105 protein-coding genes and 1 riboswitch (1 of these 106 running past the window's edge) are annotated in these 114,305 nt (G+C 60.0%); of the genes, 31 read left to right on the top strand and 74 right to left on the bottom strand.

Features of this window, described 5'->3' with window-relative positions:
- Positions 1-251 carry the 5' portion of a nicotinamide-nucleotide amidase gene (pncC, locus tag AB5Y71_RS02305; RefSeq protein ID WP_204478071.1) on the bottom strand. The gene continues 241 nt to the left of window position 1, outside the view, so only the first 251 of its 492 coding nucleotides appear in the window; it begins with the start codon at positions 249-251; its stop codon lies off the left edge, out of view.
- Between the two features lie 322 nt (positions 252-573).
- On the opposite strand from pncC, the gene mutS reads away from it, so the two are divergent.
- A complete protein-coding gene (gene mutS / locus AB5Y71_RS02300) occupies positions 574-3,093 on the top strand; it encodes a DNA mismatch repair protein MutS (protein WP_368170906.1) in 2,520 nt (839 codons plus the stop codon).
- 76 nt (positions 3,094-3,169) lie between these two features.
- Here mutS and AB5Y71_RS02295 read toward each other — a convergent pair whose 3' ends face one another.
- The 4 genes from AB5Y71_RS02295 to AB5Y71_RS02280 all read right to left on the bottom strand — a co-directional run bounded on the left by AB5Y71_RS02295 (position 3,170) and on the right by AB5Y71_RS02280 (position 6,367).
- Positions 3,170-4,033 (bottom strand): patatin family protein, encoded by an 864-nt coding sequence (locus tag AB5Y71_RS02295; RefSeq protein ID WP_335832798.1) that lies wholly within the window; start codon positions 4,031-4,033, stop codon positions 3,170-3,172.
- Between the two features lie 276 nt (positions 4,034-4,309).
- Positions 4,310-5,209, bottom strand: coding sequence for a hypothetical protein (locus AB5Y71_RS02290; protein WP_368170894.1), 900 nt, complete (start codon positions 5,207-5,209; stop codon positions 4,310-4,312).
- A 74-nt stretch (positions 5,210-5,283) separates the two neighbouring features.
- Positions 5,284-5,973 (bottom strand): LrgB family protein, encoded by a 690-nt coding sequence (locus tag AB5Y71_RS02285; RefSeq protein ID WP_368170893.1) that lies wholly within the window; start codon positions 5,971-5,973, stop codon positions 5,284-5,286.
- Positions 5,966-6,367, bottom strand: coding sequence for a CidA/LrgA family protein (locus AB5Y71_RS02280; protein WP_040069042.1), 402 nt, complete (start codon positions 6,365-6,367; stop codon positions 5,966-5,968). Before AB5Y71_RS02280 ends, AB5Y71_RS02285 begins: the two co-directional genes overlap by 8 nt.
- 134 nt (positions 6,368-6,501) lie before the next feature.
- Between AB5Y71_RS02280 and AB5Y71_RS02275 the strand changes: the two genes are divergently transcribed.
- Positions 6,502-7,386 carry a LysR family transcriptional regulator gene (locus AB5Y71_RS02275; protein WP_236302388.1) on the top strand — a complete coding sequence of 295 codons (885 nt, stop codon included), beginning with the start codon at positions 6,502-6,504 and terminating at the stop codon, positions 7,384-7,386.
- Here the strand turns inward: AB5Y71_RS02275 and AB5Y71_RS02270 are convergent.
- Together AB5Y71_RS02270 and ybaK are read right to left on the bottom strand one after the other, a co-directional pair.
- Positions 7,380-8,264, bottom strand: coding sequence for a transporter substrate-binding domain-containing protein (locus tag AB5Y71_RS02270; RefSeq protein WP_368170892.1), 885 nt, complete (start codon positions 8,262-8,264; stop codon positions 7,380-7,382). The genes AB5Y71_RS02275 and AB5Y71_RS02270 overlap by 7 nt on opposite strands.
- A 183-nt stretch (positions 8,265-8,447) precedes the next feature.
- Complete coding sequence (gene ybaK / locus AB5Y71_RS02265; protein ID WP_323911133.1) at positions 8,448-8,912, bottom strand: Cys-tRNA(Pro) deacylase; 465 nt, start codon at positions 8,910-8,912, stop codon at positions 8,448-8,450.
- A 217-nt stretch (positions 8,913-9,129) separates the two neighbouring features.
- Here ybaK and AB5Y71_RS02260 point away from each other — a divergent pair, with 217 nt between their 5' ends.
- From AB5Y71_RS02260 to AB5Y71_RS02245, 4 genes are all read left to right on the top strand, one after another.
- Entirely contained in the window at positions 9,130-9,543 is a 414-nt protein-coding gene (locus AB5Y71_RS02260; protein ID WP_042052595.1) for a GNAT family N-acetyltransferase, read from the top strand.
- Between the two features lie 4 nt (positions 9,544-9,547).
- Complete coding sequence (locus AB5Y71_RS02255; protein WP_368170891.1) at positions 9,548-10,063, top strand: hypothetical protein; 516 nt, start codon at positions 9,548-9,550, stop codon at positions 10,061-10,063.
- Positions 10,064-10,085: 22 nt separating this feature from the next.
- On the top strand, positions 10,086-10,652 hold the full coding sequence (locus AB5Y71_RS02250; protein ID WP_151287131.1) for a GNAT family N-acetyltransferase: 567 nt from the start codon (positions 10,086-10,088) through the stop codon (positions 10,650-10,652).
- Positions 10,653-10,921: 269 nt separating this feature from the next.
- The gene (locus tag AB5Y71_RS02245; protein WP_368170890.1) at positions 10,922-12,295 is read left to right on the top strand and encodes a hypothetical protein; all 1,374 of its coding nucleotides are present in this window, start codon (positions 10,922-10,924) and stop codon (positions 12,293-12,295) included.
- A gap of 325 nt (positions 12,296-12,620) precedes the next feature.
- Here AB5Y71_RS02245 and thiH read toward each other — a convergent pair whose 3' ends face one another.
- The 9 genes from thiH to AB5Y71_RS02200 form a co-directional block, all read right to left on the bottom strand.
- Positions 12,621-13,841: a 2-iminoacetate synthase ThiH gene (gene thiH / locus AB5Y71_RS02240; RefSeq protein ID WP_368170905.1), complete on the bottom strand. Its 1,221-nt coding sequence runs from the start codon at positions 13,839-13,841 to the stop codon at positions 12,621-12,623.
- Positions 13,842-13,861: 20 nt separating this feature from the next.
- Positions 13,862-14,629: a thiazole synthase gene (locus AB5Y71_RS02235; protein WP_257691180.1), complete on the bottom strand. Its 768-nt coding sequence runs from the start codon at positions 14,627-14,629 to the stop codon at positions 13,862-13,864.
- An 85-nt stretch (positions 14,630-14,714) separates the two neighbouring features.
- Complete coding sequence (gene thiS / locus AB5Y71_RS02230; RefSeq protein WP_368170889.1) at positions 14,715-14,921, bottom strand: sulfur carrier protein ThiS; 207 nt, start codon at positions 14,919-14,921, stop codon at positions 14,715-14,717.
- Positions 14,918-15,712, bottom strand: a complete 795-nt coding sequence (locus AB5Y71_RS02225) for a ThiF family adenylyltransferase (RefSeq protein ID WP_368170888.1) — start codon at positions 15,710-15,712, stop codon at positions 14,918-14,920. Before AB5Y71_RS02225 ends, thiS begins: the two co-directional genes overlap by 4 nt.
- Positions 15,702-17,309 (bottom strand): thiamine phosphate synthase, encoded by a 1,608-nt coding sequence (gene thiE, locus AB5Y71_RS02220; protein ID WP_368170887.1) that lies wholly within the window; start codon positions 17,307-17,309, stop codon positions 15,702-15,704. Before thiE ends, AB5Y71_RS02225 begins: the two co-directional genes overlap by 11 nt.
- Entirely contained in the window at positions 17,306-19,297 is a 1,992-nt protein-coding gene (gene thiC, locus AB5Y71_RS02215) for a phosphomethylpyrimidine synthase ThiC (RefSeq protein WP_368170886.1), read from the bottom strand. Before thiC ends, thiE begins: the two co-directional genes overlap by 4 nt.
- Before the next feature lie 280 nt (positions 19,298-19,577).
- Positions 19,578-19,690: riboswitch (TPP riboswitch) on the bottom strand.
- Between the two features lie 270 nt (positions 19,691-19,960).
- Positions 19,961-21,424, bottom strand: a complete 1,464-nt coding sequence (gene aerA / locus AB5Y71_RS02210; protein WP_368170904.1) for an aerolysin AerA — start codon at positions 21,422-21,424, stop codon at positions 19,961-19,963.
- Positions 21,425-21,684: 260 nt separating this feature from the next.
- The gene (locus AB5Y71_RS02205) at positions 21,685-22,170 is read right to left on the bottom strand and encodes a hypothetical protein (RefSeq protein ID WP_026035086.1); all 486 of its coding nucleotides are present in this window, start codon (positions 22,168-22,170) and stop codon (positions 21,685-21,687) included.
- A gap of 86 nt (positions 22,171-22,256) precedes the next feature.
- Positions 22,257-22,679, bottom strand: coding sequence for a hypothetical protein (locus AB5Y71_RS02200; RefSeq protein ID WP_064338884.1), 423 nt, complete (start codon positions 22,677-22,679; stop codon positions 22,257-22,259).
- Between the two features lie 88 nt (positions 22,680-22,767).
- Here AB5Y71_RS02200 and AB5Y71_RS02195 point away from each other — a divergent pair, with 88 nt between their 5' ends.
- Positions 22,768-23,436 carry a response regulator transcription factor gene (locus tag AB5Y71_RS02195; protein WP_019446511.1) on the top strand — a complete coding sequence of 223 codons (669 nt, stop codon included), beginning with the start codon at positions 22,768-22,770 and terminating at the stop codon, positions 23,434-23,436.
- Positions 23,433-24,662, top strand: a complete 1,230-nt coding sequence (locus AB5Y71_RS02190; RefSeq protein WP_368170885.1) for a sensor histidine kinase — start codon at positions 23,433-23,435, stop codon at positions 24,660-24,662. The genes AB5Y71_RS02195 and AB5Y71_RS02190 overlap by 4 nt, the downstream gene beginning before the upstream one ends.
- 152 nt (positions 24,663-24,814) lie before the next feature.
- On the opposite strand, the gene rimK is transcribed toward AB5Y71_RS02190, so the two are convergent.
- Together rimK and metH are read right to left on the bottom strand one after the other, a co-directional pair.
- Positions 24,815-25,711 (bottom strand): 30S ribosomal protein S6--L-glutamate ligase, encoded by an 897-nt coding sequence (gene rimK / locus AB5Y71_RS02185; RefSeq protein WP_005340088.1) that lies wholly within the window; start codon positions 25,709-25,711, stop codon positions 24,815-24,817.
- 231 nt (positions 25,712-25,942) lie between these two features.
- A complete protein-coding gene (gene metH, locus AB5Y71_RS02180) occupies positions 25,943-29,638 on the bottom strand; it encodes a methionine synthase (RefSeq protein ID WP_368170903.1) in 3,696 nt (1,231 codons plus the stop codon).
- Positions 29,639-29,854: 216 nt separating this feature from the next.
- Between metH and AB5Y71_RS02175 the strand changes: the two genes are divergently transcribed.
- Together AB5Y71_RS02175 and AB5Y71_RS02170 are read left to right on the top strand one after the other, a co-directional pair.
- Complete coding sequence (locus tag AB5Y71_RS02175) at positions 29,855-31,132, top strand: sodium:proton antiporter (RefSeq protein WP_021231596.1); 1,278 nt, start codon at positions 29,855-29,857, stop codon at positions 31,130-31,132.
- Positions 31,133-31,638: 506 nt separating this feature from the next.
- Positions 31,639-31,815: a hypothetical protein gene (locus AB5Y71_RS02170; RefSeq protein ID WP_005340085.1), complete on the top strand. Its 177-nt coding sequence runs from the start codon at positions 31,639-31,641 to the stop codon at positions 31,813-31,815.
- 153 nt (positions 31,816-31,968) lie between these two features.
- On the opposite strand, the gene AB5Y71_RS02165 is transcribed toward AB5Y71_RS02170, so the two are convergent.
- Both AB5Y71_RS02165 and AB5Y71_RS02160 read right to left on the bottom strand, forming a co-directional pair.
- A complete protein-coding gene (locus AB5Y71_RS02165; RefSeq protein WP_069529746.1) occupies positions 31,969-32,466 on the bottom strand; it encodes a GNAT family N-acetyltransferase in 498 nt (165 codons plus the stop codon).
- A gap of 127 nt (positions 32,467-32,593) precedes the next feature.
- The gene (locus tag AB5Y71_RS02160; protein WP_019446506.1) at positions 32,594-33,415 is read right to left on the bottom strand and encodes an HDOD domain-containing protein; all 822 of its coding nucleotides are present in this window, start codon (positions 33,413-33,415) and stop codon (positions 32,594-32,596) included.
- 169 nt (positions 33,416-33,584) lie between these two features.
- On the opposite strand from AB5Y71_RS02160, the gene AB5Y71_RS02155 reads away from it, so the two are divergent.
- Complete coding sequence (locus tag AB5Y71_RS02155; RefSeq protein WP_005348674.1) at positions 33,585-33,851, top strand: hypothetical protein; 267 nt, start codon at positions 33,585-33,587, stop codon at positions 33,849-33,851.
- Between the two features lie 72 nt (positions 33,852-33,923).
- Here AB5Y71_RS02155 and aphA read toward each other — a convergent pair whose 3' ends face one another.
- Entirely contained in the window at positions 33,924-34,643 is a 720-nt protein-coding gene (gene aphA / locus AB5Y71_RS02150) for an acid phosphatase AphA (protein WP_368170884.1), read from the bottom strand.
- Positions 34,644-34,749: 106 nt separating this feature from the next.
- Positions 34,750-35,424 carry an ATP-binding protein gene (locus AB5Y71_RS02145; protein WP_368170902.1) on the bottom strand — a complete coding sequence of 225 codons (675 nt, stop codon included), beginning with the start codon at positions 35,422-35,424 and terminating at the stop codon, positions 34,750-34,752.
- A 166-nt stretch (positions 35,425-35,590) separates the two neighbouring features.
- Between AB5Y71_RS02145 and AB5Y71_RS02140 the strand changes: the two genes are divergently transcribed.
- From AB5Y71_RS02140 to AB5Y71_RS02130, 3 genes are all read left to right on the top strand, one after another.
- A complete protein-coding gene (locus AB5Y71_RS02140) occupies positions 35,591-36,910 on the top strand; it encodes an MFS transporter (protein ID WP_368170883.1) in 1,320 nt (439 codons plus the stop codon).
- Between the two features lie 138 nt (positions 36,911-37,048).
- Complete coding sequence (locus AB5Y71_RS02135; RefSeq protein WP_005348656.1) at positions 37,049-37,771, top strand: MarC family NAAT transporter; 723 nt, start codon at positions 37,049-37,051, stop codon at positions 37,769-37,771.
- A 159-nt stretch (positions 37,772-37,930) separates the two neighbouring features.
- The gene (locus tag AB5Y71_RS02130) at positions 37,931-38,134 is read left to right on the top strand and encodes a hypothetical protein (protein WP_005340062.1); all 204 of its coding nucleotides are present in this window, start codon (positions 37,931-37,933) and stop codon (positions 38,132-38,134) included.
- Positions 38,135-38,266: 132 nt separating this feature from the next.
- On the opposite strand, the gene tldD is transcribed toward AB5Y71_RS02130, so the two are convergent.
- The 27 genes from tldD to AB5Y71_RS01995 all read right to left on the bottom strand — a co-directional run bounded on the left by tldD (position 38,267) and on the right by AB5Y71_RS01995 (position 67,531).
- Positions 38,267-39,715: a metalloprotease TldD gene (gene tldD / locus AB5Y71_RS02125; RefSeq protein ID WP_026035085.1), complete on the bottom strand. Its 1,449-nt coding sequence runs from the start codon at positions 39,713-39,715 to the stop codon at positions 38,267-38,269.
- Positions 39,716-39,848: 133 nt separating this feature from the next.
- Positions 39,849-40,682 carry a carbon-nitrogen hydrolase family protein gene (locus AB5Y71_RS02120; RefSeq protein ID WP_317114471.1) on the bottom strand — a complete coding sequence of 278 codons (834 nt, stop codon included), beginning with the start codon at positions 40,680-40,682 and terminating at the stop codon, positions 39,849-39,851.
- Between the two features lie 19 nt (positions 40,683-40,701).
- On the bottom strand, positions 40,702-41,289 hold the full coding sequence (locus tag AB5Y71_RS02115) for a nucleotidyltransferase domain-containing protein (protein WP_267529248.1): 588 nt from the start codon (positions 41,287-41,289) through the stop codon (positions 40,702-40,704).
- The gene (locus AB5Y71_RS02110) at positions 41,286-41,618 is read right to left on the bottom strand and encodes a Dabb family protein (RefSeq protein ID WP_267513579.1); all 333 of its coding nucleotides are present in this window, start codon (positions 41,616-41,618) and stop codon (positions 41,286-41,288) included. Before AB5Y71_RS02110 ends, AB5Y71_RS02115 begins: the two co-directional genes overlap by 4 nt.
- 34 nt (positions 41,619-41,652) lie before the next feature.
- Positions 41,653-45,546: a YhdP family protein gene (locus AB5Y71_RS02105; RefSeq protein ID WP_368170882.1), complete on the bottom strand. Its 3,894-nt coding sequence runs from the start codon at positions 45,544-45,546 to the stop codon at positions 41,653-41,655.
- Entirely contained in the window at positions 45,547-47,016 is a 1,470-nt protein-coding gene (rng, locus tag AB5Y71_RS02100) for a ribonuclease G (protein WP_005340056.1), read from the bottom strand.
- Positions 47,017-47,111: 95 nt separating this feature from the next.
- A complete protein-coding gene (locus AB5Y71_RS02095; protein WP_368170881.1) occupies positions 47,112-47,699 on the bottom strand; it encodes a nucleoside triphosphate pyrophosphatase in 588 nt (195 codons plus the stop codon).
- A gap of 2 nt (positions 47,700-47,701) precedes the next feature.
- The gene (gene mreD, locus AB5Y71_RS02090; RefSeq protein WP_005340054.1) at positions 47,702-48,187 is read right to left on the bottom strand and encodes a rod shape-determining protein MreD; all 486 of its coding nucleotides are present in this window, start codon (positions 48,185-48,187) and stop codon (positions 47,702-47,704) included.
- Complete coding sequence (gene mreC / locus AB5Y71_RS02085) at positions 48,187-49,077, bottom strand: rod shape-determining protein MreC (RefSeq protein WP_368170880.1); 891 nt, start codon at positions 49,075-49,077, stop codon at positions 48,187-48,189. The genes mreD and mreC overlap by 1 nt, the downstream gene beginning before the upstream one ends.
- Before the next feature lie 42 nt (positions 49,078-49,119).
- Positions 49,120-50,160: a rod shape-determining protein gene (locus tag AB5Y71_RS02080; RefSeq protein WP_005340051.1), complete on the bottom strand. Its 1,041-nt coding sequence runs from the start codon at positions 50,158-50,160 to the stop codon at positions 49,120-49,122.
- A 204-nt stretch (positions 50,161-50,364) separates the two neighbouring features.
- Positions 50,365-54,048, bottom strand: coding sequence for a DUF6701 domain-containing protein (locus AB5Y71_RS02075; RefSeq protein ID WP_368170879.1), 3,684 nt, complete (start codon positions 54,046-54,048; stop codon positions 50,365-50,367).
- Positions 54,045-54,467: an MSHA biogenesis protein MshP gene (locus tag AB5Y71_RS02070; RefSeq protein ID WP_368170878.1), complete on the bottom strand. Its 423-nt coding sequence runs from the start codon at positions 54,465-54,467 to the stop codon at positions 54,045-54,047. The genes AB5Y71_RS02075 and AB5Y71_RS02070 overlap by 4 nt, the downstream gene beginning before the upstream one ends.
- A gap of 37 nt (positions 54,468-54,504) precedes the next feature.
- A complete protein-coding gene (locus AB5Y71_RS02065; protein ID WP_335874426.1) occupies positions 54,505-55,434 on the bottom strand; it encodes a type II secretion system protein in 930 nt (309 codons plus the stop codon).
- Complete coding sequence (locus tag AB5Y71_RS02060) at positions 55,434-55,994, bottom strand: prepilin-type N-terminal cleavage/methylation domain-containing protein (RefSeq protein ID WP_047434684.1); 561 nt, start codon at positions 55,992-55,994, stop codon at positions 55,434-55,436. Before AB5Y71_RS02060 ends, AB5Y71_RS02065 begins: the two co-directional genes overlap by 1 nt.
- Positions 55,981-56,469 (bottom strand): prepilin-type N-terminal cleavage/methylation domain-containing protein, encoded by a 489-nt coding sequence (locus AB5Y71_RS02055; RefSeq protein ID WP_368170877.1) that lies wholly within the window; start codon positions 56,467-56,469, stop codon positions 55,981-55,983. Before AB5Y71_RS02055 ends, AB5Y71_RS02060 begins: the two co-directional genes overlap by 14 nt.
- A 56-nt stretch (positions 56,470-56,525) precedes the next feature.
- Positions 56,526-56,957 (bottom strand): prepilin-type N-terminal cleavage/methylation domain-containing protein, encoded by a 432-nt coding sequence (locus AB5Y71_RS02050; RefSeq protein ID WP_124930345.1) that lies wholly within the window; start codon positions 56,955-56,957, stop codon positions 56,526-56,528.
- Between the two features lie 14 nt (positions 56,958-56,971).
- Complete coding sequence (locus AB5Y71_RS02045) at positions 56,972-57,643, bottom strand: prepilin-type N-terminal cleavage/methylation domain-containing protein (RefSeq protein WP_255911698.1); 672 nt, start codon at positions 57,641-57,643, stop codon at positions 56,972-56,974.
- A 77-nt stretch (positions 57,644-57,720) separates the two neighbouring features.
- The gene (locus tag AB5Y71_RS02040; RefSeq protein WP_368170876.1) at positions 57,721-58,182 is read right to left on the bottom strand and encodes a hypothetical protein; all 462 of its coding nucleotides are present in this window, start codon (positions 58,180-58,182) and stop codon (positions 57,721-57,723) included.
- An 88-nt stretch (positions 58,183-58,270) separates the two neighbouring features.
- Complete coding sequence (locus tag AB5Y71_RS02035; RefSeq protein WP_069528448.1) at positions 58,271-59,491, bottom strand: type II secretion system F family protein; 1,221 nt, start codon at positions 59,489-59,491, stop codon at positions 58,271-58,273.
- 3 nt (positions 59,492-59,494) lie between these two features.
- The gene (gene mshE / locus AB5Y71_RS02030) at positions 59,495-61,204 is read right to left on the bottom strand and encodes an MSHA fimbrial ATPase MshE (RefSeq protein ID WP_005340025.1); all 1,710 of its coding nucleotides are present in this window, start codon (positions 61,202-61,204) and stop codon (positions 59,495-59,497) included.
- 74 nt (positions 61,205-61,278) lie between these two features.
- Positions 61,279-62,373 carry a tetratricopeptide repeat protein gene (locus AB5Y71_RS02025; RefSeq protein WP_368170875.1) on the bottom strand — a complete coding sequence of 365 codons (1,095 nt, stop codon included), beginning with the start codon at positions 62,371-62,373 and terminating at the stop codon, positions 61,279-61,281.
- The gene (locus AB5Y71_RS02020; protein ID WP_368170874.1) at positions 62,370-63,260 is read right to left on the bottom strand and encodes an ExeA family protein; all 891 of its coding nucleotides are present in this window, start codon (positions 63,258-63,260) and stop codon (positions 62,370-62,372) included. Before AB5Y71_RS02020 ends, AB5Y71_RS02025 begins: the two co-directional genes overlap by 4 nt.
- A gap of 92 nt (positions 63,261-63,352) precedes the next feature.
- Positions 63,353-65,035, bottom strand: coding sequence for a pilus (MSHA type) biogenesis protein MshL (mshL, locus tag AB5Y71_RS02015; protein WP_368170873.1), 1,683 nt, complete (start codon positions 65,033-65,035; stop codon positions 63,353-63,355).
- 70 nt (positions 65,036-65,105) lie between these two features.
- On the bottom strand, positions 65,106-65,435 hold the full coding sequence (locus tag AB5Y71_RS02010; RefSeq protein ID WP_368170872.1) for an MSHA biogenesis protein MshK: 330 nt from the start codon (positions 65,433-65,435) through the stop codon (positions 65,106-65,108).
- Positions 65,428-66,075, bottom strand: coding sequence for an MSHA biogenesis protein MshJ (locus tag AB5Y71_RS02005; protein ID WP_368170871.1), 648 nt, complete (start codon positions 66,073-66,075; stop codon positions 65,428-65,430). Before AB5Y71_RS02005 ends, AB5Y71_RS02010 begins: the two co-directional genes overlap by 8 nt.
- Positions 66,075-66,668 (bottom strand): PilN domain-containing protein, encoded by a 594-nt coding sequence (locus tag AB5Y71_RS02000; protein ID WP_368170870.1) that lies wholly within the window; start codon positions 66,666-66,668, stop codon positions 66,075-66,077. The genes AB5Y71_RS02005 and AB5Y71_RS02000 overlap by 1 nt, the downstream gene beginning before the upstream one ends.
- Complete coding sequence (locus tag AB5Y71_RS01995; protein WP_026035092.1) at positions 66,668-67,531, bottom strand: hypothetical protein; 864 nt, start codon at positions 67,529-67,531, stop codon at positions 66,668-66,670. The genes AB5Y71_RS02000 and AB5Y71_RS01995 overlap by 1 nt, the downstream gene beginning before the upstream one ends.
- An 87-nt stretch (positions 67,532-67,618) precedes the next feature.
- On the opposite strand from AB5Y71_RS01995, the gene AB5Y71_RS01990 reads away from it, so the two are divergent.
- Entirely contained in the window at positions 67,619-68,542 is a 924-nt protein-coding gene (locus AB5Y71_RS01990) for a pyridoxal-phosphate dependent enzyme (RefSeq protein ID WP_330125396.1), read from the top strand.
- A 76-nt stretch (positions 68,543-68,618) separates the two neighbouring features.
- On the opposite strand, the gene AB5Y71_RS01985 is transcribed toward AB5Y71_RS01990, so the two are convergent.
- Positions 68,619-70,547 (bottom strand): EAL domain-containing protein, encoded by a 1,929-nt coding sequence (locus AB5Y71_RS01985; RefSeq protein WP_201937512.1) that lies wholly within the window; start codon positions 70,545-70,547, stop codon positions 68,619-68,621.
- A 504-nt stretch (positions 70,548-71,051) separates the two neighbouring features.
- On the opposite strand from AB5Y71_RS01985, the gene AB5Y71_RS01980 reads away from it, so the two are divergent.
- The gene (locus tag AB5Y71_RS01980) at positions 71,052-72,578 is read left to right on the top strand and encodes an EAL domain-containing protein (RefSeq protein ID WP_159142873.1); all 1,527 of its coding nucleotides are present in this window, start codon (positions 71,052-71,054) and stop codon (positions 72,576-72,578) included.
- A 310-nt stretch (positions 72,579-72,888) separates the two neighbouring features.
- Entirely contained in the window at positions 72,889-73,986 is a 1,098-nt protein-coding gene (locus AB5Y71_RS01975) for a calcium:proton antiporter (RefSeq protein ID WP_005348596.1), read from the top strand.
- 145 nt (positions 73,987-74,131) lie between these two features.
- Here AB5Y71_RS01975 and hutH read toward each other — a convergent pair whose 3' ends face one another.
- From hutH to ftsY, 10 genes are all read right to left on the bottom strand, one after another.
- Positions 74,132-75,664, bottom strand: a complete 1,533-nt coding sequence (gene hutH, locus AB5Y71_RS01970; protein WP_368170869.1) for a histidine ammonia-lyase — start codon at positions 75,662-75,664, stop codon at positions 74,132-74,134.
- A 4-nt stretch (positions 75,665-75,668) separates the two neighbouring features.
- Entirely contained in the window at positions 75,669-77,378 is a 1,710-nt protein-coding gene (gene hutU / locus AB5Y71_RS01965; RefSeq protein WP_368170868.1) for a urocanate hydratase, read from the bottom strand.
- A gap of 53 nt (positions 77,379-77,431) precedes the next feature.
- Entirely contained in the window at positions 77,432-78,376 is a 945-nt protein-coding gene (gene hutG, locus AB5Y71_RS01960; RefSeq protein WP_368170867.1) for a formimidoylglutamase, read from the bottom strand.
- The gene (gene hutI, locus AB5Y71_RS01955) at positions 78,369-79,604 is read right to left on the bottom strand and encodes an imidazolonepropionase (RefSeq protein ID WP_368170866.1); all 1,236 of its coding nucleotides are present in this window, start codon (positions 79,602-79,604) and stop codon (positions 78,369-78,371) included. The genes hutG and hutI overlap by 8 nt, the downstream gene beginning before the upstream one ends.
- Before the next feature lie 154 nt (positions 79,605-79,758).
- Positions 79,759-80,463: a histidine utilization repressor gene (hutC, locus tag AB5Y71_RS01950; RefSeq protein ID WP_213389869.1), complete on the bottom strand. Its 705-nt coding sequence runs from the start codon at positions 80,461-80,463 to the stop codon at positions 79,759-79,761.
- 11 nt (positions 80,464-80,474) lie between these two features.
- Entirely contained in the window at positions 80,475-81,134 is a 660-nt protein-coding gene (gene can, locus AB5Y71_RS01945; RefSeq protein ID WP_042076162.1) for a carbonate dehydratase, read from the bottom strand.
- Between the two features lie 125 nt (positions 81,135-81,259).
- A complete protein-coding gene (gene rpoH / locus AB5Y71_RS01940; protein ID WP_005339997.1) occupies positions 81,260-82,114 on the bottom strand; it encodes an RNA polymerase sigma factor RpoH in 855 nt (284 codons plus the stop codon).
- Between the two features lie 451 nt (positions 82,115-82,565).
- Complete coding sequence (ftsX, locus tag AB5Y71_RS01935; protein WP_005339996.1) at positions 82,566-83,519, bottom strand: permease-like cell division protein FtsX; 954 nt, start codon at positions 83,517-83,519, stop codon at positions 82,566-82,568.
- Positions 83,519-84,187, bottom strand: coding sequence for a cell division ATP-binding protein FtsE (gene ftsE / locus AB5Y71_RS01930; protein WP_005339995.1), 669 nt, complete (start codon positions 84,185-84,187; stop codon positions 83,519-83,521). The genes ftsX and ftsE overlap by 1 nt, the downstream gene beginning before the upstream one ends.
- Before the next feature lie 89 nt (positions 84,188-84,276).
- Positions 84,277-86,103 carry a signal recognition particle-docking protein FtsY gene (gene ftsY / locus AB5Y71_RS01925; RefSeq protein ID WP_368170865.1) on the bottom strand — a complete coding sequence of 609 codons (1,827 nt, stop codon included), beginning with the start codon at positions 86,101-86,103 and terminating at the stop codon, positions 84,277-84,279.
- 110 nt (positions 86,104-86,213) lie between these two features.
- Here ftsY and rsmD point away from each other — a divergent pair, with 110 nt between their 5' ends.
- Positions 86,214-86,843 carry a 16S rRNA (guanine(966)-N(2))-methyltransferase RsmD gene (gene rsmD, locus AB5Y71_RS01920; RefSeq protein ID WP_206877189.1) on the top strand — a complete coding sequence of 210 codons (630 nt, stop codon included), beginning with the start codon at positions 86,214-86,216 and terminating at the stop codon, positions 86,841-86,843.
- Positions 86,827-87,138 (top strand): DUF1145 domain-containing protein, encoded by a 312-nt coding sequence (locus AB5Y71_RS01915; protein WP_005342853.1) that lies wholly within the window; start codon positions 86,827-86,829, stop codon positions 87,136-87,138. Before rsmD ends, AB5Y71_RS01915 begins: the two co-directional genes overlap by 17 nt.
- An 855-nt stretch (positions 87,139-87,993) precedes the next feature.
- On the opposite strand, the gene AB5Y71_RS01910 is transcribed toward AB5Y71_RS01915, so the two are convergent.
- From AB5Y71_RS01910 to AB5Y71_RS01890, 5 genes are all read right to left on the bottom strand, one after another.
- Positions 87,994-88,980 carry a YafY family protein gene (locus AB5Y71_RS01910; RefSeq protein WP_005339987.1) on the bottom strand — a complete coding sequence of 329 codons (987 nt, stop codon included), beginning with the start codon at positions 88,978-88,980 and terminating at the stop codon, positions 87,994-87,996.
- 287 nt (positions 88,981-89,267) lie between these two features.
- The gene (locus AB5Y71_RS01905) at positions 89,268-89,654 is read right to left on the bottom strand and encodes a SirB2 family protein (protein WP_042052535.1); all 387 of its coding nucleotides are present in this window, start codon (positions 89,652-89,654) and stop codon (positions 89,268-89,270) included.
- Positions 89,651-91,507 (bottom strand): monovalent cation:proton antiporter-2 (CPA2) family protein, encoded by a 1,857-nt coding sequence (locus tag AB5Y71_RS01900; protein WP_323888184.1) that lies wholly within the window; start codon positions 91,505-91,507, stop codon positions 89,651-89,653. The genes AB5Y71_RS01905 and AB5Y71_RS01900 overlap by 4 nt, the downstream gene beginning before the upstream one ends.
- 67 nt (positions 91,508-91,574) lie before the next feature.
- A complete protein-coding gene (locus tag AB5Y71_RS01895) occupies positions 91,575-92,171 on the bottom strand; it encodes an NAD(P)H-dependent oxidoreductase (RefSeq protein WP_279465439.1) in 597 nt (198 codons plus the stop codon).
- 101 nt (positions 92,172-92,272) lie between these two features.
- A complete protein-coding gene (locus tag AB5Y71_RS01890) occupies positions 92,273-93,115 on the bottom strand; it encodes a LysR family transcriptional regulator (protein WP_368170864.1) in 843 nt (280 codons plus the stop codon).
- A gap of 142 nt (positions 93,116-93,257) precedes the next feature.
- Between AB5Y71_RS01890 and AB5Y71_RS01885 the strand changes: the two genes are divergently transcribed.
- From AB5Y71_RS01885 to AB5Y71_RS01860, 6 genes are all read left to right on the top strand, one after another.
- Positions 93,258-93,980: an SDR family oxidoreductase gene (locus AB5Y71_RS01885; RefSeq protein WP_368170863.1), complete on the top strand. Its 723-nt coding sequence runs from the start codon at positions 93,258-93,260 to the stop codon at positions 93,978-93,980.
- Positions 93,981-94,068: 88 nt separating this feature from the next.
- Positions 94,069-94,392 (top strand): hypothetical protein, encoded by a 324-nt coding sequence (locus tag AB5Y71_RS01880; RefSeq protein ID WP_021231559.1) that lies wholly within the window; start codon positions 94,069-94,071, stop codon positions 94,390-94,392.
- A gap of 46 nt (positions 94,393-94,438) precedes the next feature.
- On the top strand, positions 94,439-94,870 hold the full coding sequence (locus AB5Y71_RS01875; protein WP_005339953.1) for a DUF411 domain-containing protein: 432 nt from the start codon (positions 94,439-94,441) through the stop codon (positions 94,868-94,870).
- A gap of 234 nt (positions 94,871-95,104) precedes the next feature.
- On the top strand, positions 95,105-97,258 hold the full coding sequence (locus AB5Y71_RS01870) for a S9 family peptidase (protein ID WP_368170862.1): 2,154 nt from the start codon (positions 95,105-95,107) through the stop codon (positions 97,256-97,258).
- 415 nt (positions 97,259-97,673) lie between these two features.
- Positions 97,674-98,645 carry a TAXI family TRAP transporter solute-binding subunit gene (locus AB5Y71_RS01865; protein WP_368170861.1) on the top strand — a complete coding sequence of 324 codons (972 nt, stop codon included), beginning with the start codon at positions 97,674-97,676 and terminating at the stop codon, positions 98,643-98,645.
- A gap of 103 nt (positions 98,646-98,748) precedes the next feature.
- Positions 98,749-101,304 carry a TRAP transporter permease gene (locus tag AB5Y71_RS01860; RefSeq protein ID WP_047434608.1) on the top strand — a complete coding sequence of 852 codons (2,556 nt, stop codon included), beginning with the start codon at positions 98,749-98,751 and terminating at the stop codon, positions 101,302-101,304.
- 521 nt (positions 101,305-101,825) lie between these two features.
- Here AB5Y71_RS01860 and AB5Y71_RS01855 read toward each other — a convergent pair.
- Entirely contained in the window at positions 101,826-103,079 is a 1,254-nt protein-coding gene (locus AB5Y71_RS01855; protein WP_368170860.1) for a phosphatidylserine/phosphatidylglycerophosphate/cardiolipin synthase family protein, read from the bottom strand.
- A gap of 73 nt (positions 103,080-103,152) precedes the next feature.
- Between AB5Y71_RS01855 and AB5Y71_RS01850 the strand changes: the two genes are divergently transcribed.
- Positions 103,153-103,329, top strand: a complete 177-nt coding sequence (locus AB5Y71_RS01850; protein WP_005339947.1) for a hypothetical protein — start codon at positions 103,153-103,155, stop codon at positions 103,327-103,329.
- Here AB5Y71_RS01850 and AB5Y71_RS01845 read toward each other — a convergent pair.
- The 3 genes from AB5Y71_RS01845 to tatA form a co-directional block, all read right to left on the bottom strand.
- Positions 103,307-104,728 (bottom strand): lytic transglycosylase F, encoded by a 1,422-nt coding sequence (locus tag AB5Y71_RS01845; protein WP_021231555.1) that lies wholly within the window; start codon positions 104,726-104,728, stop codon positions 103,307-103,309. The genes AB5Y71_RS01850 and AB5Y71_RS01845 overlap by 23 nt on opposite strands.
- A 228-nt stretch (positions 104,729-104,956) precedes the next feature.
- A complete protein-coding gene (locus AB5Y71_RS01840) occupies positions 104,957-105,259 on the bottom strand; it encodes a YfcZ/YiiS family protein (RefSeq protein WP_323970421.1) in 303 nt (100 codons plus the stop codon).
- 16 nt (positions 105,260-105,275) lie between these two features.
- A complete protein-coding gene (gene tatA, locus AB5Y71_RS01835; protein ID WP_005339944.1) occupies positions 105,276-105,437 on the bottom strand; it encodes a twin-arginine translocase TatA/TatE family subunit in 162 nt (53 codons plus the stop codon).
- 276 nt (positions 105,438-105,713) lie between these two features.
- Here tatA and AB5Y71_RS01830 point away from each other — a divergent pair, with 276 nt between their 5' ends.
- A complete protein-coding gene (locus AB5Y71_RS01830; protein WP_368170859.1) occupies positions 105,714-106,682 on the top strand; it encodes a LysR family transcriptional regulator in 969 nt (322 codons plus the stop codon).
- Between the two features lie 75 nt (positions 106,683-106,757).
- Here AB5Y71_RS01830 and AB5Y71_RS01825 read toward each other — a convergent pair whose 3' ends face one another.
- Together AB5Y71_RS01825 and AB5Y71_RS01820 are read right to left on the bottom strand one after the other, a co-directional pair.
- Positions 106,758-107,357: a YhgN family NAAT transporter gene (locus tag AB5Y71_RS01825; protein WP_368170858.1), complete on the bottom strand. Its 600-nt coding sequence runs from the start codon at positions 107,355-107,357 to the stop codon at positions 106,758-106,760.
- Between the two features lie 99 nt (positions 107,358-107,456).
- Positions 107,457-107,702, bottom strand: coding sequence for a YecH family metal-binding protein (locus AB5Y71_RS01820; protein WP_005357633.1), 246 nt, complete (start codon positions 107,700-107,702; stop codon positions 107,457-107,459).
- A gap of 209 nt (positions 107,703-107,911) precedes the next feature.
- On the opposite strand from AB5Y71_RS01820, the gene AB5Y71_RS01815 reads away from it, so the two are divergent.
- Entirely contained in the window at positions 107,912-109,195 is a 1,284-nt protein-coding gene (locus AB5Y71_RS01815; protein ID WP_368170857.1) for a dicarboxylate/amino acid:cation symporter, read from the top strand.
- An 11-nt stretch (positions 109,196-109,206) separates the two neighbouring features.
- On the opposite strand, the gene AB5Y71_RS01810 is transcribed toward AB5Y71_RS01815, so the two are convergent.
- Both AB5Y71_RS01810 and AB5Y71_RS01805 read right to left on the bottom strand, forming a co-directional pair.
- Positions 109,207-109,521 carry a DUF2007 domain-containing protein gene (locus AB5Y71_RS01810; RefSeq protein ID WP_005339933.1) on the bottom strand — a complete coding sequence of 105 codons (315 nt, stop codon included), beginning with the start codon at positions 109,519-109,521 and terminating at the stop codon, positions 109,207-109,209.
- A 9-nt stretch (positions 109,522-109,530) separates the two neighbouring features.
- Positions 109,531-110,433, bottom strand: a complete 903-nt coding sequence (locus tag AB5Y71_RS01805; protein WP_019444678.1) for a LysR family transcriptional regulator — start codon at positions 110,431-110,433, stop codon at positions 109,531-109,533.
- Positions 110,434-110,529: 96 nt separating this feature from the next.
- Between AB5Y71_RS01805 and AB5Y71_RS01800 the strand changes: the two genes are divergently transcribed.
- Both AB5Y71_RS01800 and AB5Y71_RS01795 read left to right on the top strand, forming a co-directional pair.
- The gene (locus tag AB5Y71_RS01800) at positions 110,530-111,582 is read left to right on the top strand and encodes an HlyD family secretion protein (RefSeq protein WP_005348510.1); all 1,053 of its coding nucleotides are present in this window, start codon (positions 110,530-110,532) and stop codon (positions 111,580-111,582) included.
- Positions 111,582-113,135, top strand: a complete 1,554-nt coding sequence (locus AB5Y71_RS01795) for a DHA2 family efflux MFS transporter permease subunit (protein WP_047434582.1) — start codon at positions 111,582-111,584, stop codon at positions 113,133-113,135. The genes AB5Y71_RS01800 and AB5Y71_RS01795 overlap by 1 nt, the downstream gene beginning before the upstream one ends.
- A 78-nt stretch (positions 113,136-113,213) precedes the next feature.
- On the opposite strand, the gene AB5Y71_RS01790 is transcribed toward AB5Y71_RS01795, so the two are convergent.
- The gene (locus AB5Y71_RS01790; RefSeq protein WP_005348507.1) at positions 113,214-113,840 is read right to left on the bottom strand and encodes a lysoplasmalogenase; all 627 of its coding nucleotides are present in this window, start codon (positions 113,838-113,840) and stop codon (positions 113,214-113,216) included.
- Between the two features lie 175 nt (positions 113,841-114,015).
- Here AB5Y71_RS01790 and AB5Y71_RS01785 point away from each other — a divergent pair, with 175 nt between their 5' ends.
- Positions 114,016-114,171: a hypothetical protein gene (locus AB5Y71_RS01785; RefSeq protein WP_005348505.1), complete on the top strand. Its 156-nt coding sequence runs from the start codon at positions 114,016-114,018 to the stop codon at positions 114,169-114,171.
- Positions 114,172-114,305: the final 134 nt, after the last annotated feature.

The following is a 114,305-nucleotide window of genomic DNA, read 5'->3' as shown; positions in this document are numbered from 1 at the left end:
ACCACGGCTTCGCTCACGGCACCGTGCTGTTCAAGGCTATCGCTGCTCACCCCCAACATCTGCTGCTTGGCCTCGTTGGTGTAGGTGACAAATCCGCGATCGAACCAGCCGGAGCTGCCCGCGATGTCGGTAATAGCAGTAGCCACCCCGCCGCCGGTACAGGATTCGGCGGTCGCCGCCAGCCAGCCCCGCTGGCCAAGGACCCGTCCCAGCTCGATGGCAAGGTGCTCTATCTCTGCATCCAGTTTCATCACGACTCCTTCTGATCCGCTCAAGAGGCACATTATGCGCTCCCGCTAGCGCCGCCCGCAACCACGGCAGACCGCCCTTGCCTGCCGCAATGTGAGGTGCCGCACCGGCGTCATGCCTTCAATAGTGCAGAACAACCGCGCCCGGAACACCCGCTCCCCCGTCGCGGCGCTTATGTGTAGAATGGCGCCATCAAGCTCAAGGCTCATCACCGCAGACACTGGCCCGCAGAGGCCCCTTCTGGAACAGAACATGACCGCACAACACCAAGCCAGCGGCGCCACAAGCTCCGCTCCCGGCGCCAATCTGAGCGCCCACACCCCCATGATGCAGCAGTACCTTGGCCTCAAGGCCGAGAACCCGGAGATCCTGCTGTTCTACCGGATGGGCGACTTCTACGAGCTGTTCTATGACGATGCCCGCAAGGCCTCCCAGCTGCTCGACATCTCCCTGACCAAGCGTGGCCAGTCGGCCGGCAGCCCCATCCCGATGGCGGGGGTGCCCTATCACGCCATCGAGGGTTATCTGGCCAAGCTGGTGCAGCTCGGCGAATCCGCCGCCATCTGCGAACAGGTGGGGGATCCCGCCACCAGCAAGGGGCCGGTGGAGCGCAAGGTCATTCGCATCATCACCCCGGGCACCGTCTCCGACGAGGCGCTGCTCAGCGAGCGGCAGGACAACCTGATCGCCGCCGTCTATCACGATGGCCGCCGCTTCGGTTACGGCACCATGGACATCGGCTCCGGCCGCTTCTTCATCAACCAGTTCGAGAAGGAAGAGACCCTGCTGGCTGAGCTGCAGCGCACCAATCCGGCGGAGCTGCTCTACCCCGAATCCTTCGCCTTCCTGCACCACGTCGAGGGTCGCCGCGGTCTGCGCCGGCGCCCGGAGTGGGAGTTCGAGCTCGGCACCGCCCGCAAGCTCTTGTGCCAGCAGTTCGGTACCCAGGATCTGGTGGGCTTTGGCGTCGAACAGAGCGAGACCGCCCTGTGTGCTGCCGGTTGCCTGATGCAGTACGTCAAGGACACCCAGCGCACCGCCCTGCCCCACATTCGCAGCGTGCGCCTCGAGCAGCCGGATCACGCGGTCATCATGGATGCCGCCACCCGCCGCAATCTGGAGCTGACCCAGAATCTGGCCGGTGGCTATGAAAATACCCTGGCCGAGGTGCTGGATCGCACCGCCACCCCCATGGGCAGCCGCCTGCTCAAGCGCTGGATCCACCAACCGATCCGCGATCGGGTAATCCTGAAAGGTCGCCAGAGCACCATCAAGGAGCTCATCGAGCAGAACCTCTACGATGAACTGGGCAGCCTGCTGCGTCAGGTGGGTGATGTGGAGCGGGTGCTGGCCCGTCTCGCCCTGCGCTCGGCCCGCCCGCGCGACCTCACCCGGCTGCGGCAGGCTTTCGCCCAGCTGCCCGAGCTACAGCGCCTGCTGGCGGACAACGAGCACGAAGCGGTGCAGCAGCTGGCCGAGCGGGCCAGCACCTTCCCCGAGCTGCTCGACCTGCTGGAGCGTGCGGTGATGGAGGTGCCGCCGGTGCTGATCCGCGATGGTGGCGTCATCCGTGACGGCTTCAATCAGGAGCTGGACGAGCTACGGGATCTCGCCAACGGTGCCACCGCCAGCCTCGCCCGCATCGAAGAGCGGGAAAAACTGCTGACCGGCATCAACACCCTCAAGGTGGGTTACAACAAGGTGCACGGCTTCTATATCGAGGTGAGCCGCGCCAACAGCCATCTGGTGCCGGCCCACTACATCCGCCGCCAGACCCTCAAGAACAACGAACGCTACATCATCGACGAGCTGAAGAAGTACGAGGACAAGGTGCTCACCGCCCAGTCCCAGGCGCTGGCGCTGGAGAAACGGCTCTACGAAGAGCTGCTCGATGCCCTGCTGCCCCACCTCGGCGATCTGCAGGATTCCGCCGCCGCACTGGCGGAGCTGGACGTGCTGGCCAACCTGGCCGAGCGGGCCGAGACCCTCGACTACCGCTGCCCGACCCTAATCGATGAGGATCAGATCCTGATCGAAGCGGGCCGCCATCCGGTGGTTGAGCAGGTGATGACAGATCCCTTTATCGCCAACCCCATCCGGCTGGAGCGGGAGCGGCGGATGCTGATCATCACGGGTCCCAACATGGGCGGTAAATCGACCTACATGCGCCAGACCGCGCTGATCGTGCTGCTGGCCCATATCGGCGCCTTCGTGCCCGCCGACAGCGCCCGCATCGGCCCCATCGACCGCATATTCACCCGCATCGGGGCATCGGACGACCTCGCCTCCGGCCGCTCCACCTTTATGGTGGAGATGACCGAGACCGCCAATATCCTCAACAACGCCACCGCCCGCAGTCTGGTGCTGATGGACGAAATTGGCCGCGGCACCAGCACCTACGACGGCCTCTCGCTGGCGTGGGCCTGTGCCGAACAGCTGGCGAGCAAGATTGGCGCCTACACCCTGTTTGCCACCCACTACTTCGAGCTGACCCGCTTGCCCGAGCTGATGAGCGGGCTGGCCAACGTCCACCTCGATGCGGTGGAGCACGGCGACACCATCGCCTTTATGCACGCAGTGCAGGAAGGGGCGGCCAGCCGCTCCTACGGCCTGCAGGTGGCGGCGTTGGCTGGGGTGCCGAAATCGGTGATCCAGCAGGCCCGCCACAAACTGCATGAGCTGGAGAGCGCCACTCCGGTCGCCGCCGGTGAAAACCGCCCGGCTCCGGTGGCTCTCGCCCCGCAGCCTCATCCGGTGGTGGAAGAGCTGGAAGCGGTGCGCCCGGACGAGCTCACCCCGCGGCAAGCGCTGGATCTGCTCTATCGTCTCAAGCAAATGCTGTAAGCACTGGCTGCCGTGCAAGCATGCAAAAGGGGAACCGCGAGGTTCCCCTTTTTATATTCAGCACCCGGCAAACCAGTCAGGCCACCGCCCGCACCTCTCCACGGGCCCGCAGCAGACTCTGGCGCCCCTGCCAGTAACCCTGCAGATAACCGGACTCCAGCTTGACCGGATCCTGGGTAAAACGGGAAACCATGAAATCGGCCGGTGGCGCGATCACCTCGATGTCGCAATCGGCAGGGGGATTGGCGATGAAATCGAGCGCCCGGTTGTAGGCGAGATCCCGCTCCAGCATGGCTTGCGCCAGCGCCGGCTGGGTTTTCAGCAAGGCTTTGACCATCCAGCAGAAACGGGCCGGCTTCTTGCGATAGCCCCAGGGTTCAGACAGCACCACCGTCATCCGCCGCGCCCCGCGACGATAGGCCTCTATCACCGGAATGGAGTCGCTGATCCCGCCATCGGCCATCGGGCGACCATCGACGCAGGGGGTATCGTGCTGCACCACCGGCAGGGCACAGGTGGCGGTCAGCACCTCATCCATGTTGTCGGGCCGCACCGGCAGATAGATGGCCTTGCCGCTCGCCACATCGGTCGCCACCGCGTAGAAGGGAATGTCGCGGGCACAGAAGGTGTCGAGATCGAGCGGGAAGCGATGGCGACTGGCCTGCCACAGCCAGCCGATGTCCACCAGATCGCCCCCTTTGACGAAACGCAGGGGATCGAGAAACCGGGAGCTGCAAGCCAGCTCGGTGATGATGTGGTGACTGCGGCGCGGCTGCTCGCTCAGGTAGGAGACCAGATTGGTGGCGCCGGCCGAGACGCCCATGACGAAATCGAACGGGTAGTGGTGACTTTCGACAAACGCATCGAGCACGCCGCTGGCAAAGATGCCGCGCATCGCGCCCCCTTCGACAATCAGGGCGCAAGAGTGGGGATTAAACATAACAAGGCTCCGTCAGCTGTAATACCTGCCGGGATCGATCCCGGCCCAGTGATGGACGCCTTCATGCAGAACATCAAGACGCCGCAGCAGGACGATTCAAGCCACTCGCACAAGCCAGAAGCGGGCAGGAGCAAACCTGAACCGTGAAGCGACCCCCAGTATATGCAGCGCAACAACCTTCAAAAAATGAATTTAAATAATAAAAAACATGCCTTATTGGCATGGTTTAGCACATCGGCAGATACGGCCCTTTATCCGGTAACAGCACCATCAGGATCAAGGCAACCCGGGCCCGAACGTCCCGTCGACGGGGTTGTAGTGGTAGGCCCGATAATCAAAGTCCACCTTATCAAGGCGCGGATTGGCCAACTCGAACAACAGGCGCTTGGGGAGCTGCGCCTGCTCGAGGGAAGGTTTGAAGTGGCGCAGCCAGAGCTGTTGCAGCGAGCCATCCCGCCACGCCAGCTTGAGGCCGACCGAGAGGCGGCGGATGGCGGCCTGATTATCCTTGTGGGTGTAGAAGAGGTGGAGGAAGGGATAGTGCAGCGCCACTCGCCGATCCACGGTGAGACCGGGCAGATCACTGTGCTGCTCCTGCTCAATAAAGAGCTCGTTGGCCCCGCGGCAGAAGAGATCGATGCGACCGCGAGCCACCAGCTTGAACAGCCGCTCGTAACCGTCGATCTCCTGCACCTTGAATCCCCCATGACGCAGGATCTCCGCATCCTGCCAGCCACGGCCCTGCCCGTGCAGAAATTGCTGCAGCTCGGTCAGGGTATTGACCCTTGCCACTGCGTCGGCCTGCTGAGGACTGACAAAGCAGATGCGATAACCGAGGATGCCCAGCTCCACCGGAAAACGGACGTAATCCAGCGCTCCGCTCTCCGCGGCCGGGCGCAGACTGTCGGCCACAAACAGATTGGGGTATTGCTGAGTCTGCACAATCTGTCGCATCCGGATACGGTTCATCGGCGGCGCGGTTCGCAGCTCGTAGTCACCGAAGCTGTCGCGGGTCTTCTCCAGCGCCAGCTGCAACAGATCGCGAAAATAGAGGGTACGCAAGTCCCGATCGCTCTCGGGGCTGATATGAGTGATGACGTCGCTCGCCCGAAGGGGACTGGCAAGGAGGGAAAGGCTGCACAGCAGCAAGCAGGAAGCGATGCGATGAAAGGTCATACTGCTCATCCCGGAAATACAGGCTCACTAGAGTGTAGCGCCGGGGCGAGCAGCCTTCTAAAGGGAAGCCAGGCCTACCAGAACATCCGGCCCAGCAGGGGCGCCAGCAGCACGGTCACCATGCCGGCAATCATCATCACCATACTGGAGACCACTCCCTCTTCATTTCCCATCTGATAAGCCCTGGCAGTACCGGCGCCGTGGGCCGAGGCACCAAACCCCGCCCCCTTGCCGAGACGACTGCGAATGGCCAGCACGGTGAGCACGCTCTCCCCCACCGCCATGCCGATGACGCCGGTCAGCACCACAAACAGCGCCGTGAGATCGCTCTGACCGCCGATGGCGCGGGTCGCCTCCACCGCAAACGGCGTTGTGATAGAGCGCATCGCCAGACTGCGCTGCAGCATGTCGGAGAGATCCAGCCAGCGGGCCAGCAGCACGGTACTGCCCACCGCCATGATGACCGATGCGACCACCCCTACCGACAGCGACAGCCAGTGGCGGTGAATGAGCTGGCGGTTCTCGTAGACCGGCACCGCGAAGGCGACGGTCGCCGGGCCCAGCAGCCAGAGCAGCCAGTGGGATTCCGCCATGTAATCCTGATAGGGGATGTGGAACAGCAGCACCACGGCCACCAGCAGGGTCGGCGCCAGCAGCAGCGGCATCAGCGGCAGAATGCGCTTTTTGCCATAGAGCCATTTGCTGGCGTAGTAGAAGAGCAGGGTGAGGGCGAAACAGATCAGCCCGAGCAGGGTATCAGACATGACGGCGACTCCGGCGGGCCAGTTTCAGTTCGAGGCGGTAGACCCGATCCACCACCAGCGCGGTAGTGCCAAGCACTAGCGTGGTGCTCACCAGCAGCACCACCATGATGCGCCACCCCTCCTGCAACAATAGATCCTGATAGTTGACCACCGCAACTACGGCGGGCACGAAGAAGAGCAGCATCTCGGCCAGCAGCCAGCGAGCCCCCGCGCTGAACCACTCGGCCTTGACCACTCCGAGCAGGATGCAGGCCAGCAGCAACAGCATGCCTGTGAGGTTGGCGGGCAGCGGCAGATGGAGGGTACGCACCGCGGTATCGGCCAGCAGCCAGATGGCTGCCAGCAACACAATCTGGAAGGGAGTCTGTAACCAGCGCAAGCAGAGGGCTTTCATGATCATCGTCTTTCTGTGAACCGGCTCACAGTATAGAGTTGAGCAAAACCTGCCAGAAATGAATTAAAATTATCAAATTCATGCCACATAGGCATACTTCATCCCGTACCCGCCAACACGAGTCGAGAGAGTCCATGGATATTCGCGCCCTGCGCTATTTTGTCGAACTGGTGCGGGAAAAAAGCTTCACCCGCGCCTCTGAAAAGCTGTTCGTCACCCAACCCACCATCAGCAAGATGATCCGCAATATCGAAGAGGAGCTGGGTCAACCCCTGCTCAACCGGGAAGGGCGCCGCTTCACCCTGACCGACAGCGGCCAGGTGCTGTTCAACCGTGCCCAGACCATCTTGGCGGAGATGCAGCAGCTGGAGGCCGAACTGGCGGATCTGCAGAGCCTGCAACACGGTCGCCTCACCCTTGGCATTCCCCCCATGGTAGGTCACGTCTATGCGGATCTGATCCGCGCCTACCGTACCCGCTATCCCAAGGTGGAGCTGACCCTGGTGGAGTACGGCGGTCGTCGCATCGAACAGGCGGTGCTGGAGGGGGAGCTGGATCTCGCCATCACCATGCTGCCGACCAAAGAGGGGGGTGCCCTCAGCGCGCTGGAGCTGGATCAATACCCGATCCGGGTAGTGCTGCCTAATCAACCCCGCTGGCATGGCGAGGCGCCGCTGCGGCTGGAATCCCTGCAGGAGGAGCCCTTCCTGCTCTATACCCAGGCGTTTACCCTGAGCGAGCGGCTGGAGCAGGCGTGTCAGGAGGCGGGCTTTGTGCCGCAGGTGGCGGCGCGCAGCAGCCAGTGGGATTTTCTCACCGCCATGGTACGCAGCGGCATGGGGGTCGCCTTCTTGCCGGAGCCGGTATGCAACCGGCTGACCCCGGATGGTCTGGTGCTGCGGCCGCTGGAGCCCGAATTGAGCTGGCGACTCGGGGTGATCTGGCCGAGCGAGCGCTATCTCTCCCGCACCGCCGAGGCCTGGCTGGCCCTCTGCCGCCAGCGGCAGGCACCTCAGTAATCGCCGAAGCGATCGGTCTGCGGATTGTAGAAGTAGGGGCGGTAATCGAAGCTGATCCCGTCGAGGAAGGGGTTATCCAGTCGCAGCAGTCGGCGTTGGGAGAGCTTGGCAAAGGCGATGGCCTGGCCAAAGCTCTTGCGCCACAGCGCCTGTAGCGAGCCATCCTGCCACGCCAGCTGCAACCCCCGCTCGACCCGCTTGAGCGCCTCGCGATTGTTGGGATTGGTGTAGAAAACCCGGGGCAGCGGGTAGTAGATCAACAGTGCGTCATCCACCAGCAGATCCGTCATCTCCTTGTGGGTCAGCTGCTCGCTGCGCAGCTCGCTCACCCCGCGGCAGAAGAGATCGAAGCGACCCCGCGCCACCATCTTGAACAGCTTTTCGTACCCCTCCACTTCCACCACCTCCATCCCGGCGTAACGCAGGATATCCACATCCAGCCACCCCTTGCCCTGACCGAAGGTAAACTGCCGCAGCCCCTTGAGGTCAGTCACTTTGCTCACCGCCGCCTTTTGCTGCGGGCTGACAAAACAGATGCGGTAGCTGACGATCCCCAGATGGATGGGAAAACGGACATAGGCAAGCCCCAGATCCTCGCGGGTGCTGCTGTAGCTGTCCATCACAAAGAGGTTGGGATAGCTGTCGAGCTGCATGCTGAGCCGCTCGCGCGCCTTGGTCATGGGCGGCGCAGGCTCCAGCAGATAGTCGCCAAACTGGTCGCGGGTCTTGTCGAGGGCGAGCCGCAGCAGCTCCCGATCATAAGTGGTACGCGGATCCCGCTCGCTCTCCGGGCTGATATGGGTAAACCGGGTGGCCGCCTGTCCGGTCAGCGACAACATGCAGAGCAGAGCGGCGGCCAGCAGATGCAGGGGTGACATAAACCGCGCCTTGGCTGAAGGGGTACTTTCAGTGTAGCCCTGAGCGTGGCCGCCCCACCTTGGCGCTGCCTGTGTGAGGATAAGCAACACGACAAACAGGGGGACGCGGGCAGATATCCTCACGAGTCACATCGCCTCCGGGCCACCACCGGCCCGGAGAGCAGGTTCACACCGTGCCCGGCACTACTCTTCGCCGATGGGAGCGGCGATCCACTTCATCAGCGTCAGCATATCCTGCGGCGCCACACCGACCGAGAGACCGCGCTTGCCGCCGCTCACCAGGATCTCGTCAAATTGCATGGCCGAGTCGTCGAGCACAGTGGGCAGCAGTTTCTTCTGGGCCAGCGGGCTGATGCCACCCACCTTGTAACCGGTCAGCTTCTCCGCTTCCGCCGGTTTCATCATCTCCACCTTCTTGAGACCAGTCGCCTTGGCCAGCTGCTTCAGACTGCACATACCGGATGAGGGAACGATGGCCACCACCGCCTGCTTGTCGTGATGGGCGACCAGAGTCTTGAACACCTGCGCCTCCGGCAGCCCGAGCTGGGTCGCGGCATGCTTGCCGAAATCGTCGTGGGCTTCGCACTCGTAGGGGTAGAGCTTGTGGGGGATTTTGAGCTTCTTCAGCAGGTTGATGGCAGGAGTCATGATGGTTGCCTTGAATCGAATCGCATAAAAACAAGGCCAAACAGTCTGCGCCTCACTCTGGGGTGATGCAAGGGGGATGGTAGTTGCAAGGGCCATTGACTGGCCGCTATACCATGCACGCTGGCGGCGAGCGACCAGAAGACTTGACCAAACAGAGTCCAAACGGGTATTGCTTTAACCCTTTGCCGCCGCCACAACCCATACCGCAGGAGCCCATATGCAACTAACCCCACCCCAACCGCCTCAGGACGATGAGATCGAAGCGCTGCGCATTGGCCTCTCCGGCTTCAACACGGGTCACGCCGGTACCCATCTGCGCGAGCGGATCGCCAGCTTTATCAAGGATAAAGAGGGTAAGGTACACGGCGGCATCATCGCCGACATCAAGTGGGGCTGGCTGCATGTCGACTGGCTCTGGATCGACGAAAGCATCCGCCGTGACGGCTGGGGCGGCCGCCTGCTCGGCGCCATGGAGCAGTACGCCCAAAGCAAGGGCATCAGCAACTACCATCTGGAAACCACCAGTTTTCAGGCCCTCCCCTTCTACCAGAAACAGGGCTACGAGGTCTTTGGCCAGCTGCCCGATATGCCGCCGGGGCATATCAGTTACTTCCTGAAAAAGCAGTCATAAGCCGATGAGCAGCCGCAACAGCCCTGCAATAGACAAGGCGCCGGGTAGCAGGAGTTTCTCCTTCTACAGACGCCTTGCCTTGCTCTTTGCGCTGCTTGCAACCAGCTCCAGCGTCCTAGCCCTGTCACTACACGATCTGGATCCGGCATTTGAGCGGTGCGAAGCGATCAAGTCACAACACAGCGCCACACTACCCGCGAAAAGCGACCCCTTCTGGTCACTGGAGAAAGCACAGCAGGCGACCGTGCTGATCTATCTGCATGAGAAAAGCATGGAGCGCTGCACCGCAGCAGAGGTCGATGCGCTGGCGCTCAAGGCGTTCCATCAGGCGGTAGCGGGAGACCGTAGTTTTCTCGACACCCTGATCAAGGCGAGAACCACCACGCTCACTCCCGCCCAGCAAGCTCAGTTGCAGCAAGTCGGCCAAGCAGAGCTGGATAGATTGGCCGGGATGAAGGAATTTGCTCAGCCTTTCTCGCTGACGGCTTCCCTCAAGCAACTGGGCAGCGCAGCCCCATAGACACCATCAAGCAGGAAGCACGATGCAGCTCACTACCGTTGCCAACACCCAGATCGTAATCCGCCCATTCGAGCCGAGCGATGCTGACGAGTTTGTCCGCGCGGCCCACGAATCCATCGAGGCGGTCGGCCAATGGATGAGCTGGTGCTCCCGTTCATTTACTCGGGAGAGCGCGCTGGAGTGGTTTGCCAGCTGCGAGCAGGATTTTGCGGCGGGACGCGCCTTTGACATGGGCATCTTCTGCGCCACCACCGGCCAACTGCTGGGTGGCGCAGGAATCAACCAGCTGTCACCCCATCATCGCTACGGCAATATCGGTTACTGGGTACGTCAATCCCGCCAAGGCTGTGGTATCGCCCGACAGGCGGTCGCCCTGCTCCGTGACTTTGGCTTTCAGCAGTTGGGACTATTTCGGCTGGAGATCGTGATGGGAATCGGCAACAGCGCCAGCGAAGCGGTTGCCATTGCCGCCGGGGCTACCTTTGAGTGCCGGGCTAGAAATCGCATCTTCCTACATGGCCAGCCTTTTGATGCGCATATCTATTCGCTTGTTCCTACCGCCAGTATTCTGCCTACGGTTATAACGTGATTTAACCGTCTTTTTATCAACAACATGAAATATCACCTGAACTTAAAATCACTATAGTCATATCGGATATTATCAGCCCACAACAACCATAAAACAGCAGCGCAGACAAATAGAAACCACTCGAATTAATTTCTAAAAAAACATAACAAAGTATCTTCCAAGTTTAATATGAACCTCCTCACACTTCCGAAAACAAAGTCTTATTAAAATCTTGGAATATATATACACTTTATAAACTCACTTAATCCTATTAGCCTGTAAGGTATGTCATGTATAACCAATTAACTGATTTAGATGAATTATTGTCAAAAGTGAAGAGCAGATTTTCAAAGGAGTATTTGAGAGAAGCTATAACATCTTATAGATCTGGCGCATATCGAGCAGCAGTTACATCAACATGGATCTCTATTTGTGTTGATGTAATCGAGAAGACGCGAGAACTTGCACTAGGTGGCGATGCAGAAGCAATAAAAATTGAGAAAAGGTTAGGAAATATAACGCCTAATGATTTCAAAAGTATGCTTGATTTTGAGAACGATGTGCTGCGTATTGCATATGAAGACCTAGGATTAATCTCGTTAATTGAAAAGACGCATCTAGAGCGAATAAAAGAAGATCGAAATATTTGTGCTCACCCGACCTTTTCATTAGATGGTGCCCAATTTATCCCTCCCCCTGAAATGGTACGTTCATATATATTTCAAGCATCAGCCTATCTATTAAATCAGCCGCCGATAAAAGGAAAGTCAATCCTTGGTAGCATTTACAGTTTAATTACTAGCGAATCATTCCCTGAAGAATCAGAAAAAGCATTTATTGTTCTTAAAGCTGACCAATATCTTGGCAGAGTAAAAGACTCCGTATATAGAAACGTCACAATAATATTATTTAAAAGACTATTCAAAGACACCGCTCCATTGAGTTTTTCTCTAATGCGCAAAATAACCTCTGCGTTATCCTCTATAGAAAGACTAAATTCAACTGAGTATGTAACCACATGTAGGGAAAAGCTTACAGACATCTTATCCAACACAGATGATAACAATCTAAAAAGATTCATAGTTATCACTTCAATCAAGCCAGACTTATGGAGTTATATTAGTGAAGCTATAAAGAAAAGAGTGGAACAAACAATAAAAGTAATGGAAGTGACATCGTTGATTGAATATCGACTAACTAAAGCAAGTGAAAACATTGAAGATGTAAAATCATACTTTATTTCAGCTATCGCAGGGAAAACGGATGATGAATTAAAAAAATTGGTTAAAGAGTCGCCCTCCCCATTATTAGTAAACAAGGCTATAAATATTTTTGTAGAGTCTGGAAGCTTTGTTTCAGCGTATAATAATGGTGTTAATATTCTTCTCCATCATGGTGAATTCATAGACGATGATGGTTTGAAGCTTGTTTTTGAAAAATCGCTCAGCAGCTCTTGGAGGGGAATAAATCAAATTCTTAATGCTGGTGGCATTGGTGATGTATTTGCTGAACTTTACTTAAAAACGAAATGTAAGGTATTAAACCATAAGAAGTTATGGAAAGACTTCTGTGAGGAATTAAATGAAAAAGGGTTTGAATATCCACCTCTTGATGCACTAATGACCACTGATGGGCTCATCATAATAGACCCCGTAGATGCCTAGTACCACAGGGGGCAATGAACGAAGTGAAGTGCACCTCTCGTCACAATAGCGGAGCAATGCGCTCCGCTTATTGCACCCTACGCAGGCTACATAGCCACCAGCAGCCACCCCTTGCCCCAAATCGGCCATTGCTAATGGTCGCAATGACCCACCCGATAAGCTGACCCGCACTCACGATTTTTGCACTGGCGAAACGATATCAAGAATCATCGTCGCACCAACGAAACAATCCTGTTGCAGCAAACAAAGCAAAGCGGCAAGCAGTGGCGGGGATCTGCCCCTCCGATCTGCTTGCCGCTGTCTGTTACCGCAGGTGTAAACGTCGTTAACGACCCAAAAACGGCTCCCAGTCTTTAAACACCGGCTGCAACCCCGCCTGCCGCACGGCGGCGGCCACTTCCCCCACCGGGCGGTCGTCGTGGATAGCAAACTGCTCCAGTTCCTCTGCATCCCCCTCGGCATAGCCACCCGGCTGGGTGCGCGACTCGGCCGACATCTGGGTGATACCAAGGCGCACCGCGCCGTTGCGAAAGGTGGCCGACTCGCGGGTGGAGAGCGACAAGTCCAGCGTGGGCGAGAAGAGGCGCCAGGCGCAGATAAGCTGGGCCAGCTGGCGATCCGACATGATGACGGAAGGCTCCAGCCCGCCGGTGCAGGGGCGCAGGCGCGGAAAGGAGAGCGAGTAGCGGCTCTGCCAGTGGTGACGCTCAAGCCAGCTCAGATGCTCGGCAACAAAGTAGCTGTCGGCGCGCCAGTCCGAAGAAAGACCGATGAGCGCCCCCAACCCGATTTTGTCAATACCGGCGCGGCCCAGCCGATCCGGCGTGGCGAGGCGCCACGCGATGTCCCGCTTGTTGCCGCGCAGATGGTGGCGGGCGTAGGTGGGGGCGTGATAGGTCTCCTGATAGACCATGACGGCGTCGAGGCCGAGGGTTTTCAGCTCGGCATATTCGGCCTGCGAGAGGGGCTGTACCTCCATCCCCACCGTGCTGAAGTGGCGGCGGATGATGGGCATCACCTCGCGAAAATAGGCGAGCCCCACCTTGTGCTCGTGCTCGCCGGTCACCAGCAGCACGCTGTCAAAACCGCGCGCCTTGATGGCCAGACACTCGCGCTCTATCTCCTCTGCATTCAGGGTCTTGCGCTTGAGGCGGTTGCTCATGGAGAAGCCGCAGTAGGTGCAGTCGTTGGCGCACAGGTTCGACAGATAGAGCGGCACATAGAAGCCGATGGTGTTGCCAAAGCGCTGGCGGGTCAGCCGCTCGGCCTCGGCCGCCATCTGCGGCAGATAGGCTTCGGCGGCTGGGGAGATCAGCGCCATAAAATCGCTCAGGGTGCGGCGGGGGGCGCTCAGGGCTCGCGCTACATCGGCGGCCGTTTTGGCGCGGATCTGCATGCCGATATCGTCCCACTCCAGCTCCTGCCAGCGGTCGATAAAGGAAGGCTCCTTAGCCCTCACCCCCGGCGCCCTCACCCCCAGCCCCTCTCCCAGAGGGAGAGGGGGGCAAACCTCTGGCTGCCCTTGGGGCAAGGGGGAGATGTTCATGGTCGCCCCTGTTTCATGACTCATAACGCCCCCAGAAAATCGGTCAGCGGGCTGGAGGCTTGGGCCTGCAGGGCGCGCGCGCCAAGGCCAGCTTCATAGGCGCTGCGACCGGCGGTGCAGGCCAGAGCAAAGGCGCGGCCCATGGCAATCGGGTCGCCACTCACCGCGATGGCTGTGTTGACCAGCACGGCATCGGCGCCCAGTTCAAAGGCAGCGGCCGCATGGCTCGGCGCACCGATCCCCGCGTCCACCACCACAGGCACATTGGCCTGCTCGACGATGATGGCGAGAAACTCCCGGGTCACCAGCCCCTGATTGGAACCGATGGGGGCGCCCAGCGGCATCACGGCGGCGCAGCCCACCTCTTCCAGCCGTTTGCAGAGCACGGGGTCGGCGCCGCAGTAGGGCAGCACCACAAAGCCCTCTTTCACCAGCTGCTCGGCGGCTTTCAGCGTCTCGATGGGATCGGGCAACAGATAACGGGGATCGGGGTGGATCTCCAGCTTCAGCCAGTTTGTGCCCAGCGCCTCGCGGGCGAGATGGGCGGCAAACACCGCCTCGGCGGCGGTCTTGGCGCCTGAGGTGTTGGGCAAGAGCTTGACCCCGAGTTGTAGCAAGGGGCTCAGGATATCGTCGTGGGCCTTGCCCGGTTCGAGCCGCTTGATGGCCATGGTGACCAGTTGGGAGCCACTCGCCTCGATGGCGGCGGCCATCAGATCCGGGCGGGCAAACTTGCCGGTGCCGGTAAAGAGGCGCGATGAGAAGGTGTGATCGGCAATTGTCAGCATGTCAGCCTCCTGCCACTGCTATAAGAAGAGATGAGGCCCCGCCGCAAGGCTGAACGCTCGAAGATGGGACTGTGAGCATCATGGGTCAGCCTCCCGCAATGGCGGTAAAGAGGTGAAGTTCATCCCCGTCATTGAGACGGGTCTCGGCCCAGCGGCCACGGGGCAGCACGGCGCCGTTGAGGGCTACCGCCACTCCCTGTGGATTAACGTCTTGCGCCGCCAGCAGGTCGGCCACGCTCTGCCCTGCCGCCAGCGACTGGGCTCTATCGTTGAGTCGAATGGTCAAGGTCATGGGGTGATCTCCTTATCGTGTGTCGGGCATCGGCGCTGCCCACAGACCGGGCAATCGGGATCGGGGGCCAGCGTGAGGGTCTGCCACTGATGGGTCAACGCATCGAAGCGGCGCAATGTGCCAGCGACCGGGCTCGGCATCCCGAGCAGCAGTTTCAGTGCCTCCAGCGCCTGCAAAGAGCCCATCACCCCCACCAACGGGCCGGTGACGCCGCTGGTCTCACAGCGCTCGGCGATTTTTGTATCCAGCGGATAGAGGCAGGCGTAGCAGGCGTGCTCACTGCTGGTGCGCGCCATCAGCTGCCCCTGCCACCCCACTGCGGCGGCGGAGATCCACGGCTTGCCCTGAGCCACGCAGGCGGCGTTGATGGCCTGGCGGGTGGCGAGGTTGTCACAGCAGTCGATCACCAGATCTACCTCGGCCACAAACTCCGGCAGGCTGGCGGCATCGAGTCGCTGGTTGATGGCGATCAGCTCCACCAGCGGGTTGTGGGCGGCCAAGCGCTCGCGGGCCAGCTCCGCCTTGGAGTGGTTGACTGCCTCGCTATCGAACAGGATCTGGCGCGGCAGATTGCTGGAGTCCACCGTATCGCCATCGGCCAGCCACAAGGTGCCGACCCCGGCCCCGGCCAGATAGAGGGCCAGCGGCGAGCCGAGCCCGCCGAGGCCGACGATCAGCACAGATTTATCCTTAAGCCGCGCCTGCCCCGCCTCCCCCACTTCCGCCAGCATCAGCTGGCGGCCGTATCTCAGATACTCTTTATCACTAAGAGAAGCAGCATCAGAGCACATGTTCTGCCTCCCGTATAACGGTGGCCGAGCGTGGCTCATCCCCCGCCCCCACGGCCGCGAGCAGCCGTTCGGTCGCCCCCTGCCAGTCGTCGCTGGCAGTGATGGCCGAGACCAGCGCGATACTGCCGACCCCGCTTGCCTTGACCGCCGCCACCCGCTCCTCGCTGATGCCGCCGATGGCCACCGTCGGCCACTCCGCCATCAGGGCGCGGTATCGATGCAGCCGCAGCAGCCCCTGCGGGCGCGAAGGCATCGTCTTGGTGTTGGTCGGAAAGATATGACCCAGCGCAATATAGGAGGGGGCCAGCTCGCGGGCCCGCATCAGCTCGAAGTAGCCGTGGGTGGAGATGCCAAGGCGTAGCCCGGCCGCCTGAATGGCAGCGAGATCGGCGGTCTCCATATCCTCCTGCCCCAGATGCACGCCCCAGGCGCCCGCCTCGATGGCCTGCTGCCAGTAGTCGTTGATAAAAAGCCGCACCCCATAACGGCGACCGAGCGCTACCGCATCGCGAATGGCCGGTGCCACCTGAGCGGCGGGCAGATTCTTGATCCGCAGCTGAATGGTCTTGACCCCCTGCCCCAGCAGGCGGCGCAGCCACTTGACCGAGTCGACCACCGGATAGAGGCCGAGGTTGTGTTCGGTGGCGGCAAAGGGGCCATCCGGCAGGCGGGCACTGCTTGTCTGATAAAGTCCGAAGCGGCGATCGAGCATTGAGCCCGCCAAGACGGCGCGGGGGAAGTGGGCAAGATCGGCGGGCCAGCCAAGATGGGCGATGGGGCCGGGGCCCGCGCCCACTCCTTGCGCTGCCGCCAACCCCTGTTGCAGGTAGGCACGCGCCAGGGTGATGGCGTCCTCCACCGGATAATCCTGCGCCACCACGGCGGCGATGGCGCTGGCGTAGCAGCAACCGGTGCCGTGACCGTGGCGGGTATTCATGCGCGGCGCCGCCAGCCAGAATTCGCGGGTCTCGTCCTGGTAGTAGTCCAGACACAGCTCCCCGCTCCACTCCAGATGGCCCCCCTTGACCAGCACGGCGCGGGCGCCGAGTTCACGCAGACGGCGGGCGGCGAGACGCACCAGTTCGGGGCTGCTGACCGGCAAGCCAGTCAGTGCTTCCAATTCGGGGCCGTTGGGGGTGATCAAGGAGAGGCGCGGCAACAACTGCTCGCGCACCGCTTCCAGCATATTGGGCTCCGCCATCGGGGTGCCGGTGCTGGCAATGGCCACCGGGTCGTAGACCACGAAGGGGGCCGGGGTGGCTGCCAGTCGGCGGGCCAGCACCTCGACATGAAGCCGGGTCGGCAGCAGGCCAATCTTGATGGCGGCGGGCGGCAGATCGACACCGAGGGCGTCGATCTGGGCGGTGAAGGTCTGCATCAGCACGGGGTCGACCATCTTCACCGCCACCGAGTTCTGGGCTGTGATGGCGGAGATGACCGAGCAGCCGTGCACACCGAGGTCGTGCAATGTGTGCAAGTCGGCCTGAATGCCGGCGCCACCGCCGGAGTCGGATCCCGCTATAGTCCAGACCACTGGGCGAGAGTCGGTCACGGGCGACAGATCGGCGGGGCTGACAGCCCCGCTTGCGCTGCTCACGCCTCCTCCCCTGCGGCCTGTTTCAGCACCGCCGCCTGATGGTAGATCTCGCCACCGGTCTCCTTGAAGGTCTCTGCCATGCGGGCCATGCCGCTCTCCACCTCGGCCACTACCTGCTCCTGCTGGCCATCCATGCCGACCAGCTTGATCTCCACCGCTTCAAGCTTTGCGGCATAGTCACGCACATCCTGAGTGATCTTCATGGAGCAGAACTTGGGCCCGCACATGGAGCAGAAGTGGGCCACCTTGCCGGACTCCTGCGGCAGGGTCTCGTCGTGGTAGGCGCGGGCTGTGTCGGGGTCGAGCGCAAGATTGAACTGATCCTCCCAGCGGAACTCGAAACGCGCCTTGGACATGGCGTTATCGCGGATCTGAGCGCCCGGGTGGCCCTTGGCAAGGTCAGCAGCGTGGGCGGCGATCTTGTAGGTAATCAGCCCCTGTTTCACATCCTCCTTGTTGGGCAGCCCCAGATGCTCCTTGGGAGTGACGTAGCAGAGCATGGCGCAGCCGTACCAGCCGATGAGCGCGGCACCGATGCCGGAGGTGAAGTGATCGTAACCCGGTGCAATGTCGGTGGTGAGCGGGCCCAGGGTATAGAAAGGCGCCTCGTGGCAGTGCTCCAGCTGCTCGGTCATGTTGCGCTCGATCATGTGCATCGGCACGTGGCCGGGGCCCTCTATCATCACCTGAACGTCGTACTCCCACGCGATCTTGGTCAGCTCGCCAAGAGTGCGCAGCTCGGCGAACTGGGCCTCGTCGTTGGCGTCATAGACGGAGCCCGGACGCAGACCATCGCCCAGCGACAGGGCCACGTCATAGGCGGCGCAGATCTCGCAGATTTCGCGGAAGTGCTGGTAAAGGAAGTTCTCCTTGTGGTGGGAGAGGCACCACTTGGCCATGATGCTGCCGCCGCGCGACACGATGCCGGTGAGGCGCTTGGCGGTCATCGGCACAAAGCGCAGCAAGACACCGGCGTGGATGGTGAAGTAGTCCACCCCCTGCTCGGCCTGCTCCAGTAGGGTGTCACGGAACAGCTCCCAGGTGAGGTCTTCGGCGATGCCGTTGGTCTTTTCCAGCGCCTGATAGATGGGCACGGTACCGATGGGCACCGGGCTGTTGCGCAGGATCCACTCGCGGGTCTCGTGGATATAGCGGCCGGTGGAGAGATCCATCACGGTGTCGGCGCCCCAACGGGTCGACCAGACCAGCTTCTCCACCTCCTCTTCGATGCTGGAGGTGACCGCCGAGTTGCCGATGTTGGCGTTGATCTTCACCAGAAAATTGCGGCCGATGATCATCGGCTCCGCTTCCGGGTGGTTGATGTTGCTGGGGATGATGGCGCGACCGGCGGCCACCTCATCGCGCACAAATTCGGGGGTGATGTTCTGGGGCAAACGGGCACCAAAATCACGGCCCGGATGCTGGGTGCGCAACAGTTCAGAGCGCACCCGCTCGCGACCCATGTTCTCGCGGATGGCGATAAATTCCATCTCGGGAGTGATGATGCCGGCACGGGCGTAGTGGAGCTGGGTGACCCGGCGACTTGGCTTGGCGCGGCGCGGCTTTGGCAGATGCTCAAAGCGCAGGTGATCCAGCCCCTCGTCGGCCAGCCGCTCCTGAGTGAAGGTGGAGCTGAGCCCCGGCAGTTCGTCGGTGTCATCCCGCTCCAGCACCCAGTTCTCCCGCAGGCGCGGCAGGCCGCGGCGCACGTCGATGGCGACCCCCTCCTCCCCGTAACGGCCCGAGGTGTCGTAGACCGGCACCGGCTCGTTGGGCTCGAACCGGGGATCTTCTTTGGTGCCGCCGACGAAGGTGTCGGCCAGCTGGATCTCCCGCAGGGGGACCCGGATATCGGCGCGGGAGCCTTCGATAAAGATGCGGCGGGAGTTGGGGTGAGCCATCCCCTTGAGGCTATCGATAAAGGCCTGAGCGCTGGAGCGCTGCTCGCGGCGGCTGGATTTGGTGGTATCAGATACAGAAGTAGACATAGCAAAACTCACATTAACTGGTTGAAGTTATGGGTATTTGCTTGTCTGGAGTTCGAGGAGAAGATGAACTTGCGGCGGGGTGTTTATCTCGGGAGGGAGTGCGCGCGGGATGGATCTCCGCGCTGCTGTACTGCCCCTTCCCGCTCTCTGCACGCTGCGGGCAAGGCGCCCCACGTGCTGGAAAACCGGACGGGACAGACTCCCTCCTGTGCGCCCTGACCCATCAAGGGTGATCCCTTCGATAAGCGGAAGAGGCTTGTCCCTCCTCCGGCGCGGTAACCCGCAAGTTACCCTTGTTCCCTTCGCAGGTTTTAACCTGATCAGGTTCCACGGATCCCGAATTAACGGTCTCAGCTTCGCGTCGTTCGACGGTCAGCACTCCGACAAGATGGCGCCAGTATAAGGGGGAAAATCTAAAGCACAAGCCGTTAACAATCTGGCCAACACGCCTCTTTCAACAAATGAGTGAACAATGCCTCGCCACGGAGCCACCCCAAACAAAGGTCAAACCTGCGTTGGCATCACCTTGGCAAGCCATAGCTTCCCGCAGTGATCATGCTGGGACAATAGGAGAAAAAGAGGGAAAGTCGAGGGACACAGAGCAAGAGCCGCGTCTTGCGCAGAACAGAAACAGGCCCCTATGAAAGGGGCCTGCGAGTGAGGTTATTGAACCGGCACTATGGTCAGGGATACGTTGCCAAACCCTTCGTTGGCAAGGGCCTCACTGTCCAGATCCACACCGGTCAGGGCCACACCTTCAGCAGAGGCGTTACGCAACTGGGCAGAGGCCTCGGAACGGGTCTGGGGCTGACCGATTTCGATATCGCCGGCGAACTGGCTTTCGGCATAGAAGTCACCGGTCACCGCCGAACGGATCGGGCGCAGCACACGACCCAGGTTATTCTGCATGGTCGACAAACCATACTCGCTGATGGTCCAGTTCCAGTCCCACCACTTCACTTCACCCGGGATATAACGCTTGTCCCACTGGTAGCGAATGCTGCTCGCCTTGTCGCGGAACGGGCCGACGGCAAAGGTGTGCTCCCAGGTCGGACGATTCTCAGGATGGGTATACCAGGCATTGCCGCCCCAACGCAGGAAGCCCTTCATGGTCAGGTCATAATTGACCTCGGCCTTGAACTCGTAGGGGTAGGAGATGTTGGACTTGTAGAGGGCAACCCGCACCGGCAGGCTGGAGTGAGGCGGCACCGTGGGACGCGCTTCAACCGAGACGGTCTCGGTCGTCGAGCCTCCTTTCTGGGAGGCCCAGCTCTGGCTCGCTGCAATCTCGATGGCTAGTTCAGTTTCCCCCACCAACGGCCACTGAAACTTGTTCTTGGTGGTCACCTTCTCGCTCAGGCTGTAGGTGTCGGTCTTCGACCAGTTGGTGGCCTTGTCGTACTTCAGGGTCACCACCACCTGCTGGGGCAGGTCGGTGTAGTTGGTCGCATTGGCCGTGATGGTCTTGACCAGCTGCTTGCCGCTCTCGGTGACCTGACCATGGCTGAAGGAGTCGGGTTCCAGAGTATATGAGAAGTTGCTTACCTTGATGGAGCTCTTCTCCCCGCAACGATATCCGGAGCAGCCGCCGTCATTATTTCCCTTTATCAGCCAGCCATCGCCAACCCGGGTAACATCCATATCTTCCCCGACATATGGGCTATGATTCCCACCCACCCAGGCGTATCCCAAATAATGGGCGAGATAACTGACCGGCTTGATAAAATAATCATTGTCGTGAACAAGCCGCCATTGCACATCGACCTCATCACCTGCCGGAATATTCCAGTCAGAGAGTGTTGGTATTTCTCCGGAAACAGGTGAATTGGGATAACACCAGGTTTCTCCGGCAGTGCCCTGTTTGATTTCGCCATTATATCCCGGCCCCATAATCACCCAGCGATCCGCCAGCCCGGTGATCTGCCACTGCCCCATGCGGCTGACCAGATTACCCTTGATACTCATGGCTTCATCGCGGGTCAGAGGACGATAACCACTGGCACAGAGGCCCGTCCCAAGACCCGCCCACTTGACCTGATCAGGGTAGACAGGTTCAGCCGCCTGCACCTGAGCGAGCATCAATGAAGACGCCAAAAACGCCAGATTAGCGGTAATTATTCTATTCATCATTTATCCCTCTTTCAGACATACGATAATTGTTATTGTGTAGAAATATCCTTTTTCATTTGACAGGTATGGACTCCGACAAAACCTGACACAAATAAAATAAACCACCAAAAAAAATCCATGACAAACAAAATAATGGTGATACAGGAAAATAATTAGAGCGATGACTTTATTGAGGAATAAATCATAAATATTGTGACAGTCATTATTTAATGGCTGCCACAATATGGTGAAACCATATTAAATAAGAAGATGCTGAATTACTCTTCCGGATTGATCACTTCAATTCCCTGCAATATTCCATCCGCCGAACGGATCAATACCAGCTCGCTCCCGCCATGCAGATCGGCGGCCGAACCGTTGACCCAGCGCACCTGCGGATTGAGTGGCACAGTGCCCAGGGTGGCCAGGGTGAGCTGCCGATCATCGAAGGATTGCAGGCGATCTTGCGCCCGCTGCCAGGGCTGATTGGCCCGCGGGGCTCTGGCGGCCAGCAGCTCAATCCGGGTGGCAACGCCATCGGCCACCAGCAGGGCGAGCTGGTCGCCGGGTTTGAGTGGCTGCGGCCAAATCTCCCCCTGCCGCCAGATGGCGGCACTGCCCTGCTCCACCTCGGCCCCCTGAAATTGCAGGCGGATGCCGTCGCTGTGCTCCAGCTCCACCAGCCACAATTCATCGGCTCCCGCCTGCGCCGCCCAGAGCGGCACACCCAGCATCCATGCACACCACTTTCTCGATTGTTCCATCTTCGTTCGTCCCTGAACAAAAAGCCCATGCTGGACAAGCATGGGCTTCATTCGGGAGCATTTCTAATCGGAACGCAGAGATCGGATCAGTCATCCTCGCGGCAGCGGCTCAGGCGCATGCCGTCAAACTTGCACTCCAGCTCCAGCCAGCGCCCTTCGAACGGCGCCAGACTGTTGTCCGAGGCGGTGTAGCCCCAGATCCGCCCCCCTTCCACCGGCCCCTCCAGATCCATCTCGTCCTTGTCATCTTCGTCGAGGGCTTCAACCTTGCGCACATAGCGCACGCCGTTCTCAACCACCCCCTTCATCTCGACCCAGGTACCGCCGAGATCATCTTCGTTGAGCCAATCCTTGAAGCGGGTCTGGTCGTCGATCACGAACGGCATGCCATTGACCATCAACTGGCCAAGCTGCCAGGTAGTGCGGCCGGTCAGTTTGAATTCGGTCGCCTGTGCGGTGCCAAGTGGCAACAAGATAAGCAGCAGGAGGGCGCAGAGAGACTTCTTCATCAGGGATCCTCGGGGTTACACTGGCAAACAGGATGCCGAATCCGGTGTGAAAAGAGCGTGAAACGCTCGCCAACCAGGAGAGCAAAGCATGAAGATTTTGGTAGTGGAAGACAATCCTCAGGTGGCGGAAACCATCATGGATTATCTGGAGCTGGCCGGTCACCGCCTCGATTGTGCCTATCACGGTCAGGCGGCGCTGCAACTGCTGGAGGAGCAGCGTTTCGACGTCATCATCATGGATGTGATGATGCCGCGCCTCGATGGCCTCAGCACGGTAGCGCGCCTGCGCGAGCAGGGGATTGCCACTCCCGTGCTGTTTCTCACCGCCCGCGACAGCCTGGAAGACAAGCTGGCAGGCTTCAAGGCCGGTGGCGACGACTATCTGGTCAAGCCGTTCGCCATGGAGGAGCTGGAGGTGCGGCTGCAAGCCCTCAGCCTGCGCGGCCCGCGCGGCGATGTGGGAGCCATCAGCTTTGGCGATCTGACGGTCGATGTCGCCAGCGGCCGCGCCACCCGCGCCGGTGAACCGCTCAAGCTCGGCAAGATCCCGTTCCAGATCCTCGCCCTGCTGGCCCGCCGCGCCCCGGCCATCGTCAGCCGTCAGGAGGTGCTCGACACCGTCTGGGGGGACGAGGAGCCCGACTCCGATGCCCTGCGCAGCCATATCTACGCCCTGCGCAACGCGCTGGACAAGCCCTTCCCCACTCCCATGCTGGAGACCCTGCACGGTCAGGGCTATCGACTGGTGAGCGCATGAGCCTGCCGAGCCTGCGGCGCCGCCTGATCATGGCGCTAGGTGGTGCCGGGGTGGTGCTGCTGATCCTGCTCTCCGGCCTGATGCTGGTGGCCGAGGACAAGATGGAGGAGCTGAGCCTGCGCCACTGGCTGGAAGCCGAAGTAACCCGCTACAGCGATGACTGGCTGCGACTCGGCCCGGCTGCGGCGGCTCCGAGCCCCAGACAGTTCTCCAGCTACTGGACCGAGGCGGGCCGCCTGCCGAAATGGCTGAAGCCCTACCAGACCCCCGGCTTTTTCGAGCACCAGCTGGGCAAGGAGGACAAACACTTTCTGGTGGCCCGTCACCCCTCCGGCGAGGGACTGCTCTATCTGGTGTTCAACGACGACGCTGACGACTACCTCGACCCCTACGAAGACAAGCTGCATCTGGCGACCCGGCTGATCGGGGTGACCCTGCTGCTGGGCTGCCTCGGCTTCGGCATCTGGCTGGTGCGCCATATCACGGGGCCGCTGCAACGGCTGCAACAGAGGGTCGCCCACCTCACCCCGGATCAGGCGGATTTCGAACCCGACGCCCCCTGGCAGGAGCTGCGGGATATCGAGCTGGCGCTGCTGGCTGGCAAGCAGGAGGTGAGCGCAGTGTTCGCCCGCGAGCAGGAGTTCAGCCGCTTCGCCAGCCACGAGCTACGCACCCCCAACATGGTGATCCAGGGCTCGGCCGCACTGCTTGGCAAGGTGACAGATCTGCCCGCACCGGCCGCCCGCGCCACCACCCGCATCCGCGCCGCCGCCGACGAGATGGCGCTGCTCACCGAGACCTTCCTGCTGCTGGGCCGCAAGGAGGCTGTGGAGCGGCCGCTGCAACAGGTCACCCCGCTGATCCGTCAGGAGCTGGCCCGCCTCGCCCCGCTATTGCAGCGGGAGGCACTCGATATCCGGCTTAATCTGGACGAGAGCAGCGAAGTAAATGCCCCCCTCTCCCTGCTCGCCATTGCCCTCGGCAACCTGCTGAAAAATGCCCTGAGCTATGCCGAGGGACATATCGACATCGAGCTGTGCGGCCCGATGCTCACCATCAGCAACCCGACGGCGGCGGCGCCGGATCAGATCCTCGGCTACGGCTGTGGCCTCACCATCATTCAGCGCATCTGCGAGAAGCTGGGCTGGCAGATCGATACCCGGCTGGAAGATGGCGTATTTAGCGCAAGGCTGGCGATGATCACCAGCGAACCCACGAAGACATAGCCCCCTCATCCCCAGCCCTTCCCCCGTCTATTCAAAATAGTGGGAGAAGGGAGACAACAGACACTCCCCGACAAGACCGCTACCCACCAGCCAGATAGCAACAAGGCGCCCGAGGGCGCCCTGTTTCTATCTGACGGATGCAAGCCTGAGGCTCACTCCGCCGGTTTGTTCTTGCGGCTCGCCTTGAGTTCGAGGAACTCGATGATCTTGCCGGCCACATCCTTGCCGGAGGCGGCTTCCACACCTTGTAATCCGGGAGAAGAGTTGACCTCCAGTACCAGCGGGCCACGGGCGCTGCGCAGGATATCCACCCCCGCTACATCCAGCCCCATGATCTTGGCGGCCTGCACTGCGGTCGCGCGCTCTTCCGGGGTGATCTTGATCGCCTCGGCGGTGCCGCCACGGTGCAGGTTGGAGCGAAACTCCCCCGGCTGGGCCTGACGGCGCATGGCGGCAACCACCTTGCCGTTGACCACCAGACAGCGGATATCGGCGCCATTGGCCTCGCGGATATACTCCTGCACCAGAATGTTGTTGTTGGTCTGGATAAAGGCCTCGATCACGCTCTCGGCGGCTTTCTGGGTCTCGCAGAGCACCACGCCAATCCCCTGAGTTCCCTCCAGCAGCTTCACCACCAACGGCGCCCCGCCCACCATGGTGATGAGGTCGGGCACGTCGTGGGTGCTGTGGGCATAGCCGGTGATGGGCAGGCCGATACCGTGGCGGGAGAGCAGCTGCATCGCCCGCAGCTTGTCGCGGGAGCGGCTGATGGCCACCGAGCTGTTGAGGGCCATGGTGTTCATCATCTCGAACTGGCGCAGCACGGCGGTGCCGTAGGCGGTAATGCTGGCCCCGATCCGCGGGATCACGGCGTCATAACTTCCCAGCTCCCCACCCTCGTAGTGAATGGAGGGGTTGTGGGAAGCGATATTCATATAGCAGCGCAGGGTGTCGAGCACCTCTACCTGATGACCGCGCGCCTGTGCCACCTCGACCAGACGGCGGGTGGAGTAGTTTTTCGGCTCACGGGATAAAATGGCGATCTTCATGACAATTCCGCTAGAAGGCTGTGCCTGGGCAGGATGGGGCGGGAGAGTATAAGGTGCCACAGCGCCAAGACAACGCCAATTGTTTATCCTGACAACAAGACAAACCACGCCAAACCGCACGCGATCCTGTCACTTTGACCAACAGGTTAAACGGCGGCTCTGCGCAGGTTGTTCAACCGGTGCAAGGATGCCGCCGTTTCTCGTTAAAGATCAACCGGTGTCACGCGGGAGTCAGTTCAGGTTTGGCCCCAACCAGCGCTCGGCCTCGGCCAGCGTCATCCCCTTGCGAACGGCGTAATCTTCCACCTGATCTTGCTGGATCTGCGCCACCGCGAAGTATTTGCTCTCGGGATGGGAGAAGTACCAGCCCGATACCGCCGCCCCCGGCCACATGGCGTAGGATTCGGTGAGCTGCATGCCGATAGCATCCTCCACCTTCAGCAGCTCCCAGATGCTCCCCTTCTCGGTGTGCTCCGGGCAGGCCGGATAACCGGGGGCCGGGCGGATGCCCTGATAGTTCTCGCGAATGAGCTCCTCGTTGCTGAGGGCCTCGTCGGGAGCATAACCCCAATGTACCTTGCGCACCTGCTCGTGCAGATACTCGGCAAAGGCTTCGGCGAGACGGTCGCACACCGCCTGAATGAGGATGGCGTTGTAGTCATCGTGCTGCGCCTTGTAGGCCTTGGCGATGGCCTCCTCACCGATGCCGCCGGTCACCGCGAAGGCGCCGATCCAGTCGGGCTTGCCGCTCTCTTTCGGCGCCACATAGTCCGCCAAACAGTAGTTTGGGAAGCCCTGCTTCTCGCTCTGCTGGCGCAGGTGATGCAGCACCTTGATGACCTCGGTGCGGGACTCGTCGCTGTAGACCTCGATGCTGTCTCCTACCGCGTTGGCCGGGAACAGGCCGATCACCCCGGCGCAGCGCACGCTCTGATCCTTTTCCAGCTGGTCCAGCATGGCGTTGGCGTCGGCAAACAGCTTGGTCGCCTCCTCGCCGATGATCTCGTCCTCGAGGATGCGCGGATACTTGCCCGCCAGCTCCCAGCTGAGGAAGAACGGCGTCCAGTCGATGTAGGGGCGCAGCACCGAAATGGCCACATCTTCGAACTTCTGCACCCCGAGCTCGCGGGGCTTGGGGGGCTGGTAGCCAACCCAATCCAGCTGGTGCCGGTTGGCGCGGGCATGAGCCAGACTGACCGGACGGGAGCGCGGCTGCTTGCGGGCATGCTGATCCCGGGCGATCTCGTACTCCTTGTCGATGCGGGCGACAAACGCCTCCTTGAGATCCGGACTAAGCAGACTCTGGGCCACCCCTACCGCGCGGGAGGCGTTGGAGACATAGACCACTGGCTCCGAGTAGTTCTGCTCGATCTTCACCGCAGTGTGGGCCTTGGAGGTGGTGGCACCGCCGATCAAGAGCGGCAGCTTGAAGCCCTGACGCTCCATCTCCTTGGCCACGTGCACCATCTCGTCCAGCGACGGGGTGATGAGACCCGACAACCCGATGATATCGGCGCCGACCTCCCGCGCAGTCTTGAGAATGGTCTCGCAGGAGACCATGACCCCGAGGTCGACAATCTCGAAGTTGTTGCACTGCAGCACCACCCCGACAATGTTCTTGCCGATGTCGTGCACGTCCCCCTTCACGGTCGCCAGCACGATTTTGCCGTTGCTGGAGCCGCCCGATTTTTCTGCCTCGATATAGGGCTGCAGATAGGCCACCGCCCGCTTCATCACCCGCGCCGATTTCACCACCTGCGGCAGGAACATCTTGCCCGCGCCGAACAGGTCGCCGACCACGTTCATACCATCCATCAGCGGCCCTTCGATGACGTGCAGCGGCTTCTCTGCGCCAGCGCGTGCCTCTTCGGTATCCTCTTCGATAAAGTCGGTGATCCCCTTGACCAGTGCGTGCTCCAGCCGTTTGCCCACCGGCCAGCTGCGCCACTCCTGATCCCGCGGATCCTCTGCCTGGGCACCGGCACCGCGATACTTCTCGGCGATGGCCAGCAGCTCCTCGGTGGCGTTGTCATTGAGGTTGAGCACCACCGCCTCGACCTTCTCTTTCAGCTCCGCCGGAATGTCTTCATAGATGGCGAGCTGACCGGCGTTGACGATCCCCATATCCATGCCGTTCTTGATGGCGTGGTAGAGGAAGACGGCGTGAATGGCTTCGCGCACCGGCTCGTTGCCGCGAAACGAAAACGAGACGTTGGAGACGCCGCCGGAGATCATCGCGTGGGGCAGGTGCGTCTTGATGTCCTTCACCGCCTCGATGAAGTCCACCGCGTAGTTGTTGTGCTCGTCGATGCCGGTCGCTACCGCGAAGATATTGGGGTCGAAGATGATGTCTTCCGGCGGGAAACCGACCTGATCCACCAGGATCCGGTAGGCACGCTGGCAGATCTCGAACTTGCGGGCGCGGGTGTCGGCCTGCCCCGCCTCATCGAACGCCATCACGATGACGGCGGCGCCGTAGCGACGCAGCAATCTGGCCTGCTGGATAAACTTCTCCTCCCCCTCTTTCATGGAGATGGAGTTGACCACCGGCTTGCCCTGCACGCACTTGAGGCCCGCCTCCAGCACCTCCCACTTGGAGGAGTCGATCATCACAGGCACCCGGGCGATATCCGGCTCACCGGCGATGAGGTTCAGGAAGCGCACCATGGCCGCTTCGGCGTCCAGCATCCCCTCGTCCATGTTGATGTCGATGATCTGGGCGCCGTTCTCCACCTGCTGTTTGGCAACATCGAGCGCCTCGTCGTAAAGCCCCTCTTTGATCAGCCGTTTGAACTTGGCCGAACCGGTGACGTTGGTGCGCTCCCCCACGTTCACGAACATGGATTCGGGGGTGATGATGAGGGGCTCGAGGCCCGACAGACGGCAGGCCACCGGCAGCTCGGGCAGCATGCGCGGCTTGATGCCCGCCACGGCGTCGGCCATGGCGCGGATATGGGTCGGGGTGGTGCCGCAGCAACCGCCGACCAGGTTGAGAAAGCCGCTTTGGGCCCACTCGCGGATATGCTCAGCCATCTCGACGGCATCGAGGTCGTACTCGCCAAACGCATTGGGCAGGCCCGCGTTGGGATGGGCGCTGACATGGGTCTCGCTGATGCGAGAGAGCTCCTCCACGTACTGGCGCAGCTCATCCGGCCCGAGCGCGCAGTTGAGACCGAACGAGACCGGTTTGACGTGGCGCAGCGAGTGGTAGAAGGCTTCGGTGGTCTGGCCGGAGAGGGTACGGCCGGAGGCATCGGTAATGGTGCCGGAGATCATCACCGGCAGGCAGTAGCCCAGCGCCTCGAACACCCCTTCCACCGCGAAGGCGGCGGCCTTGGCGTTGAGGGTATCGAAGATGGTTTCGATCAGGATGATGTCAGCGCCGCCCTCGATCAGGGCGTGGGTCGATTCGGTATAGGCGGCCACCAGCTGGTCATAGGTGACGTTGCGCTTGCCGGGATCGTTCACATCCGGCGAGATGGAGGCGGTGCGGTTGGTGGGGCCCAACACCCCTGCCACGAAACGCGGCTTGGCGGGATCTTTTGCCGTCCACTCGTCGGCCACGGCGCGGGCCAGACGGGCGGCTTCCCGGTTGATCTCGGCCGAGAATTCTTCCATCTCGTAATCGGCCATGGCGATGCGAGTGGCGTTGAAGGTGTTGGTCTCGAGAATGTCGGCCCCGGCAGCGCAATACTGCTCGTGGATCTCGCGGATCACCGCCGGACGGGTCAGCACCAGCAGATCGTTGTTGCCCTTGATGTCGGTATGCCAGTCGGCAAACCGCTCACCCCGATAATCCGCCTCCCCGAGTTTGTAGCCCTGGATCATGGTGCCCATGGCCCCGTCGATGATCAGGATCCGCTCCCTGAGGCAGGCTTCCAGCTTCTTTGTTACGTCCGACTGCTTGCTCGGCTCTCTGCTCGACATTACGTTCGACACCGCGTGTTCCTCTTACATCCATGCAACTGCGTAAACAGCATCCTAACAGCAAACAAATAAAATGGAAATCTAGCCGTCTATCAGTCCAAATGCGCCACCATATACTCATTTATGGGTAATGAGTAACATAGGGCCCGAGAGTAACCTATGCCCGTCCTGCATAGGGATACGTGCTTGCTGTCTACCAACGAGAAAAAAATAACTATGAGCGTCTACTACACACTCTGTTTTCTGGCAGCGTTGGCGATTTTTATCGCCTTTGCCAACCAGTATGTTGTGAAGATCCAGACCACCATCGCCATTACTGCGGGCTCCATGCTGATCTCCGCACTGCTGGTGCTGTTTGGCAAACTGGGCTGGTTCAACCTGGAACCTCTTGCCGTCAAGACCATGGAGAGCATCGACTTCCAGAACTTCCTGCTGAAGGGGATTCTGGGCTTCCTGCTGTTCGCCGGTGGCCTCGGCATCAACCTCAAGGCGCTGCGTAGCCAGAAGTGGGAGATCACCATTCTGGCCATCATTGCCACCCTGCTCTCCACCTTCCTCATCGGCTACGGCTTCTGGTTTATCGCCAAGCTGCTGGGCTGGGAGTTGCCGCTGGTCTACTGCATGCTGTTCGGCGCGCTGATCTCCCCCACTGACCCGATTGCCGTACTGGCCATCGTCAAGAAGATGAAAGCGCCACCCCAGATCGCCATCCAGATCGAAGGGGAATCCCTGTTCAACGACGGTGTTGGCCTCGTCATCTTCGCCACCGTGTTTGCCGTCGCCTTTGGCGGTGTCGAGCCCACCTTCGGTAGCGTGGCCGGTCTGTTCCTGCACGAAGCCCTCGGCGGCATCCTGTTCGGTGCCGTGCTGGGCCTCATCGCCCACGTGATGATCAGCGCCACCGACGATGGTTCATTGGAGCTGCTGCTGACCCTCTGCATCCCGACCGCCGGTTTCGCTTTTGCCAACATGATCGGCGTCTCCGGCGCACTGGCCATGGTGGTCACCGGCATCATGATCGGCAACTGGACCCGTCACTCCGGCTTCTCCGAGCAGAGCAGCCATCACCTGGATCACTTCTGGGAGTTGATGGACCAGTTCCTCAACGCCCTGCTGTTCCTGCTGATCGGTCTGGCGTTGGTACTGCTGGATCTCGCCTGGCGTGACTGGATCCTGCTGGTCATTGCGGTGCCGCTCTGCCTGGGCGCCCGCTTTATCAGCGTGTCGCTGCCCTATGTGGCTTTCCGCCGATTCCGCAATTACAACACCTTCTCGGTGCGGATCCTCACCTGGGGTGGCCTGCGCGGTGGTCTGGCGATGGCGATGGCACTGGCACTCCCCTCCGGCGTCATGATGATCCCGGAACATGGCGTCGACCTGCGTCAGGTCATCCTGGTGATGACCTACTCGGTGGTGATGTTCTCCATCGTGGTGCAAGGCATGACCATCACCCCGATGATCACGGCTGCCAAGAAGGCCTGTGGCGACTACTGAGTCGGCCCACTGTGCTGACTGCAGAATGAGAGAGGGCTCCCGTCGGGAGCCCTCTTTTTATGACTGATAGCTGCGGATATTTGCTGCTGATAGCCCCTTGATTACACAGCGGAAAAGCGTACTGACTTCAACATCGGCAAATTATTGTTTGCTTTTTATTCATTTCGAGGAGAGAATGCGCGCCGGCTAGTTAATCAGCCCTGTTTATGTTTATCCTGCAATGCTTCACCTCACGATGAATCCTGCCAGTACCCGCATAACCTTCTTCTGATTTACTCGCCTTGAGAACCGTCAGGCTGTCTGCCTGCGTTGCCCGGCTCTCACGGTGCAGACCCGATCTGCCCACCCAATTTGATTTATGCATCAGCATATTCCTTGAAAGTGCAGACGCCCCTTAACCGGGCTGGGTATTCCTGCGCGCTTGTCGTTCACCCAATCGACCGCGCCCATTGACCTGACATTTGCCAATACAAGGAGCAAACACCTAATTTATATAGAGAAATACCATGATGAAAGCAGTACAAACACACAAGCCCCTGCGTCGCAGCAAGCCCATCAACCTGCCTGTGCAAGAGCACGACAATGATGCGTTCCTGATCCAGTTCAGCACCCGCTTCAGCGGCGGTTTCGCCATCTCCTGTGATGGTATCGCTGGCGAGTTCTCCATCGAAGACCTCAACTGATCCTGCCTGCCCTCCGGCAGCGCCCGATGCAGACAGGCCGCAACTCACGGCGGCCTCTTTGCTTCTCTCACGCCTTTAGCCAGACCCGGCCTCTTGCTTGTCACTCAGCCTGACAGCCACCTCGCCATTCGCTTCCCCGCTCTCTGACCTTGATCACTGCTCCAGCAGCAGGCACTCATCGGCATCTTCGCTCAATTTGACCAGTCGACTGCGCACCAACCCCAGTTTGGCCAGCAGGCCGATGGATCGCTCGTTGCCCGGAGTGACGATGGCAACTACCTGCCCGATCCCCAACCGGCTTTTGCCATCGGCAAGGGCGGCCTGCGCCGCTTCAATGGCGTAGCCCTGACCGCGATATTGCGGCAGGAAGGCATAACCGATATCGACCTGCTCTAGGGTGTCGCGCTTGATCAAACCGCAGATACCGAGGCTGGCACCGTCCTCCTTGCGTTCCACCAGATAGAGCCCGTGACCATAACGGGCATAGCTGACCGCCGGCCCCTGCTGGATATACTCCTGCGCCTGCTCCAAGGTGCGAATGCCCCGATCACCGATGTAACGATAAAAGTCGCCGTCATTGAGCAGCTCAAGGATGAAGGGGGCATCGGTGGCGATCATTTCGCGCAGGATCAGGCGGGAGGAGGCAATCATGGCAAGAGCTCTCAAACGGAAAGTGAGGGCAAAGAGTGCCCCGTCACTCACGGGCTGGCAAGCCTGTGGCACCATCGGCCATGAAAAAGGGGCCATATTGGCCCCTGATGAGATGGGATAAACGGGCTCAAGCAGCCAGTAACCCGGCGTAGCCATTACCCTGCTCGCGCAGTGCAGTGAACTGGGCGGCGCAATCGGCCCAGCTCAGCCCCAGCGCGTCTGCCACCTTGTGGGGCCACTCGGGTGGCGCCTCTTCCCCCACATCGGATTGCGCAGCCAGCACGATCGCCAGATGGATCAACCCGGCCTCGGGAGAGAACTCCTTGGCCAGCATGGGGTTGTAGTGATACTCCACCGCATTGCTGATGGTCTCGGGGAACTTCCAGTAGCGTGCCATAGCCGCCCCGACCTGGGCATAGTTGAAGCCGACCACCAGCTCTTCCGCCTTGGCCCGCCCCTTGTGCAGCTCCAGATCGTGAATGTGGTGGACGGTGTTTTCCGGCAGGCCTACGTGCATCACCAGTCGGCCAAGATCGTAGAGCAGGGCGCAGGTAAAGACCTCATCCCCTTTCATCCCCTTCTTCACCGCCAGACGACGGGCCAGCTCCGCCACATTGAAGACGCAGCCCCAGAAATGTTTGAGGTCAATGCCGGGTACCGCAGTGACCGACTCGGTGAGCCCGCAGGCCAGCACCATGTTGCGCACCATCGCCAATCCCAGCCGCACCGCGGCTTCATTGACGGTGCCGATCTGACGACTGCTGCCGAATTTGGCCGAGTTGGCCAGGCGCAGCAACTTGGCGGAGATGACAGGGTCCTTGTTGATCAACTTGCTGATCTTGAGCAGATCCGGATCCTTTTCATTGAAGGTCTGGATCAAATCGCGCATCACTTCCGGGATCTGGGGCAGTAGCTTGGGCTCGGCCAGCAGGGAATCTATCGTGGGCATAGGCGTGTCCATCCATGTTATCTGTGTTCCAACCTGTTTGCCTTGGCAAACTCCTCCTAATTATGGGTAACAAATGGCCTCCCCATCGGATTGTTTATTCGCTGGTCATTCAAGGTGTTAGTCACATTCAGGCTATACTGGCCGCCACATTCACTGTTGCGGATATCCCATGAACGACACTCAGGAATTTTTTGATGAAGACGCGCTGCTGGAGATGGTGGAGAACCAGCTCAACGATGGTCACCCTCCCCATGTGAAGGCGACCCTGATGCGGCTGGTAATGAAGGGCACCCCGCGAGAAGAGGCGCTGCAATATATCGCCTGCGCCCTCGGGGCCGAGCTGATGGCAATGGAAGCTGATCAGGGCCCCTTCAATCTGACCCGTTACGGCGAGTTCCTCGACAGCCTGCCCGAGATGCCGTGGGCAGACGACTGACCCGAGCTGGATGACAGATGCAAAAAGGGCGGGTGCCAATGGCCCCGCCCTTTTGCATGGATCCACTCCGGATCAGAACTGGGAGTTGATGATCACCTCTTCCCCCAGCGCCCCTGCCAACGGCAGTGGCCGATAGCTGGAGTTGGCGGCCCGCAGCAGACGAATGCCGCGAATGCCGACCTCCTGCGCCGCCTTGATATCCCCATCGGCGTCGCCGTAGAACAGCTTCATCTGCTTATTCTTGAGCCATTGCACTTTGGTGTTCTGGCCCGGCTGATCACCGGCGAAGATCACCGGATTGAGCTTGTCGGCCGGAATATTCATGGTCTGCTGCAAGGTCTGGCTCACAGTTTCGGTCTTGGTGGCCGAGCGGCCGGTGACGAAATAGATGTGGTCACCGCGCTTGAGATGCATGGCGATGAGTGCCTTGCCCACCTCTTTCGGCATGCTGAACGCATCCCAGCCATTGTTCATCTTCTCCCAGAAGGCAGGGTTCTTCAGGTAGCTCTCGTCGTTGGGGGAGAACTCCTGCTTGCCGCGATAAAAGCCCGGGCTGGAGAAGAGCAGGGTATCGTCGATATCAAACCCGACCGCCATCGGGGGCAGGCCATCCAGACTCTTGGCAATCTGCTCCACTGATACCCAGTGGATCGGCGCCTGCTGGGCCAGGGTGACGGTGGTGACACCGGCAGGGATCGGCTGAACGGTTGCGGCTTGACCTGCCACGGCAGGCAGAGCAAGGGCGGCAGCCAGCAAGGAAGCAAGCAGCGCCGGACGAGAGAAGTGTTTCATAAGGCAGGTTGTCATCTTCAAGCAAAAGAGGGGGCCAATAGTGCCCCCATCCCGCCCCTCAAATCTGTGAATGCTCCAGCAAAAGGGAGCATTTGACGCCCGATAATTAATCTTCGATTGGCAGCAGATCGGTAAAGACAAAACCATCGCGCAGCACTGTCTCGCCGACCCGAATGCCGAGCGGACGGGAGAACATGGGGCCATCATAGGCCAGGGTGTGAAACTCGCCGTTCTCGCCGCACGGATCGACCCCCTCCGGCAACGCCGCCAGCAGTGCCTCGTCAAAGTCATGGCCACCCAGGCTGGCATCCAGCTTGTTCGGGTCGAGAGCACTGATCCGCGCCTTCAACCCAGCGGCCACCATCTGCGGCGCCAGTTCACGGGTATTGCTGCCCCACAGCGGGAATAGTGGTTCGATGCCGGTACCTGCCAGCTGCTTTTCACGGTAGGCGCGCACATCCTCGAGGAACAAGTCGCCAAAGGCCATATGGCAGATCCCCTTTGCCACCACATCAGCGATAAAGCCGGTCATGATGCGGGCGTAATCCTCGTTGCTGCAGGGCCAGGGCAGATCGATGGTGATGAGGGGCAGCCCGACACAGGCGGCCTGCTCGGTCAACAGCTGCTTGCGCACCCCGTGCATCGCCACCCGCTCGAATGCCTGATTGAGGGTGGTAAACAGCCCCACCACCTCAATGGCGGGATCTTGCCGCAACTGATGCAGTGCCCATGCGCAATCCTTGCCGCTGCTCCAGGAGAGCAGTACCCGTTTCTTTTCCATCATTCCTCCGCCAGCGGGGCATTCGGATTGCCCCAAAAAGATGCAAGACAGTGTTGCGAATTGCGCGATTTACACACAAGAGGCAGGCAGCATACTCTCGATCACCTGTATATGCCCCTTGCACGGGGTGACAATAACTAAAAAAACCGATGGGAAACATACGGATATGACCACAAGCACACAACAGCACGATCACGCCCGCCCCCTCAATCGACAGGATTACAAAACCCTGAGCCTGGCTGCCCTCGGCGGCGCGCTGGAGTTTTACGACTTCATCATCTTCGTCTTCTTCGCCGTGGTCATCGGCGAGCTGTTCTTCCCGGCAGATATTCCCGAGTGGCTGCGCCAGTTCCAGACCTTCGGCATCTTCGCAGCCGGTTATCTGGCCCGCCCGCTTGGCGGCATCATCATGGCACACTTTGGCGATCTCATCGGTCGCAAGCGGATGTTCACCCTCAGCATCATCATGATGGCGCTGCCGACCCTGTTGATCGGTCTGCTGCCCACCTATGCGGTGCTCGGTATCGGCGCCCCCATCGCCCTGCTGGGACTGCGGATCCTGCAAGGCGCCGCCATCGGCGGTGAAGTGCCGGGCGCTTGGGTGTTTGTCGCCGAGCACGTCCCTGCCCGTCGAGTCGGGGTCGCCTGCGGCACGCTCACGGCGGGATTGACGGCCGGCATCCTGCTTGGCTCCCTCATCGCCACTGCGGTCAACAAGAGCCTGACACCAGCCGAAGTGAGCGAGTGGGGCTGGCGAGTGCCCTTCCTGCTGGGCGGTATCTTCGGCATCGTCGCCATGTACCTGCGTCGCTGGTTGCACGAGACCCCGGTCTTCGCCGAGATGAAAGCCAACAAGACCCTGGCCGATGAGCTCCCCCTCAAGTCGGTACTGCGCAACCACAAGAGCAGCGTGGTGGTCTCCATGCTGCTCACCTGGCTGCTCTCCGCCGGTATCGTGGTGGTGATCCTGATGACCCCCACCTATCTGCAGAAGGTCTATGGCATCAGCCCGGCCGACGCCCTGACCGCCAACTCGCTGGCGATCGTTGCCCTGACCCTCGGCTGCATCGTCTATGGTCGACTGATCGACCTGCTGGGCAGCGGTCTCACCTTCATGTTCGGCTCCCTGCTGCTGGCGGGCTCCAGCTACGCCTTCTATCACGGTCTGGCGGCCGGCACGAGCCAGCTGGTGCCGCTCTACATGCTGGCGGGCTTTGCGGTCGGGATTGTCGGCGCCGTGCCTTACGTGATGGTCAACGCCTTCCCGCCGGTGGTGCGTTTCTCCGGTCTGTCGTTCTCCTACAACGTGGCCTACGCCATCTTCGGCGGCCTCACCCCGATGGCGGTGACCCTCTGGATGAAGAGCGACATGCTGGCCCCCTCCCACTATGTGGTGAGCCTGTCGGTGCTGGGTTTCGTCATCGGTCTCTGGCTCTGGTTCCAGCAACGGGCCATCCGGCAACAGCAGGCACCGCAAGCGGCCTGACCCGAACAACAAGCCCCGGCAGATGCCGGGGCTTTTTTGTACTGCTTATGTTCAGTTTCGCCAGCATAAGATAGCCTCCCTCTGGGGCCTGCCACCCGCGTTGCCCCATGGCTTCCAACTCTTTATCCGAGGCTCAAGATGTTCTTTCAGGTCGTATTACTCACCTTGCTGGCGCTGCTGCCCATGGTCAACCCGCCCACCACGGCCACCCTGCTGCTGGGACTGAGCAAGGGGATGTCGCGCGAACACGTGCGCCGTCAGGTCAATCTGGCCGCCATCTATCTGTTCTGCACCCTCTGCATCACCTTCTTTATCGGATCCTCGATCCTGGATCTGTTCGGGATCTCCATTCCGGGCTTGCGCCTGGCCGGTGGCCTCATCATCGGCTTTATCGGTTTTCGCATGCTGTTCCCCGCCCCCAGTCAGCAGAGCGGGGTCGATATCAACCAGAGCATCGCCTTCGTACCGCTCACCATGCCCAGCATGTGCGGGCCGGGCACCATGGCGCTGGTAATAAGCGGTGCAGCCCAGATTGCCGAGCTGCCTGACGAGTACAACCGCCTCACCATCTACGCCGGTGTGGTAACGGCGTTTGCCCTGATGAGCCTGATCAGCTGGGGAGTATTGAAGCTGGCGGATCCGGTCTGCAAGATCCTGGGCGCCACCGGCATCGACGCCATGACCCGCATCATGGGCTTCCTGCTGGTCTGCATGGGTATGCAGTTTTGCATCAACGGCATCAAGGAAGTGGCACAGGATCCGGTATTCCACGGCGGCCAGACCGTGCAAACCGCACCGGCGCTACCAAAGGCTTCCGGCACGTTTGATCAGTTGCCGCAGAAGCCCACCGGCTCTGATTGAAAACGGTATCAAAAAGTCCCTGACGATCTGCACTGATCTTGTCCCTGATCATGTTATTGACACACAAATTAGTTAATTTGTTTTTCATACAGACTTTATTCAGATGGACGCTGATAGGTTTGTTGATGAATACCCACTCAACTTCAGGAGAGTATGCAGATGGACAAGATGCTGACCGAAATAGGGAGCCATAGCCTGTTTCACGAGTACCTGAACGTGGTTGGGATTGCGAGCCCATCCCTCGCCAAGATCGAGCAACGCTGGGAATATAAAGATCAAGAGCAGCTGGTTGCCAAAATCCAGATCGACAAACAGGGTAACGCTCGCTATTTCATCGACGCCCGCGCCATATCCGTCAACTGATACCGAATAACCCGCCAGCCCCGGTCCAACGACCGGGGCTTTTTGTTGTATGTGGTTCCCTGAATAGCAAAACCCCGGCAAGAGCCGGGGTTTGAATGCGTCGGGTTACGCCGCTACGCGGCTAACCCAAACCTACGACGTGCCACCCACGGTGAGCTGATCCAGTTTGAGAGTGGGTTGGCCGACACCGACCGGCACGCTCTGCCCCTCCTTGCCGCAAATGCCAACCCCGCGATCCAGCGCAAGGTCGCTACCCACCATGGAGACCTGGCTCATCGCCTCAGGGCCATTGCCGATCAGGGTCGCGCCCTTGATGGGAGCGGTGATCTTGCCATCCTCGATGAGATAAGCCTCGGAGGCGGAGAAGACAAACTTGCCGGAGGTGATGTCCACCTGGCCGCCACCGAAGTTGGGAGCATAAATGCCCTTCTTCACCGAGGCGATGATCTCGGCCGGATCGTACTGACCCGCCAGCATGTAGGTGTTGGTCATACGCGGCATCGGCATGGCGGCGTAGGATTCGCGGCGACCGTTGCCGGTGAGCGGCACCCCCATCAGGCGGGCGTTCTGCTTGTCCTGCAGATAGCCCTTGAGGATGCCGTTCTCGATCAGCACGTTGTAGCCCCCCGGCGTCCCCTCGTCATCGATGGAGACTGAGCCGCGCCGACCCGGCAGGGTGCCGTCATCGACGATGGTGCAGTGTTTGGAGGCCACCTGCTCGCCGATGCGGCCGGCAAACGCGGAAGATCCCTTGCGGTTGAAATCCCCCTCCAGACCGTGGCCCACCGCCTCGTGCAGCAGCACGCCGGGCCAGCCGGAGCCCAGCACCACTGGCATGGTACCGGCTGGCGCGTCGATGGCTTCCAGGTTGACCAGTGCCTGACGCACAGCTTCACGCACATAGCCAAAGGCGCGGCTCTCCAGCCCGTCCAGTTCGAGGAACCAGTCGTAACCAAAGCGCCCGCCGCCACCGGCACTGCCACGCTCGCGGCGATCGCCCTTCTCGGCGATCACGGTCACCGACAGACGCACCAGCGGACGCACATCGGCGGCCAAGGTGCCGTCGGTCGCGGCCACCAGCACCTCTTCGTAGACGCCGCTGATGGAGGCCATCACCTGATTGATGGCGGGATCCAGACTCCTGGCGAACTTGTCCATCTGCTCCAGCAGGGCAATCTTCTGGTGCTTGTCGAGGGTCTGCAGCGGATCCATGGCCGGATAGAGCAGGTTCGCTTCGGTACGAGCCCATGCCTTCACCTTGCCGTGAGCACCTGCTGCGGCGATGCCGCGAGCGGCAGTCACCGACTGTTGCAGCGCCAGCAGGCTCAGCTCGTCCGAGTAAGCGAAACCGGTCTTCTCACCGCTGACGGCGCGCACTCCGACCCCCTGATCGATGTTGTAGCTGCCATCCTTGACGATGCCATCTTCCAGCATCCAGGACTCGTGCCAGCTGCGCTGGAAATAGAGATCGCCGAACTCCACCTGATGACTCATCAGGCTGCCGAGCAGCTGCTGCAGGCGCCCTTCATCGAGGTCGTTCGGGGCCAACAGGGAGGCACTAACCTGGCTCAATAGACTCAATCTTCTTCTCCACTCTCGTAGCGAGCTGTTTTAAATCGTCTTGCCGACGGGTTGGCGACAAGCCACACCATCACAACAAACGGGCATGCTCCAGCACGGACAAACGGCTGCGTTTCAATTTTTCACCACACCATCAGAGCAAACGGGCGTGTTGCAACACTGGCATGGTGCGTTTCAATTCGTCGATAAGCCCGGGCTCCATCTTCGCCAGCACTGTGCCGCGCCCGCACTCTTTGCTCGCCAGCACTCGGCCCCAGGGGTCGATCACCATGCTGTGGCCCCAGGTCTGGCGCCCCGTTTCGTGAGTGCCGCCCTGATTGGCCGCGACTACGTAGCACTGGTTTTCGATGGCGCGGGCCCGCAGCAGCGGCTCCCAGTGCGCCTCGCCGGTCACGGCGGTAAAGGCGGCAGGCACCAGCAGCACGCGGGCACCGGCACGGGCCAACTGACGGTAGAGCTCGGGAAAGCGCAGATCATAACAGATCGAGAGGCCGAGGGGACCAAAGGGAGAGTCCACCAACACAGGCGCCGCCCCCGGGCTGAATGTCTCCGACTCACGGTAGCGACCGTGATTGTCCGCCACATCCACGTCGAACAGGTGGATCTTGTGGTAGTGGCCCCTGAGCTCACCGCTTGGGTCAAACACCAGCGAGCTGGTGTGGATATGGTCGGAACCTGCGATGGTGGTCGGCATAGCCCCGGCCACCAGCCAGATGCCGTAATCGCGGGCCCATTCGGCCAGTTGTTGCTGAATGGGCGTTGCTCCGCTCAGATCGGCGCTGGGATCGGAGCCGATTGCCTCGGCACCATCCAGATAGCCTTGCCGTTCGCCAAACAGGGCAAAGTTCTCCGGCAGCAGCACCAGCAGCGGCCGCTCTTTGGGCAAGGCCGCCAGTTCAGCGGCGATCTGCTCCCGGTTATCCTGCCAGTGACGGCCAGATACCAGCTGTATTGCGGCTAACCACATGACGTTCTCCTTGTCCGTATTAATCGCGATCCACAATATTCGGGTCTTTATCCATCTCGGCCAGCAGCTTGCGAAGATGATGCCGGACCAATCCCCGCTGCCCCCGCTCCGCCCATTTGAGGCAATCGAACAACTCCCAAACCAGACCATCTCCTTCGGCCATATAGGCAGGAAAGTCCCAATGGCTTGGGGCAGTGCCAGATACCTCAAGCGCATCAAGGGAGGAAGTTTTATCGAACAGTGGCAAATAAGGTTTGGCAAGGGGGAACTCAGCCCCCCGATCAAGGATGTGGATCTCGATGCTGGACATGTCGAGAAATATGAAGCGCCAGTATGAACAGACCTCTTCATGTCTTCCTTGCCAGCAGTGAAAGATGGGCCGATCCCCCACAATGGTGCGCACCAGTTCGTCTCCCTGCTTATGGAAGCCGGGCTCGGCCAGCAGCAAGAGATCGACATCGGATACCCGGTCTGCCTTGCCCTTGGCGAGCGACCCAACTACTACCCCGGCATCAATCGCAGGATGGGCTGCGCCATGTTTCATAACCGACTCCAGCAGTGCGCGCTGCAGTGGCGGGATGGCAGCCCAGTGCTCATCCACCATCATAACGGCCCCTCTGACACAACCCGATCCCCCGCCTGCAGGGTGTAATCCAGCACTATGATGCGCTCCAGCACCGGACGGAAGATGGCCTTGAGGGCATCGTGATCAGGATGGGGCAGATAGCGCTGGCGGGCTGCTTCGTCGGCGAAGGTCATCAGCACGCTGTGGGTAAAGCCATCATCCCTCCCCTCCGGGCTGTCATTCTCCCCCCACTCCACGGCGGTCACGCCGCTGACCTGATGGGGAATGGCGAGAAAGGCGGTACGCACCGCATCTATCCGGGCAGGCTGGGTGTCCGGCTTGAAGGCGATCAGCAGGATATGTCGGATCATGGCTCACTCCTTGTGATGGTGCCGGGCCGCTCGTTCAGCGCTGAGCGGGCCCTGCGTGTTTGGGGCTCAGCAGGAAAGGGGTCACCTCTTGGGTCGGCAGGCTGGGGGCAACGGCATCTACCGCCTCTTTCTGCTGCTGGTTGAGCTTGATGCGCGCGCGATCGCGCCCCGCCTCGATCAGCTTGGGTGCGTCGAGCGGGCCCGAGATGCGAAAATCGATGCGGGTCACCACATCCACTACCGGCTCCAGCAGTTTGGAGAGGGCCAGCACATAGAGACCCGTGACCGGCGTGATGGAGAAAGCCGCCACCACCGGCAGGGTGCCCCCCAGATTGGGGGAAAAACTCAGCTCGTAGTCGAGCCGCCAGCGCACCAGATCGGCGATCCCCTCGCCGCGCAGGTTGCCTGCCGCCCCCTTCATATAGAAATCATCGTTGCTGACCTGCCCCTGCTTGATGGTGGCAGAGGCGGACATGGATTCGAAATAGAAGCCCTTGTCGAACACATCGCGAAAATCGAGCCGCAGCTTGCGCAGCAGGGAATCGAGGCTGAGCAGGGAGAGCAGTCGCGCCCCCTTGTCGTTGACCTCCCGCAGGGTGCCGCCCTCCAGCTGATAGTTGGCACTTCCCCCCAGAGTCGGCAGGCTCGGGCGATAGGGCACATCCTGCCAGTTCAGATCAAAAGCGAGGGAGCCGGGGGCATCGCCGATGGGCGAGGTGTAGCCGAGCCGCTTGAGCAGTAGCTCGCTGTTGTTGCTGGTCAGCTTGCCACGGGCGCGGGTCTGCATCCGGTTGCCATCGGCCAGCCAGTCGACGCTGCCGGTGAGCTGACTCCCCGCCAGCCGCACATCCAGCCCCTTAAGTGTCACCTTGTTGGCGCCGTGCACCAGCTCCCCTTTCACTTCACCAAGAGGTAGCTCGCCAAAGCGGCAATCGACACAACTCACCTTCAACCAGGGGATGGATGCCATGATGGCGTTGTCCTGCCTGGCATCGGGATCCGGGCTGAGATCCGAACTCTTGCCGGACCAGTAGATACGGGCAAACTTGGCATCCACCGGACGATTGGCTACTGCAGGCAGGCGGATCACCCCCATCACATCGGGGCTGTCGATCATCACCTCGGTCGCCTGATTGGTCGGCCCCACGGTGAAACGCGCCGCCTTGAGGGTGGCACTGCCGATATAGGCGCGAGCCAGCTGTCCATCCACCCACCACTCCTGCGGCAGAAAGGCCGGGCCAACCACCGCATTGCCGGTCTGGTTCTGCGCTGGCAACCACTGCTTGAGTCTGGCCAGCCAGCCACCGACATCGGCCTCCTGCTGGTTGATGGCAAGCAGCATGGGGGCATCGCGCATTACCCGGGCGCCAGGCTGGCCTATATCGACCCGCACCCTACTGAGATAAGGCACCCCTTCGCCGTAGACCAGTCGGGTCTGCATATCCACATCGGCCCCCAGCACGGCGCGAATGTCGGCGCTGCCATCCCGGCCACGGGCGATCACCTTGAGCGGCAGCCGGCTGGCACTGCTCTTGGCCAGCGGCAGCGGCAGATCCAGCCCCATCCCCTGCAAGTTGGAGTCGAGCGCCAGCTGAAAGCTGAACGGCTTGCTCTCGGGCAGGGTCAACCCGAGCTTGCCGCCCCAGTTGCTGCGGCCGTTGAGGATACCGTACGAGGAGATGGCAGCGGGCTGGCGGCGACTATCCCACTGCCCCTTGAAATCGAGGTCGACCTGATAGTGATCCGGATGCTGGCGCCCCTGATAGTCGAGGGTCAGCGGCTGGTTCCACAGGCTCGCCTTGAGGTTGCTGAAGCGGGTCTGTTCGTTGTCATATTCGAGGCGCCCCTGCACCTTCTCCAGCGGCAGATCCAGACTGGCGACCCGCACCTTGTTGTTGCTGAAGGTGGCATCGCCGCTCGCCTTCACCTCGCTCTCGCCATCGAGAGGAATATCGAGCTTGACCGAACCGGCCATCGGGCCACGGATCTCGATCTCCCGCAGCGCCTGTCCCACCGAACTGCCCAGCGGGGAGTCCTGCAGGTAGTCGCTGATGGCCTTGCCCTCCCCCTGCACCTTGGCATCCACATAGAGGTGGGCACCCGGGGAGAGATCCGGGATCCAGGCATGCACCGAGTCGGAGCTCGCCTTGCCGAGTTTGGTGGATCGGCTGCGCATATCGAGGCCGGCATTCTGGAACAAGAGATCGATCTGCAGGTCGGTGAGCGGTTGCCAACCGGGGAAGAACTCGTAGGTGGCCTGCTCCAGCGGCACCGCCACCTGGAAGATGCCCTTGCCGTTGTCGTAGGGAAAGTCCCTGAACTCGCCATACCAGAGCAGGTCGGCCCCCTTGGCCTTGCCCCCCTTGATGGCGCCGCTCAGGTAATCCACCAGCCCCTTGTCCATCGCCTGCAGCGGGAAGTAGCGATCCGCATGGCCCGCATTCTTCACATCGATGCGGCCGGTCAGGGCCAGGAAAGGGTGCTCGAACAGATCGAGGCGGAAACGGCTGGCCAGGGTCAGATCCGGGTTATCCAGCGCGATATCCTGCCCGTAGAGCACCCAGCCCTGTTCCTCACGCCACCAGTCGAGACGGGCCGAGAAGTGGTCGACCGGGATCGGCATCTTGAAGTGACGGGCGGGATCCACCTTGTCGTTCGCCAGCGCCAATCTGGCGCTACCGCCGGTCGGGGTAAGCCAGAACTCGCCGTTGAGATCCTTCATCCCGGGTATATCCTGCCAGGCCTTGAGGCGCACCTTGCTGAAGCGGCCACTGAGGGAGAGATCCTGCCAGTCGGCATTGGCCAGCAGCGTCAGATCCTGCACCGAACCCTGCGGATTGGTCTGGCGCAGGGTCTCGCAGAGTGTGGGGTAGAGCGCCGAGACCAGCTGACTGATCTGGGTGATCTTGTCGAACTCTATGCTGGGCAGATAGCCCTGCACCCGATCCCCGATCCGTTCGAGTTGCAAGCGGCTCTGCAACCAGGGTTTGCCATCCAGCTTGAAGGTGACGTTATGGCTGGCCAGTTGCCAGTCGGTGCCCTCACGGCGCAGCTGGATCTTGCCGCCATCGAGACCGAAACGGTGCATCTCCCCTTTCTTGGGATCCTTCCAGATCAGGTAGTTGTTGCCAAACGCCAGCAGGGTATTGCCCAGCTTGCCGCTGTCAAACTCGCTCCAGAGCTGGAAGTCGAGCTGACCGGCAACCTTGGGTTCGCCCGCATGGATTTTGGCCAGGGTCGGGGTGATATCGAGCTGGCGGGCCCCCAGATAGAGCTGACCCTTGAGGCGATCGAGCCGGGCAGTCGGGGCGTCTACATCCAGAATCAGATCGAGGGTGCTCTCGCCCACCCCGTTGATGAGGTAAGCCTTGCCGACCCCCTGATGGCGCTTGCCACGGTTCTGCCAGCGCAGTTGGGCGATGTCGAGGGCGCGCAGATCACCGAGGGAGGTGGTGACGCTGAGGCGGGTGTTGTGCACATCGAAGGTGGAGAGCTGGGTCAGCAGAAAGCGCAGCAGGGCGCCCTGCTGGGGATCGCCGGAGGGGCTCTCGTCAGCCGGTTGGCGCAAGTCGATGGTGATATCGCCATCGCTCAGGATCAGCTCGCCAAACACCGGCTTTAGCTCGTTAATGGTGCGCCAGAAGTCGAGATGCACCCAGGCTTTGCCGAGCTGTACGGTAAAACGCCCCGAATCCGGGGCGATGGCGAGTTGCTGCAGTTCGAGGGCGGGCCCGGACTGTGTCCAGTCCAGCCCCACTTGCTCCACGCTGACCTTGAGTTGTGAATCACCCAGCAGAGTGTGGATCAGACTCTCCCGATATTGATTCAGCAAAGGGCCCCCGACCCGTACCAAGGTGACCAGCATGGCCATCAGTACGAACAGGACCCCCAGGGCCAACCAGCCCCGACTCAGCCAGCGATAGACCAATTACATCATCACCACGTCGAACTGCTCCTGACCGCAGAGGGGTTCGCTCACTACCCGCACCTGCTTGCCGATAAACACTTCCAGCTCCGCCAGACTGTGGGACTCCTCGCCATGGAGATAGTCGGCCACGGCCGGGGCTGCATAGACGGTGAACTGATCCGCATCGTAGGCACGATTGACCCGGATGATCTCCCGCAGGATCTCGAAGCAGACCGACTCCACCGTCTTGACCCGGCCGCGTCCCTTGCACTCGGGGCACTCGGAGCAGAGCACATGCTCCAGACTCTCGCGGGTGCGCTTGCGGGTCATCTCCACCAGACCGAGCTGGGAGAAGCCATTGACGTTGGTCTTGGCGCGATCCTTGGACAACGCCTGCTCCAGACTGTGCAGCACCCGACGGCGGTGATCCTCGGACTGCATATCGATGAAGTCGATGATGATGATGCCGCCAAGGTTGCGCAGGCGCAGGTGACGGGCGATGGCCGCCGTCGCCTCGACGTTGGTGTTGAAGATGGTCTCTTCCAGATTGCGATGGCCGACGAAGGCGCCGGTGTTGATATCCACCGTGGTCATGGCTTCGGTCTGGTCGATGATGAGGTAGCCGCCGGATTTCAGCTCCACCTTGCGCTCCAGCGCCCGCTGGATCTCGTTCTCCACGTCGTAGAGATCGAAGATCGGCGACTCGCCAGGATAGTACTCCAGCTTGCTGGCCAGCTCAGGCACGTACTCCTCGGTGAAGCGCTTGAGCTGATCGAAGCTCTGGCGCGAGTCAACGCGGATCTTGTCGAGCTCGGCGCCGACAAAGTCGCGCACTACCCGAAATGCCAGACTGGGATCCTCGTAGAGGATCTTGCAGGGTGGATACTTCTGTTTGCGCTCGAGGATCTTGCGCCACAGACGCTTCAGGAAGGCGGCATCCTGCTCCAGCTCCTGCTCCCCCACTCCTTCGGCGGCGGTGCGGATGATGTAGCCACCCAGCTCGTCCACATAGCCAGCTACGGTGCGCTTGAGGCGCTCCCGTTCCGCTTCGGACTCGATACGTTGGGAGACGCCGACGTGGGCGCTACCCGGCATAAAGACCAGATAGCGGGAGGGCAAGGTGATATCGGTAGTGAGACGGGCGCCCTTGGTACCCAGCGGATCTTTCACCACCTGCACCATGATGTCCTGCCCCTGCCGCACCAGCTCGGCGATGTTACCGACCTGGAACTGCTCCTTCTCCTTCACCGCCACACACTCGGTGTGAGGGACGATATCAGAGGCGTGCAAAAAAGCTGCCTTGTCCATGCCGATATCGACGAAGGCCGCCTGCATACCGGGCAGCACCCGACTGATCTTGCCTTTGTAGATATTGCCGACAATGCCGCGCTTGGCCTGACGTTCTACATGCACTTCCTGCAGCAGACCGTTTTCGACCAGAGCGACCCGGGTTTCGGAGGGGGTAACGTTAACCAGCAGTTCTACCGACATAAGTAACCTTGCCTGTTCCAGTTTTGAATTCTATAGAGCCAATCCGGTACAACGCGCGCAAGGGAGAAACGCAGCAGAGCACAGCTGACGGGAAATTATTTGAGCTGTTCCAGATGATGCTTGATCAGTAGGTCTGTCTCCAGCAGGGGCAGGCCGACCACGGCGCTATAGCTCCCTTCGATACGGCTGACAAACTTGCCCGCAATACCCTGAATGCCATAAGCCCCGGCCTTGTCAAAGGGCTCACCGGTCTGCCAGTAGGCCTCGATCTCGGCCTCGTCCAGCTTGCGAAACGCCACGTTGGTGGTGACCAGACGCACGTCACAACGATCCTTGTTGGCCAGCGCCACCGCCGTCATCACCTGATGCACCTTGCCGGAGAGGGACTCCAGCATATCTTTGGCATCAAGCAGATCGGACGGTTTCTCCAGTACCCGGTCGCCCAGCACCACTATGGTGTCGGCACCCAGCACCGGCAACGCCGTCGGCGCACACGCCACGCCCGCCATCGCCTTGTCACGGGCGAGACGGCAGACGTAATCCTGCGCCTTTTCACCCTCTTCCCGCTGCTCGGGCACATCCAGTTTCAGCACCTCGAAGCGGTAGCCAATCTGGGTTAGCAGTTCACGGCGACGGGGAGAAGCCGAGGCGAGATAGAGTTGTGGTTCGTTGTTTTTGTTCATATTTACCTGATATTGAAGCGGCGCCGCACCTTGCGCAGCACCAGAAACACCCAGGGCCATATTAGCATCGTCGTCAACGTCGACCAAAAGTAGGAGAAGTTGAGACTGGCCTGGCTGAACAGATGCTCGGCCCAGAATACCGTCATCTTGCCCACCAGCGAGAGGCCACCGATGATCAGTGCCTGCTGCCAGAGGGAGAAGTTGCGGATCTTCTGGAACTGGAAGGCCGCCAGATAGGTGGTGATGGCCATCGCCATCGCCCGCACGCCTAGGGTGCTGCCAAGCAGCACATCCAGCAGCAGGCCCGCCACCCAGGCGGTGCCGACGTTGGTCCGGTGCGGCAAGGCCAGTGCCCAGTAGATGAGCACCATGGCCAGCCAGTCCGGACGGAAGGGGTCAAATTCAAAAGGAAGCGGCAGGATCGACAGGCTCAAGGCCAGCAGGATCGAGATCCAGATCCAGATCCTGCCGCTGGCGGGTTCTAGCATCAGCGGGTGGCTCCTACAGCGGACGCAGCGGGAGCCGCCCGTTCGCCATCCTCATCATGTACTTCAGGCTTCTTGTCGGTCCACAGCAGCAGCAGATAACGCAGTCTGTCCAGCTCCACCAGCGGCTTGGCCTCGACTTGGGCGAAGGGCTTGCCCTCCACATACTCGGAGCGGGTCACAGTCGCCACCGGATAACCTTCCGGGAAACGACCACCAAGGCCCGAGGTGACCAGCAGGTCACCCACCTGAATATCAGTGTTGCGCGGCAGGTTGCGCAGCTCAAGCTTGTCGAGCTCGCCACTGCCGGAGGCAATGGCGCGCAAGTCGTTGCGCAGCACCCGCACCGGAATGCCGTGGCTGGAGTCGGTGATCAGCAGCACGCGACTGGTAGTGGAGCCCACGTGGAGCACCTGACCAATCACCCCCTGATCGTTGATCACCGCCTGACCGTTGTAGACGCCATCCAGCGCCCCCTTGTTGATCAGCACCTGATGGCTGAAGGGGTCGGAATCCACCGACAGCAGCTCGGCCACCATCTTGCGGGACTCCTTGTGCACCGGCGAACCGAGCAGCTCACGCAGCCTCTGGTTCTCGTGTTCCAGCTGATCCATTTTGAGCAGACGGGCACGCAGGGTAAACAGCTGTTGCTCCTGCTGTTTGGTCTGCTCGATGAGATCGGCGCGGGTCTGCACCTGGGTCGACATGGTGTCGAGCAGGGTACCGGGCGCATTGGCCATGTATTGCAGGGGACTGACTAACGAACTGAGGTAGACGCGGACATGGGTAAACACACCGAAGCGGGAATCCGCGACGATGGCAGCGATGGAGATGATGACGGCGAGAAACAACCGTAACTGAAGCGAAGGGCCTCTACCAAAAATGGGTTTCATGGGTCGTCAAAAAAGAGCCGGCACGCTGGCCGGCTTTGGGTCTTATTCGTAGTGGAACAGATCGCCACCGTGCATATCGATCAGCTCCAGCGCCTTGCCGCCGCCACGGGCCACACAGGTGAGGGGATCTTCGGCCACGACGACAGGAATGCCGGTCTCTTCCATCAGCAGACGGTCGATATCTTTCAGCAGTGCGCCACCACCGGTCAGCACCATGCCGCGCTCGGAGATGTCGGAAGCCAGTTCCGGCGGAGACTGCTCCAGCGCCACCATGACAGCAGCCACGATACCGGACAGCGGCTCTTGCAGCGCTTCCAGGATTTCGTTGGAGTTGAGCGTGAAGCTGCGCGGTACACCTTCAGCCAGGTTGCGACCACGGACTTCAATCTCGCGCACCTCTTCGCCCGGATAGGCGGAGCCGATCTCGTGCTTGATGCGCTCGGCAGTCGCTTCACCGATCAGGCTGCCGTAGTTGCGACGGACGTAGCTGATGATCGCTTCGTCAAACTTGTCGCCACCGATACGGACGGACTGGGAGTAGACCACACCGTTCAGGGAGATGATGGCCACTTCAGTGGTACCACCACCGATATCAACCACCATGGAACCGGTCGCTTCGGATACCGGCAGGCCGGCACCGATGGCAGCAGCCATAGGCTCGTCGATCAGGTAGACCTCACGGGCACCAGCGCCCAGTGCGGACTCCTTGATGGCGCGACGCTCAACCTGGGTTGAACCGCACGGTACACACACCAGCACACGCGGGCTGGGGCGGAAATAGTTGTTGTCGTGAACCTGTTTGATGAAGTGCTGCAGCATCTTCTCGGTCACGTAGAAATCGGCGATCACGCCGTCTTTCATCGGGCGGATTGCGGAAATGTTGCCCGGGGTACGGCCCAGCATCTGCTTGGCGGCATGACCGACAGCAGCGACCGATTTGGCGTTCCCGCGCTCTTGGCGAATGGCGACAACTGAGGGTTCGTTAAGGACGATCCCTTGATCTTTTACATAGATCAGGGTGTTGGCAGTTCCCAAATCGATCGACAGATCGTTGGAAAAGACGCCTCTGAGCTTTTTGAACATGGCTACGGGAAATCCTAAGAATTTGGAGGTGCAGAAAACCGGCTAACTTTACCAATGCCCACCCCAATGGGCAAGCGCTCAAACTGTCACCAATCAATCAGGCGCGACAAAAATGCGAGTCATCACTCACTCGCACACGCTTGCAAACACTAATAAACAAGGATTTAGGGGGATGCTGTTGAGCCATCCCCCCTCACACATCATTTACTGCAATACTTCGCGCCGATAAATAATTCTGTCATTACCCCGGCTGGAGCCGAAAATGGCCTCACCTTGCAGGTTACCGTCATTGGCACTCGTGGGGTCCGACAACCAGAGGGGCTGCGACGGCTGTTTTGCCAATTCGACCTTGTAGGGAATGCGCACCGAGATGTCCGGCTTGGCAAAGTGGAACAGGATCTCCCCGTCTTTCGCCAGTGCAGCATCCCCACCCGGTGCAGAACTACCCAACCCCAGCTTGATCTTGCGACCCGCCCCCAGATTCAGCTCGCGAGTCGCCGCATCAAAGGTTTGACTCGGATTGAGGAAAGTGAACCCCTGATTGGCCAAAGAGAGCTGGGTACATTGATCTTCCTTGTTTTGCAGCCAGTTGCCTGCTTCGTAATATTGCATCTGCAGTGGAATGGCCAGCGGCGCCGAGGCAAGACCCGCCACCGTGCCAGCCAGCAGGCGGCCGTACAACAGCTTTTGAGTACCCAGCAGCACCGCATTACACCCCGACCCGGAACATGTCCCAGCTACAGCAGTATTCATATTTGGATTAGCCAACAGTGTATTGCCGCCATCCTTATCATCGACTTTGATACCAAAGCTCAACGTGGCAAAAGGCCCTTCTGGACTCGCGGCGCGATCAAAACGGGTATTCAGCCCCAAAGGCGACTGCTGATTGATACTGGCGACACCATTTGCCCAACTGAGCGATGGCGACAACGTAATACGCTGGTCACGCGCAATGCCATCCAAAGCATTAGCCGCCACCATCTCAGCAACACCTTTAGCGAACGCCCCCTTATAGTTCTGTGTCGTCCCTTTCTGCAGATTGCGTGCAATGAGGACAAAACCGCTGGCAAAGGGCTGACTCATGTATGTAAAGGCATTGCAGGCTGGAGTGATAAAACCGCCGCTCAAACTGTAATCCCAAGGCACAAAACGACCGATGGGCGAGCTCCAGCGCTGCACTGTCTCAAGTTGGGGAGATTCATCCTGATAAGCGGGATAAGGCACAAAATTGCTGACGCCTAACTGAATCACCCCTACCTCCGACCAATTCGCCACCACATTATTTGCCACTCCGTTCGCCAACGAGATTGCAGTTGGCGAGAATGTTCCGGTGCCGCCAGCTGCCGGCGCTAACAGCGCCCAAGAGATCGCTTTATTACTGGTCGCAAAACCAGAGGTTAGCTGATCCTGCTCATTGAGGGCACGCGCTTGCAGAGTAAAGGACTCGCCCGCTTTACGATAGACAGGGCATGCTGCATATGTATTGTCGTTACTGCCCGAGCAGCCACTTTGTCCTTGTGCCTGGAGTGCGATCGCTTTAGGAATCACAGCAACCGTATCACTACCGGTCAGCTTAAGGGTGCCGGTGACATCATTCTTCTGGAAAGTAGCATCCAGTCGCAACACCCCCGCATCCGGATATTGCAACGTCAACTGACCAACCCCGTTGCCATCAAACAGTACGTTAACGTTCCCACTTGGCGATATTGTGCTGCCATTGATCGTCGGCACTGCATTGCTGGCAGTATCAGACACGACCTTGGTAGAGCCGAATTGCAGGGTCTGATTTCCTGTCAATAATGGAACGCATACCTTAGTTGCTCCAACATCGCTGGATTTAATGGCTCGAATCGTCGAGTTTGTTGAACTACCGGCATAAAAGGTGGAGAAATCAAACTGCAGAGCAGCATCGGAAAAATTCATAGAACAACTGCTATCAAGCACACCATCGCGATAACAACGTAATAGCGCCGAGGGATTTGCGCTTGATAACCCAATGACAACACTCTTGGCAGCCAGAGAAGATAATGTGATATCAGCTGTTCCTGAACTACCCAAGCTGACCGGGTTACTACTCCATCCGTTGCTCGGCGTCATACTGACACTGGCATTACCGTTATAAAGTTGGCTACAACTGTTATCAAGACACGCGGCAAGCCGAACCTGTGCGGGTTCACACGTCAATGAGGAAGAAGGATAATAAACCTCATAATGGTCAACAACCGCCGTAGCTGTACATTGGAAAGATTGGCTATCGATGCGCGAGTTATTGCCTAACACCACGGATTTACCATTTACGCGCCCCATTAAATATGAAGCAGAAGATAAGTTAATAGTTTTAGCTGAGCTATCTGCTTGATAGACCATCCCAGATAGGGTTGAACCATTGGCTAAATATGCACTATCATAAACAACCATCAGTAACTTACTGATGTCACCAGAAATATTTGAGCCAGGACTGTTAATGTAGCTGGCCGATCCCATATCGAGATTTTTAACAAATATACGAACCGGGCCATCAACAATGATCGATGTATCATTATTCATCTTCAATGTTTCGATCCAGTAATCGCCAGCGGCCAACTTCACCGTATAATCTCTACCACCACGCCCACTTCCCAAGTCAAGAACTTTAATGCTAATACCCGAGTTCTCGATATTTATTTGTGACTGATGAGCTGTGCTAATTGTCCCAAACTGATTGCCCTCCACGGCAGTGAGAAAACGCGTTTCGGCAAAACCAACGGAAATGTTACTACCTGCACTTAATGGAAACCGGGAAGAGGGAGCGCCAGACCAGCTATTTACCATACCTGCAGCAACACAAGCGCTATTATCACAGTTTAGACCAGATGTACCTTTTATCTGACCATTAGGACCGTATCCAAGGCGACCCCCTTGAGAACCAAATAACTGCCCTGCCGTATAATTCGTATTCCCTGAGAAGTCAATTCTGTCGCTACTTTCTCGACCTTGGGCTGGATAAGGAAAAACCTGTGTACATAAATCATCAAGTACAGGAATATCATTTTTAGGCGTGTAACGCAGGATCATATCATCCCAGCTTATATCATCCCTATCTCTGGCATTTACTGTTTCGATCCATAATTCGTAATTACCAGCAGCAAGCTCATAGTTTATATTCCAATTGACATCCCCATTGCTATTGAAGTAATAAACCAATGGTGTATATGCACTACCAACTGGACGGATGAACATGCGTGAACCATTATTCACGCCCCAATCACGCAAGTTATATAACGTGAGTGCATTCAATTGTGACCGCTTATTAAGCGTGAATTGATACAATATGTAAGTACCGTTTGGCGCGGGGGGATACCAGCGATTAGCATCAGTATTCTCACCTATATGGGAACGTTCAATAAAATGGAACGCTGTCGTAGCACCATTGGTTACCAACCTTATATCTTTGAATGAAAAGTCATCCCAGTCTCTACAATAAGGGTCATACGCCCCCCAATAGTACCCATTTGAAAAGCAACCACCCCAAACAGCCATCTTGTACTCACCGGGGTTTAGCAACCATCCGCCATAACGAGATACCCTATCCCGTGAATAGTCATTAGCCCTCTCATTCAGCACTACATTTCCTAGGCTGTCCCAAATAACAAAATTAGCTCCTGCATCCAAACCAGTAGCGCTCTCAAGCCGGAGCTCGGATAAGGTCACAGGGTGACTAATATAAAAATGGATAGGGTTGACAGGTATGTAAGCCGAAAATCGAGTCGAAACCAAGGTAGTTGGACGAAGGGCATTACTTGTATTATCACCAATCAAAAACTGTCCAGGTAAAACAATATCTGCTCGAGCCAACTGAGAGACCAAAAGCAGCAGCCATAGCAAAAAACACTTCATTTTTTGGCTCATATCTGGCCTCCATCATAAGCTTCGACCATCAGGGTTCGGCTCACGGCAAAATCAGGGTTGGCACTGTCAAGGTCCGAGCTGCCACAGGTTCCGACACTCTCGAGACGATAGCCATTGGTCACAGATCCGTTATAGGTCACCGGTACCTCCCGGCAGCTAACCACAACCTGACAACCAGCCAAACCGATGTTGTCATTAAACTGCTGTGTGGCAAGTACCAGACCACAACGATTAGGTGATGATATAGCCGGTCTGTTAGGGAATAGCTGATATAGAGCAATCTCCAGCCCGCTCTGGGCGGCCAGCAGGGCACGCACGCTGCGCACCTCCACCGTATTTTTCTCGCCGCTATCGACCAGAAAACGCCCCATGGCAGCCGCCAGCAGCGCCATCACCACAATCACAAACAGGGCGATCATCAAGGCACTGCCTCGCATCCGTCCGAAAGCCTGTGGATCAGGGCACATTGAACACCTCTATCTTGTGGTTAAAGGTGACCGACTCCCCCTTGCGCTCGAACACAAAACGCATACCAAACTCCCCTTCAGCGTTAAACGCCGAGGTTTCCCGATAGAAGGTGCCAATACGAAGGGAATCCGCCATCAACACGCCCTGTGCAGGTAAGGGGGCCCCAATGGGCGCGGTAGCACGGGTCAGCGTGTTTCCTTCCACACAGTAACGTACCTGCTGGTTGGCAAAGTAGACCCGGCTGCCGGGAGAGAGGCCAGTCAGACTCTCGGCACTGGTATAGCGGATAGTTTGCGCCCCGGATACGGGCGTCAGCACATCCGTAACCCTGGCTACGCAGCGGCCATAATCGCAGCCTGCAGTAAGCGAACCGACATTTTTGTCCGGCACGGGGAATACAATCAGCTGATCGTCTTTTTTAACGGCGGTGGCATCCACATCCAGCGGATTGGCAGCAGAAGCCGGGGTCGCCATCACCAGCTCAAGGGTGGCCGTGCTCCCCGACATGGCGCGGTTAAGCGCCAAATAGCGGCTGGAGGTGCTGATGGGCCAGAACCGCAAACAGGCACCGGTGTCGACCCATGTCCCGCCAGTCGTCTCGATCCGCTCCGAGCCCGGCACCGCATCACGCAATTCGCGGTTAAGCCGCTCCATGGCGAAGCGGGCATCGCTCATCAGTTGCTCACGGCTGCTGGCATCGCCATAAATCTGGGTACCGATACCGATAAACTGGCTGGTAAAGGTCGCCATAATCCCGAGCAGCAGGATGACCATCACCAGCTCGACCAGGGTAAAGCCACGGTTACCCCGAGGTTTGAGGTGGGTTCGATTAGCAGCCAGGCGTAATCTAGCGCCGGAGTTGGCTAGGGGCGCTGATATTCTGGTAGAGAGGCAACCCCAGACAGCGGAGCGATCCATCAGTAATTCCCCCGATAGAAGGAGAAGTCGAGCACGCTCTGATCCGGCAGTTTGATCTGCAGATCAATACGCTTGCCCACAGAGCAGGGGGCGACACAACTCTTGAAGGTGCCGTCGCTGAAATCGGCTCCACTCACCGCAATTTTCACCTGATAGTTGCGATACTCCTCGCTGCTGACTCCCACCTCAGTTTGGGTCAGCGTGTTGGCATCCACCCAGCTACCTGCGGTATCGAAATCATCCACATCGTTATAGGCATAGGATGCGGGCTCGCCATCCGGACCATAACTGGTGGAGCAGGAAGAGATGGTCACCCCTGCCACCTGCTCGCCACAACGATAACGACCACCGTTATGATCCGAATGTTCATCAAACGACTTTTGCAAGATCTCGCCGGAGAGGCGCTGGGCCAGCTGGGCGGCGCGTACCTGCTGCACCGGGTCTACCGCCTGCGGCGCCTGATTGATAAGCAACCCCAAAATGCCGGTCAAAGCCACCGCCAGCAGCACTATGCCAACGATCAGCTCAATCAGGGTGAAACCACGCTTAAGGGATCTCATGGATAAACCCCTCAGACTCAATCTGGATACGGCTGGTTTCGCGGCCATTACTCACCAGCAAGGTACAACCGGTGGCGCAGCTGCCTAGCGGTCTGCCCATCAGATCAAAGCGGATCACATAAGGAGGCGTGCCCTTGTTCGAGGAGAGGGTGAGCCCGTCAGACAGAGTCACCGGACGACCCCGGGTGAGCTGATTAGCGTTCCAGCTAGATATAGCCGCAGGATTATCACATGGGGATTCTGTGCTGTGGCCAAATTGGCCAGATTCAACAAGTAGTGAGGTACAACGATTGGCCGGTTCGTGCATATTGACGGTCTGTACCAGCCGCAGCCGGGTCAGCAGTTCGTCACGCACGGTTTGAATTTCAAAGCCGCCTTTGCCCAGCCATTTGGGCACGGCAAAGGCGGCCAGAATCCCGAGTAACAGGATCACCAGTACCAGTTCAATCAGGGTAAAGCCCTTGGTTGCAGGCATGGGACTTCTCATTAGGGAAAAGAGAAAGCGAGGCCGAAGCCTCGCTTACTTAGCTATTACGGCTTTTTGCAACCATTAATTTTTGTGCTGAAGATGGCAGTTGATGTCGCTTGAGTATAAACAACAGAACAGCTGTTACCGGCTCCATTATCAGGAACAAAAGTGCCAGCTGCACCTGATGTACTCCAGCCTTCCAAAGTTACAGCGGCTGAAATGGTTGCGGCAGTGGGATAGCCATAAATTACCTCTACACCGCTCAGACCAGTAAGAGGTGTTGCAGATGATGCAGCTTCCTTACCTTCCAATGCAGCTTTGCTATAAACCAAATTAGCAGAGCTTTGCAGTGCAGCCTGCACGCCTTGAGCGGCAGAATAACGAGCATCATCCTGCAGATTCAGGAACTTGGGTGCAGCGGTGACCGCCAGAATACCCAGAATGATGATCACGATAACCAGTTCGATCAGGGTAAAACCCGCCTGTTTTTTCATTTCACTTTCCTCTGTTAATTAATATTTGTGGTCACCTGACCGGATGCCGGGCGGTAACTGAAACTCATAAATGCATCAGTCTTGCCTTGCGGATCCTGATACTTGCCATCACTGCCCTTACTCAAACTATTGACCAAATAGTAACGGCAGACCGAATCCAGTCCATTACTGCTTACTGTGGCATAGTATTTCAGGTCATTGCCGCTACCGCGCACTTCATTGAAGCTGGCCGTAGCCTTGGGCGGGTTTTGCAGTAACCCCTCCCAAATATTGAGACAACGTTCGGCGGTCAGATTAGCCGGATCCACATCGGGATTACCGCTTGCAACGGTATCCATCGGATAGCCGGGCGACAGCTCGCCATTGCTGATCTGGGTCTCGGTCGGAGTGGTCAGATAGAAGCGACTACCGTCATAGAGCACAGTATTGAGGCTGTCCTGTTTGGCGCGACCTTCCGCCTCCCATTGCGCCCGCACCAGTGAAACGCCGGTAGCAAAACCGCCAGAGACCCCTTCCACGCTGGCCTTCTTCGCTTCGTCAGTCACATCGAGAAAGCGCGGCAGTGCAGTCACCGCCAGGATCCCCAGGATCACGATAACGATCACCAGCTCAATGAGGGAGAAGCCGGCAGACCCTCTCCTCATCCCGTTTTCCGGCATTGATGGTGCCATTGGTTTCATTGTCATGCTCCCTCCGTAATGCCCCACATTATTTCATGCAGGCCCAAAAAAATCATGTAGCTGGGTCATATGATTAGTTTCATTCAAGGCTTTTTCATCACCCGCCCGTCAGAAAACTGATAAACCAGCCAATAACCATCCCACCCCATCTCGCAACCACTGCCATCGGGGCGGGCCAGAACCTGCAGGGGAGGCATGCCCCCCTTCGTCTCACCCATCAGTGCCAGCCACAACTGACGGCAATTTTCCGAAGGGGATTGCAGCGGCACCAGCCCCAGGGGCCAACCCCGGGTGTCAAACTGCCACCCCTTGCCAGCGACATGCAGAGTCTGCGGACGCCGCTCATCGAGCCAAATGCCGTGCAAACGCTGTGCCCGCTCGGCAAATTGCTCCCCCAGCAGGGTGAGGGTGAGTTGCTGCGCCTCTTCCCGGTGGCTCTCATAGCTGCGCACCAGGGTCGCCACGATCACCATCAGCAGGATGATCACGGCGATCCGCCGATATCCGGTCAGCCAGCGATCATCCTGCTGCGTCTGTCTGTTCATCCAGCCCTCGACTCCACCGATCACTTGCCTCTTACGGCTCGCATCATGTCCCACCACTCAGGCGTGAAGATATCCAGTTCCAGCAAGATTACTTGCCGCGAACTGCGCGCATCATGTCCCACATGGGGGTGAAGATACCCAGCGCCAGGATCAGCACCATCACCGCCACGATCCCGATCAAGATCGGCTCGATCCGAGCGGTGAGACTCTTGAGGTCATAATCCACCTCCCGCTCGTAATACTCGGCCGCTTCGTGCAGCAGGTCATCGACCTGACCGGTCTCCTCCCCCACGGCGATCATCTGCATCACCAGCGGGGTGAACAGGCCGCTGCTGCTGGCGGTGCGCAGCAGGCTCTCGCCCCGCTCGATACCGGCGCGCATATCCCGCACCCGCCCCGCCATATAAGCGTTATCCACCGCATCGGCCACCAGGGTCAGCGCGGTGTTCAGCGGCACCCCGGCCTTGAGCATCATGGAAAAACTGCGGGCAAAACGGGCCAGCAGGGAGCGCTCTATGATGGTGCCGACGATCGGCAACTTGAGCTGCCAGCGGTGCCAGGTCAGCTTGCCCTTGGTGGTGGCGACCCAGCGGCGCCAGCCGAACACCATCCCCGCCAGAATGGCGAGCAGCAGCCACCAGTAGTTGACAAAAAAGTGCGAGGTGGCGAGCAGAATGCGGGTAGCCAGCGGCAACTCCACCCCGAATTTGGCGAACATGCCGGCAAACACCGGGATCACCATGATATTGAGGATCACCATGGCGATACCGATGGCGATCATCACGAAGCTGGGGTAGCGCATGGCGGTCTTGATCCGCTTGCGAGTCTCCAGCTCCAGCTCGAAATAGTTGGCGAGCTGCAAGAAGGCCTCTTCCAGCTGACCTGTGTTCTCACCCACATGGATGATGGCGACGAACAGGCTGCTGAATACCTTGGGGTGCGCCTGCATCGAGCTGGAGAGCGGGCGACCGTTGCCAAGATCTTCCCCCAGCGAGTGAAGCGCCCGCTTGAGCGGCTTGCTGTGAGTGCTCTCCTCCAGCCCGGCAATGGCACGCAAGATAGGGATCCCGGCCCGGGTCAGGGCATACATCTGGCGGCTGAAGATCACCAGTTCGTCCAGCTTGACGCCCCCTTCCAGCAACAGTGACCAGTCGATTGCAGCGGATTTGGCCTTGCCCGGTTTGAGCTCGGTGGGCATCACGCCACGGCGCATCAGCTGCTCGGCGGCTGCCATCTCGTTGGCCGCTTCGACCACGCCACTGGTGGCGTTGCCCTGGCTGTCACGCCCCTTGTAAGCAAAGTTAGCCATCGCTTACCCCAAATCCTCGGCCAGTCGCAGCACCTCATCCACCGAGGTGATCCCCTGACGGGCATAATCGAGGGCAGTGAGGGCCAGCGGCCGGTAGTGTTCATGTTGACGGGCCGCCTTGGCGAACCCTTCCGCATCGTTGCGGCGCAGGGCATCCATCATCGGTTGATCCAGCTCCAGCAGCTCGTAGACCCCGATACGGCCGGAATAACCGGTAAAGTTGCAGCTCTGGCAACCCCGGCCCTTGTGATAGGTGTGTTGGCCAGGCGCCTCGCCGGAGAGCACGGTGAGCCAGGTGGCCTGCCCTTCGTCGGGCGCCTTCTCCTCGACGCAGTGCTCACATACCCGCCGCACCAGCCGCTGGGCGACCACCGCCCGCAGGGCACTCGCCACCAGATAGCCGGGCGCCCCCATGTCGATCAGGCGCAGGGCACTGGTCACCGCATCGTTGGTGTGCAGGGTGGTCAGCACCAGGTGACCTGTGATGGCGCCACGCAGACCGATCTCCACCGTTTCGTTGTCCCGCATCTCACCCACCAGCAGGATGTCCGGATCCTGACGCAGGGTGGAGCGCAGCACGTTGGAGAAGGTGAGGCCGATCTTGGGGTTGACCTGCACCTGATTGACGCGGGAGAGACGATACTCCACCGGGTCTTCTACCGTGATGATCTTGTTGCTGGACTGGTTGAGCTCGGAGAGGGCGCCATAAAGGGTGGTTGTCTTGCCGCTACCGGTCGGGCCGGTCACCAGGATCATGCCGTGCGGGCGTTTGAGCTGGCGACGGAAACGGGTCAGGATCTCAGGCGGCATGCCGGTCTCGGTCAGCGACAGGATGCCGGAGGATTGATCCAGCAGACGCATCACCACAGACTCGCCATACTGCACCGGCATGGTGGACATCCGCACATCCACATCGCGGCCGCGCACCTTCATATTGAAACGGCCATCCTGCGGCAAGCGCTTCTCGGAGATATCGAGCCCCGCCACCAGCTTGAGGCGCAGCACCAACGCCTGGGCGATCCGCACCTCGTTGAGGATATTCTCGTGCAGGATGCCGTCGATCCGCTGGCGAATGCGCAGCACCTTCTCGTCCGGTTCGATGTGGATATCCGACGCCCCCACCTGCACCGCATCCTCGAACAGGGAGCGCAGCAGCTTGGCCACCGTCGCCTCCCCCTCGTCGTTGGCCCCTAGGTTACTGGAGCCCAGCTCAAAGCCGGAGTCCTGATACTCCTCCTGCAACTGTTCGGCGAAACTCTCAATCTCGCGGGTGCGGCGATAGAGGCGGTCGAAATACTCCAGCAGCTGCCCTTCCCGCGCCACCGCCAGCACCATGATGCGCGGGCTGAGCAGGGCAGCGATGGCATCCAGTGCGCTCAGATCAGCCGGATCCGACATCGCCACCGTCACCTTGTCGTCGGTAAGGTTGACCGCCAGCGCCCGATAACGGCGCGCCTGCACTTCGGGCAGCAGCGGCACCGCGGCGGCGTCGATGGTGAGGTTGTTGAGATCGAAGAAGGGCACATCCAGCTGGCGGGCGAGGAACTGCAACAGCTGCACCTCGCTGATAAAGCCGAGGTCGATGAGAGTGGTGCCCAGCTTGCGGCCGGTCTGACGCTGCTGCTGCAGGGCAAGCTGCAGCTGATCATCAGAGATGATCTGCTCTTGTACCAGCAGGTCGCCGAGGCGCATTTTCAGTCTGGGTTGTGCCATGTTTGCTCCGATCTCTGTTACTTCACACCCGTTGCCGCATCCGATTAGGCTTAGCTAATCGAACCAGCTGTTTATCAAGGGGTTAGTTGGCCAATTCGTTGTTCCAGCCAGTTGGTCGACGCCTCGCCGAGGTTGCCGTGCAGCAGGGCGTTGCGATAGGCATCGAGCGCCCGCTGGCTGTGACCCTGACCATCCTCAGCCACGCCGAGACCAAGCCACCAGCGGCCCTGATCCGGCTGCTGACGCAGTAGCTTCACATAGAGCGCCGCCGCATCGGCATTCTGGCCCAGCTCCTGAGTCAGTCCTGCCCAGGTGGCGTAGTAGTCCATGTTGCTGGCGAGATCCGGCTGATAACCGGACAGCCAGCCAAGCGCCTGCAGCTGCTGCCCCTCGCTGATGGCAAGACGGGCCAGTAGCAGACGAAAATCGGCCTGTTGGGGATCGAGCCGGATCCCCTCTTCCAGCAGCTGACGCGCCTCGGTCAGACGGCCCTCGCCGTAGAGCAGCCCCGCCAGCTGCTCGCGCGCCCCCTGATTGTAGGGATCGTGGGCCAGCACCTGATAGTAGTTGTCCTGCGCATCCCGCAGGCTTCCCTTGGCCATGGCGGTGGTCGCCTTGCGCTCCGCCAGTGCCGCCAGCTCCTTGGCCGACAGCTCCACCGTCTCGATCTTCAATACGCTCGGTTTGCGCGGCGCGCTGGCGACTGCCTGCTGCTCTGCCGCCAGTTCGGCGTAAAGCTCGGGCTGCAGCTCTTCATCGGTCGGCTCCGTCTCGTCAACATCGCTGGAGGCATCAAAGGGCGCACCGTCGGCCATGCTATCCGAGTCACTCTCGCCTGCCTCATCATTCACCTCGTCCTGACTTGGCAACGGCAGCGCGGCCGCCACCTCGACCGGCTCGGGCTGACTGACGGGCGCGGCGACCCTTGCCACCACATCGGGAGTCACCGCATCGGGAGCTAGCACTTCACTGGCAGCTGTCACGGTATGGGTCTGCTGCCAGTAGATCCAGGTTCGCCAACCGAGGCTCCCCAGTGCCAGACCGCAGATCAGGGTCAGCAGCAACATCCACCATCCCTGCTGGCGCGCAGGGGCAATATAGACGGCAGCACCTTCGGATCCTTGCTGGCGCCGATCCAGATCTTTTAGCATCTGGTTGATAACACTCATGGCCAGACTCCATAAGCCAGGGCGCACCCCAGCAACAGTAACAGGGGCCACCAGCGCCGTGGTGCAAAGCGGCTGGCATCGTCGGTATCGCGAATGGCGAGCCGCACCAGATGGCTATCGATCTGACGCACACCCTGACCATAGGCCAGCATCAGGCACTTCTGCGCCAGGATATTGATAAGTCTCGGGATCCCTCGCGATGCGCGCCACAACAGACGCATGGCGCGACCAGAAAACAGCGGTGCCCCGCGGTAACCGGAGACCTGCAATCTGTGCTCCAGATAGGCGCGAGTCTCGTCAAAACGCAGCGGCCGCAGGCAGTAGGAGAAGCCAATCCGCTGGCGCAGTTGGCGCAGATGCGGCTTGGCTAGTCTGGTATCCAGCTCCGGCTGACCGAACAGCACGATCTGCAGCAGCTTGCTCGATTCGGTCTCGAGATTGCCGAACAGGCGGATCGCCTCCAGCGTCTCGTCCGGCAGCGCTTGCGCCTCGTCGATCAACACCACCACCCGACTGCCCTGCTGGTGCAGGCTGATCAGGTGACGATGGATACGATCGGTCAGATCCAGCTCGCTCTGATCCCGTACCGCCAACCCAAGCTCCAGCGCCAGCGCGATGCGCAGTTCGGCCGGAGTGAGGTGGGGATTGGGCAACCAAGCAAGCCGCACCGGACGCGCTTCCGAACCCAGCTCGCTGAGCAACTTGCGGCAGAGCAGGGTTTTGCCGGTACCCACCTCGCCGGTCACCTTGATAAAGCCCTCCCCCTGCGCCAGCGCCCAGTTAAGCACCTGCAGCGCCTCTTCGTGAGGCGGCAGGCCGTAGTAGAAGCCGGTATTGGGAGTGAGGCTGAACGGTACCTCCTGCAGGCCGAAGTGGGTCAGGTACATGAGACCTCACCTGCCACAGCGAGCAAGCAGCCTGTGCTGGCAAGGCAGCACAGGCCGTTCGGGATAAGGGTGACCGTATCTGGTGTCATGGGTCAGCCCTTGGCCGGATACCACTTGTCGAGCAGCTCGGAGGAGCGTTGCAGCTCGTTTTGCCAGGTATCTTTCTCCACCACGGTCGGTTTGAGCATGATCACCAGCTCCACCTTCTTGGTGCTCTCGCGGCGGTTGGTAAAGGCTTCACCCACCCAGGGAATATCCCCCAGCAACGGCACCTTGCTGACGATCTCCTGCTTGTCGGTCTTCATCAGGCCGCCGATAACGATGATGTCACCGTTATTGGCCTGCACCACGGTATCGGATTCGCGGATCGAGCTCTTGGCGAGCGGCAGTTGCAACTTGCCACCCGAGGTACCCATGTCGATCACCTTGTTTTGCTCTTCGGTATCGATAACCGAGGGATGGATATGCAGCAGCACCTTGCCCTCTTCATCGATCTGCGGCGTTACGTCCAGTGCGATACCGGAGAAGAAGGGGGTCAGCTCCACGTTAGGTGTCTTGTCTGTGCCCGTCGAGGTAGTGGTAATGGTGGTGGACGCATTGGTGACGTAATACTCGTCCGTCCCCACCTTGATCACCGCCTTCTGGTTGTTGGTCGCGGTGACACGGGGACTGGAGAGAGTATTCACATCGCCCTGGGTCTTGAGCAGGTTAACCGCCACATTGAAGTTGCCATCAGAGATGGTAAAGCCAGCCCCCCCCCCGAGCGCAGTAAAGATCTGGTTGGGGGTGGAAGGCAACTGGGTATTGGCCAACGACTTGCCACCGGTAATCCCCTTGTTGCCATCCCAGCTGGCGGAGAGACCGCTCCAGTCCACCCCCTGCTCATACCCTTCGTTGAGGGCGACTTCGATGATCCGAGCCTCCAGCACCACCTGCCGCTTGAGGTGACTCTCGGACTGAGTCAGGAATTCACGCACCGCCTTGAGCTCTTTCGGATAGGCGCGAATGGTGACCAGACCCGCCTGCGGGCTGGTGATCACGGCGCGACCGTCACCCGTGCCAATCAGGGTCTGCAGGGAGTCGCGCAGATCGGTCCAGTAGTCGCTGTTGGTGTCGGTTTCGATACGGGTGCCGTTGTTGTTGTCACCGCTCGAGTTGCTGCTGGTTGAGCTGTTGCTGCCGTTGTTGTTGTTCGATGCACTGTCAAAACTGCTGTCGCTGCTGTTATTGCTGTTATTGCTGTCATTGGCCGTCACCCCGCCTGTGCTGACCGAGGTGCGGGAGAGGCCACGACGGGACATCATCAGGTAGTTGACCGGGATGGTTTCGGTACGCAGACCCGCCGGATAGATATGGAAGACATTGCCCTTGCGCTGCACGTCGAAGCCGTACATGTCGCCCACCACCGCCAGCACCTCTGGCAGAGTCACATCCTTGAGCTCGACGGAGACCAGCCCGGCCACCCCGGGGTGAACCGCCACGCTGTAGCGGGAGCCCTTAAACAGGGAACCGAAAAACTCCACCGCCTCCACATCGTGAGCCGCGATACGCAGCCGCTTCTCCGGCATGCCGACCGGTATCTGCGGCCGATTCAGCTGCAGTAATTCACTTTGCACCGATTTGGGCAACGCGGTCAGAGGGGCAGCCTGTTTCTGCTGTTCGTTCATGGCCTGTTTGAGAGCATCCTTGGCCTGGGTCGGCTCGGGGTGCTGATACGTGGTACAGCCTGCAGCCATCATGGCCACGGAGATCAGACAGAGACGGTGTTTTTTCATGTAATTAGGGCACCCTGACTTGCAATTAAACTCGATAAAGCCGATTCACCTCTCGAGAGGCAAGCACGACTCAAACCCGGATCTTGCTGGCAAACAGTGTTACCGCATGGCGTTTTCCCGCCTTTTCCAGCACCACGGCATCGGCATTGATGGTCACCAGCGTATAGCCGTCCACCTGTTGTCCGACCCGATAACTCTTGCCATTGAGTACCGCCAGTGCCGGGCCATTGCCCAGCACCACACTCTGCAGCTTCGGCAAACCGGCATTGCTCTCGCCGGTCGCACGGGCGCCAACCGCCACATCCGCCAGCGGCGCGGTGGGATCCTGCAATACCTCGACCGGCTCCGCCTGTACCAGCAAGCTGAACAGGCAACAGCACAACGCAAACACTCTAGCCACGGATAAACTCCTTGCTGGTACTCAGGGTGTAGATCTCCATCTCCACCACCGCGCCGGGATAGGCTTTGACCTGATAGTCGAACTGCTTCCAGTAAAAGTGACGCGGCAAGGCTTCCAGCGCTTTAAGATATTGATACACATCGAAATAGCCGCCTTCAAGCTGAAGCCGGATACCATGCTTGTAGAGATTGACCTTCTGCTCTCCCGCCATCAGCGGGGTCGGCTCCAGCGAACTGAGGGCCAGCATGTGAAGGTTGGCGGAGCGGGAGAGCAGCGCCTCCAGCACCAGCGGCATCTCGTGCGCCGGGATCAGATCGACGGTCTGGGCCTTCAGCTCATCGTCGATCCGGGCCAGATCCGCTTCGACCTGCGCCAGCTGGTCGCGAACGCCCTGATTGGGATCCCGCTTGAGCCGGGCCTGTTTGCCGAGGTTTTCCAGCTCCATGATCTCGAGGTCGCGCTCGGCGGCACTCAGGGCCATGCGATCCTGCTGCAGGCGAGTATCGGCGCCATCGAGCCAGCCGTAGAGTCCGGCCGCGCCCAGCAGCACCAGACCGGTCAGCAGGATCAACACCCGCTCCCGCTGGCTCAACACGGCGATACGCTGGCCCCATGCCTGCCATTGTGTTTGCAGGTTCATCAGGGTTTCTCCCGCGCAATGCCGCTCAACTGGAAGGTCAGGCGACCCTCCTTGTCACGGCCGAGGGTCAGTTCACCAAACTCCTTGCCTACCAGACTCGGGGTCTGCTTGAAGCGGTTGACCCAGGCCGGTACATCCTGACTGCGTCCGGCAAAGCCGGAGAGGTTGATCCGCCCTTCGTTGATCTCGATGCGCTGCAACGAGAGGTTGCTGTTGCGAATGCGGGAGAGATCCGCCATCACGCTGGCATAGCCCTGGGATTTTTGCAGGGTCAGGCTGCCCAATTGGCGCATCAGCCCCTGCTTGGCCGTCAGCTCATCCTGCTTGTTGACCAGTTGCTGTTGCAGTCGGGGATCCGCCTGATGGCGCGCCAGCTCGGCATCGAGCCGCTGCGCCTCGCTGCGCTTGAGTTCCAGCTCGGCATGACGCTGTGCCAGTGCCCGGCTGACCTGCTGCTGTTGCCAGCCGTAACCGGCTCCCACCAACAGGATCAGCAGCAGCGCAAAGCCCCATACCAGCGCCATCTGATTGAGGCTGGCCCACTGCCGTTTGGGACGAAACTCGGCGCCATAGAGGTTTATCTGACGTTTCATCACGCATCCTCCCCGATGGCGGCTGCGTAGGCAGAAAGGTACTCAACGCCGGCCAGGACTGCCTTGTTGGCCATGGCGGAGACGGCAAAGCCGAAGGTCTGCTCCATGTGGCGCACCAGGGTACCGATAAAGGGCGAGGCGACGGCAAACTGCATCTGCCCCAGCTCGGGCAATTTCAGCTGGCCCGCCAGATAGTCGAGGGAGCGCTGGATCTCCAGCGCCAGTGAATCGAGCAGCATACTGTCCGGCTCATGTTCGCCAGTCAGGCTGGTGAAACCGCGCAGCTGGCGGGAGAAGCAGAGCCCGCCCTGATGGAAGACCAGCAGTTGCAGATCCTGCCCCTTGGGCTGCCACAGCAGCATGCGCACCGTGTCATCCGCGTCATAGAGAGAGGTGAGCGCCAATTCGTCGCTGATGATGGATTGCAGGGTAGCGATGCCGTTGATGGCATCGGCCAGCTGCTGCACCCGGCTCTTGGGCAAGCAGATCACATTGATGCGCGGGCGACCGGCAGGCGGGGTGGGCAAGTCCACATAATCCATCGCCAGTTGCAGCACGGGTTCGCTGACATAATCCTTGATAGCCCAGGGGAGCGCTCCCGCCATCTCGGCGTCAGGCACGGCAGGCTTGTCGATCTGGATCTGTTGATAAAGGCTGGCGGCGAGGGCCACCCGCACCGTAGACTTGGCCAGCCCATGACGGCTGAACAGCTCGTTCATGGCCACAGCCCACTCCTGTGGACCGTTGATGGTGCGCGTCGCGAAGACGGGGGGATTGCCCACCGCAGCCAGCATGATCCTGTCATTGGCCAGCAAGAGCCCGACCTGGCGGCTTGGCGTCGACCGTCTGAACAGTTGTTTCATGTAAGCCCGCCCATCAATAGTGATTAAATGTATGAAATATTAACATAAACAGCAGATTAGCCTCCAGATTAAAAGACGGACTCACCATTGCAAGCCAGCCTTTCCGCCGAGTCAGAGGGTCAAGCCATCCTCCCTTCCCCCCTGCAACGCCTCCACCATCCGTTGCTGACCCGCTATGGTGTCGAGCTGTGGTGCAAGCGGGATGATCTGATCCATCCGGCCATCTCCGGCAACAAGTGGCGCAAGCTCAAGTACCACCTGCTGCATGCCAAAGAGCATGGCAAACGGCACCTGCTCTCGTTTGGCGGCGCCTACTCCAATCATATCCACGCGCTGGCGGCAGCGGGGTGCCAATCTGGCCTTCGTACTACCGGTATCATACGGGGCGAATATGACGCCGTCAGTAACTCTACCCTGCGGGATGCCCGGCGCTGGGGCATGGATCTCGTTTTTGTCGACCGCCAGAGTTACCGGCGACGGCAGGATCCCGACTGGCTGGCCCAATTCGATGCACCCGATACCCTGATCGTGCCGGAAGGGGGTAGCAGCCCGCTGGCCATCCCCGGGGTGGCGGAACTGGTAGGCGAAGTGCCCTTCTCGCCAGATCTCTGGGTACTGCCCTGCGCCAGCGGCGGCACTCTGGCGGGCCTGATCGCTGGCAAACGGGATCGGGAGCAGATCCTCGCCATTGCGGTACTGAAAGGAGGCGGCTTTATCGCTGACGAGGTGTGTCGCCTCCATCCCGCGGCAGCCAGCATCCCCGGTTGGCGCATCGCGCTCGATCACCACGATGGTGGCTACGCCAAATTCAGCCCGGCTCTCTGGCAGTGGGTGCAGGATTTCAGCGCCACGGCCGATCTGCCCCTTGAGCCTATCTACAGCGGCAAGGCGATGTGGGGGCTGTTTCGCGAGCTGGTGGCGGGCCGTATCGCCCCCGGCAGCAAGATTGTCTTTATCCACACTGGCGGCATGCAAGGGCTCGCCGGGCTGCGGGAGCAGGGGCGACTGTGACCCCCGCCTGAAGGCAACCGCAAACAGCATCGCAAACAACAGAGGGTCGCCCCAAGGCGACCCTCTGTTGTTTATCTCAATCACCAGCCGGTTCCAGCACCAGACGCTGAGGCTCGGCAAACCAGGGCCCCTGCCCGGCATGCACCCCGAGGTGGCGCAGCATCTTCCACTCATCGCCACTCTCCACCCCCACTGCCAGCACCCGGGTGCGGGTATTGGCACAACCTCCTACCAGACTGCGTACCGCCATCTGGTTGACCTGACGGGCATGGATCTCCCGCACCAGGCTGGGGTGCAGCTTGAGGAAGTTGATCTCGAACTCCTTGATGTACTGGGTGCTCACCACATCCTGACCGGCATGATCGATGGCCAGCTGGCAACCCAGCATCCGCAAAGAGCGCAGCGGCCGCTTGAGCGCCTCGAAGTGGCGGGTCACCTGGGATTCGGAGAGTTGCAGGATCAACCGCTCGTTGGTGCTGCGCGGCAGCTGGAACAGGGCGAAGAAGAGCCAGCGCTGGAACTCGCGGTTGAGCAGGCTCTGGGCACTGAGGGTCAGGCTGATGGGGCAGCTCTGCTCGGAGCGCTGGCGCAGCAGGGCTAGGGTCTGCTCCGCCACCAGCCGATCCAGTTGCAGTAACAGGCCCACCTTCTCCGCCATCGGCATGAAAATACCCGCCTGCAAAGCCCGCCCCTGCTCGTCGTGCAGATAGGTGAGCAGCTCCTGCTGCAACACCACCTGCCCCCGATCCTGCTGGATCGGCTGGGTGTAAAATTCGATGCCGTGCTCTTCGAGACGGCGGCTGATCAGGGTGCGCCAGCGTACCGTGCCCTTGCTGCTCTGCTCCTCATCCAGCTGCTTCTCGTAGAGGAACCAACCGTTGTGCCCCTGCAGACGGGCGCTCTTGAGGGCCAGCTCAGCTTCCTCCTGCACCTTGAGCAGGCTGTCTTGTGCCTGATAACAGACGGCGCCGAGATAGACCGCCGTCTCGGGATTGACCTCCTGCGGCCAGTGCAGCCGTTGCAGGCTCTTGAGCAGCTGGCTGGCGCTATCCACCATCTCGCTCTCGGACATATTGGGCAGCAACACCGCAAAAACCTGACCGGCGTAGCGGGCCTGCAGGGCGCCGTTATGCTTGCGCACGAAGGCACCTATGGTGGCGCTCGCCTCCATCATCAAATCGTGCCCCAGCAGCTCGAACTGATCGGCCTCCAGCTCCTCCAGACAGGCGAGATCGATCAGCAGCACGCCACCGCTCATCACGCTCGCCTCCATGATGGCGCTCTCCAGCCGGTTGTCGAAAAACAGCCGGTTGCCGATGCCGGTCATCTTGTCGACGAAGGCGTTGCTGCGAATGAAGTTGTCGAAGCGGCTGCGCTCCTTGCGGGCATCCGCCAGCTCGGCGAGCAGATGATCGAGGGCCTGACTGGCGGCCACCGGCCACTCTTCGGCGGGGTCATGACTCAGTTTGGAGAGCTTGTCATCGAGGATTAGCTGGGCGCGAATGCCCAGCAGCTCGGCCCCGCGCAACTGCTGGCGCAGCCAGCGGATGGAGTACCAGAGACCGAACACCACAATAAAGATGCCCAGAGAGATGCCGGACATTGCCTTGATGGAGTATTCCGCCTCCTTGAAGGGGCGCTCCAGTTTGAAGTTCGCCTGCATGCCAGTCTGATGGGGCAACGGGTGGCTGTATGGCACCAGCAGCTGCTCGTCGACCGGATTGCGCACATCGCGGAACCAGTAGACCCGCTGGTTATTCTGGCGCACCTCCAGCTCGACCACATGGGCAGCCCGCAGCAGGGTGGGCAGCCAGTGGCTCATATCTTCCATGTCGTGAGCAACATCGAGCTGCTTGTCGATCACTTCGACCAGCGCATCGACCTTCTTTTGCTGCAACTCCATGCCCAGCTCGCGAAAGCTGAACACCCCGCCAATCAGCACGGTCGCCATGGCTGCGATCACGCAAAGGGTGATAAATGAGACAAGCTGTGTAGTGAGTTTCATGCGCCTTTCCGTATGCCCAGCATCATCCATGTCGCCTCATGGTAGCAGCGGCGATCGGGCCACAGCTATGGATGAAGATCCCGCTTCTGCAATTTAAGCGGGCAAGCATAACCCAAAGCAGAGGGAGAATACCAAGGATGACGGGCTACAGATGCGGGAAAGGGCGGGATGACAGACAGAAAAATGGTCCCTCAAAGGGGACCAAAAGGAACACTCATATCAAAACTAACACTCTGTGCTACTGACAAAAAACAGATACAGGAGTATTGAACACACGGTGAGTCAAACCGCAGGGCTACTCTAATGCAGTTCGGATAAGCTGAGCAATTGTCATTTATGACAGGTCAGCGATTGAATCTAGCCAAAGTTAATAATAAACACATTTAAAATCATGTAGTTAAAAAATCAATCAACAAGTGTGACAACTCGGACTCAAATTGATTGCACTAATGCTCTATGATGGCTAAGTCCATTTGTGTCTCATGAAACTGGCAGGTACTTCCTTTGCGTAAATCACCCGTCTGGATCGCTCTGTTGCTGTTCGTCCTGCCTGTCGTGGGCAGCCAGTTTCTCGGCCTGTGGTTTGCCAAGCCGATGGCCTTTCATCTGCTGGAAGAGAAGGTTGCCGAGCTCAAGGGAGCCATGGCCGTACGCCACCGGGAGCTGGATGCTGCCATCAACAAACAACTGGCACAATTTGAGTTCAACTGCGGCGCCAAAGACATGGAGCTGCTGCGCGATCCGCGCTTCTACAGCGCTCATATCCGCCTGCAAGGGCTGGAGCTCGCCTCCGGCAACAGCTGCTCCAGCCTGGGGGTGGAGATCCCGCTGATCAAAGAGCTCCAGAACAGCGGGCAGAAGTTTGGCAAGCTGGGGATCACCGCCACTGTGGCCAAATACAATACCGAGCAGGAGCTGATGGCCTTTTACCGATCCGGTGACAACCTCGCCTACTGGGTGCTGGATAACAGCTGGAGCCACGACCTGCTGCAACACCCCTGCAGCCACTGCTTCTATCTGGAGTTCAGCCGACAGGATACCGATGCAAGCACAGTCCACTTCCCCCGTGGCGACAAGGAGATCAAACAGGAAGAGAGCAATATCAGCCTCAGTTTCTTCGATCCCAATGAACTCACCAAACAGACGGTCTGGGCGGGTAAAGCGCTGGAGCAATATGCCCATGACCAACTCAATCACTACGGTCTCTGGTTCGGTATCGCGCTCGGCGCCCTGTTAAGCGTCACATACTGGCTGCTGCGCAGCTATCGGCGCTCCCTCAAGGGACTGCTGCAAACAGGATTGATACGCAAGGAATTTATTCCCCTCTACCAGCCGATAGTGGATGCCCGTACCCACCAAGTGGTGGGATTCGAGGCGCTGCTGCGCTGGCAGCGGGGAAACGAGCTGATCCCCCCGGGCACCTTTATCGAATATGCAGAGGAGCAGGGACTGATCCTGCCGATGACCGAACAGTTGCTGGAGCAGGTGATCACCGACCTGCCGCAGCTGGCGCCAGAGCAGTGGGTCAGCGTCAATCTGGTGGCGGCCCATATCGAGCAGCCCCTGCTGCGCACCTTGCTCGCTCGCAGCCAAAACCCCTCACCCACCCGGCTCACCTTCGAGCTGACGGAGCGCAAGCCGATCCTCGACATCAAGGCGGCCACCGAGGAGATCACCCTGCTGCAACAGATGGGGTATCACTTCAAGCTGGATGATTTCGGTACCGGCTACGGCGGCTTTGCCTACCTGCAGAGCCTGGGGATCCGCCAGATCAAGATCGACAAGATGTTCGTCGATACCATAGGCACCAACGACCTCAAGCGCAGCGTACTGGATGCCATCATCGTCTTCGGTCGGGAATCGGGCATGGAGATGATCGCCGAAGGGGTCGAGAGCCAGCTGCAAGTCGACTATCTGAGCCAGCACGGCGTCTATCTGATCCAGGGCTACTTCTTCGGCAAACCCATGCCGCTGAAGATACTGACCCATTGGCAACGGGAGTGGCAGTTACAACACCAGAAGGCCAGCTAACGCAGATATGGCAGGATCTGGCCGCGAAAAGGTTTGGCCAGCGGCTCGACATCATCAGGTTGATGCTGGCGGTAGCGCCGTAACCCAGCCAGGCCATCAGGCTGGTAAAGCCTCCAGCAGGCCCAGGCCCGGCTCCATGGTGAAATCGAACCACCTCCTGCCACCCCTTATTTACATTCAGCAACAAAATGATCTGCCCTGACGGGGATAACAACCTTTATCATAAGGAGCCGGTTATTGCGCAACCGATAACCGTGCAGCCTGTTTATGTCATCCGGTCGTCAAGACCCCCAATAGAGAACCATTGCCTATGAAGACAGTTATCCGGCAAGAGATTGCCCTGCCCGTTGGCCTGCTGACCCTGCTCTTTTTCAAGACCCTGGGCAGTGACCTGCTGACAGAGACAACTCCGCTCGGGATCTATCTTCCTGTTTCGGCGGCACTACTGGCCATCGTCACCTGGGCCATATTCTCGGTGGTGCGCCACTCCGATGCCCTCGCCATCAAGCTGGGCGAGCCCTTCGGCACCCTGATCCTCACCCTCTCGGTCATCTCGCTGGAGGTGGTGATGATCTCCTCGGTGATGCTGACCGGCGAGCCCAACCCCACCATGGCCCGCGATACCATGTTTGCGGTAGTGATGCTGGTGAGTACCGGTCTGGTGGGTTTCACCCTGCTGTTTGGCGGCTGGCGCTACCACACCCAGAGCTTCAATCTGGACGGGGTGAAATCCTATCTGGTAGCCATCATCCCGCTGGCCCTGCTCTGTCTGGTGCTGCCCAACTTCACCGAGGGTGGTGCAATCGGCAGTATGTCGCGCGCCATGTCGTGGATGCTGATCATCATCTCGATCCTGCTCTACGGGGTCTTCCTGCTGATCCAGACCCGCAGCCACAGCCACTTCTTCGTCGACAGCGATCACGAGGATTATGAGGAGCACCACGGCCCGCTGCAGAGCAACGTCTATCACACCATCCTGCTGCTCGCCTACCTGCTGGTAGTGATCCTGCTGGCCAAGACTCTGGCCATCCCCATCAACTACGGGGTGCATGTGATGGAAGCGCCCGCCGCACTGGGCGGCTTTATCGTGGCCTGCATCGTGCTGGCCCCCGAAGCAGTCGGCGCCATCAAGGCCGCCTTCAACAACCAGTTGCAGCGGGCAATGAACCTCTACTTCGGCTCCGTGCTGGCCACCATCGCCCTCACCGTGCCTGCCGTGCTCTTTATCGGCTCCATGCTGGATCAGGAGGTGCGCCTCGGCCTCTCCCCCGCCGATATGGTACTGCTGGTCACGACCTTGATGGTCTGTAAAGTGACCTTCAGCAGCGGCCGCACCAATGTGCTCCATGGAGCGACCCATCTGGTGTTGTTTGTGGTCTATCTGTTCCTGATGTTCGAACACGAATAACCGCGTTCAACCAACGTCAGACACGCAAAGACCGCCCGATTGGGCGGTCTTTTGTTATCTGCTCCCGGCTGTCACCGGCGCCTGTGAAGCGGCTTCCCCCTCATCCCCAACCCTTCTCCCGCCAGGAGAGAAGGGTGATCAAGGCTTACAGACTGGGCAGCACCCCGGCCGGGATCAGGTCGTTGTAGCTGGCACGGCCCAGCAGGGCGGCGGCCGCTTCGATATCCGGCGCGAAGTACCTGTCCTTGTCGTAGAAGCTCACCTCTGCCCGCAGTCGTCCCTTGGCCTGCTCGATCAGCTCGGTACTGCGCAGCGGCGCGCGGAAATCGAGCCCCTGTGCCGCCGCCAGCAGTTCGACCGCCAGAATGCCACGGGTGTTCTCGGCCATGTCCGCCAGCCGGCGACCGGCGAAGGTGGCCATGGAGACGTGGTCCTCTTGGTTGGCCGAGGTGGGCAGGCTGTCCACCGAGGCCGGGTGAGCCAGGGTCTTGTTCTCGGAGGCCAGCGCCGCCGAGGTGACCTGAGCGATCATAAAGCCGGAGTTGACCCCGCCGTTGTTGACCAGAAACGCCGGCAGACCGGACATCCGAGAGTCGATCAGCAGCGCCATGCGCCGCTCGGAGAGGGAACCTATCTCGGCGATGGCCAGCGCCAGATTATCGGCGGCGAAGGCAACAGGTTCTGCGTGGAAGTTGCCGCCGGAGAGGATCTCCTCGTCATCGGCAAACACCAGCGGGTTGTCGGAGACCGCGTTGGCCTCGCACACCAGCACCTCGGCGGCCTGGCGGATCTGGGTCAGGCAGGCACCCATCACCTGCGGCTGGCAGCGCAATGAGTAGGGATCCTGCACCTTCTCGCAATTGTGGTGGGACATGCCGATCTCGCTGCCATCCACCAGCAGGTGGCGATAGCAGGCGGCCGCATCGATCTGGCCACGCTGACCGCGCACTTCGTGGATGCGGGCATCAAACGGCCGACGGCTGCCGAGCGCAGCCTCCACACTCATGGCACCTATGGTGATGGCACCAGCGAACAGATCCTCGGCATGGAACAGCCCTTCCAGCGCAAAGGCGGTACTCGCCTGGGTGCCGTTGAGCAGCGCCAATCCTTCTTTGGGTGCCAGCGCGATAGGCTCGAGCCCGGCAATTTTCAGCGCAGTAGCGGCGTCGATCAGCTCGCCCTTGTGGCGGGCCTTGCCCTCCCCGATCAGCAGGCAGCTCATATGGGCCAGCGGTGCCAGATCGCCGGAGGCACCGACGGATCCCTTCTTCGGTACCACCGGATAGACTTCGGCATTGATGAGGGTCATCAGGGCCTCAAGCACCGTCAGCCGGATCCCGGAGAAGCCGCGTGCCAACGAGTTGAGCTTGAGCACCATCATCAGCCGCACGGTGGCGTCATCCATGTACTCGCCAATCCCTGCCGCATGGGAAAGCACGATGGAGCGCTGCAGCTCGTCCAGCTGCTCCACCGGAATGCGGGTGTTGGCCAACAGGCCAAAGCCGGTGTTGATGCCATACACCACCCGGTTCTGCTCGATCACCTTGGTGACCACAGCAGCTGAGGCGTGGATCCCCGGCAGGGCGGCCGGATCCAGTGAAACATGTACCGGCTCGCGGCTGACGCGGCGCAGGGTGGCAAGCTCCAGCTCGCCCGGAGTAATCGTCAATTCAAACATGGTGTTACACCTTTCCTTTGACACCGTTGGCGCCGTCAATCATCGGCAGATCCAGTTTCGCCTCGTGGGCGTAGTTGATGGCAATCTCGTAGCCGGCATCGGCATGGCGCATCACCCCGGTGGCCGGGTCGTTGCGCAGCACCCGACCGACCCGCTTGGCAGCATCATCGGAGCCGTCACAGACGATCACCACGCCGGAGTGCTGGGAGAAGCCCATGCCGACTCCGCCGCCGTGATGCAGCGACACCCAGGTCGCGCCACCGGCGGTGTTGAGCAGGGCGTTGAGCAGCGGCCAGTCGGAGACGGCATCGGAGCCATCCATCATCGACTCGGTCTCGCGGTTCGGGCTCGCCACCGAGCCGGAATCCAGATGGTCGCGACCGATGACGATGGGGGCTTTCAGCTCGCCATTCTTGACCATCTCGTTGAAGGCCAGTCCTAGGCGTACCCGATCCTTGACCCCGACCCAGCAGATCCGCGCCGGCAGCCCCTGAAACGCGATGCGCTCGCGGGCCATGTCGAGCCAGTTGTGCAAATGGGGGTCATCGGGGATCAGCTCTTTCACCTTCTGATCGGTCTTGTAGATATCTTCCGGATCGCCGGAGAGGGCCACCCAGCGGAACGGGCCTATCCCCTCGCAGAACAGCGGGCGGATATAGGCCGGGACGAAGCCGGGGAAGTCGAAGGCATTTTTCACCCCCTCCTCAAGCGCCATCTGACGGATGTTGTTGCCGTAATCCAGAGTCGCCGCGCCGCGCTCTTGCAGGGTCAGCATCGCCTCCACCTGACGGGCCATGGAGCGACGAGCGGCCAGATTCACCTCCTGCGGGGCACTCTGTTGCAGCTCGCGCCACTTGGCCACGCTCCAACCCTGCGGCAGGTAGCCGTGGATCGGATCATGGGCGGAGGTCTGGTCGGTCACCACATCCGGGGTGATGCCACGGGCCACCAGCTCGGCGAACACATCGGCGGCGTTGCCGAGCAGGCCGACGGAGACGGCGCTGCCGCTCTGCTTGGCCTCTTCGACCATGGCCAGCGCCTCATCCAGGCTGTGGGCCTTCTTGTCCACATAACGGGTGCGCAGACGAAAATCGATGCGGGTCTCGTCGCACTCAACGGCGATCATCGAGAAGCCGGCCATGGTGGCGGCCAGCGGCTGGGCACCGCCCATGCCACCGAGACCACCGGTCAGGATCCAGCGCCCTTTGGGTTCACCGTTGAAGTGCTGGTTGGCCACCGCGAAGAATGTTTCGTAGGTGCCCTGCACGATCCCCTGAGTACCTATGTATATCCACGAACCCGCGGTCATCTGGCCGTACATCATCAGGCCCTTCTTATCGAGCTCGTTGAAGTGCTCCCAGTTGGCCCAGTGGGGCACCAGATTGGAGTTGGCGATCAGCACCCGCGGCGCGTCCTTGTGGGTCTGGAACACCCCGACCGGCTTGCCGGATTGCACCAGCAGGGTCTGATCCTCCTCGAGCCGGGTCAGCACCTCGACGATCTTGTCGAAGCAGGCCCAGTTGCGGGCAGCGCGACCGATGCCGCCATAGACCACCAGCGACTGGGGATGCTCAGCCACCTCGGGATCCAAGTTGTTCATCAGCATCCGCAGCGGCGCCTCGGTGAGCCAGCTCTTGGCGGTCAGCTCGGTACCGCGCGGGGCACGGATCACGCGGTTAGGATCATGACGGGGATCCTGCTGTTGCACAGACATACACACTCCTTGTTGTATCAATAGGGTGCCTTTGGCGACGTGCGGCCAAAGGGTTAACGGGTCAACAGATGAACCAGCCGCGCGGCCACGCGGGCACTGCGGTTGTCCTGATCCAGCGTCGGGTTGTACTCGGCCAGATCGGCAAGCCTGAGCTTGCCGCTGGCCCGGATATGGGCAATGAGCGGTTCGATCACCGCCAGCTCCACGCCGCGGGCGGCGGGGGCACTCACTCCCGGCATCAGGTTGCCGGGCAGCACATCGAGATCGATGGTCAAATAGAGGTGATCGCACTGGGCGATAAAGGCGTCCAGTCCGCTTAGCAAGGCTGGCAGCTCGGTCTGGGTCATCGCCTCGTCCAGCACATGCCACACACCCAGCGCCTTGGCACGGGCAAACAGGGCTTGGGTATTGGCGGTCTCGGCTACCCCGAGGCAGGCGTAGTGAAACGGCGAGCCCTGAGCGGCGCACTGCTCGGCGATCTGGAAGAAGGGGGTGCCGGAGCTCGCCTGCTCCTGTTTCATGCGCAGGTCGAAGTGGGCGTCAAAATTGATAATACCGACTCGCCCCTGACCCGCCAGATGCAAGTTGAGGCCGCTCCAGCTGCCGAAAGCCACCTCGTGACCGCCCCCCAGCACCAGCGGGAAGTGACCCAGATTGAGCGCTGCAGCGACCCGCTCGGCCAGATGGCCGTGGGCGGCGTCGAGATTGCCATCGGTACAGCTCACATCCCCACCATCGTAGACGGGGCGACTCAGATGCCAAGCGGTGTTGGCCAGCAGCTTGCGCACCGCTTGCGGCGCACCGGCGGCACCGACACGCCCCTTGTTGCGGCGTACCCCTTCATCGCAGGCAAAACCAAGCAGTACTACACCGGCAGAGTCTTGTGCTCCGGCGGTCCAGGGCAGCACCTTGTCGTGCCAACGCAGGGCCAGTTCGCCATCTTCCGGATCCTGCCGCCCCTGCCAGAGTGACATGTCGATCGGGTTGAACTTATCCATGGAGGGTCTCCTCGCCGTTGAAGATGCGGCCTGCCAGCTGATCGACGCCGACCATGTAACTCAGCTCGGCCGGATGGGCGCAGTGCCAGATCAGGAAATCGGCTGCCATGCCCGCCTTGAGCTGGCCAAGGCGATCCTGCTCGCCGAGCGCTTTGGCGGCGTGACGGGTCACCCCGACCATGGCCTCCACCGGCGTCAGACCAAACAGGGTGCAGGCCATGTTCATCGCCATCCGCAGTGAGACGATGGGGGCCGTGCCCGGGTTGATGTCGGAGGAGACCGCCATCGCCACACCCGCCTTGCGCAGGGCGGCAACCGGCGGCAGCTTGGTCTCTTTGAGGAAGTAGAAGGCGGTGGGCAGCAGGGTGGCGACCACGCCACGGTGGGCCAGCGCCAGGATCCCTTCCGGATCCAGATACTCCAGATGGTCCACCGAGAGGGCACCAAAGTGGGCGGCGAGCGTGCTGCCACCGAGATTGGAGAGCTGATCCATATGCCCTTTCACCGCCAGACCGTATTGATCCGCCGCCAGATAGACCTGCTCGGTCTGGGCCAGCGAGAAGCCGATATGCTCGCAGAAGACATCTACCGCATCGGCCAGACCCGCCTCGGCGGCGGCCGGGATAATCTCCTGACAGATGGTCTCGACCCAGCTGTCGGGATCGTCGCGATACTCCGGCGGCACCGCATGGGCCGCCAGCAGAGTAGTTTTGACCCGGATCGGCAACGCCTCTCCCAGTCGGCGGGCCACCCGCAGCATCTTGAGTTCGTCATCCAGCGTCAGACCGTAGCCGGACTTGATCTCCACCGTGGTGACCCCTTCGCGGATCAGGGATGTCACCCTTGGCAACGCCAGCTCGAACAGCAGCTCTTCGCTGGCGGCACGGGTCGCACGCACCGTGCTGATGATGCCACCGCCCCGACGGGCGATCTCGGCATAGGGCACTCCCTGCTGACGCTGCTCGAACTCCTCGGCACGGCTGCCGGCGAAGACCAGATGGGTGTGGCAATCGATAAGGCCGGGAGTGACCAGCTTGCCCCGCATATCCTGCCAGTGAGCGGGATATGGCCCCTTCAACTCGGCCATCGGCACCAGCGCGTGGATCTTGCCATCCTTCACGCCGATGGCGTGGTGCGGCAGCAGGCCGTAGTCGGCCAGCTCATCATTCAGGGTAGCGGGCGTCACGTTGAGCCAGACACGCTCGCAGTTCAACAGTTCCTTGTTCATAGCGACCTCAAATGTATATACATATCCTTATAGTCGATCTCTATGACTAAAGAAAGAGCGGCGTTCACATCCTGATAACAGCATCAAACTTAGAGTTTAAGCACAAAAAAGCCCACCAGGAGGTGGGCTTTGCAAAATCTAGTTGTATATACATTCACTCCAGCTGAGTCTTGGAGCTGAGCTTGTAGCGGGAACCTGGGGAGAGCAAGCGGGCGTAGGAGACCAGATACCCCTCCGACCAGGTACGCCGGTGCAACAACAGGCAGGGGGAATCTACGCGGATCTGCAACAATCCCGCCTCACCGGCGCTGGGCAACACGGCTTCCACCACGTGCTCCATCTCGGAGAGGGGGCAGACATCCATCAGATAGCGGTTGGGGGTCTGTTGGGTGAAATCCTGCTCACCATAGCCCGGCAGGCGCCCGGCATCGACGAAGCGTTCCTCCAATTGCAACGGCTCCCCATCGGCCTGATGGACGATCAAGCTGTGAAAGATGGGGGCACCAACCCGCAGCCCCAGTTGCACTGCCACCTTCTCGTCGGCGGCCAGTCGCTGCAGCCGGATCACCCGGGCGCTGTACTCGCCGCCACGCTCGGCGATCTCGTCGGCAATATTGCGAATAGCCAGCAGCGGCGACTCGGTGCGCCTGTCCGCCACGAAGCTGCCGGAACCGGCGGTACGCACCAGCCACCCTTCCGCCACCAGCTCCCGCAGCGCCCGGTTGACCGTCATCCGGCTCACGGTGAACTGCTCGCACAGGGCAGCTTCGGTCGGGATCCTGTCCCCCGCCTGATAGTGGCGTTCGCGGATCCCGTCCAGAATGTGTTGCTTGATCTGCAGATAGAGGGCTGGCGCCACCATGAAGCTCCCTAGCGCCGACGGTGGGGCGGACGCATGTCCGGCCAGGCGCGATAGACATCGGGGATCTGATCCGGCCCGCTGATGCAGAGATCGAGATCATGCAGCAAGCCATCCTTGATCCCGTAGATCCAGCCGTGGACGGCCAGCTCCTGCCCCTTGCGCCAGGCGTTCTGGATGATGGTGGTGTGGCAGACGTTGGCAACCTGCTCGGCCACGTTCAGCTCGCACAGATAGTCGAAGCGCTCGTGCTCATCCTCGATGGCCTCGAGCTCTTCACCATATTTGAAGTAGACATCCTTGATGTTGCGCAGCCAGTTGTCGATGAGACCCAGCTCCTGGTTCTGCATCGCGGCCTTGACGCCGCCGCAACCATAGTGACCGCAGACGATGATGTGCTTCACCTTGAGCACTTCTACCGCGTATTGCAGCACGGAGAGGCAGTTGAAATCGGTATGTACCACCAGATTGGCGACGTTGCGGTGGACGAAGACATCCCCCGGCAACAAGCCCATCAGCTGGTTGGCAGGGACCCGGCTGTCGGAACAACCAATCCAGAGGTATTCGGGGGCCTGCTGGGCAGAAAGAGTGGCAAAGAAATTGGGATCTTCGGCTTTGATCCGTTCGGCCCACTCACGGTTGTTGGTAAACAGGTCGTTCAACAGTTTCACTTCTGCTCTCCCTAATGTGGCAGTGGCGGCAACATAACACACTCAAGGGTAACCAAATCAAGGCCGACCTGATCCTTGCGAAACAAAAACAGGGCCATCAGGCCCTGTTTTTATGAGAGGAAGCATCAGGCTTCCATGGCATCTTTCAGCTTCTTGAGTGCGTTTTTCTCAAGCTGACGCACACGCTCGGCAGAGACGCCGTAGGTATCGGCCAGCTCCTGCAGAGTGGTCTTGCTGTCATCATCGAGCCAGCGGGCGCGGATGATGTGCTGGCTGCGCTCATCCAGGGTGGCGAGGGCCGAGCTCAGGCGACGGGTCGCGTGATCGTCCCAGTTGTCATTCTCGATGGTCGCGGCCAGATCGGAGGATTTGTCCTCCAGATAGTGAACCGGAGCGAAACCGCCCTCTTCCTCATCGTCACCCACCAGATCGAACGCCTGATCGTAGTTGGCCATCCGCGCTTCCATTTCGGTCACATCAGCGGCAGAAACGCCGAGATCGGCCGCCACGGCCTGAACCTCTTCGTGGTTCAGCCAGCCCAGACGCTTTTTGGATTTGCGCAGGTTGAAGAAGAGCTTGCGCTGGGCCTTGGTGGTCGCCACCTTGACCATGCGCCAGTTGCGCAGGACATATTCGTGGATTTCGGCCTTGATCCAGTGCACGGCAAAGGAGACCAGACGCACGCCAACCGTCGGGTCGAAGCGCTTGACCGCCTTCATCAGGCCGATGTTGCCTTCCTGAACCAGATCGGCCTGGGGCAAGCCGTAACCGGCATAACTCTTGGCGACATGAACGACAAAGCGCAGGTGCGACATAACCAGCTGGCGGGCAGCCTCGAGATCGCCATCCTGCTGCAAACGCTCAGCCAGTTCACGCTCTTCCTCTGCGCTCAGCACAGGAATAGAGTTTACTGCCTGGATATAGCCTTCCAGACTACCTTGCGGAATCAGAGCCATAGTGCGCTGCAATGAAGTTCCCATCTGTTACCTCTTACTTTTCAATCGAATCAGTCTAACACCCTGAGAGGGTCTGTCTACTGACCGGATGCCATTCTGCGGCGTGTATCAAAGAACATGCCCAGTTTTAGACCGGCTTATCTTAAGCCTGCAGGATGAATCATGAATGAACAGTCAAAAAAAGGGGGTCACAATGAAGGACCCCCGAAAAGTAGCATGCTAAGTCCATTGTTGCGGAGCTCGCAACCTTCACATGCTTGCCAAGTCTGACGAGCAAGGCAGAGGGGCCACACCCGTATAAATGCTTCAGCTTTAATAGACTGCTTATAAATCAGAAGGTTCACTGGATCTAGCGAAGATCCGGAAGATCATTGTTATTCAGAATACTCTGACTATGGGGGCCAAGCCAGAAACGGCCCCTCTTTTACTTGATCCGCCTCTCAAAATCCAGCGATTTACTTTGATGATAAAATAATCAGGATGGTTCGATGTCGCGAATGTGGCGATGGACCGAGAACCAGGAGGCAATCAGCCCCAGCAGGGCGCCCAGCAAGATCAGATTGATCCCGTCTACCGCCCCCATGCCAACCAGCCGGAAGTTACTGTTATACAAGCCCGCCAGCTCCTTCACCACCCCTTCGCTCCAGATCACCATCACTTCGGTCAGCCACCAGGCCAGCATGCCGCCAATGACCCCGAACCAGATACCGGTATAGAGGAAAGGACGATGAATGAAGGAATCGGTCGCCCCCACCAGCTTGAGCACTTCAATCTCGGAACGCTGGTTGAGGATGTTGAGACGCAGGGTATTGCCGACGATCAGCAACACGGCGGAGAGCAGCAGCACCGCGATACCGGTAATGGTGTGGCGCAGCAGGTTCATGATCCCCTGCAACCGCGTCAGCCACTGCAGATCCAGCTTGCCCTGCTCGACCCCCACCTCGTTGTTGAGCTTGCTGAGCAGCTCGGCGGCCCCTTCCGGGTTCTGCCAGCGTGGATCCGGAATGACGCTCAGCACAGGCGGCAGCGGGTTGCTGTCCAGATAATCGAGGGCATCGCCGAAGCCGGAGATCTCGCGAAACTCCCGCAACGCATCGTCACGGCTCAGGTAGGTGACCGAATCCACCTCGGGATAGAGCAGGATCCTGTGCTGCAGATCGAGAATGCTCTGCTCCGGCAGATCCTTGCGCAGGTAAAGAGAGATCTGGGAACTGCTCTGCCAGCTCCCCTCCACTACCTCGGCGTTTTTCAGCAGCACGTGGAAGCAGGATGGCAGCGCCAGACTGACGCCAAGCACCGCCAGCGTCATCAGAGAGGCGAGCGGATTGCGCCACAACTCTCCGAGACTGGCAAACGCCTGCCGCACATGGTCAACCCCGTACATCATCAGACGGCGCAGCGGCGGTTGTTTATGACGAACGATAGCCATCAGAGCTCCTCCCCTGCCGAATACATCCGCCCCGCCTTGAGGGTCAGGGTGCGATAGCGCATGCGAGCGATCAGCCCCAGATCGTGGGTGGCAATCAGTACCGAGACCCCAAAATTGTTGAACTCCTGAAATAGCCGCATGATATCCATGGATAGCTGGGGATCCAGGTTACCGGTCGGCTCATCCGCCAGCAGCAGCGGCGGCTTGTTGACGATGGCACGGGCGATGCCGACCCGCTGCTGTTCACCACCGGAGAGCATGCGCGGCTGGTAACGCTCCTTGCCGAGCAACCCCACCTTGTCCAGCGCCGCCGCCACCCGCTTGTTGATGTCCGCATGGCTGTAGCCATCGATCACCAGCGGCAGCGCCACGTTGTCGAACACGGTGCGGTCCATCAGCAGGCGGTGATCCTGAAAGATCATCCCGATCTGGCGGCGAACATAGGGGATCTGGCTGCGCTGGATATGGCTGACATCGTCGCCATGGAAGAAGACGCGACCATCGGTCGGACGCTCCATCACGCTGATCAGTTTGAGGAGGGTACTCTTGCCCGCCCCCGAGTGCCCGGTCAGAAAGGCCATCTCTCCCTTGCGCAGGTGAAAGCTGACCTTTTGCAGCGCCTGATGGCCGCCGCTGTATACCTTGCTGACCTTGTCAAAACGAATCATAACGGTTCCCTGAAATTGACAAACCCCGACCGGAGTCGGGGCATGGAACACTTACTCATCACGGCTGAGCTGACTCATCACGGCCGGACTTATTCATCGCGGCTGAAGAGCGCCTCGATGAAGTCGTTGGCAACGAAGGGACGCAGATCGTCGATCCCCTCACCCACCCCGATATAGCGGATCGGGATCTGGAACTTGTCGGCCACCGCGAAGATGACGCCGCCCTTGGCCGTGCCATCCAGCTTGGTGAGGGTGATGCCGGTCAGGCCAACCGCCTCGCTGAACAGTTTGGCCTGGCTCAGCGCGTTCTGGCCGGTGCCTGCATCCAGCGTCAGCATGATCTCGTGGGGCGCCTCTTCATCCAGCTTCTTCATCACCCGCACCACCTTCTTGAGCTCTTCCATCAGGTTGCTCTTGTTCTGCAGGCGACCGGCGGTGTCGGCGATCAGCACGTCAGCCCCGCGGGAGCGAGCGGCCTCGATGGCGTCATAAATGACAGAAGCGGAATCGGCGCCGGTGTGCTGGGCAATCACCGGAATATTGTTGCGCTGACCCCAAACCTGCAGCTGTTCGACCGCTGCGGCACGGAAGGTGTCACCCGCCGCCAGCATCACGCTCTTGCCCTCGGCCTGGAACTGCTTGGCCAGCTTGCCGATGGTGGTGGTCTTGCCGACGCCGTTTACGCCGACCATCAGGATCACATAAGGCTTCTTGCTGGTGTCGATCACCAGCGGCTGTTCGACCTTGGCCAGCATCTCGCCCATGTCCTGCTTGAGCAGGCCGTAGAGCGCCTCGGCATCCTTGAGCTGCTTGCGATCCGCGTGCTGCACCAGCCCCTCGATGATACGAGTAGTGGTATCCACACCGAGATCGGCGGTCAGCAGCTGGGTTTCCAGCTCTTCAAACAGCTCATCGTCGATCTTCTTGCCACGGAACAGGCCGAAGAAACCGGAGCCGATATTCTCCTTGGTGCGTACCAGACTGCGCTTGAGGCGAGCAAAGAAGCCCTCCCGCTGCGGTTTGTCCTGGGTGTCGTCGTCCACCTTGGCGGCCAGCGGCAGAGCGGCCAGGGCGGCAGCCTCAGCCTCCATCGCGGCGATCAGGCGCATATCTTCCGCTCGCTGTGCCTCTTTGGCGATACGGGCTTCTTCCGCAGCCTGAGCTTCGGCGGCAATGCGAGCTTCTTCCGCGGCGCGAGCCTCGGCAGCGATACGGGCCTCTTCCGCAGCACGGGCTTCGGCAGCAATGCGAGCCTCTTCCGCAGCACGGGCTTCGGCGGCAATGCGAGCTTCTTCCGCGGCGCGAGCCTCGGCGGCGATACGGGCCTCTTCCGCAGCACGGGCTTCGGCAGCAATGCGAGCCTCTTCCGCAGCACGGGCTTCGGCAGCAATACGAGCCTCTTCCGCAGCACGGGCTTCGGCGGCAATACGAGCCTCTTCCGCGGCGCGAGCTTCGGCGGCGATGCGGGCCTCTTCTGCGGCGCGAGCCTCGGCGGCGATACGAGCCTCTTCCGCAGCACGAGCTTCGGCAGCAATACGAGCCTCTTCGGCTGCCTTGACCTCAGCGGCTTGCGCCTCTGCGGCAGTGCGAGCGGCTTCAGCGGCACGCCCCTCTTCGGCGATCAGCGTTTCGTTGACGATCACCGGCTCCAGATCGGAGGCGCACTCCTCCACCACCAGCGGGCCGTGGTCGTCCAGCTCGGTCGGCAGGCAGCAATCATCTTGCAAAACGGAATTCTGTGCGCTGGCAGGCACTTCGGGGGCAACGGCCGGCGTACTATCGGAAACGGGAGCGGGGGTAGCAGTGACCTCGGGCTCAACGGTAACGGGGGTGGCTTGGGGTGTCTGTGGTTGGACAGCCTCAGCCTCTTCTTTCTTGCGGCCGAAACCCAGCCAGGAAAACAAACCTTTTGCCATCTAAAAATACTCACATCAAAGGCTGACTGCTAAGATAGCCGTCCCTTGGCGGGTCGGCATAAAAATGAACCGCCTTATACTACCACTTTATTTTCTGACGATGAAACGCGATGCCCAGAGTGAAATCCAGCCGTAGCAACCCGAGCAAGAGTCCCGCCCCGCAAGGAAAATCGGGCTTTGTAAGAATCATCAGCGGCCAGTGGCGAGGCCGCAAATTGCCGGTCAAGGATGTGGAGGGGCTCAGACCCACCACGGATCGCGTCAAGGAGACCATCTTCAACTGGCTGGCCCCCCACATTCGTGGCACCCGCTGCCTGGATCTGTTTGCCGGTAGCGGCGGACTCGGACTGGAGGCGCTATCGCGCTATGCCGAGCAGGTGACCCTGATCGAGATGGACAAAGGGGCCGCTGACCAGATCAAGAAGAACCTGACCGCCCTCGGCAGCAGCCAGGGTCAGGTGATCCAGTCAGATGCAGTGAGCTGGCTGAAAGGCCCGGCCACGCCGTTTGATCTGGTATTTCTCGATCCGCCGTTTCGGCGCGAGCTGCTGCCGCAAGTGTGCGAACTGCTGGAGCAGCGCGGCTGGCTGGCACCGGACGCCCTCATCTATCTGGAGCGGGAGAAGGAGATGGCCGATCTGGCGCTGCCCGCCAGTTGGCAACTACTCAAGGACAAGCAGGCAGGTCAGGTCTGTTATCAACTCTATCTACGGGAGGTAAACAATGAAGCGGGTCTTTAATCTGTTGGCGATGGGGCTGATATTGTTCTTCTGGTTTGGCGTGCTGGTGAGCCTGATTGCCCCGCTGCCCGGCAAACTCAACGGCTTTCTGCCGGTCTGCGGCGTGATCGTCGCCCTGCTGCACTGGCTGCAGGCCAGCATGATCAAGGCAGCTTGCAAACGCTACTTCGCTGTCACCAAGGCCGAATTTGTCACTGTGCTGATATTTGGCGTGTTTGGCATGGTCGACATTCGTCAGCGCCTGCAAGAGATCGTCAACGCCGCCCAGCGCGGCAATCTCTCGGACAAACCATAAAAGAAAAGGGGACGGCGGTAGCCGTCCCCTAGAGTCGTGTCGTCCTGTCCGTAGAACTGCAATGCTCCCTGCAATCCCTGACGTTATCCTAATCCTTTGGAATATCCCCTTTCCAATCCGTTGGCGTGTCCTGCGGCGTTCCTGGCCTGGCAATTCATCCTGAACTGCTTCACTGTCTCCATCCTGGAGGTGTCCATTACCACGTCCTGTGGGGTTCCTTGCGTCTTCCTGACAGATAACCATCCGGGTTATCTCACTTCATCCTGAAGTATTCCTCTCGCATCCGGCGAGGTCCTGTTCATCCTGAAGAACGAGGTTCCGTTCGTTCTGCTCCCATCCCGAGAGTGTCCTGCCGCATCCCGCGGTGTTCCTTTATTCATCCGTGACGATAATCATCCTGATTATCGAGCTCATCCTGAGGTGTCCCTTGTCCACATCCTGCGGACTATTCCATCTTTATGCGCTGCCCTGCATCCTGCCGGACCAGCTCCGTCCTTGTGAGACCCATACTAAGGAAATGCTCACCCCGAACAAGGGCCATCCGATGATAAAGATCCGATGCAGCTCCCATCTCAAAAAACGAACTTAAAAACTAACCCTTTAATATCAGTTATTTATTTAGTTTCACTGGAAAGCTCGATCATTCTGGCATGGCTTCGCGTACGGCTCAAAGCGCCAGCCTCTTACAGTCGCTATGGCAGATCTCTTACACGGGTTTCGCCCCCAAAAACGGGGCAGGAAAACGGTTCAATCCTGACGTTAAGACTTAAAAATTAGTTGAATAAATATGCTTAAAAAAACCGCAAAAAAAAGAGCCGAGACCAGGCTCGACTCTTCAACATTCCAATTTTTTAATCAGCTCAAGCGGTTGGCCGGATTGAGATAGGCCTTGCGCAGCGATTCCGGTGCCAGCACCTCCAGTTCACCGCCGATGTTGTTCAACCAGCTGCGAAACTCCGGGGTGTCCTGCACTTCGGTCTCCACCACCACACTGCGCTTGTCATAGCGGGTCATGCGCGGATTGTTGCCGGGGATCTGGTTATCCACCAGCGACTGGCTGTTGGCATCGATCCGGCCGACGAAGCGGATCGGGCCGCTCACATCCTGATAGCCCTGATCGCGGATCAGCTTCTGGATATTGAAATCCTTCGGCTGGGTGGCGCTGAAGTTGGTCAGCTCCACGTTCTTGATATGGTCAAACGGGATGCCGTAGACCTTGGGATCCAGCTCGGACAGAGTGCAGAGCAGGATCGGACCGTCCGGCTGATTAAGAATGCCGAGCGGGTTGATACGGTCGTAGCAGAGCCATACGGTGCGCTCTTTGATCACGCGCTGGATCTCGGCACTAAACTTGCGACCACGCCAGAGCGCATCGCGGATCAGGGTGCTGCGGCGGATCTCCGGGTTACCGGCAAACGGACGCGGTGACTGGTGGACACTCTCCAGCCAGCGCTCGGCCAGTTCACTCTGGCTGTCGCGGATCACCTGGCTCGCCTTGTCGACCAGCGGATTCAATTCGGTCAGTACACTCGCCGGCAACAGTTGGCTCGCCTGATCACTCCAGGTTTTCAGGGCCACCGCCAGCGAGAGCGGCATGATATTGGCAAAGTCGTTGAGGCCGTGGCGCTCGAAGCACCAGCCATGGGGTTTGCTGCGCTCGTCCGAGGTGAGGTCGAACAGTCCCATGCCGGACATCTCCTCCAGGTCCCGTTGCACGGTACGCAGACTGACGTGGATGCCTTCCTCTTCCAGTTTTACCTGGAGTTGGCTGGCGGTCAGCTTGTAAGGGCGGTGCGGGATGCAACGCGCCAAGGTCAGTTGTCGTAACAGCTTCTTGCTCATGGTGCTTGCCTTCACTGGTTTAGCGTTGACTGTATGCTAGTCGTGACTTGCGACAGTCTATGTCGCAAGTTTTGCTGCGACAACTGTCGCCATTTTCATACAAAACACACTAACCAATTGATTTAAAAAGACAATGCACTCAAAAAAGGAGCCGCTAGAGGCTAAAATTAGCCAAAAATCCCTCAAATGAAAGTTCTATCTTGCGATTTATCGTTAGCATAAAACTCCGATTAATTAATTCATTACAGAATATGATTTCAGGGGAGAGCATGACTCTCCCCTTTTGCTCACATCAGCCACGACCAGGCTGACTTGGTGATGGCCGCACCGACCATGTAGCCAAACACCGCCAGTGCCGCCACACCGGCCACCAGCTTCTGACCGCGGGCCGGGCGCTTGAGCGCCATGACACCCAGACCGATATAAAGCACCAGTGCAATCAGCTTGGCCATCAGCCAGGGTTGTTGACCCGGGCTCAACTGCAAGGCCACCGCCAGCAACACACCAAACAGCAGCAGGAAGGTGTCGTTGATATGCGGGAGGATCTTCAGCCACTTCTGCTGCAACCGAGCGCTGCCGGCCAGCGCCAGACTCCAGCGATAGATAAAGAGCAGCAGACTGACCAGCGCCAGCGTCATATGCAGGTGTTTGAACATGGGGTAATAGGCAATCATTTTGCTTCCTTGTCGTCGTCGGGTAGCCCGCTGTTCCAGTTGTGGGCATGGATACGCTCCTGCCCCTCCTCGTCGTCTTGCAACAGATCGGAGAGGATCTCCCGGTATTGCAGGCTCTTGTTGATATAAGTGTGTTCGTCGTCCAGATAGTTGACCTGCTCGCGCAACAGCCAGTTATCGTGCTGCTTGAAGGTCTGCCCCGCCCGCCAGGCCTGGTTGGCCCGAAAACCGAGCTGGGTCAGGGCTTCCACCCCCAGATCGACCGCCGAACCCAGGGTTTCCCGGTGTACGCTCTCGACCCCGTGGCGCAGGATCTCGTGGGCATGGGGTCGATCCAGCGCTCGCGCCAGGATCTTCAGGTGCGGGAAGTGCTTCTGCACCATCTCGATCACCGCCAGCGAGGTAGCCGGATCGTTGATGGAGAGCACCAGCAACTTCGCCTTGTGCGCCCCGGCGGCATGGAGCAGGTCGATCCGGCTGGCATCGCCATAGAAGACCTGATAGCCATACTTGCGCAGGGTCTCTATCTGGCTGGCATCCTGCTCGAGGATGGTGGTGCCGATGCCGTGACCATGAAGCAGACGCCCCACGATCTGACCGAAGCGGCCGAAGCCTGCGATGATCACCGGATGCTCCACCAGCTCAGGTTGCTCATGCTGCGGTGCGTCGCTCTGGTTACGGTAATCGAACCAGGGCTGGATCACCCGATCGTTGAGGATCAGCAGCAGTGGGGTGAGCGCCATGGAGAGCGCTACCACCAGCGTCAGCAGCGAGATGGTCTCGCCGGGCAGCACCCGGTTCTGGGCGGCAAACGAGAAGAGCACGAAGGCAAACTCACCGCCCTGTGCAAGCGCCAGCGCGAAGGTCCAGCGTTGACTCGGCGAGATGCGCAAGACGAAGCCGAGCGCCATCAGCACCAGCCATTTGAGCACCATCAGGCCAACCACCAGGGTTGGTATCAGGAAGGGGTGCTCGGCAAAAAGCCCGAAGTCGATCCCCGCCCCCACCGACATAAAGAAGAGGCCGAGCAGCAGGCCCTTGAACGGCTCTATGTCTGCCTCCAGCTCATGGCGATATTCGCTGTCGGCCAGCACCACACCGGCGAGGAAGGAGCCGAGAGCGGGCGAAAGCCCCACCGACTCCATCAACACGGCGATAGCGATCACCAGCAGCAGGGCGGCGGCGACGAAGATCTCCCGCATGTGGGACTGGGCGATGGCACGAAACACCGGCCGCATCAGGTAGTGGCCACCCAGCACGATGCCTGAGATGGCCGCGACTACCAGCAGGCCGTGCTGCCACCCCGCCAGCTCGGAGCCACCATTGCTGGCGACCGGCGCCATGGCCAGCAGTGGCAACAGCGCCAGGATCGGAATGACCGCAATATCCTGAAACAGCAGCACCGCAAAGGCGGAGCGACCGCTCTCGCTCTGCATCAGCTTGCGCTCCTGCAGGCTCTGCAACACGATGGCGGTCGAGGAGAGCGCCAGAATCAGGCCGATGGCCAGCCCCTGTTGCAGCGGCAGACCGATCAGGTGCGCCACGCCGGTCAGCGCCGCCGTGGTGAGCAGCACCTGCAGGCCGCCGGTGCCGAGGATCGGCCCCTTCAGCTGCCACAAGAGGGCCGGACGCAATTCAAGACCGACCAGAAACAGCATCAGCACCACGCCAAACTCGGCGAAGTGCATCACATCCTTCTGCTCCCCCACAAGCCCCAGCAGAAAGGGGCCTATGATGATCCCCGCCAGCAGGTAGCCGAGCACCGAACCCAGCCCCCAGCGTTTGGCCAGCGGCACCGCGATGACGGCGGCAGAGAGATAGATAAAGGCATCAAACAGGATCCCGTGGCCCATCAGTCAGCCCTCCGTTTGAACGTCTGATCCGACTCATAAGCTCGGCCAACAAGCTGTCCATGTGTCATCAGAGCACCTCCAGCAAGTCGCGTAGATAGGGGTGCCCGGCCAGTTGCTCTGGAGTCAGCTGATCGTCACGCAGGGCGCAAAGCAGCTGGCGGTAATCCTGTCCACAGCGGCGCAGGGCGGCGGGATCCTTGATCTTGTGAAAGGAGTGCAGCACGAAAGGGGGCAGCCAGTTCATGCCGCACAAGGTGGCCGCCTGCTGAAATGGCAGCAGAAAATCGAGCAGCGGTCGGCTGTTGTAACCCTCGCTGCAGTAGGACTCCGGCGCCCCGCCGGTGGTGATGGCGCTCAGCCACTGCTTGCCCTTGAGGGCGTGGGCTTCGGGGCCGTAGGCGTAGCCATACTCCAGTACCAGATCCATCCACTCTTTCATGATGGCCGGACAGGAGTACCAGTAAAACGGGTGCTGAAAGACAATGATGTCATGTTCACAGAGCAGCGCCTGCTCCCGCTTCACATCGATAAACATGTCGGGATAGTGCTGATAGAGGTCGTGAACCGTGACCCCCTCCAGCCCCTCAATCGCCTGCAACAGCTGCTTGTTGGCCCGCGAGCTCTGCAGCGCGGGATGGGAAAAAATAACCAGAATGCGTTTCATGACCACATCACCCGAACAAAGCCTTGCGGTGCAAGGCGAGGTAAACAGAAAAGGGGAGTCTGGGGAGCTGCATCGTAAAGGTGCACAGGAGAGCGACCTTATCAGGAAGCGCCATAGCCTGCCAACTCGGGAATCAGCTCCCGCAGCGCCGGATTGAGGGTCTGGTGGGCGGGATAGCAGAGCCCGATCCGGCGAAACATCCGCGGCCCGCTCACCGGCAGGGTGCAGAGCCCCGCCTCATCCTCCACCAGCCCGTCCGGTAGAAAACTGATGCCAACCCCCGCCAGCACCAGCGCCATCACCAGCCCCTTGCTCTCGGCCTTGGCCACCAGATTGAGGGTAAGGCGGTCACAGGCCAGCAGGCCGATAGTCTGCTGGTGCGCTTCGCAGGGAGGGCACTCAATAAAATCATAATGTTGCAGCTCGGCCAGCTCGATCCTATCGCGACTGGCCAGGGGATGGTCGACCGGCACGCAGAGCACGTAATCCTCCTCCCACAGCGGCAGAAAGATCTCGTCCTCCCGGCGCAAGGCATCCAGCGTCAAGCGGCAGTCGGCGGGTGTGGTGTAGTCGGAGAGAGTGAGATCCAGCTGCGGCAACACGCGCTGTACTTGCTGCAACAGCCCGGCCACCCGATGGCGACTCAAGTCCGGCATGATGGCGATATTGAGCCTCGCACGCGTCGCTTTCTGGCGAAACAGCTCCGGCAGACGGCGCGCCTCCTCCACCAGCTTGACCGCGTGAGGATAGAGATAGTGGGCCGGCTCTTTCGCCACCACCCCCTTCTTGCCCCGGACAAACAGGCTGTCACCGAGCGCCTCTTCCAGCTGGCGCAGTCCCGCCGAGAGGGAGGGCTGGCTGACGTGGCAGCGCTCGGCCGCCGCCGTGATGTTCTTCTCTTCATAAATGGCGATGAAGAAACGCAGCAATCTCAAGTCCAGCATAAACCAACCATAGTTTTTTCAGATGATAACCAGCGGAAAACAATATTTATCACTTATAGATACAGTGACTATAGTGATTGGGTTCCGTGCTGGCCAGCCACCTGTTTGCTCAAACCGACCCTTGAATCAGAAGGAAAGACCCATGTCCAAATCTCTCGTCGTGATCACCGGTGCCTCCGCCGGGATCGGTGCCGCCATCGCCCGTGCCTTCTCTGCCGCCGGTCATCCGCTGCTACTGCTGGCCCGCCGGGTCGAGCCGATGCAGGCGCTGAACCTGCCCGATACCCTCTGCATCGGGGTCGATGTGACCGACACCGCCGCCATGAAAGCCGCCGTCCAGCAGGCAGAAGCCAAATTTGGCCCGGTCGGCTGCATGGTCAACAACGCCGGCGTCATGCTGCTTGGTCAGGCCGATGTGCAGGATCCGGCCGAGTGGCAGCAGATGCTCAACATCAACGTGATGGGGGTGCTGAACGGCGTCCATGCGGTACTGGCCGGGATGAAGGAGCGCCGCAGCGGCACCATCATCAACATCAGCTCCATCGCCGGTCGCAAGACCTTCCCGAGCCATGCTGCCTACTGCGCCACCAAGTTCGCCGTGCACGCCCTGACCGAGAACATCCGGGAAGAGGTGGCCGATGTCGGCGTGCGTATGGTGACCATTGCCCCGGGTGCGGTCGAGACCGAGCTGCTCAGCCACACCACTGACGAGAGCATCAAGGCCGGTTACCACGACTGGAAAGATCAGATGGGTGGCGTCATTGCGCCGGAAGTGATCGCCGATGCCGTGCTCTACGCCTGGAACCAGCCTGCCAACGTCTGCGTGCGCGAGATCGTGCTGGCGGCGACCCGTCAGCAACCTTAATCCTGGCTGACTGACACCATGGGGAGGGCTTGACCCTCCCCCGGGGCACAGGGTTACCATGTTCCCCTTATTTTTTCCGAGTCATTCCATGGTTCTCACCCGTCGCCAACTCGCTCACGCCCGTCGCTGGCTCCCCTTGTGGAGTCTGGTGCTGGTGTTGATGTCGTTTGGCAGCCGGGCCGCAACCGACCTCTGTACCCTGACTACCCACTGCAGCCAGAGCGAGCGTACCCTGGAAAAAGCGATGCCCTGCGGCAGCTTTACCACCGCCCTCTCGATGACGCTGGTAGGCAGCGACAGCCTGACGGTCGCCGTGCTGGAACCGGATACCCCCGACTTCGCCTCTCCCTCTCTCTTTATGCCGGACGCTCCGTGCGAGCGGCTCGAACGTCCCCCACGCCCCCAGATCTGAAACGCATCCCGTATCGGGCATCTTTTCTTTCAATCTGAGGTGAATGATGTACAAACCCCTGTTACTGGCCATGCTGGCCGGTACCGTCAGCTTTTCGGCCCTCGCGGCCGAGAAGATGACCGTCTACAAATCCAAATATTGTGGCTGCTGCCAAAGCTGGAACGAGCACATGGAGCAGAATGGCTTCGAACTGGAGGTCATCGAAACCGAACAGCTCGGCGCAGTGAAGCAGCAATACGGTATCGCGCCGGAACTGGCCTCTTGCCATACCGGTATCGTAAATGGCTATGTGATCGAGGGGCATGTACCGGCCGCCGATGTGCAGAAGCTGCTCAGGGAAAAACCGGCGATCCGTGGCCTGACCATTCCGGGCATGCCCCAGAGTGCGCCGGGCATGGATATTCCGGGCCATCCCTATGAGGTACTGAGTATCAGCAACGAGGGCGCGACCAACCGCTGGTCGAGCTACCCAGGCTGACGAAAACTGGTCATGAGAGGGCACTCCCATATCATGTGAGGCACACCTGAGCGGACTCTTGCCGCTCATGGCCAGAAAGAGGGCCGCTATCGTGAGATAGCGGCTTTTTTTGATTACATTTCCTGCAATAACAAGGGACTGCTTGCAACCACCGGCAACAAGGGGCAGATTTAACGCCAATTCATGGAGCCGATGCTCAGGTCTACCAACCCTTTCCAGCGCCAAGGATGCGACATGTTTACCTTTTCCCGAGGAGTTCTGCTGCTAGCCTTTCTGACAGTTCTCCCCCCCACTTATGCCAATGAAGAGCCCGCCATGCTGACAAGCGAACATCCAATCCAGCCGCCCGTGGCCGCCAAACATCCCCGCACTCTGAAAAAACACGGGGATACCCGCATCGACAACTACTACTGGCTGCGTGACGACGAGCGGCAGAAGCCCGAGGTGTTGGACTATCTCAAGGCCGAGAACGCCTATACCGAGGCCATGCTCAAGCCGACCCAACCCCTGCGCGAACAGCTTTACAAAGAGATGGTCGCCCGCATCCCCCAGCAGGATGAATCGGTGCCCTATGTGAATAATGGCTACCGCTACCAGACCCGCTATGAGCCGGGCAAGGAGTACGGGATCTATTCGCGCACCAAGCTCGGTGAAGAGCAGGCGAGTCTGCTGCTCGACAGCAACCTGCGGGCTGAAGGGCACGAGTTCTATGCCCTCGGCGCCCTTGAAGTGAGCCGCAACAACCGCTGGCTGGCGGTGGCGGAAGATTTCCTCTCCCGTCGTCAGTACCAGATCCAGTTCCTCGATCTGGAGAGCGGCCAGTGGGCCACCGACAAACTGGAAAATACCTCCGGCAATCTGGTGTGGGCCAACGACAACAAGACCGTCTTCTATGTGCGCAAGCACCCGCAGACCCTGCTTCCGTATCAGGTCTATCGCCATACGCTCGGGACGGATCCGGCCACGGACAAGCTGGTCTATGAAGAGAAGGATGACTCCTTCTACATCAGCCTCTACGCCACCACCTCGGAAGACTTCATCGTCATCGCCCTCTCCAGCACGACTACCGGCGAAGCGCGGCTGATCGATGCCAACCAGCCGGAGCACGCCCCACGCCTGTTCCTGCCCCGTCAGGTGGATCACGAATACAGCCTGGATCACTACCGCGGCCGCTTCTATGTGCGCTCCAACAAGGATGGCAAGAACTTCGGCCTCTACGAGACCAAAGAGAGCCCGGTCGATCGCTGGAAGGCGGTGATCGCCCCCAATCCGGACGTGCTGCTGGAGAGCTACGCCCTGTTCAAGGATTGGCTGGTACTGGAAGAGCGCAACAAGGGGCTGACCCGACTGCGCCAGATCAACTGGCAGAGCGGTGACGAGAAGGAGATCGCCTTCGACGATCCCGCTTATGTCACCTGGCTCGCCTACAACCCGGAGCCGGATACCAGCGCCCTGCGTTATGGCTACTCCTCCATGACAACCCCCGCCTCCACCTATGAGCTGGATATGGCGAGCGGCAAGCGCACCCTGCTCAAGCAGCAGCCGGTGGCCGGCTTCAAGGCCGACCAGTACGCCAGCGAGCGGCTCTGGGTAACCGCCCGCGACGGTGTATCGGTGCCGGTGTCGCTGGTCTATCGCAAGGACAAGTTCAAGAAAGAGCAGGCTGATGCGCCCAAGAATCCGCTGCTGGTCTATGGCTATGGATCCTACGGCGCCAGCATGGATCCCGACTTCAGCAGCTCGCGCCTGAGCCTGCTCGATCGCGGCTTCGTCTACGCCATCGCCCATATCCGGGGTGGTGAAGAGCTGGGCCGTCACTGGTACGAAGATGGCAAGTTGCTGAAAAAGCAGAACACCTTCAATGACTTTATCGATGTCACCAAGGCGCTGGTTGAGCAAGGCTACGGTGCCAAAGATCAGGTCTACGCCATGGGCGGCAGCGCCGGCGGCCTGCTGATGGGGGCGGTCATCAATCAGGCGCCCGAACTCTATCGCGGCGTGGTAGCGCAGGTGCCGTTCGTCGATGTGGTCACCACCATGCTGGACGAGTCGATCCCCCTCACCACCGGGGAGTATGACGAGTGGGGCAACCCGAACCAGAAGCGCTACTACGACTACATGAAGAGCTACAGCCCCTACGATCAGGTGAAGGCGCAAGCCTACCCCAACCTGCTGGTCACCACCGGACTGCACGACTCGCAAGTGCAGTATTGGGAGCCCGCCAAGTGGGTCGCCAAGCTGCGCGAACTGAAGACAGATGATAACAAGTTGTTACTGAACACCGACATGGACGCCGGCCACGGCGGCAAGTCGGGCCGCTTCAAAGCCTACGAGGATATCGCGCTGGAATACGCCTTTATCCTGGATCTGGCCACCCCGGCCAACTGATCTCTCATGACTCCGGCCCTTGTCATTCAAGGGCCGCATAAGAATCCCACCCTAGTTTTTCCCTCTTCCATTTCCCTTCATATCAAATTAATCTTCGGCTAGAAAATGAATGATCGAGGTCATGTTTCTCAAGATTAAACTCCGTGATTTTGCCATTTCGTTTGATTTATGTTGGGTGAATGTGCTTAATCGGAGTGCTTGCAACTTTTTATTTGGCCCCTCAGGGGCCAATTTATCTTCGACCGACAGGAGGTCGGTAGCCTCACCACAGGATGAGGGTGACTGCCGGAAAAGGGGGGGAATCAACTCCCCCGCTTTCGCGCAACGAGAAGAGCAGGCAAGCCCGGCGCAGAACGGGATTGCCATCAATTTATCCGGGGATCGGATAAACAAAATCAAAGAAAAGGGAGAAAAAATGAAAGGATTAACTTTGGCATGCGCCCTGTCGGCGGCTCTGGTCGGTGTTTCATTCGGTGGTCCGGTACAAGCGCAGGAGCGCTTCGTGACCATAGGCACCGGCGGTCAGACCGGCGTCTACTATGTCGCTGGCCAGTCCATCTGCCGCTTCCTCAATCGCGGCGCCGCCGATCACCAGATCAAGTGCAACGCCCCGGCCAGTGGCGGTGGTGTTGCCAACGTCAACGGCATCCGCAGCGGTGAATTCAACTTCGGTATCATGCAATCCGACCACCAGTTCAAGGCGATGAAGGGGCTGCCACCGTTCCAGGCCGAAGGGGCTATGGACGACATGCGCGCCGTCTTCTCCCTGCAGAGCGAGGTGTTCACCATCCTGGCTCGCCGCGATGCCAAGATCGCCAGCTTCGGCGACCTGAAAGGCAAGCGCGTCAATATCGGCAACCCGGGCTCCGGCCAGCGTGACACCATGGAAGAGATCATGGCGGTCAAAGGCTGGAAGAAGGGTGACTTCGGTCTGGTCTCCGAGCTGAAGCCGGCCGAACAGGCCTCCGCCCTCGGCGACAACAACATCGATGCTATGAGCTACTTCGTCGGTCACCCGAACGGCGCCATTCAGGAAGCCTCCACCACCACAGATGCAGTTCTGGTACCTGTGACCGGCGCCGACATCGACAAGCTGCTGGCCGAGAAGAGCTACTACAGCAAGGCCGAGATCCCGGGCGGCATCTACAAGGGCAGCGACAAGCCGACCCCCTCCATCGGTGGCAAAGCGGTGCTCTCCACCAGCGCCAAAACCGATCCGGAAGTGGTCTATCAGCTGGTCAAGTCGGTGTTCGACAACCTGGATCGCTTCAAGCGCCTGCACCCGGCCTTTGCCGACCTGAAAGAGGCCGACATGATCAAGGTGGGTCTCTCTGCACCGCTGCATGAAGGGGCTGCTCGCTACTACAAAGAGCGCGGCTGGCTCTGATTGAAGGCCCCGGGGCCTTTGTCACTCTCTTCGACACCCGCCTGCCGCCTGATTGCGGGGGCGGGTGTCGCTCTTGTTGTACTCGTTGGCACAAGTTAACCCTATGCAAGATAAACAACTCTCTACCGAGGAACTGATCGCCCAGGATGTGGGCGCTCGCCTGCCGCTTGGCATCATGGGCTGGCTCATTACAGCACTGGCGCTGGCCTGGTCGCTGTTCCAGCTCTGGATCGCCTCGCCACTCCCCTTCATGGTGGGGTTTGGCGTACTCAATGACACCGAAACCCGCTCCATTCACCTCACCTTTGCCCTGTTGCTGGCTTTTCTGGTGTTCCCGGCATTTCGCTCCTCGCCGCGGGATCGGGTCCCCCTCGGCGATATCGCCCTCGGTCTGATCGCTGCTGGCGCCGCCTCTTACCTGTTCGTGATGTATGAAGCACTGGCGCTGCGTCCCGGCACCCTCACCACCGCCGATCTGGTGACCGCCTGCATCGGCATTCCGCTGCTGCTGGAAGCGGCGCGCCGCGCCCTGGGGCCGGCACTGGCGGTCATCGCCATCGTCTTTCTGGTCTACAGCCTGGCGGGCCCCTGGATGCCGGGACTGCTGGCACATCGCGGGGTAGGTTTCACCGCGCTGGCCAACCACCAGTGGATCACCACCGAAGGGGTGTTCGGCATCGCCCTTGGCGTCTCCACCAGCTTCGTGTTCCTGTTCGTGCTGTTCGGCGCCCTGCTGGAGCGGGCCGGTGCCGGTCACTACTTTATCCAGCTCGCCTTCAGCCTGCTCGGTCACCTGCGCGGCGGCCCGGCCAAGGCGGCAGTGGTCGCCTCCGGCTTGACCGGTCTGATTTCCGGCTCGTCGATTGCCAACGTGGTGACTACCGGCACCTTCACCATCCCGATGATGAAGAAGGTGGGCTTCAGTTCAGAGAAAGCGGGGGCAGTGGAAGTGGCCTCCTCGGTCAACGGCCAGATCATGCCACCCGTGATGGGGGCCGCCGCCTTCCTGATGGTGGAGTATGTGGGCATCCCCTATGTGGAGATCATCAAGCACGCCTTCCTGCCTGCCGCCATCTCCTACATAGCGCTGCTCTACATCGTCCATCTGGAGGCGCTGAAACTGGGCATGCAGCCCATCGGCAACCATCAACCCAAACCCTGGCTGCGCCGCCTGACCGGCTTTGCCTTTGGCGCGGCCCTCATCAGCGGCCTGTCACTGGCGGTCTACTATGGCCTCGGCTGGCTCAAACCTGCGCTGGGTGACTACGCCCTGCCGGGGATCTCGGTACTGCTGGCTGCCACCTATGTGGCTCTGTTGAAGATCGCCGCCAGCAATGAACCACTGCCTGCCGAAGATCCCGACAAGCCGCTCACCGAGCTGCCCAACACCCGCGCCGTGCTGCTCTCCGGCCTGCACTTCCTGCTGCCGGTGGTGGTACTGGTATGGTGCCTGATGGTGGAACGCCTCTCGCCGGGGCTGTCGGCCTTCTGGGGTACCGTGATGCTGGTGATCATCCTGCTGACCCAGCGCCCGCTGCTCAACTGGCTGCGCAAGGACGGCAAGCACGACTACGGCACCGTCGCTGACGGCGTGGTGGATCTGCGGGAAGGGCTGGTCGCCGGTGCCCGTAACATGATCGGTATCGGCATTGCCACCGCCACCGCGGGGATTATCGTGGGTGCGGTCTCCCAGACCGGGGTCGGTCTGGTGCTGGCGGATCTGGTGGAGTTCCTCTCCATGGGCAACCTGCTGCTGATGCTGCTGCTCACCGCCCTGCTGAGCCTGATCCTCGGCATGGGGCTGCCCACCACCGCCAACTACATCGTGGTCTCCAGCCTGCTGGCACCGGTGGTCGTGACGCTGGGGCAGCAAAACGGGCTGATCGTGCCGCTGATCGCGGTGCACCTGTTCGTCTTCTACTTCGGCATCATGGCGGATGTGACGCCGCCGGTGGGACTGGCTTCCTTCGCGGCAGCCGCTGTCTCCAAGGGCGATCCCATCAAGACCGGGATCACCGCGTTCTACTACAGCCTGCGTACCGCAGCGCTGCCGTTCCTGTTTATCTTCAACACCGATCTGCTGCTGATCGACGTGGACTTCGCCCACGGGGTGCTGATCTTCATCGTGGCGACCATCGCCATGCTGATCTTCGCCGCCGCCACTCAGGGCTGGTTCCTGGTGAAGAGCCGCTGGTACGAGAGCGTGCTGCTGTTGCTGGTCGCCTTTACCCTGTTCCGCCCGGGTTTCTGGATGGACATGGTGCACGACCCCTATCGCGAGACCCCGCCTGCCCAGCTGGCCCAAACCATGGGTGAAGTGGAGGCGGAGAGCACCCTGCGGCTGCGGATCCTCGGTGAAGATGCGGTGGGCAAGCCACGCAAGTTCACCCTGCTGGTCGCCGTACCGGATGGGGCAAATGGCGAAGAGCGGCTGGCCAATCTGGGGCTGAGCCTCTATGAGCAGGATGGCAAGACGCTGATCGACAACGTCGCCTTTGGTAGCCCGGCCGCCACCATGGGGCTGGAGTTCGATCAGGAGATCCTCACCGTCAAGGCGCCGACCGAGCGCTGGACCAAGGAGTGGATGTGGATCCCGGGCTTCCTGCTGTTCGGGGCGATCGTCTGGCTGCAGCGTCGCCGTAGCGTCAAGGCCGGTTAATCCACCGGGCAGATGAGACCGAGGGCCGCTATTGCGGCCCTCTTTTTATTGCCTTGCCCTCTGCGGCTCTTGTGATGAGCAACAGTCATGGAAAAAGGTAAACGGTGGCGAGCGGCCAAAAAAGTGGGGTGACATGTCCATGTCACCCCCTCGCAAATAGCATGTTCCATATTGGAGTCCGGCCGCGCCGGGTCTCTGTTTCACTTTCCGATAGTTCGCGACCCATCTGAAGTGTGCGCCAATTGCAGCGATGCAACCGACCAGCTACCCGTTACAACCTTCGTCCACACGGCAGACAAGCCGCCGTGTTTGTCCTTGCAACTGAAATATTACGCATAAAAACAAAATAAAAAACGTTTTTATGCTAATTCCATTCACATTAAGGTACAAAAAACAGCCTTATCATCACCGCTAAATTGTTATAAAACAGTAAGATAGATTCATGCATGGTTATTCACCCGCAAAGGGCATCAGCAATGGCTTACAAGGCTTTGCGAGATTTCGCACAAAAAATGGCCGCCTCACAGCCAACGGCGCAGTGGCAACCAGTCGCTCAGGCGGGCTATCAGTCGCCTTGACCACCCCTCGGGTTTGCGCGGCAATCCACCGGCCTGCTCCTGCCAGCGAGCCAGCCACATTCGCAGCGCCTCACAGATCGGCGGGCAGTACAGATGCAGCATCAGCTCGGTATTGAGAAACAGCGAGCGGGGATCGAGGTTGAGGCTGCCAAAAAGCGCTCGATCCTCCCCCAGCAGGATCAGCTTGGCGTGCAGGCTGCCGTGGCCATGGTCAAACTCGGCGACCCGGATCCCGCGCCGCAGCAACCAGCCTAGATAACGTTGGTAGGCGCCATAGACCAGCGGCACATCGGTGCTGGCCAAGGAGTTGGTGAGAATGTCGATGGCGACCCCCTGCTGGCGGAGCCGCGCCAGACGGTGCCGAAACCCGCGAGTAAGGATGAGGTAAGGGGTCACCAACCCCAGCGAGCCGGGATTGTCAGCCAGCTGGCGCCAGAGCTGACGGGCGGTGGTGGGACGGGAGATCAGCCCCTTGCCGGGACGGTCGAACCACACCTCGGCCCGCCCCTCATGCCATTGCAGCGGCAAATCGCGCTCGTCAAACAGCGCTGCAGGCAGATCGTAGACCGTCGCCACCGTCGGATCCGTCATGGTGAACAGGAAGTCGTTGACCACCTCTATTTCGGCGGGCAGCAGCTCGCGGCGCAGCAGATGGCGAATGGGGTGACTCCAGCGGCTGTGCCAGAACTGCTCGAACCCCTGTGCCATCTGCTGGCACAGTCCCCCCTGACAGGCGAGATCGAGATCCACGAAGGGGGCTTGCGGATCCAGACCGAAGTAGCGATCGCCGATGTTGCGCCCGCCGATCAGCGCCAGCTTGCCATCCACCAGCAGCAGCTTGTTGTGCATCCGGTGGTTGATGCGGCGAAAGCTGAGCAGCCCCTCCAGCAGCAGTGCCAGCGGGCGCCAGCCCCGCAGCCAGAAGGGGTTGAACAGCCGTACCTCGATCCCCGGGTAGTGAGCCACCATCTCCAGAAAGCGGTTATCACCGGCATAGAGATCATCCACCAGCAGCTGCACCTTGACGCCGCGCCGAGCGGCGTGGAGCAGCTCGCTCAGCAGCAGCTTGCCGCTGCTGTCCTCTTCCCAGCTGTAGTACTGCGCCTGGATCCGCTCGCGGGCATGACGGATCCAGTGGCAGCGCACCTTGAGCGCCAGCAGGGGATCGTCGATCAGGGCAAAGGATCCGGGGATCATGGTGTCATCCTGCTGTCATGGCCGGGTGTCATAACGCTGGCGAGCCTCTTCACATATTCAAAAGGAGTTGCTGATGGAACTGCATGATACCCCGATGTTGCGCTATCTGGGCCAGCTCAGCCAGCCAGATCTCATCCCGGCCACCGGCCCTGCTCACTGGTTTTTGCAACACAGGGACGGTGGCTGGCAATTGCCGACCGTGCAGGCGACCCTGCCGGTCAACCGGCTCAGGGCTGAGCCGCTTCGATAGCGGCAGCCTTGCCCTCGATCTGGGGCAGGCTGAAACGATAGGCCACGTAGTACTTGTAGATGGTGCCGACATAGTTGATCGGCCCCTGTCCGACTTCGTTGGCCACCAGCTGATCCACGTTGCCGAACCAGACGTTGGGATCGAGCCCCAGCTTCTCCGCCTTGCCTCGCAGCGCCTGCACCCGGTTCGGCCCGGCGTTGTAGGCGGCGAGGGCAAACAGGTGGCGATTGAGCCGATCCAGCTTGGGATCATTGAAGTAGGTATCGAGGATCAACCGCATGTAGCGGCAGGCGGCCTCCACATTTCCCTCCAGCGTGGTGAGTCTGGCGCCGTTGATGCCGACTTCCCGCCCCGTACTGGGAAGCAACTGCATGAGGCCCACGGCCCCCTTGGGCGAGCGCGCCTTGGGATTGAGGCCGGACTCCTTGTAGCCAAGCGCCGCCAGCATCAGCCAGTCGAGATCGTATTGATTGGCGTACTTCTCCAGCACCTTGCGAATGGTCGCGAGGCGCCCCATAGGATCCGGCGCCAGGATATTGCTCATCTGATCGCTGCGAACCAGCAACCGGCGCAGGGTCATGTCACTGTAAAGGCTGTTGCGGCTGACACTCGCCAGATAACCATTGACCGCCTTGAGCAGCTCGGGGCTGTTCTTGCGCAGCGCCCAGGCACTGGTGCCGTTGCTGCGCAGGGGGATCAACTTGTGGGCCTTGAGGCCGGAGATCATGCCACCCAACCAGATCCGTCCCTTGTAGCTGTCGGTCACCGTCAGGGGAATAATGCCGGCGGCCACCATCTCCAGCAGATCGCCATCCTGCAGGTATTCGGGCACCGTCTCGATATAGACGGGGGGCAGCCCCAGCTCGCGAAACAGCCAGTTGAGCTGACGCAGACTCTCGTAGTAGCTGGAGCTGGCGCGCACCCAGACCCGCCTGCCGGAGAGCTGGGTAATACGGCTGAAGGCGGGCAGGCTCTGCTGGCTCACCACCCACTCCTCGATGGATGAAATGAGCGGCCGGGAGAAGGCCACCTGTTCACGCCGGGTCGGGGTCACCGTCATGGTCGCCGCAACCAGATCGCCGCGCCCCTCGGTCAGATAGTCCAGCAGCTTGTCTTGGCGCACCGGGATGTAGACCACCTTGAGTTTGACCTTCTCTTTGGCGAGATAGGTCTTGTTCAGCCAGCGTTCGAACCCTTGCAGCTGATTGACCAGAATGCCGTACTGGGCGCCGCGATCGAGAAAGTAGAAGCCGCGCTCATAGACCACCAGAGCCCTGAGTTCGCGCTTTTGCAGAATGCTTTCGAGGTCCCCGGGTTGGGGCAGACGCTGTGGCTTGAGTTCAGCCGCGAGCAGGGGAAAACAGCAGAGGGCCAGCAGCGCCCAGATCCAGCGTCGCATCACGATGGCTGCCCCTGTGCTGACGTCACACCTGCTGCCTGTTGGCAGCACGGATCACGATAGAGGGTGGAATTGGGGGCAGAGATCCATCGCTGCGTCATGATGTTTACGCCTTCTGTTGGCCGACTCGCGCCGGGCAAAACGTCTGTGGGATAGAGTAACTATAGAACGCCGACCCACAGCAGAAGGGTCAACACGGCAGGCAAACCTGCCGCGTTATCAGACAACTCAGATAGAGCGGGCCCGCATTTCGAAAATCAGTTTTTCGGCGGTGCAGGTGAATTGCAGGCGGGCTTTCAGGATCACGCCGTTGGCGTCCTGGGTCAGTTCGCTGCTCACTTGAGCTTCGGCAGTGACCTGTTTGGCCAGTGCTTCATAGGCAGCCAGCTTGGCGCGGGCATCCGCCTCGGCAGCGGCTTCAATAACCAGATCCATCACATCGTCGCCTTCGCCGATGATGGTACCGATCTCGGCAAAACAGCCACAGCTGTCACAGGTTTCGTTCAGTTCAACTTTCTCGTCTACAGACATTTTCTACTCCTACTGCTTATTTCGGATGATTTGCGTCGTCACGCATCGCCTTGCGAAAATCTTTGATGGCGGTCCCCAGATCCTCACCTGCACTGGCAAGACGCTTGCTGCCGAAGACCAGCACAACGACCAGCAAGAGGATCAGCATATGCCAGATATGAATTCCACCGAGTCCCATAGGGATACTCCCTCACAAAGAGATATCTGTTACTTGTATCAAAATAGAGCGCAGGGATTGTTGGGCAAAATCAAGGCAGGTGCAAGTGAGCAAATAAATCATAGCCAAAAAATAGGGCGACCCAAAGGTCGCCATATTGATTGTGCTACATGTCCCCTCAACCGCTACATCCTGTACCAGTGGTTCATGCGAACCTGAGACCATTCGAGGATAAGATCGCCAAGATATGAAAACAAATGGTATAAATTCATCTTAGAATTGAAGAGGATTCATATCATGCTGCTGGAACAACTGGGTCGCATCGACCTCAATTTGCTGATTATCCTGCAGGTACTGCTGGAAGAGCGCAACGGCAGCAAGGCCGCACGCCGCCTTCATTTGAGCCAGTCCGCGGTCAGCAAAGCCCTCGGCCGTCTGCGCGATACCTTCAATGATCCCCTCTTCATCCGCTCTGCCTACGGGCTGGAACCCACCGGCCGTGCCCTTGCACTGCAGCAGCAGTTGCAACCCATCCTGCTGTCGCTGGACAACCTGATCCAGCCGCCCGAGTTCGACCCCGCCAGCTCGGAGCGGGAGTTCGTCATCGCCAGCATGGACAGCGCCTTCACCCTGTTTGCCCCGCTCTACCTGAGCGAGCTGAAGCGGCAGGCACCAAGGATCCGCTTGCGTTACGAGGAGTGGACCGAGAACAGTCTGACCGAGATGAGTCAGGGACAGGTGGACATCGCCTTCGCGGTGCGGGAGAACTGCATCAGCTCCGATTATCGGCTCGATACCCTGCCCGACAGCATCTGTCAGCGAGTGCTGGCGGTCGATGATCTCACCTGTCTGGTGCAGCAGCACCACCCAGCGCTGCGAGAGCCCAACTGGAATCTGGGGCACTACCTCAGTTATCCCCATGTGCAGACTTACTGCGAGGGACGAGACCGCTGGATGCTGGATCACAAGCTGGCTGAGCAGGATCTTTACCGGCGTATCGAGGCAACCGTGCCCTCCTTCGAGGCGGCGCTGCGGATGGGGATGCACTCCGACATGATAGTAACGCTCTCCCGGCTCTACGCACGCCACGCTACCCAGGTCTATCCGCTGTTGCAGCTACAGCTGCCCATCGGGTTGGACAGCATCTCCCATCTGCTCATCTGGCATCAGCGTCACAGCGAGGATCCGGGCCACCGCTGGCTGCGGGAGCTGCTGCTGTCCCTTATCATGAGCAAACTGGAACCTGCAGCGACCACTCACGGGTGACGGCACGCCTTCTCGGCGGCACAAAAAACGGGGCTCTGCGTAGCCCCGTTTCATTCACTTCAAGATGTAAACCGCTCAGCCCTGACCGGTCACCGCCAGATAGTGATGTACCCCGTCCAGCAACATCTGAACCGAGATCATCACCAGCAGCATCCCCATCAGCCGCTCCACTGCAGTGAGTCCCCGCTCACCCAGCAGCTTGTTGAATACCTCGTAGAACATCAGGATCACCGCACTGGCAGCCCAGGCCAGAAAGAGTGCCAGCGACCAGTCCACCATCCGGCTGGGCTCCTGATTGGCCAGCAGCATCAAAGAGGCGAGGATCGACGGACCGGCGATCATCGGGATCGCCATCGGCACCAGGAAGGGCTCCTCGCCCGCCGCCAGCCCAGTCACGCCCCCTTCACTCGGGAAGATCATCTTGATGGCGATCAGGAACAGGATGATCCCCCCCGCAATGCTGACCGCCTCCTGCCGCAGATTGAGGAAGCCGAGGATCTGCTGACCGACGAACAGGAACAGCATCATGATGGCCAGCGAGAAGAGCAGCTCGCGCACCATCACCTTGCGACGTCGCTTGGGATCGATATGACGCAGGATAGAGAGGAAGACCGGCAGGTTGCCCAGCGGGTCCATGATCAGAAACAGCATGACTGCGGCAGAGAAAGTATCCATACAACGCCCGGGCTACGCCCTGAATAGGGAAAAGAGAGGGGGCGAAATATAGCAAAGGGCGAAGAATTGAGCGAGCGCCATGATGCGCTCGCAGCGGGATTAACCGTGGTTGCAGATCTTGTCGGCACGGGTCTGGAAACCCTCGGCCGAGTCGATGAATTTGCCGCGAGCAGCCAGAAAGTCGATCAGCGCTTCCGCATCCATCTCGCTGGCGCTGCAGGTATGAAAACGGGCCTCGGCACCAAACCGCTCGGCCATCGCCTGTTTCAGGCTGGCACGGGTAAATTGCCCCCCTTGCGCCAGCATCATTTCCATCACTTCGTGACCATGAACCGATTGCGACATCTCTCACCTCAATAATGAACATATTTAATGCCAATTAAATCTCTCCCCGCCCGGAGGGATCTTGATATAGGCCAATAAATTGCGCATTACCTGGTCAGGGGAGTGGTCACCGCCACCGCTTTGTCGATAATGTGGCAACCCGCGTCAGGGATCGCTACACTGGCGCCCCTTTTTGGCCATCGCAGACAATGTATAAGGATATTGGCGTCATGCTGTTCCATGGAGAGGCTCTCAAGCCCTGGCAGATCTGGACCCGCCGACCACTCTGGCTCAAGACCCTGATCGGCATGCTGACAGGGGTGGGTCTGGGCGTCAGCTTTGAAGAGCAAGCCCTGCTGCTCAAGCCCCTTGGCGTCCTGTTCGTCAACACCATCCAGATGCTGATGGTGCCCCTCATTTTCTGTTCGGTCATCGCCGGCCTCACCTCGCTGCTCAAGGGCAAGGCCCTCGATCGCATCGGCAGCAAGGCGATCTGCCTCTACTTCTGCTCGACCGCCATCGCCATTTGCATCGGCCTGATGATGGGCTGGCTGCTGGAGCCCGGCATGGGCGCCGACATGGGCCCCTATGAACGGGTCGGTATGTCGGAACCACCCCCCCTGGCCAGCGTGCTGAGCCATCTGGTGCCGAGCAACCCGGTACAGGCGATGGTGGATGGCAAGATCCTGCAAGTGATAGTCTTTGCGGTGGCGCTGGCGGTGGCCCTCAATGCCAGCGGTCGCCGTGGCCGCCCCGCCATCCTTTTCTTCACCTCGCTGGCCGAAGGGATGTTCAAGCTGACCCAGATGGTGATGGCGCTCGCCCCTTACGGTGTCTGCGCCCTGATGGCCTGGATGACCGGCAAGTACGGCCTCGACCTGCTACTACCGCTGCTCAAGGTGATCGGCGCCGTCTACCTCGGCTGTCTGCTGCACGTGCTCGGGGTCTACAGCACCCTGCTGCTCCTGCTGGCACGGCTCAATCCGCTGCACTACTTCAAGAGCATCGTTGACGCCCAGGCGGTTGCGTTTACCAGCAGCTCCAGCAACTCCACCCTGCCCATCAGTCTGGCCTGCGCCGAGAAGCGGCTGGGAGTCTCCCCCGCCATCACCGCCAAGGTGCTGCCCATCGGCGCCACCATCAACATGGATGGCACCGCCCTCTATCAGGGAGTGACTGCGCTGTTCGTAGCTCAGGCATTCGGTGTGGATCTGCACATGGTCGATTACCTGACCATCATCAGCATCGCCACCCTGGCCAGTATCGGCACCGCAGGCACCCCGGGCACCGGGTTGATGTTGCTGACCCTGACCCTGACGGCGGTGGGCTTGCCGCTGGAAGGGGTGGCACTGATTGCGGGCATTGACCGGATCCTCGACATGGCGCGCACCACGGTCAATGTATCGGGGGATATTCTGGTGTCGGTGCTGATCGCCCGCAGCGAAAACGAGCTGGATCTGGCGACCTATCACGATGCCAGCGCAGGGGAAGATATCGAGTTCCCGCCGCGCTAGCGGAAGAAAGCTCAGCTGTCGTGGGGATCGTGGTGACAGCGCCAGCAGACGTCGAAGTTGGCGCCGTTCTCCTCCCCGCACTGGCCGCACAGCCAGCCATTACCCTGACGCTGCTGGTAACGCTCGATGACCCGTCCTGCCTTGCTGCGATCCTCGGCCCGCACCATCAGGGTCACCTGCAACATGTCGACCGGCAGCTCGCCAAGGGCGCCTGACAGCCCCTCGCCATTGAGGCGCACCAGCACCCCTTCCGCCTCCAGCGCCCCTTTCAACGCGTGTGCCTCCAGGGTGTGTGAGGCGCGATAGAGATTGATCCAGTTATCCATAGCTCCCCCTTACAACAACTTGTCGATGCCAAACTCGGCGCCGTTCTCAATCATGAAATCGATGAATGCCCGCAACTTGCGCGGCATCAGTTGCCGCTCCGGAAACAGCAAATAAATCGGCACCCTGGGTTGCTGCCACTCTGGCAGCAGGATCACCAGCTCGCCGCTGGCCAGCTCATCCTGACAGAGCATAGCGGGTAACGAGGCCAACCCCAGCCCCGCCTTTGCCGCCTCCCGGGCACAGGTAATATTATTGACCCGAAAACGGGATGGGGGGTCAACCAGCACCTCTCTGCCATCCAGCTCGAAACACCAGTGAGAGGCGAGAAACCCGCTGCTCACCGTCACCCGCTCGTGGTTGGCCAGATCCTCCGGCCGCTCGATGACCGGACTACGGGCCAGATAGTCCGGGCTGGCACAGAGCAGCCTTCCGGTGCTCCAGAGTCGGCGCGCCGCCAGATTGGAGTCGCTCATGTCGCCAATCCGCACCACCGCATCCAGCCCTTCGCTGATGGGGTCCACCACCCGGTTGGTCAGCTCCAGCTCCACCTGCAGGGCGGGATAGGCCTGCAAAAACTTGGCGACCAAGCGCCCGACCACCAGTTGCCCCGTCTCGATAGGCACCGCCAGTTTGAGGGTGCCGGTCACCTCCTGCTGGCTGGCGCTCAGCATCAGCTCGGCTTCGGTCAGGGCATCGACCGCCTTGCTACAGTGCAGGTAGTACTTCTCCCCCTCCTCGGTCAAAGTGAGCTGACGAGTGGAGCGATAGAGCAGACGCACTCCGAGCCGCTGTTCCAATTCGGCGATGCGGCGGCTGACCATCGCCTTGGTCATCCCCAGCTCGCGGGCGGCCCCCGTAAACGAGCCCTTGTCGACGATACGCACCAGAATTAACGCGGCATTGAGATCCATTGTTGCACCAGTGAAACTGTATATCTCGTGAACCAATACTAATCGAAACAGTTGACCAGTGTTAGCCTGCGCCCCTTAAGTTCAGGAATCACAAAAATGAGTCAACACAAAAAAATTCCCCTGCTGGCAGCCATGATATTGGCGCTGCTCGGTCTGCTGTTCGCCGGTTACTGGTATCTTCACGGCCGCTATTTTGAAAGCACCGATAACGCCTACCTGCAGAGTGAAGTGACCGGGATCAGCTCCAAGCTGCCCGGTTATATCCGCGAAGTGCTGGTCACCGACAACCAGCCGGTCAAAGCGGGCCAACTGATCGCTCGTCTCGATGATCGCGAATACAAAACCAGGGTCGCGGAGGCCGAAGCCGACCTGCGCCTCAATCAGGCGACGGCCGAAAATCTGGCCGCCACCCGCACCCAACAACTGAGCCTGATCCAGCAGGCCGAGGCCAAGGTCGCCTCCGCCAACGCCGAACAGCTGCGCGCCAGCCAGCAGGTCAACCGGATCAGTCAGCTCAACCAGCGCCACTACAGCTCGCAAGACAGTCTGGACGAGGTGCGTGCCGGCCTGCAGGTCAATCAGGCGCAAGCCCGGGAGGCCCAAGCCGCCCTGCAGGCGGCCCGTGAGCGACTGCTGGTACTGGATGCCGAGCGCAAACAGAATCTGGCCAAGCTGGCATTGAGCGAAGCACAACTGGAGCAGGCCAAGCTGGAGCTCGGCTACACCGAACTGCGGGCGCCTGCTGACGGCATCATTGGCAAGCGCAGTCTGCGGGAAGGGCTCTACGTCCAGTCCGGTATGCAGGTCGCCAGCCTGGTGCCGCTACAGCAGGTGTGGGTCGAGGCCAACTTCAAGGAGACCCAGCTCGCCCATATGCAGCCGGGCCAGAAGGTCGAAGTGGTACTCGATGCCTACCCGGATCAACCGGTCGAGGGGATCATCGACAGCCTGGCCCCGGCGACCGGCGCCAAGTTCGCCCTGCTGCCACCGGAGAATGCTACCGGCAACTTCACCAAAATCGTGCAGCGGGTGCCTGTGAAGATCCGCATCCCCGAGCCGGGCCCGCTGGCAGGCAAGCTGCTGCCGGGTCTCTCGACCGAAGTGATCGTGGATACCCGCACTCCTGATCCCGTGGTGGCTGCCAACTGATGGAACCCATTCCACGTCGCAACTGGATCGCGGTCATGGGGGGCCTTATCGGCGCCTTTATGGCCATCCTCGATATCCAGATCACCAATGCCTCTCTGAAGGATATTCAGGGGGCCCTGTCGGCCACCCTGAGCGAAAGCTCCTGGATCTCCACCTCCTATCTGGTGGCGGAGATGATCGCCATCCCCCTGAGCGGCTGGCTGAGCCGGGGGCTGAGCGTGCGCCGCTACCTACTCTGGACCACCGGTGCGTTTATCGCCGCCTCCGTGCTCTGCTCGTTCAGCTGGAACCTCACCAGCATGATCGTCTTCCGGGCGCTGCAGGGCTTCACCGGCGGGGCGCTGATCCCGATGGCCTTCTCCCTCATCGTCACCCTGTTGCCGCTACAAAAGCGGGCCACCGGCATGGCGCTGTTCGGTCTCTGTGCCACCTTCGCTCCTGCCATCGGTCCGACCCTCGGCGGCTGGCTCACCGAGCAGATGTCGTGGCACTACATCTTCTATCTCAACGTGCCGCCAGGATTGCTGGTGATGGCCATGCTGGCCCACGGGCTGGATAAAAAACCGGTGGACTGGGCCGTGATCAAGCGGGTCGACCTTATCGGGATTGTCACCATGGCGCTTGGCCTCGGCTTGCTGGAGGTGGTACTGGAAGAGGGCAACCGGGAGGACTGGTTCGGTTCAAGCTTCATCGTGCGACTGGCGGTCATCTCGGCGGTGGCGCTGGTGTTCTTCGTCATCAGCCAGCTGATCCGCCGTCACCCGCTGGTCAATCTGCGGCTGCTGCACAACCCGCGCTTCGCACTCGCCTGCTTCGCCTATCTGATCCTCGGCATGGCGCTGATGGGATCTATCTATGTGTTGCCGCTCTACATGACCCAGATCCACAACTACAACGCGCTGGAAATCGGCGAAGTCCTGATGTGGATGGGGCTGCCGCAACTGCTGGTGTTGCCGCTGGTGCCCAAACTGACCCACAAGATAGACCCGCGCTATCTGGTGAGTTTCGGCTTCCTGATCTTCGCCGTCAGCTGCTTTATGAACGTCAACATGAGTGCCGACTACGCCGGGCCGCAGCTGATCCAGTCGCTTATCGTGCGGGCGCTGGGGCAGCCCTTCATCATGGTGCCGCTCTCCCTGGTCGCCACCGCCAGCCTGAGCCACGACGAGATCCCCTCCTCCTCGACTCTGCTCAACGTGCTGCGCAACCTGGGTGGTGCGTTCGGTATCGCCATCATCGCGACCCTGCTCGACAACGATACCCGCACCCATGTGCTGCAGATTGGCAGCACTCTGGCCGCCAGCAGTATCGAGGGGCAGAGCTATCTGCTGCAGCTGGCCCAGAGCATGATGGCGCAGGGTTCAGGCCCCGAGATAGCCCAGCAACAAGCCCACGCCATGCTGGCCAATACCATCAACCGGGAAGCGGCCATCATGGCCTACAACCAGGTGTTCTACATCATGGGGATCTTCCTGCTGATCGCCAGCGGCCTGATGCTGTTGCTCAAATCCCCCGCCCCACGGGCAGCAGATGCCGAACCGCTAGAGGCGTGAAAAACCGCCGGGAATAAAACGAAAAACGGGCAAGCGCCCGTTTTTCGTTATCTGTTGCCTGTACTCAACCGCATGGCGTTATCCCGCCAGCGACCCCGCAATCAGGAATTGCGCCGCAAAGTAGCTGCTCATCACCCAGGCTCGAGCGTGGGGAAAGGGGCGGCGGAAGCGATCGAGCGCCAGCATGCTGTCGGAGAAGAGGAACATCAGAGCCCCCACCAGAGCGGCGGCCGAACCGGCAGTGAGAGAGGCGTGCCAGGCACCGGCGGCCACCCAGGCCATGCCGATGATCACCAGCATGTAGCAGAAGACCGGGATCCGCATCTCCCCCAGCTTGCCCCACAGCAGGCCAAAGACCATGCCGGCGATCAGCAACAGCAGCAAACCATCCACCAGATTGAGCAACAGCGGCCCCTGGGCAAAGCCGACGATATAGCAGAGATGCGCGACAAGAAATGCCGCCAACCCCTGAATGAAGCGATCGCTTGGCAGCATCAGCAGCACATCGCCCGCCAGCGAGAGGCAGAGGCCGAGCAGGATCCAGGCGTGTGAACCGTCGTGGTCATAACTCTGGTAGCCGAACGCCAACGCGATGATAAGCAGCATGGTCAGCGGCTTGCTGATATAGAACTGGCGGCTGTCTGAACCGTAGGCAGCACGGATGTGCCACCAACCTGAAGCGATGATCAAGAAACTCAATAACATGCCCTGCTCCTCACCTGTTGCTCGCAGTCATACGGCAACCGTTTTTATCATGGTGCAGGGTAACAAATTCCCTCCCCCAGTGGCAGGGGTGCCTATCAAATGGACAGACTAAGCCTAAAGTCTAATTGCCGCCCCGAGTGGTTCAGGGCATAAGTGACGGGTCTGGAGGATCACCATGGAAGAAGCTATGAAGAACTATCTGCCCGCCATCGATATCATGATGTGCCATCTGGGGATCAGCTTTGAGCAGGCCTGCGAACAACTGGGTCTCAGCCAGCAGGAACAGCAGGCACTGGATCAGTTGCAGCAACAGCAGAGCCAAGCCAACTAAGCCCTCCCGTTATTGGATATCATGATGCGCCATCCGGGAATCAGCTTTGAGCAGGCCTGTGAACAACTGGGTCTTAGCCAGCAGGAGCAACAGGCACTGGATCAGTTGCAGCAACAGCAGAGCCAAGCCAACTA

The organism is Aeromonas sp. R9-2 (assembly GCF_040908025.1).
Classification (GTDB): domain Bacteria; phylum Pseudomonadota; class Gammaproteobacteria; order Enterobacterales; family Aeromonadaceae; genus Aeromonas; species Aeromonas veronii.
The sequence above is the reverse complement of the archived record's forward strand: the minus strand, read 5'-3'. Positions and strand labels throughout refer to the sequence as shown.

Excerpts from the sequence above, each read along its gene's own strand:
- AB5Y71_RS02200 (WP_064338884.1), bottom strand. The coding sequence starts at position 22,679 with ATGAAGAAGTCTCTCTGCGCCCTCCTGCTGCTTATCTTGTTGCCACTT.
- AB5Y71_RS01890 (WP_368170864.1), bottom strand. The coding sequence starts at position 93,115 with ATGCTGGACTTGAGATTGCTGCGTTTCTTCATCGCCATTTATGAAGAG.
- AB5Y71_RS02045 (WP_255911698.1), bottom strand. The coding sequence starts at position 57,643 with ATGACAATGAAACCAATGGCACCATCAATGCCGGAAAACGGGATGAGG.
- AB5Y71_RS02170 (WP_005340085.1), top strand. The coding sequence starts at position 31,639 with ATGATGAAAGCAGTACAAACACACAAGCCCCTGCGTCGCAGCAAGCCC.
- AB5Y71_RS01830 (WP_368170859.1), top strand. The coding sequence starts at position 105,714 with ATGCTGCTGGAACAACTGGGTCGCATCGACCTCAATTTGCTGATTATC.
- AB5Y71_RS01865 (WP_368170861.1), top strand. The coding sequence starts at position 97,674 with ATGAAAGGATTAACTTTGGCATGCGCCCTGTCGGCGGCTCTGGTCGGT.
- AB5Y71_RS01850 (WP_005339947.1), top strand. The coding sequence starts at position 103,153 with ATGGAACTGCATGATACCCCGATGTTGCGCTATCTGGGCCAGCTCAGC.
- AB5Y71_RS02005 (WP_368170871.1), bottom strand. The coding sequence starts at position 66,075 with ATGAACCTGCAAACACAATGGCAGGCATGGGGCCAGCGTATCGCCGTG.
- AB5Y71_RS01870 (WP_368170862.1), top strand. The coding sequence starts at position 95,105 with ATGTTTACCTTTTCCCGAGGAGTTCTGCTGCTAGCCTTTCTGACAGTT.
- AB5Y71_RS01895 (WP_279465439.1), bottom strand. The coding sequence starts at position 92,171 with ATGAAACGCATTCTGGTTATTTTTTCCCATCCCGCGCTGCAGAGCTCG.
- AB5Y71_RS02130 (WP_005340062.1), top strand. The coding sequence starts at position 37,931 with ATGGACAAGATGCTGACCGAAATAGGGAGCCATAGCCTGTTTCACGAG.
- AB5Y71_RS01855 (WP_368170860.1), bottom strand. The coding sequence starts at position 103,079 with ATGATCCCCGGATCCTTTGCCCTGATCGACGATCCCCTGCTGGCGCTC.
- AB5Y71_RS02295 (WP_335832798.1), bottom strand. The coding sequence starts at position 4,033 with ATGTTTAATCCCCACTCTTGCGCCCTGATTGTCGAAGGGGGCGCGATG.
- AB5Y71_RS01820 (WP_005357633.1), bottom strand. The coding sequence starts at position 107,702 with ATGTCGCAATCGGTTCATGGTCACGAAGTGATGGAAATGATGCTGGCG.
- AB5Y71_RS02275 (WP_236302388.1), top strand. The coding sequence starts at position 6,502 with ATGGATATTCGCGCCCTGCGCTATTTTGTCGAACTGGTGCGGGAAAAA.
- AB5Y71_RS01800 (WP_005348510.1), top strand. The coding sequence starts at position 110,530 with ATGAGTCAACACAAAAAAATTCCCCTGCTGGCAGCCATGATATTGGCG.
- hutG (WP_368170867.1), bottom strand. The coding sequence starts at position 78,376 with ATGGATAAGTTCAACCCGATCGACATGTCACTCTGGCAGGGGCGGCAG.
- AB5Y71_RS02205 (WP_026035086.1), bottom strand. The coding sequence starts at position 22,170 with ATGGAACAATCGAGAAAGTGGTGTGCATGGATGCTGGGTGTGCCGCTC.
- mutS (WP_368170906.1), top strand. The coding sequence starts at position 574 with ATGATGCAGCAGTACCTTGGCCTCAAGGCCGAGAACCCGGAGATCCTG.
- AB5Y71_RS01790 (WP_005348507.1), bottom strand. The coding sequence starts at position 113,840 with ATGTTATTGAGTTTCTTGATCATCGCTTCAGGTTGGTGGCACATCCGT.
- AB5Y71_RS02290 (WP_368170894.1), bottom strand. The coding sequence starts at position 5,209 with ATGACCTTTCATCGCATCGCTTCCTGCTTGCTGCTGTGCAGCCTTTCC.
- AB5Y71_RS02190 (WP_368170885.1), top strand. The coding sequence starts at position 23,433 with ATGAGCCTGCCGAGCCTGCGGCGCCGCCTGATCATGGCGCTAGGTGGT.
- AB5Y71_RS01810 (WP_005339933.1), bottom strand. The coding sequence starts at position 109,521 with ATGGATAACTGGATCAATCTCTATCGCGCCTCACACACCCTGGAGGCA.
- AB5Y71_RS02270 (WP_368170892.1), bottom strand. The coding sequence starts at position 8,264 with ATGTCACCCCTGCATCTGCTGGCCGCCGCTCTGCTCTGCATGTTGTCG.
- AB5Y71_RS02075 (WP_368170879.1), bottom strand. The coding sequence starts at position 54,048 with ATGAGCCAAAAAATGAAGTGTTTTTTGCTATGGCTGCTGCTTTTGGTC.
- mshE (WP_005340025.1), bottom strand. The coding sequence starts at position 61,204 with ATGGCACAACCCAGACTGAAAATGCGCCTCGGCGACCTGCTGGTACAA.
- AB5Y71_RS02120 (WP_317114471.1), bottom strand. The coding sequence starts at position 40,682 with ATGTGGTTAGCCGCAATACAGCTGGTATCTGGCCGTCACTGGCAGGAT.
- AB5Y71_RS02280 (WP_040069042.1), bottom strand. The coding sequence starts at position 6,367 with ATGAAAGCCCTCTGCTTGCGCTGGTTACAGACTCCCTTCCAGATTGTG.
- AB5Y71_RS01860 (WP_047434608.1), top strand. The coding sequence starts at position 98,749 with ATGCAAGATAAACAACTCTCTACCGAGGAACTGATCGCCCAGGATGTG.
- AB5Y71_RS02145 (WP_368170902.1), bottom strand. The coding sequence starts at position 35,424 with ATGGAAAAGAAACGGGTACTGCTCTCCTGGAGCAGCGGCAAGGATTGC.
- AB5Y71_RS01910 (WP_005339987.1), bottom strand. The coding sequence starts at position 88,980 with ATGAGCAAGAAGCTGTTACGACAACTGACCTTGGCGCGTTGCATCCCG.
- AB5Y71_RS02040 (WP_368170876.1), bottom strand. The coding sequence starts at position 58,182 with ATGAACAGACAGACGCAGCAGGATGATCGCTGGCTGACCGGATATCGG.
- AB5Y71_RS02060 (WP_047434684.1), bottom strand. The coding sequence starts at position 55,994 with ATGAGATCCCTTAAGCGTGGTTTCACCCTGATTGAGCTGATCGTTGGC.
- AB5Y71_RS02235 (WP_257691180.1), bottom strand. The coding sequence starts at position 14,629 with ATGCTGACAATTGCCGATCACACCTTCTCATCGCGCCTCTTTACCGGC.
- AB5Y71_RS02050 (WP_124930345.1), bottom strand. The coding sequence starts at position 56,957 with ATGAAAAAACAGGCGGGTTTTACCCTGATCGAACTGGTTATCGTGATC.
- AB5Y71_RS02160 (WP_019446506.1), bottom strand. The coding sequence starts at position 33,415 with ATGCCCACGATAGATTCCCTGCTGGCCGAGCCCAAGCTACTGCCCCAG.
- AB5Y71_RS02245 (WP_368170890.1), top strand. The coding sequence starts at position 10,922 with ATGTATAACCAATTAACTGATTTAGATGAATTATTGTCAAAAGTGAAG.
- thiS (WP_368170889.1), bottom strand. The coding sequence starts at position 14,921 with ATGACCTTGACCATTCGACTCAACGATAGAGCCCAGTCGCTGGCGGCA.
- ftsX (WP_005339996.1), bottom strand. The coding sequence starts at position 83,519 with ATGGCTATCGTTCGTCATAAACAACCGCCGCTGCGCCGTCTGATGATG.
- AB5Y71_RS02255 (WP_368170891.1), top strand. The coding sequence starts at position 9,548 with ATGAGCAGCCGCAACAGCCCTGCAATAGACAAGGCGCCGGGTAGCAGG.
- AB5Y71_RS02165 (WP_069529746.1), bottom strand. The coding sequence starts at position 32,466 with ATGATTGCCTCCTCCCGCCTGATCCTGCGCGAAATGATCGCCACCGAT.
- AB5Y71_RS01875 (WP_005339953.1), top strand. The coding sequence starts at position 94,439 with ATGTACAAACCCCTGTTACTGGCCATGCTGGCCGGTACCGTCAGCTTT.
- AB5Y71_RS01995 (WP_026035092.1), bottom strand. The coding sequence starts at position 67,531 with ATGAAACAACTGTTCAGACGGTCGACGCCAAGCCGCCAGGTCGGGCTC.
- AB5Y71_RS02035 (WP_069528448.1), bottom strand. The coding sequence starts at position 59,491 with ATGGCTAACTTTGCTTACAAGGGGCGTGACAGCCAGGGCAACGCCACC.
- AB5Y71_RS01985 (WP_201937512.1), bottom strand. The coding sequence starts at position 70,547 with ATGAAACTCACTACACAGCTTGTCTCATTTATCACCCTTTGCGTGATC.
- rsmD (WP_206877189.1), top strand. The coding sequence starts at position 86,214 with ATGCCCAGAGTGAAATCCAGCCGTAGCAACCCGAGCAAGAGTCCCGCC.
- rng (WP_005340056.1), bottom strand. The coding sequence starts at position 47,016 with ATGTCGGTAGAACTGCTGGTTAACGTTACCCCCTCCGAAACCCGGGTC.
- mshL (WP_368170873.1), bottom strand. The coding sequence starts at position 65,035 with ATGAAAAAACACCGTCTCTGTCTGATCTCCGTGGCCATGATGGCTGCA.
- aphA (WP_368170884.1), bottom strand. The coding sequence starts at position 34,643 with ATGAAACACTTCTCTCGTCCGGCGCTGCTTGCTTCCTTGCTGGCTGCC.
- AB5Y71_RS01880 (WP_021231559.1), top strand. The coding sequence starts at position 94,069 with ATGGTTCTCACCCGTCGCCAACTCGCTCACGCCCGTCGCTGGCTCCCC.
- ybaK (WP_323911133.1), bottom strand. The coding sequence starts at position 8,912 with ATGACTCCTGCCATCAACCTGCTGAAGAAGCTCAAAATCCCCCACAAG.
- AB5Y71_RS02135 (WP_005348656.1), top strand. The coding sequence starts at position 37,049 with ATGTTCTTTCAGGTCGTATTACTCACCTTGCTGGCGCTGCTGCCCATG.
- AB5Y71_RS02020 (WP_368170874.1), bottom strand. The coding sequence starts at position 63,260 with ATGTACCTGACCCACTTCGGCCTGCAGGAGGTACCGTTCAGCCTCACT.
- AB5Y71_RS01840 (WP_323970421.1), bottom strand. The coding sequence starts at position 105,259 with ATGTCTGTAGACGAGAAAGTTGAACTGAACGAAACCTGTGACAGCTGT.
- AB5Y71_RS02195 (WP_019446511.1), top strand. The coding sequence starts at position 22,768 with ATGAAGATTTTGGTAGTGGAAGACAATCCTCAGGTGGCGGAAACCATC.
- AB5Y71_RS01905 (WP_042052535.1), bottom strand. The coding sequence starts at position 89,654 with ATGATTGCCTATTACCCCATGTTCAAACACCTGCATATGACGCTGGCG.
- thiC (WP_368170886.1), bottom strand. The coding sequence starts at position 19,297 with ATGTCTACTTCTGTATCTGATACCACCAAATCCAGCCGCCGCGAGCAG.
- rimK (WP_005340088.1), bottom strand. The coding sequence starts at position 25,711 with ATGAAGATCGCCATTTTATCCCGTGAGCCGAAAAACTACTCCACCCGC.
- AB5Y71_RS01975 (WP_005348596.1), top strand. The coding sequence starts at position 72,889 with ATGAAGACAGTTATCCGGCAAGAGATTGCCCTGCCCGTTGGCCTGCTG.
- AB5Y71_RS02000 (WP_368170870.1), bottom strand. The coding sequence starts at position 66,668 with ATGAAACGTCAGATAAACCTCTATGGCGCCGAGTTTCGTCCCAAACGG.
- AB5Y71_RS01915 (WP_005342853.1), top strand. The coding sequence starts at position 86,827 with ATGAAGCGGGTCTTTAATCTGTTGGCGATGGGGCTGATATTGTTCTTC.
- ftsY (WP_368170865.1), bottom strand. The coding sequence starts at position 86,103 with ATGGCAAAAGGTTTGTTTTCCTGGCTGGGTTTCGGCCGCAAGAAAGAA.
- AB5Y71_RS01900 (WP_323888184.1), bottom strand. The coding sequence starts at position 91,507 with ATGGGCCACGGGATCCTGTTTGATGCCTTTATCTATCTCTCTGCCGCC.
- AB5Y71_RS01785 (WP_005348505.1), top strand. The coding sequence starts at position 114,016 with ATGGAAGAAGCTATGAAGAACTATCTGCCCGCCATCGATATCATGATG.
- AB5Y71_RS01815 (WP_368170857.1), top strand. The coding sequence starts at position 107,912 with ATGCTGTTCCATGGAGAGGCTCTCAAGCCCTGGCAGATCTGGACCCGC.
- AB5Y71_RS02115 (WP_267529248.1), bottom strand. The coding sequence starts at position 41,289 with ATGATGGTGGATGAGCACTGGGCTGCCATCCCGCCACTGCAGCGCGCA.
- AB5Y71_RS01825 (WP_368170858.1), bottom strand. The coding sequence starts at position 107,357 with ATGGATACTTTCTCTGCCGCAGTCATGCTGTTTCTGATCATGGACCCG.
- AB5Y71_RS02025 (WP_368170875.1), bottom strand. The coding sequence starts at position 62,373 with ATGAGTGTTATCAACCAGATGCTAAAAGATCTGGATCGGCGCCAGCAA.
- AB5Y71_RS01795 (WP_047434582.1), top strand. The coding sequence starts at position 111,582 with ATGGAACCCATTCCACGTCGCAACTGGATCGCGGTCATGGGGGGCCTT.
- AB5Y71_RS02250 (WP_151287131.1), top strand. The coding sequence starts at position 10,086 with ATGCAGCTCACTACCGTTGCCAACACCCAGATCGTAATCCGCCCATTC.
- aerA (WP_368170904.1), bottom strand. The coding sequence starts at position 21,424 with ATGAATAGAATAATTACCGCTAATCTGGCGTTTTTGGCGTCTTCATTG.
- hutH (WP_368170869.1), bottom strand. The coding sequence starts at position 75,664 with ATGTTTGAATTGACGATTACTCCGGGCGAGCTGGAGCTTGCCACCCTG.
- thiH (WP_368170905.1), bottom strand. The coding sequence starts at position 13,841 with ATGAACATCTCCCCCTTGCCCCAAGGGCAGCCAGAGGTTTGCCCCCCT.
- AB5Y71_RS02080 (WP_005340051.1), bottom strand. The coding sequence starts at position 50,160 with ATGTTCAAAAAGCTCAGAGGCGTCTTTTCCAACGATCTGTCGATCGAT.
- AB5Y71_RS02225 (WP_368170888.1), bottom strand. The coding sequence starts at position 15,712 with ATGTGCTCTGATGCTGCTTCTCTTAGTGATAAAGAGTATCTGAGATAC.
- AB5Y71_RS02095 (WP_368170881.1), bottom strand. The coding sequence starts at position 47,699 with ATGAACAAAAACAACGAACCACAACTCTATCTCGCCTCGGCTTCTCCC.
- AB5Y71_RS02260 (WP_042052595.1), top strand. The coding sequence starts at position 9,130 with ATGCAACTAACCCCACCCCAACCGCCTCAGGACGATGAGATCGAAGCG.
- AB5Y71_RS02175 (WP_021231596.1), top strand. The coding sequence starts at position 29,855 with ATGAGCGTCTACTACACACTCTGTTTTCTGGCAGCGTTGGCGATTTTT.
- hutI (WP_368170866.1), bottom strand. The coding sequence starts at position 79,604 with ATGAACAAGGAACTGTTGAACTGCGAGCGTGTCTGGCTCAACGTGACG.
- metH (WP_368170903.1), bottom strand. The coding sequence starts at position 29,638 with ATGTCGAGCAGAGAGCCGAGCAAGCAGTCGGACGTAACAAAGAAGCTG.
- tatA (WP_005339944.1), bottom strand. The coding sequence starts at position 105,437 with ATGGGACTCGGTGGAATTCATATCTGGCATATGCTGATCCTCTTGCTG.
- ftsE (WP_005339995.1), bottom strand. The coding sequence starts at position 84,187 with ATGATTCGTTTTGACAAGGTCAGCAAGGTATACAGCGGCGGCCATCAG.
- mreD (WP_005340054.1), bottom strand. The coding sequence starts at position 48,187 with ATGCTAGAACCCGCCAGCGGCAGGATCTGGATCTGGATCTCGATCCTG.
- AB5Y71_RS02070 (WP_368170878.1), bottom strand. The coding sequence starts at position 54,467 with ATGATCGCCCTGTTTGTGATTGTGGTGATGGCGCTGCTGGCGGCTGCC.
- AB5Y71_RS02065 (WP_335874426.1), bottom strand. The coding sequence starts at position 55,434 with ATGGATCGCTCCGCTGTCTGGGGTTGCCTCTCTACCAGAATATCAGCG.
- AB5Y71_RS02055 (WP_368170877.1), bottom strand. The coding sequence starts at position 56,469 with ATGCCTGCAACCAAGGGCTTTACCCTGATTGAACTGGTACTGGTGATC.
- hutU (WP_368170868.1), bottom strand. The coding sequence starts at position 77,378 with ATGTCTGTGCAACAGCAGGATCCCCGTCATGATCCTAACCGCGTGATC.
- AB5Y71_RS02110 (WP_267513579.1), bottom strand. The coding sequence starts at position 41,618 with ATGATCCGACATATCCTGCTGATCGCCTTCAAGCCGGACACCCAGCCT.
- AB5Y71_RS02155 (WP_005348674.1), top strand. The coding sequence starts at position 33,585 with ATGAACGACACTCAGGAATTTTTTGATGAAGACGCGCTGCTGGAGATG.
- mreC (WP_368170880.1), bottom strand. The coding sequence starts at position 49,077 with ATGAAACCCATTTTTGGTAGAGGCCCTTCGCTTCAGTTACGGTTGTTT.
- AB5Y71_RS02140 (WP_368170883.1), top strand. The coding sequence starts at position 35,591 with ATGACCACAAGCACACAACAGCACGATCACGCCCGCCCCCTCAATCGA.
- AB5Y71_RS01805 (WP_019444678.1), bottom strand. The coding sequence starts at position 110,433 with ATGGATCTCAATGCCGCGTTAATTCTGGTGCGTATCGTCGACAAGGGC.
- AB5Y71_RS01885 (WP_368170863.1), top strand. The coding sequence starts at position 93,258 with ATGTCCAAATCTCTCGTCGTGATCACCGGTGCCTCCGCCGGGATCGGT.
- AB5Y71_RS02285 (WP_368170893.1), bottom strand. The coding sequence starts at position 5,973 with ATGTCTGATACCCTGCTCGGGCTGATCTGTTTCGCCCTCACCCTGCTC.
- AB5Y71_RS01845 (WP_021231555.1), bottom strand. The coding sequence starts at position 104,728 with ATGCGACGCTGGATCTGGGCGCTGCTGGCCCTCTGCTGTTTTCCCCTG.
- rpoH (WP_005339997.1), bottom strand. The coding sequence starts at position 82,114 with ATGGGAACTTCATTGCAGCGCACTATGGCTCTGATTCCGCAAGGTAGT.